This window comes from Amycolatopsis sp. NPDC048633 (assembly GCF_040650695.1).
Classification (GTDB): Bacteria; Actinomycetota; Actinomycetes; order Mycobacteriales; family Pseudonocardiaceae; genus Amycolatopsis.
On record NZ_JBEZHS010000020.1, the window covers coordinates 1 to 108,600 of the forward strand.

Below are 108,600 nucleotides of genomic sequence, written 5' to 3' on the forward strand. Positions count from 1 at the left end.
AGCGACGGGTAGATCAGCTCCCGCGAGCCCAGGTTCAGCTTCCGCGTCACCGGGTAGCCCTTGGCCTCCAGGGCCTGCGCGTAGATCTCCGCCAGGATCTGGCTGTCGGTGAAGTTGAAGGACGCGACGACGATCGGCGCCCCGCCCTTGCCCGCCGCGGCGGGCTTGTCGTCCCCGCCACCGCACGCCGTCAGGCCCAGAGCGGCCACCGCCACCAGCGCGGCCACTCGGATGTTCCGGGTCCAGCCCACGTCCCACACTCCTCAGTCAAAATCCGACGTGCAGGACCCTAACCAGCCCCACCGACAGAAACCACATACTGGGATCACGGCGCGAGGTGCTCACGCAGCGTCGAGCCGGTGTATTCGGTCCGGTACCGGCCCTTGCGCTGCAGGATCGGCACGACGTGGTCGACGAACGCGGTCAGCTCGTAGGGCAGCGTCGATCCCATGATGGTGAACCCGTCGACGGCGCCGGCGTCCTGCCAGGTGAGCACGTGGTCGGCGAGCTGCTCCGGAGTGCCCACGAAGTGGACCTGCCCCGCGCCCCCGGTGATCCGGCCCGCGATCTCGCGCAGCGGGGCGTCCGGACGCTCCCGCGCCGCCGCGGCCAGCTGCTGCAGGCGGCTCGATCCGCCTTCGGCCCGGAGTTCGGCGGGCAGCGGGGCGTCCGGGTCGAACGCGTCCGGGTCGAGGCCTGCGGTGTACAGCGCGTTCTGCCAGCGGAACTCCGGGCTGGCCAGGTCTTCGAGCCGCTGCGCCCGGGCCTTCGCCTCGGCCTCGGTGCCGCCGAGAGTCACCATCAGCGCGGGCAGGACGCGCACGCCCTCGGGGTCCCGGCCCGCCGCGACGACCTGGGCGTCCAGCTCGGCGCGGAACTTCACCGCCGCCTCCAGCGACGGGGGTCCGGAGAACACCAGCTCCGCGTACCGGGCGGCGAGGCCGATCCCGGCGGCCGACTGTCCCGCCTGGACGAGCACCGGGCGGCCCTGCGGCGACCGCGGGAACGGCAGCACGCCCTCGGCGTCGTAGAACCGGCCGTGGAAGCGCGGCGCGTGCAGCTTGGCGCGGTCGGCCCAGACGCCGTTCTCGCGGTCGCCGACGATCGCGTCGTCGTCCCAGCTGTCCCACGCCCGGGTGACGACGTCGACGAACTCGTGGGCGCGCTCGTAGCGGTCGGCGTGGTCCGGGTGGGCCTTCTCGCCGAAGTTCGCCGCGGCCAGCGAGGTGATGGTGGTGACGATGTTCCACCCCGCCCGCCCGCCGCTGAGGTGGTCGAGCGTGGCGAACCGGCGGGCGAGCTCCCACGGCTTGTTGTAGGTCGTCGACCCCGTCCCGATCAGGCCGATCCGCTCGGTGACCGCGGCCAGGGCCGACAGCACCGAGATCGGGTCGAACTGGGTCTGTGGCAGGTGGGTGGCGCGGTACTCGGCGATGGCGATGTTGTCGGCGAGGAAGATCGAGTCCATCAGGCCGCGCTCGGCCGTGCGCGCGATGTTCGCGTAGTACGGCAGCCCGAGGACCCCGCGGACGTCGTCGTCGACGACCCGCCACGCGGACTCGTGGTAGCCGTTCGGCCAGATGAAGGCGTTGAAGTGCAGGGAATCTCCGGTCACAGCGCGGCTCCTTCGATGGTCGCCGCCGCGTCGGCGGCGGTGCGGCCGTGGACGGCGGGGCGGCCGCCGTACGGGTCCTGGTCGGTCCACAGTGCCGTGGGCGCGGCCGCGCGCACCACGGGCACGACTTCGGCGGCGAAGCGTTCGAGCATGGCGAGCTGCTGCTCGTGCGGGATCATGGTCGGCAGGCTGAAGGACTGCAGGTCGTGCCCGAACGCCTCGTGCCACCACAGGATCTTCTCGGCGATCTGCTGCGGGCTCCCGACGAGCACCGGCCCGCGCGCGATCGCGTCGTCGATGGTCGGGAACTCCATCGCGTTGCCCGGGGTGTGGTTCCCGGGCCGGTTGAAGAACTCGACGATCTTCTCGTACGTCGGGCCGAACGCCTCCCGGGCTTCCTGCGTCGTGTCGGCGAGGTACAGGAAACCCGCCCCGGCGCCGACGAAGGCGAACCGCGGGTCGTGACCGTGCTCGGCGTACTGCTTGCGGTAGTGCTCGATCAGCACGGTGTAGTTGTCGCGCGGCTGGATCGCGTTGGCCGAGAAGAGCGGGTCACCCCACTTGGCCGCCAGCTCGGCCGAGGTCAGCGTGGTGGCGGAGCCGTGCCAGACCCGCGGCGCGCCGGCGAACGGGCGCGGCAGGCTGGTCACTTCGTTCAGCGGGCCCCGGAAGCGGCCCTCCCAGGTGAGGTCCTCCTCGCGCCAGAGCCGGCGCAGCAGCTCGTACTTCTCGGCGAGCGCGTCCCACTGGTCGCCGTTCGCGATGCCGAACATGGGCAGCTGACGCAGCTCGTTGCCCTTGCCGATCACCAGTTCCAGCCGGCCACGGGAGAGCTGGTCGACCGTGGCGTAGTCCTCGGCCACCCGCAGCGGGTCGTGAACCGACAGGACCGCGACGCCGGTCTGGATCCGGACGCGGCTCGTCGTCGCGGCGATCGCACCCAGCAGCACGGTCACGCCACTGCTCAGGAAGTGACCGGCGTGGCGTTCCCCGAGCGCGACGGCGTCGAACCCGAACTCCTCCGCGTAGCGCGCCGAGGTCAGCGCCTGCGCGAAGCGCTCGTCGGTGCGGACCTGGCGACCGGTCACCGGGTTGGTCAAATGGGGCAGGATGTCCAGAACCTGGAATCTCATGAGGTGGCTCCGTGCTGTCCGGGCTCGCGCTGGGGGTTCCGTCCTGGTCAAACAGAATCTTCGCGAGGCTATTCCCGGACGCTGCGGCGTTCCACATGCTGAACGCCGGCTACCCGACGTCGATCCCGAACAGCGCGGCGGCGTTGCCGTGCGCGATCTTGCGGCGGTCCAGTTCGCTGATCGGTGCGCGCTCGATCCACTCGGCGGCGCCGGCGTTCTCCGAGTACGGGTAGTCGACGGAGAACATGATGTGGTCGGCGCCGACGGTCAGCACGGCGTTGATCAGCGCGTGGTCGGAGAAGGTGCCGCTGGTGGTGATCCAGATGTTGTCCGCGACGTACTCGGGCAGCGTCTTGCGCGGCCGCTGGTCGAAGGGGTTGGCCTGGAACATGTTCTGCGTGCGCCACAGCAGCGCGGGCAGGGCCTCCCCCAGGTGGCCGAGGATCAGCTTCGCCGTCGGGAACCGGTCGAAGTGCCCGCTCAGCAGCAGCCGCACCGCGTGCGACGCCGTTTCGGTGCCGAAGCCCCAGGTCGCGCCCTTCATCTCCGGGTGCCCGGCGTAGAGGGCCTGCCCGCCCGGCAGCGACGGCCGCGGGTGCAGGTACAGCGGCACGTCGAGCTCGGTGAGCGTCTCCCAGAACCCGTGGTAGCGCGGCTCGTCGAGGTAGCTGCCGTGTTCGGGGTCGCCGACGTTCGTGTAGCCGTTGACGAGCACGCCCTTGAAGCCGAGTTCGGTGACCGCGCGGCGCAGTTCGGCCGCCGCGTTCTCCGGTTCCTGCAACGCCACCGCGGCGAAGGCGGAGTACCGGTCCGGGTGCCGGGCGACCTGCCCGGCGAGGAAGTCGTTCTGCCGGCGCGCTTCCGCGGTCGCCGCCGCCGGGTCGACGATGCTCTGGATGCCGGGCGCGGTGAGCGACAGGATCGTGTGCGCGATCCCCGCCCGGTCCATGCTGCCGAGCCGGACGTCGTCGAACTCCCGCAGCTTCTCCATCACCGGCCGGTAGAACTCCGGCGTCACCCCGCCGCGGTCGGACGCGTCGGCGAGCGCCGCCTCGTCGGCCAGCAGCCGGGCGACGCGCTCGGGGTGCTCGTAGGCCTCTTCCAGCGCGATCTTCGGCAGCATGATCACCACCGTACCGGCGCCCGAGAGTGACCCGCGTCACTCCGCCCGCGTGATCCGGGAACCCGTTCCGGGGCCCGCGAGAAGAGCAGCTGACACTCTGCGGAGCGAGAGGCGGGCGATGACCCCGGAAGACACCGAAGCCGACGACGACGCGAGCGTGATCGCGCGGTCGCGGCAGGAGCCGAGCCTGTTCGCGGTCATCTTCGACCGCCACGCCCGGCACATCCACCGCTACCTGGTCCGGCGCCTGGGCCCGACCGCGGCGGACGACGTCCTGGCCGACACGTTCCTCATCGCGTTCGGCAAACGGGCCAAGTTCGACCTGTCCCGGCCGGACGCCCGGCCGTGGCTCTACGGCATCGCCACGAACCTCGTCTCCCGGCAGTGGCGGGCGGAGGTACGCGAGCTGAAGCTCCGCCTGGCCGTCGGGCCGCCCGCCGTGGACGACGGCCTCGCCGACCGGGTCGCCGAGCAGGTCAGCGCCCAGGCGCTGGGTGCGGACCTCGACCGGGCGCTGGCCACGCTGCGGCCCCGCGAGCGGGACGTCCTGCTGCTCGTCGCCGCGGAAGGGCTGGGCTACCAGGAGGTCGCCGAAGCGCTGGCCGTCCCCGTCGGCACCGTGAAGTCGCGGCTCAGCCGCGCCCGGACCCGCCTCCGCGCCGAACTCGGCGCCCTCGACCTCGTGAAGGAGATCTCCCGCCATGGATGAGCTCGACCTGATCCGCGACCGCGCGGAATCCGTCGGCTTCGCGCCGGCGGAGCACCTCGCCCCGGCCCGGGAGCGCCTGCTGGCCGCGGCGCGCGGCGACCGGCCGCACGGGTCCCGGCGCTGGTTCTGGGCCGCCGGCGCCTCGGCCGGCCTGGCCGCGGCGATCACCGCGGTCGTGGCGCTCGCCCCGGCGGACCGGATCGGCATCGGGGCGGGCGTCGCGCACGCCGATCCGGTGCGGGTGCTGGCCGAAGCGGCCGGTGTGGCGCTGCGGGAACCGGTCACGGCCCCGCGCCCCGACCAGTTCCTCTACGTCAGGACCGAATCTCCCGGCAAACGGACGCGCGAGATCTGGCTGTCGGTCGACGGCACCCGCGACGGGCTGATCGGCGACACCCCCGTCCCGGGCTGCCACCGCGGCCGGGACTGCCGGCCCGCCCCCGCCTACCGGACGGACCTGCCGACGACCGCCGGCGCGATGCTGGCCTACCTCCGCGCCCACGACAACGGCAAGGACGGCAACGTCAACTCGCTGGCCAAGAACGTCGTCACCCTCGCCTACGAGCGGGCACTCACCCCGGCGTCCTACGCCGCCCTGTTCGAGGCGGCCGCGAAGGTGCCCGGGCTGACGGCGCTCGACCACGTCACCGACGGTGCCGGCCGCCCGGGGGTCGGGATCACGTGGACGAACCCCGCCGACCCGCCCGGGGGGAAGCTGGAGGTGTTCGTCTTCGACGCCACCACGCACCAGCTCCTCGGGACGGAACAGAGTGCCGTGACGGTGAAGACCTTCGTGGACGAAGCGGGGCAGCGGCCCTGACCGCGTCGCCGGCCGGGACTCACGACGAGTCCTGGCCGGCTTCGTAGAACGACGCGAACGACGACACCGGCTCGCGCGGCGTGCGATGAGCACCGAGCCGGTGCTCGTGGTCGGCGTATCCCAGCGCCACCCCGCACACGATCACGTGGTCGTCCGGCACCCGCAGGTGACGCCGCAGCACCGGGTGGAAGTCGATGAACGACGCCTGGGCGCACGTGTGCAGCCCGGCTCCGCGCGCGGCCAGCATCAGCGCCTGCAGGAACAGGCCCGCGTCGATCAGCGCGCCCTCCAGGGGCGCCCGGCTGACCGTGAGGACCATGCCGACCGGCGCGCCGAAGAAGTCGTAGTTGCGCCGGTGGTGGCCGAGGCGGCCGGCGGTGTCGCCGGGCTCGATGCCGAGCGCGTCCCGGTAAAGCCCTTCACCGAAGCGGCGGCGGCGCGAGCGGAACGGCTCGCGCCACTGGTCCGCGCCGGGCTGGTAGGCGAACTCCCCCGCCGAGCGGCGGCCTTCGTCGTGCGCGCACAGCAGGTCCGCGCTCAGCGCCCGTTTCGCCGCGCCGGTCAGCACGTGCACCTGCCACGGCTGGCAGTTGGAGTTGCTGGCCGACCGCGCCGCCAGGCCCAGCAGCCGCTCGACCGCCGCGCGGGGCACCGGGTCCGGCCGGAAAGCCCGGCAGCTGCGGCGGGTCAGCAGCGCCTCCTCGACGGTGGCGCTCACTCGGCCGGCGGCGTGATGTCGTAGGAGATCCGGCCCGCCGGCAGGTAGAACAGGGCGATCAGGGCACCGCCCTTGACCTCCGGGTAGTGGTGGCTGCCGGGACCCGGTGCGGTCCAGCCCGGCCCACTCCAGCCGCGGGGGCCCATCAGCTTCGCGTCCGGGTCGAGCGGCACCACCAGGTTCAGCTCGCCGTACGGGTGCTGGTGGTACTGGCCGCGGTAGGGCTCGACGCTGTCCATGTAGACGGCGGTGACGCTGAAGTAGTTCAGGGCGTCCTGGGGGTCGGAGATCCGGCTGCGCCGGTACTTCGGGCCGTCCACCTCGATGTTCGCCGCCCAGCCGGCGCGGACGCCGTCGGTGATCATGCGCGCGAGGTCGTCGTGGAGCGGGCTGCCGGGGCCGTGGTGCTCGTTGAGCCAGGTCTCCAGCTCCCCGCCCGCGGTCCGGTTCTTGACGTCGTCGAGGAACGGGATGCTCCGGTCGATCAGCTGCTGGGCGGTGGTCATCGTGGGCTCCTTCCGATCGTGGGTCCGAAGGTAAGCCGATGTTTCGTTACAGTCAAGTATTGTAACTTAACAGCCAGGTATCGTAACGAATCCGCTAGGCTCCCCTCATGGCGCGAGCACGCGAAGCAGCGACGAACGACGAAGCCGGGCCGCGGCCCGGTGGCCGTCCCCGCGACGCCGGGCTCGACGAGGCGATCATCCTGGCCACCCGGGACCGCCTCGTCCGCGACGGCTACTCGCTCATGACGATCGGCGACATCGCCTCGGACGCGAAGGTCAGCCGCCCGACGCTCTACCGGCGGTGGAGCACGAAGTTCGAGCTGGTCGTCGACGCGCTGGACTACGGCTTCCGCAAGCAGCGGGACAGCTACGCGGTCGACCTGAGCAGCATGGCCCCGCGGGAAGCGCTCGTCGAAGCCGTGCGACGGCTGGATCCCGCGTACTTCAACCCGGACGCCATGGTCCTCATGGGCAACTTCGCCGGCGAGGCGATCCGCACGCCGGAGCTGCTCGGGATCCTGCGCGAACACGCCGTCGAACCGCGGGTCGCGCTGGTCGAGAACGTGCTGACCCGGCTACAGGACAGCGGTGCGGCGCGGGACGACATCGACAAGCACACCATCGCGACGCTGTGCTTCGGCAGCTACTTCGCCGCCTTCTACCGCGGCGAAGGCCGGGACGAAATCCCCGAAGCGGTCGTTTCGGTGCTGTGGCCCGCGATCGCGAAGGCGAAGCCGTCCCGCGAACGGCCGTGACATCAGCGACTCCCCACAACCAAACCGGGCTCCCATCCGTGCATTAAGAGTGTGAGGACGACTTCGGATCGACGGCGGCGCTTCCGCGCGCGTGCCGTGGCCGTCGCGGTGCTGGTGGGGGCCGGTATCGCGTTCGCCAACGCCGCCGCCGGCGCCCCGGCCGGCCCCGCGCTGGCCGCGGCTCTCGGCGGGCACAGCCTGCCCGGCACCAGTGCACTGGGCCGTGACCCGGCGCCCGTGCCACCACCGCCGACGACGCCCGCACCGGCGCCGATCCTGCCGTTCAACGCGAAACTGACGTCGGACGACATTCCGGTCCCGGGCGGCGGCGTGCGCGACGGCGCCTGCAGCGGCTCGCTGGTCGCGCCGCAGTGGGTCGTCACGGCCGGGCACTGCTTCCACGACCTGAAGGACGCCCGGATCGGCGGCCGGCCGCCGTACACGATGACCGTGACGATCGGGCGGCTCAAGGACAGCGACCCCGGCGGGCACACGGCGGTGGTCGTCGACGTCCGCCAGTCGCCGGTCAACGACCTGGCGGTGGCGAAGCTCAGCGCGCCGGTGGACGACATCACCCCGGTGGAGCTGGCGACGAAGCGCCCGTCGGTCGGCGAGGAGCTGCAGTTCGCGGGCTGGGGTTCGCACTCGGCGACCGTGCTCGGCCCGTCCGACCACCTCAAACGCGGCCATTTCCGGGTTTCGGGCATCGGCGAGTCCACCTTGGAGGCGCTGCCGATCGGTACGCGCACGGTGGACAACGGCCCGTGCCCGGAGGACTCCGGCGGCCCGTTCTTCGTCTCGGACGACGACGACCGCACCGGGCGCCTGGTGGCCATCGTGAACACCGGGCCGCCGTGCCCGCAGCCGGGCGCGGAGACGATCGCGCGGGTCGACGTGGTGGCGGGCTGGATCCGCGAGCAGACCGGCTGACGGGGGTCAGTCCGCCCGGCGTACCGGCACCGACGGCGGCGCGTCCGGGCCGGACAGCGGCGCCGGCCCGAACCAGTCGAGGCACACCACCATCGCGTCGTCCTCGGCCTGGCCGCCGCGACGGCGCCGCGTCAGCTCCCGCAGCACCGCGCCCGGGACGTGCGCGGCCGGGAGGTCGGCCGTCGCCGCGACCGCGTCCGCCAGCTCGCGGTCGCCGTAGTGCTCGCCGTGCGGACCGAGGGCGTCGTACACGCCGTCGCTGACGAAGACGTAGCGGTCGCCTTCGGTCGCCTGGAAGCCTTCGGTCTCGTAGACGGTGCCGTCGAACGTGCCCAGCGGGAGCTGCTCGTCGAAGAAGACGCGCTCGGCCTTCCCGTCCCGCAGCCGCCACAGCCGCGGCGAGCCGGCGTCGACGACCGACACCGCGCCGGTGGCGAGGTCGAACTCCAGCAGCAGGGCGGCCACGTGCTCGGCGCCGCGGTAGTGCGCGTAGACCGCCTGGTCGGCGAGCTCGGCCTGCGCGTCGAGCGCGATCCCCGCGCGGCGCGCGTTGCGCAGCGCGTTGACCGCGAGATTGGTCAGCAGCGCGGCTTCGCTGCCCTCCCCCATGCCGTTGATCAGCGTGACGGCGAGCTTCCGCGCGGACGCCGACCAGTCGAAGCAGTCGCCGTAGATGGCGTACGCGGGCTCGAGCTGCCCGCCCAGGGCGAACTCGGCGCGGGTGCACGCGCGGCCGGGCAGCAGCTGCCACTGCATCTCGGCGGCCAGCGTCAGCCGGGACGACCGGCGGGCCTGGATGTAGAGGTCGGTGTCGCGGTCGGCGACGAACAGCTCGTGCGCCACCGCCTCGGCGAACCGCTCGAGCTCGGCCCAGACGGGCGGCTCGGGCTCCTGCGGCAGGGTGACGGCGAGGACGCCGAGCCGGTCGCCGCGGACGCTGACCGGCAGGTACCCGGTGACGCGCTCGCCGTCGTGGGAGAACGTGGCCGCCTGGGCGAGGAAAGCGTCGCCCGGCGTCGTGCCTTCCACCGGGATCGGCTCGGTGGTGTAGGGCTCCCGGCCGACGCGGCACAGCTCGGTCAGGGCGTAGTCGGCCACCAGCAGTTCGACCGTCAGTGCGCCGAAGTGCGCGCCCAGCCCCGAGCGCAGCGCCGCCGGCAGGTCGTGGGGCGGGACGTCACGCAGCAGGCGCTCCACCGCCAAGGATCTGTCCAACGCCCGCCTCCTGCTCACCGATGGTCCACGACGAATCACGTGAGCCGTGCTGCCGGTTCAGCATAGGGATGCCACAGTGGGGGCCGTGGATCCATCCCGCGAGCAGGCCGCCCCGGACGGGGCGGCCGCCGTGTCGGGCCTGGCCGACCTCTTCGAGGCGGTGCTCGAACGCGTCCGGGACGTCTCACCGCAGCCGCTTTCGGTGTCGCAGCTGCGCGCGGTCGTCGTGCTGGACCGCCACGACGGGGTCAACCTGCGGGAGCTGGCCGAACGGCTCGACTCGACGCCGCCGCTGGTGAGCCGGCTCTGCGACCGGCTGGAAGCGGTGGGTTTCCTGGAACGGCTGCCCAGTGCGCGCAGCCGCCGGGAGCTGACGCTGCGGCTGTCCGACCGCGGCCGCGCCTACCTGCACGACCTGCGCTCGCGGCGCCGGGAGAGCATCCAGGCGCTGCTGGGGAAGATGAGCCCGGCCGGCCGGGCCGCGCTGACCGCCGGGCTGCGGGAGTACCGGGCGCTCGCCGACGCGGACGGCGACTCCGCCGGGCTCCGGTGAATCGCCGACTTGTATAGTGCATCGAACTGTTGTTATATGACAACAATAAGCCGGCGTACCGCAGCGCGCGCCCCGAACCCCGGAGGTGGAGTCGGTGCTGGGCACGGACGACCGGGGGCGGGACCAGCCGGCCGAGGCGCCGCATGCGCGCTGACGAGCGAACCGACGAGACGCACGTCGTCCACCCGGTGCGGGTGGAGCACGACCTGCTGGCCGCCCGCCACGCCGTGCGGGCCGGCGCCGTCGCCGCGGGCTTCTCGATCATCGACCAGACGAAGATCGTCACCGCGGCCAGCGAGCTCGTCCGCAACGCCTACGTCCACGGGGGTGGCGGCACGATGACCGTCGGCGTGGTGCGCGACGCCACCGGCCGCGTCGGGCTGCGGCTGCGGGTACGCGACGAAGGCCCCGGCATCGCCGTCACCGGGCGGGCGCCGGCCGACGGGTTCGGCCTCGGCGGCACCCGCCGACTGGTCGACGACTTCCACCTCGACACCGCGCCGGGCCACGGCACCACCGTGACCGTCGTGCGCTGGAAACCGTGACCGCGACCGTCGCCGCGCCGACCCGCCACATCCGCGCCGGCCACCCCGGCGCCGGGTCCGCCGCCGCCCGCGTCGCGCGGGAGACGGCGGGCGAGGCCGGGCTGTCCGAGGCACTGGCCGAACGCGCCGCGACCGTGGCCGCCGAGCTCGCCGGGAACCCCCGCGGTGGCTCGGTGTTCGTCCAGCGCTCGCTCACCGGGCGCGGGATCGACGTGCTGGCCGCCGACGACGGCCCCGGCGCCGACCCCCGGTCGCTCGACGACGACACGGCGACCACCGGCCTGGGCGCGGTAAAACGGATGGCGACCACGTTCCGGATCACGTCGTCGCCCACGACAGGAACGCTCGCCGCCGCCCGGATCCTCGAGTCCGCGCCGCCCCTGCCCGCGGGCCAGGCCGGGCACTTCCGCCTGCCGCGCGAGGGCGAGACGTACTGCGGCGACGGCGTCGCGCTGGCCGAGGTCACCGGCAGCCGCACCGCGTGCGTCGCCGACGGGCGCGGCCACGGCCCGGACGCCGCCGAGGCCGCCGACGCCGCGCTGCGCGTGTTCACGCAGAACCCGGACCGGCCGCTTCCCCACCAGCTGACGAACATGCACCGCGCGCTCCGGACGACGCGCGGTGCCGGGATCGCGCTGGTGCGGGTCGCGCCGCACCGGCTCGAGTTCTGCGGCGTCGGCAGCGTCGGCGGCGCGACCGTCGGCGGCGCGTCGCGCCTGCTGCTCAGCACGCCCGGCATCGTCGGGTTCTCCCTGCCCGCGGCCCCGGTCCGGCAGCTCACGCTCGCCGAAGACGAGGTCGTCGTCCTGCACACCGGCGGCGTCGGCGGCGGCTGGCGCGGCCCCGGCCGGCCGGCGGACGTGCTGCTGTTCGCCGCGGAGGTCGCCCACCGGCACCGGAACCCCGACGACGACGCGGCCCTGCTCGCCCTGCACCCGGAGCGTCCCGCCTGATGCACCCCGAGCTGACCCGGATCCGGCGGCGGCTGCGCGTCGCCTGCGACGAAGCCGGTGTGCCCGCCGAAGACCGCGCGCGCCTGGTGCTCGCCGTGACGCTGCTCGCCGAACCCGCCCTGGCCGCGGGGGAAGCCGTGGACGTCACCACGACGGCCGCCGGCCACCGGCTCGCCGTCACCGCCCGGTTCGCCCGCGCCGTGGGCCAGAGCCGGCGGAACGCGCTGCCGCTGCTGCCGGAAGCGGGCGACGACGGCGTGCTCACCTGGCACCTCACCAGCGGACCGGGCCCGGCGGACCCCGCCGATCCCGACGACGAACGGGCCACCCGGCAGGAGATGCTCGCGCTGATCGCCCGCGCCGACACCCTCGACCGGGAGCAGCGGGACCTCAAGCACGAGCTCGCGGAGACCAACAGCGGCGTCCTCGCGATGTACGTCGGCCTCGAACAGCGCGACGAGCGGCTCCGCCACGCCCACGCGGTCATCTTCCGCGAGCTGGAGGACGCCCTGCGGCCGCCCGCGCCGGCGGTGCCGGGCCTGGAGCTGGCCGTCCACTACTCCCCCACCGACCAGGACTCCCCGACCGGCGGCGACCTCTACGACTGGTTCGTCCTGCCCGGCGGCGAGCTGCACGTGACGCTCGTCGATGCGGTCGGCCACGGTGTCACCTCGACCCGGGACGCCCTGACCGTCACCCACGCGATCCGGACCCTCGCCCTCGAAGGGCACCCGTTCCCGGACCTGATCTCCCGTGCCGCCCGCGCTCTCGCGACGATCGAAGCCGGGCTGATGGCCACCCTGCTGCTCGCCCGCGTCGACCCGGCGACCGGCCGCACGCGGCTCGCGAACGGCAGCCACCCCGAACCCGTGCTGGTCACCGCCGGGGGCGACGCGCGGCTGCTGCCCGCCGCCGTGATCGGCCGCGGGATCGGCTTCCCCGCACCCGGCAGCCCCCGGCTCGTCGAGCTGGACCTCACGCCGGGCGACACCCTGCTGCTCTACACCGACGGTTTGGTCGAGAGCCGCAAGGACATCGACGAAGGTCAGGACCGGCTGCTGGCACTGGCCCGCGAGCACCACGCCCGCCCGGCCGCGGCCCTGCCCCGGGAGCTGGTGACCCGGATGCACGACGTCGTCACCTACGCCGACGACACGGTCGCCATCGTCGTCCGCCGGACCTGACCGAAGACCGGCCCGGGGCAGGCTCAGGAGGCGAGCGGGATCTCGGCCCACACGGTCTTGCCGCCGTCGCGGCGGTGGAAGTGCCCGCGCCGGTCGGTGCAGGCGGCGACCAGGGTGAGCCCGGTGCCCGCCGGCGCGGCGTCGGGCACGACCGGGTCGAACCACGCGGACCCGCCGGCGTCCTCCACCCCGACCCACACCGCGGCGTCCGCGCAGATCAGCACCGCCCGCAAGGGCCCGCCGGCGTGCCGGACGGCGTTCGTCGCCAGCTCACCGGTGATCAGCACGACGTCCGCGGCCACCTCGGCCGGCACGGCACTCCCGGCCAGCTGCTCGCGCGCCCACGACCGCACCAGCCTGATCTGCGCCGGATCCGCGTCGAACTCGAAACTTTCCCGTGTCATGACTTCGGTACCTCCCCCAGAACGGTTCCCCCGTGACCTGGGATGACCGGGCGGGAAGATTCTTACACGTGAATTAGCACAAATGGCCGCACCCGTTCACCACTCGTCTGCCATTGGCCGGGCCATTCCGGCCGCTCACCGCACCCGGGGGCGCCGGGCTGTTACAGATCACGGCCGGTGCGCGACACCACCGTCGAGCATGACGGGAAGAGCGGGGTAGATGGCGGGCGAACGACAGGTGCGGCTGCGGCTGGGCACCCGCACGGTCTCGATCCCGGCCGGGCACAGCCGCGAGGTGGTGGAGTACGCCGGGGTGACCGTGCTGCGCGTCGAGGACGGCGAACCCGTCGAGCAGGCGTGGGTGCCGGTCGGCACCTGCCCGAGCTTCGCCGATGACGAGGCGCTGATCGCCGCCTGGCACGCGGCCCTGCAGTGGACCCGGTCCCCCACCGGCGCGTGAGCCGGACCACACCTGTCACACGGCCTGGCCGCGCGGTGTCTTGATGCCGAACTCGACATCGAAGGAGACACCATGACCGAGCCCACCGAGGTCGTCGTCATCGGCGGCGGATACGCCGGCGTCATGGCCGCCAACCGCCTGACCCGGCGCGACGGTGTCGCCGTCACCCTGGTCAACCCGCGCCCGCACTTCGTCGAGCGGATCCGCCTGCACCAGCTCGCCGCCGGCACCGGCGACGCGGCCGTGGCCTACCGCGACGTCCTGGCCGAGCGCGTCCGGCTGGTCGTGGACAGCGTGACCCGGATCGACGCGGACTCGCGCGGCGTGACACTCGCGGACGGCGGCACGCTCGGCTACGACTACCTGATCTACGCGGTCGGCAGCGCCGGCGCCGACGTGCCCGAGTTCGCTTACCCCGTAACGACTTTCGAGGAGACGCAGCGGCTGCGGCCGGTCCTCGAAGCCGCGTCCGCGGTGACGGTCGTCGGCGCCGGGCCGGCCGGGATCGAGACCGCGGCCGAACTGGCGGAAGCGGGCCGCGCGGTGACGCTGGTCTGCGGCGGGGAGCTCGGGCCGTACCTGCACCCCGCGGGCCGGCGCGCGGTGGCCGGGCGGCTGGCGAAGCTGGGGGTGACCGTGCTCGCCGACGCGGTGGTGAGCGAGGTGACCCCCGATACCGTGCGGCTGGCCGACGGTCGCGAGCTGCCGAGCGCGGTGACCGTCTGGACCGCCGGGTTCGGCGTGCCGGACCTGGCCGCGCGCAGCGGGTTGAGCACCGACGCACTGGGCCGCCTGCGCACGGACGAAACGCTGACGAGCGTGGACGACGACCGGATCGTGGCGGCCGGCGACGCGGCGGCGCCGTCGGACCTGCCGTACCGGATGGGCTGCCAGTCGGCGGTCCAGCTGGGCCCGCAGGCCGCCGAGACGGTGCTCAGCCGGCTCGCGGGAGCGCGTCCCGCCCCGGCCGACGTCGGGTTCGCCGGCCAGTGCCTGAGCCTCGGGCGCCGAGCCGGGATCTTCCAGTTCTCCCGGCGCGACGACTCGGCGATCCGGCTCCACCTCGGCGGGCGGCTGGGGGCGAAGGTCAAGGAGCTCGTCTGCGCGAGCACCGTCAAGCAGCTGGCGTACGAGGCCCGCAAGCCCGGGGCCCGCAAGTGGTGGGTCAAGGACAAGCGGCGCCCGGACCTGCTGCGGGACCACCTGGTCGACGCGTGAGGAGAAGGGGGGTGCCGAGGCACCCCCCTTCCGTCAGTTCCCGCTACGCCGTCCCGTCGAAATTACCGCCGGGATCGGGGCGCCGGTGATCACGAACTGCGAGCCCGGTTCGATCACGACGTCGCCCTTCGCCGAGCCGGAGATCGTCACGTTGGTCAGCGTCGCGCTGCCGCGGGCGCCGCTCATCGCGAGGATCCCGGCCCCGTTGGTGGACCGGTCGATCTTGACGTTCGAGATCGCCGCCGTCACCACGCCGCCGCCGGTCTTGAACTGGATGCCGTCGTAGGTCGAGTCGTGGATCTCGGTGTCCCGCAGCGTCACCCCCGGGATGTCCTTGCTCTGCGCGAAGAACGTGATCGCGCCGAACTGTTGCTGCTCGCCCCAGAACACGCCGCCGCAGCGGTAGAGGGCGTTGTTCGCGATCAGCGTCTGCCCGGAGAAGGGCAACGGGTCGTGGTCGGTCGCCAGCATGATGCCCGGGTAGTTCATCGTGTCGGACACCAGGTTGTTCTCGATCTTGTTCCCGTAGCCGCCGTAGACCGCGATCCCGTTGGCGCGCCAGGGAAGCTGGATCGTGTTGTTGGCGAACACGTTGTCGTGCCCGATGTCGGTCGACGGGTCCTTCACGTACTGGTTGGCCCACACCGCGAGCGAGTCGTCCCCGGTCGTGCGGAAGGACGAGTTGAACACCCGCGAGTTGCGCGTGCCGTTCGTGAAGTTGATGCCGTCGGCGTAGGTGTCGCGGACTCGCATCCCGCTGAACTCCAGACCGTCGGCCGGGCCCCACAGCTCGGGCTTGTTGCTGTAGTCGCGGCCGACCCACACGCCGACGTTGGCGTGCTCGATCCAGACGTTCGAGATCTTCGTGCCGGTGCCGAAGCGGCCGTTGAGCCCGACGCCGCCTTCGGCGTTCCCGTCGCCGCCGCGGATCCGGCCGGAGCCGAAGATCGCGAGGTCCGAGATCTGCGTGTTCTTGTCGATGTCGAACCCGAAGTTCCCTTCGTGCGGGTGGTTGATGGTGCCCGCGTCCTGCGGCTGGATCAGCGAGTACAGCTGGGAACGCCACATGCCGGCGCCGCGGATCGTCACGTTGGAGATGCCGATCTGGTTGTACTGGCCGCCGCCGTTGGGCACCGTCGGGTCGTCGGTCAGGATCTTCGCCTCCTGCCGCCACTGGCCTTCCGGGATCCAGACGCAGCCGATGACGCCGTTCTGGTCGTCGGTCACCGCGCGCTGGATCGCCGGAGCGTCGTCGACGCCGTCGTTCGGCACCGCGCCGTACGCGGTGATCGACGTGCACTCGGCCGGCTTCGACAGCGCGGGCGCCACCTGCTCCAGGTCGACGAGGTCGATGACGTAGTAGGCCGCGTTGTCACCGTTGTCCCGCTGCAGCTTGAACTTCGTGCCCGCCGGGTAGGACTGGGCCAGCAGGGCGTGCGACTCGTCGAACAGCCGCCGCGCGTCTCCCCCGGGCCGGTTGGTGAGGCCTTCGGGATCGTCGGTGGAGCCGTAGAGCCAGCTGTGCGTCGAGGACAGCGTCAGCTTCTGGGCGAACGCGCCGTTGACGTACAGGCTGAGCGTGTAGTCCTGCCCGCCGCCGGCCGCGGCGTCGGGCACCGAGTTGCGCACCACGATCGAGTTCGACTGGTTGGTCGACGTGACCTCCACGTACTGGCCCTGGCTCGCCAGCCGCACGGACTGGCGGCCCGAGGACTCGGTCGCGAAGTTCGTGTGCCCGAACGTGCGCAGCGGGTCGGTCTGGAGCAGCTGTCCCTGGTACTGCGCGGATTCCGCCTCGTACTCGGTGTACGGCACGGCCGCGCCGCGGCCCACCACGATCGCCCGCGAGAGCTCGTTGTTGGACTCGTTGGTCTCGGCGACGGTGTTCGTGGAGTCGGCCGTCGCGGTGAGGGTCGCGCCGCCGTTGGCCGCGGTCCACGTGCCGGAGATCGCGACGTTCGCCGTGGCCCCGGCGGCGATCGAGGCCGTGGCGCCGGTCAGCGTGGTGGCGCCGGCGGTCAACCGGGTCACCGAGGTGCCCGAGGCGCTCGTGCCGCGGTTGTGCACCGCGACGGTGAACGACACCGCCGCGCCGGCCGCCGGGTTCGGTGGGTTCGACGTGATGCCGGTGACCTCGAGGTCCGGGCCGGGCGCCTGCGCGATCACGAGCTGGGCCGGTGAGGTGAACGTGTTGTTCGTGTCGTCCTGTTCGACGACCGCGTTCGCCGGGTCGACCGTGGCCGACACGCTGTAGGTCCCTTGCGGGCGGGTACCCGCGTTCACGGTCACCGTCGTGGACGCGCCCGCGGCGAGAGCGCCGACGGCCGCGTTGCCGACGACGGTCCCGCCCAGGCTGGCGTTGACGGTCGTCGCGCCCGAAGCCGCGGTGCCCGCGTTCTTGACGGTCGCGGAAACCGCGAGCTGGCTCGTCTCCGTCGGGTTCGCCGGGGTCCACGTCGTGCCGGTGACGACGAGGTCCGGGTTCGGCGCCGGGGTCCCGAGCACCTGCAGCTCCGCGACCTGCCCGCCGGGCGCGCCGGAGTTGGCGGAGAACTGCAGCCGGACGTCCGCGGCCCGGCCGCTGACCGGGATCGTCACCGTGTTCTGGTTGGCGGCGGGGTCGAAGCGGTAGTCGGCGCGGGCTTTGAGGGAGGTGAACGCGGTGGCGCCCTGGTCGCGGCCGAGGACCTCGAAGTTCTGCGTCCGCGCACCCCAGCCCGGGTCCGGGTTGAGCTTGACGACGACCTGGTCGAGATCGGCGTTGGCGCCGAGCTTGACGGTCAGCGTGCTCGGGTGGCCCGCGGCTTCCCAGTACGTGCCGGTGTTGTTGTCGTTGGCGTTGGCGGCGACGAAGGTGAAGACGCTCGAGGAGGCCTCGATCGGCTTGCCCGCGGCCAAGTTCTGGCCGACCTGGGTGCCCTGGCGCACGACGTGGTTGCTGTCGGCGGACTCGTGCCCGGCGGCGTCCTTGGCGCGGACGAAGTACTCGACGCGCGTGCCGGCGGGCCGGGTCTCGGTGAAGGTGGTGGCGGTGACCGTGGTGACGGGCGTGCCGTCGCGGTAGACGGTGTAGCCGGTGACGCCGACGTCGTCGGTCGAGGCCGACCACGTCAGCTTGACCTGGCCGGAGGCGGGCTCGGTCAGCGCGAGGTTCGCCGGCGCGGTCGGGGCCTGCGTGTCCCCGGTGTCGAGGCCGTACAGCTCGAACTCCGAGAGCTGCGCCGCGGGCCACTGGGTGTTGCCGATGATGTTGAGCCGGACGTACCGGGCCGAGGCCGTCACCGGGATGGTGACGGTGTTGGCGCTGGGCGCGAAGGCGTACCCGCTCGACGCCGCGAGGTCGGTGAACGTCGTGCCGTCGGTGCTGCCGCGCACGGCGAGGGTCTGGGTGCGGGCCTCCCAGCCGGTGGGCAGCTTCAGCACGACCCGCGAGAGGGCCTTCGTGGAGCCGAGGTCGGCCTGGATCCACTGCGGGAAGGCGCTGTTCGCCGACTCCCAGTACGTGGCCTGGTTCCCGTCGACGGCGTTGGCGACGGGATAGCCGGACAGCGCGCTGCTCGCCGACACCGTCCTGGTCAGCGGTACTTCCGCGAGCGCGGCTTGGGGCGCGGCGGCCGCTTCGGGTGCACCGGGTGGACCGCTCGCCGCGGAGGCGAGGGAGAGTCCGGTGACGGACAGCCCCACGGCGAGGAAACCGGCGACGAGCCGGGACAGGCGCGTACGAGTCATGGCGTCTTCTCTTCTTCGAGACGGCGGGGACGGGAGCCTGAGCCACCCGAGCATGCAACAAGTGAGCGCCGTCACGCAAGAACTTGACACCGATCAGAAAATTTACGACTCCTTCGCCGTCACTCGACTGGCCCAACCGGACGAACCAGGGCGAACCGCTCCGCGAAGGCCGCCATCTCCGCCCGCTGAGCGACCGGGTCGGCGGTCGTGGGGCTGACGACGACGCGGGTCACGCCTTCTCCCGCGAGGCGCTCGATGTCCACTTCGGACATTCCGATCGATCCCCATCGCGTGTACTGCAAGGCATCCGGGTCCCGGCCGGCTTCGCCCGCGGTGGCCCGGGCGAGCTCGAACTGACGGCGGCGCTCCTCCGGGGTGAGCAGGCCACCGGGGAAGTAGCCGTCCCCGCGCCGCCCGGCCCGCCGCGCGGCGGCGTCGCTCGAACCCCCGACGTGGATCGGCAGGTCACCGCCGACCGGCTTCGGGAAGCTGCAGACGGCGTCGAGGCCGAAGAACTCCCCCGCGTGACTGACGCCGTCCGCACCCCCGGCCCAGAGCAGCCGCAGGACGTCGATCGCCTCGTCGGCCCGGCGGCCGCGGGTGGCGAAGTCGACCCCGGTGGCCGCGGCTTCGCCGGGCAGCGCGCCGACGCCGATGGTGAGCAGCCGCATGCGCCCGCGGGACAGCAGGTCGACCGTCGCGAGCCGCTTGGCGAGCACGACCGGGTGGTGGTACGGCAGCAGCAGGACGCCGGTGCCGAGCAGGATGCGCCGCGTGTGGGCGGCGACGAAGGTCAGGCACTCGAGCGGATCACCGTAGGGCAGCGACGGGTCCAGCTCCATCGGCCCGATCTTGGCGCCGGGGTGGAGCGCGACGTGCTCCGGCACGTATAGCGACTCGAAGCCGAGGTCCTCGGCGTCCTTCGCGAACCGCGCGAGGTTGTCTGGGTCCACGCCGAAGTGGGGCGTGCTGTAGCTGATTCCGAACTTCACACGGGGCGACGCTAAACGGTGACGCCCACGTCAAGGCAAGGGTTTTCCGGCTCAGCGGAGCGCGAACACCATCCCGATGTCGGCCGCCTCCTGGACCGGGTCCTGGACCGCCTCGACCGTGAACCCGCGCGTGGCGAAGACTTCGCGGACGCGGTCGCGGTTCTCGCCCCACCGCTCGACTTCGACGACCGCCTGCCGGACCAGCGGCCAGTGCCGCTCTTCGATCCCCCGCAGCACTTCGAGCTCGGCACCCTCGACGTCGACCTTGAGCAGGTCGATGCGGTCGATCCCCTCCTCGTCGAGCACCGGCGACAGGGGCCGGACCCGGACGCGGTGCGTCTCGAGGTCGCGCATCACCTTCAGCTGGCGGCCGACCAGGCCGCGCAGGATCGGCGCCGGCACGCGGCGGGCGGCCGGGCCCATGCCCCCCTGCCGGATCATGGCGACGATGCTGGCGGTGACCCGCTTGCGCTCCGCCTCGACGTTCCCCTCGTCCCGCCAGGACGACGAGAAGATCGTCGCGCCCGGGAAGTAGCTGAAGTCGAGCTCGTCCTCACCGCCCGAGAGCCCGAAGGGCAGCGCTTTCAGCCGCCCCGCGAAGAAGTCGCGGCTGTTGTGCTCCAGCTTCTCGTAGAGCGGGGGCAACGGCTCGAACGCGTAGATCCGCACGTCGCCGCCGAGCCGTTCGTACACCGCCGCGGAGAAGACGCCGACGTTCGCCCCGACGTCGAGGACGGTCGCGCCGGGCGCGAGCTCGATGCCGTGGGCGAAGTAGCCGCCGACTTCTTCACGAAGGAACGACACTTCCCACGAGTTGACGCTGTGCAGGTCCATGGTCACGCGCAGAGGCTTATCAGGCCCGGCGCTGGTGATCCAGCCCCATTGGTAGGTCGCCCGATCGTGGGCGGCGGCTTGGGCCACACTGGGACCATGACCGCGACGCTGCTCAGCTCCCGCCAGCTCGAGGTGCACGACCACGTCCTGGCGCGCGGCTGGCGGCTCGACGGGGACACCGGCCCCGCGGACGTCAAGTTCCTCGACGACGCCAAGGCGGGCTGGTCGTACCCGGCCAGCTTCGGCGGCGAGCGGACCAACAAGGTCTCCGACACCACCCCGGTCGTCCTGCAGTGCTACTTCACCTTCGGCGACGAGGGCGAGGTGGTGTTCGCGGTCGTCCCAGCGGGCAACCTGCGCGGCAGCGGGTGCGCGAAGCACGACACGCGTGAGCGGCAGTTCCCGCTCACCGGTGACGGCCGCGTCGACCTGACCACGCTCACCGCGATGCTCGACGAGCTGGAGCCGCCCGCGCGGGAGCACGACGTCCACGCGCTCGTCGAGTGCCTGTACTTCGGGCCGTGCGCTAGCCGACCTTGAGCCGGCACTCCGTGCCCAGGGTGAAGGTCATGACGTACTGGTGGCGGGCCAAGAGGTCCGTGGCCGTCGCCCGCGGTTGCGGCCCGCTCGACCGTTCGAACAGCGCGCCGGCGGACGGCGATTCGCCGAACCGTCCGGACAGGTCGGCCGGCCGCTCCACCCAGGATTCGCCGAGGTAGCCCGGTGAGGTGCAGCCGGTCGTGCCGGGGGCCGGCTCCGGCACGAGGTAGCTCACCGCGGGCACCGTCCCGGCGTCGACCTCGCCGGCCTCGGCCTGAGTGATCCGGTAGTACTCGACCGAGCTCCGGAGCACGCTGCCGCCCTCGAGCCAGCCCAGGGCCTTGCCCGCGGCGTCGGCTTCGCCGATGCGCGTCAGGAAGTCGCCGTCGAAGCCCGCCTCCCGGCTGTAGGTCATCCGGCAGGTGATCGTTTCGGGGTCCCGGGCGCCGAACTCGGTGATGTAGTCGACCTCGCACGCTTCACGCGTCCGCGGTTCGGCCCACTCGGCCCACGGCAGCCGCGGCGGTAGGTCCGTCAGGGGCTTTGCCGCCCAGCGGTCGTTGATCTCCCGGTTCGCCCGTGCGGCCGCGGAGTCGGCGGCCGCCAGGTAGTCGTCGCGCGACAACGACGTACCCGCGTCCACCCAGGCCACGCACCCCGCGACCACGGCCACGGCCGCCACCCGCCATCCCCACCCCATGTCCCCAGCATGGCCCAGGCGGCCACGTCCGCGCACCCGCGTGCCCGGCCGGGTACTCAGCGTAGTCCTTGACGGACTCGCCCTGCCTCCTTAAGTTGTCGGGACATAGGACGTCAGACATCCCATGTCCTACCTCGACGAGGAGGTCGAACCGGTGTCCCCGATTCGCAGGTTCAGCACGATTCTTCTGGTGGCGGCCACGACCGCGCTGTCTTTCACCCCCGCGGCCACGGCCGGCCCGGTGCACGGATGCGCGTCGTCCGTGCCCTTCGCCTCCGGCACCGACGGGTACGACACCTTTCGCATCCCCGCGGTGGTCCGGGCCGCGAACGGCGCGCTCGTCGCGTTCGCCGAAGGACGGCGCGACTCGGCCGGGGACTCCGGGGCCATCCAGACGGTGTCCCGCACGTCCCTCGACGGCGGTTGCACCTGGGGGCCGCTGTCGGTGGTGGACAGCAACGGCGACGCCACCGCCGGCAACCCGACACCGGTGCTCGCCCGGGACGGCGAGCTCGTGCTGCTGACCGTCCACAACGGACTGGTGTCGGAGAAGCAGATCATGTCCGGGCAGGCGTCCGACCAGGACACCCGGCGCGTGTTCGTGCTGCGCAGCCGCGACAACGGCCGGACCTGGTCCGCCGCGCAGGACATCACCGCCGTCGCGAAGCAGCCGGGCTGGCGGTGGTACGCCACCGGACCCGGCCACGCGACACTGCTGAAGCACGGCCTGCACGCGGGCCGGATCGTGGTGCCCGCCAACCACTCCAGCTCCCCGCCGGCCGGGTCGACCGACGTCGGCACCGAGGCGAAGTACTACGGCGGCCACGACCTCTACAGCGACGACAACGGCCGCACCTGGCACATCGGCTTCACCGACGACCGCACCGACGGCGTCGTCGCCGCGAACGAGACGACGGCGACCGAGCTGCCCGACGGCACCCTCTACTTCTCCAGCCGCAACCAGGGGTCCGCCGCCGAGCACCGCGTCGACGGCTACAGCGTGGACGGCGGGAAGACGCTGGTCCGGCCGTACCGGGTGCAGCCGTCGGTGTCCGGGACGAAGGTCGAGGGCAGCGTGCTGCAGACGACCGTCCCGTGGCTGATGGCGTACTCGGGGCCGGCCGACCCCGCCACGCGCACGGTGATGCAGCTGCGGCTGAGCACCGACTTCGGGCACACGTGGCGTCCGGGCCGCACGCTGACCACCGGGCCGGCGGCCTACTCCGACCTGATCCAGGCCGATCCCGGCACGGTCGGGATCCTGTACGAGACGGGCACGGCCGGTCCGTACGAGAAGATCGTGTTCGAGCGGGTGGGTTTGACTCCGGGACAGCTCGGGAACGCCCCCGCGAGGAGGTGATCGACGTGGCCGATCTGCTCGGACCGCGGGTTCCCGGGCCGACGCGGCTGCGCGAGCTCCTGGCGGGCGGCGATCTGATCGTCGCCCCGGGAGCGTACGACGCGCTGAGCGCCCGCCTGGTCGAGTCGGCCGGGTTCCCGGCGGTCTACCTGACCGGCTTCGGCACGACGGCGTCGCTGCTCGGCCGGCCCGACGTCGGCCTGCTGACGATGACCGAGATGGTCCAGGCGGCGAGCCGCCTCCGCGCGGCGGTGGAGATCCCGGTGATCGCCGACGCGGACACGGGCTACGGCAACGCGCTGAACGTGATCCGCACGGTCCGCGAGTACGAAGCGGCGGGCGTCGCGGCGATCCACCTGGAGGACCAGGTGGCCCCGAAGCGCTGCGGCCACCTGGAAGGCAAGCGAGTAGTCCCGGCGGCGACCATGGCGGACCGGGTCCGAGCCGCGGTCGCCGCCCGGTCGAACCCGGACTTCGTGCTGATAGCCCGAACGGACGCCCGAGCAGTGGAAGGCCTGGACGCGGCGATCGACCGGGCCCACCGCTACCGCGACGCGGGCGCGGACATGTTGTTCGTGGAGGCGCTGCAGTCGGAGGCCGAGATCGAGCGGGTGGCGGAGACGTTCCGGGACGTACCGTTGCTGTTCAACTGGGCGGAGGGCGGAAAGACACCACCGCTGAGGCGTGAACGGTTGCGCTCGTTGGGGTTCCGCCTGGTGATCTGCCCGATTTCGACGCTGTTGGCCGCGACGGAGGCGATGCGCGCGGTGCTGGGCCGCATCGCGCGGGACGGGACACCGGTCGAGGCGGTTCGAGAGTTGCCGGGGTTGACGGACTTCGCCGAGCTGGTCGGCTTGCCGGAGATCGAGGAGATCAGCGACCGCTTCGGCGACGGTTGAGTGGGTTTGCGCGGTCGGGCCTGGGGCTCTTGGAGGTCTGCCGGGTCGGCCGCAGGTTTCGGGTTGCGAGCGGGGTTTGCAGGGAGTGCCGGATCCTCGGGGTTGCAGGCGGCTGGCCCGGGCTTCGCACTGCCGGGCGGGAGGGGGCTGCGCGACCATCGAACCGCCAGCAAGACCAATGGCAGGTGGAGAAATCTCGCACCGCACGTGGTGGCAAGCACCGGACTTCGCACCCCTACTGGGACACCTATGGGCGCCGGGCCCTTCGGTCACGAGTTGAACCGGTGGCAGGCGCTGGGCCTCCTGAACGCAAGGCGGCTCTACGGCGGGCGCCGGAGCCCCGCACCGCAGCTTGAATCGTTAGCAGCACCGGAACTTCCGATGGCGCGAGATCGGTGGCTCGCACCCGGGCGGTAAGACGCGGGCTTCGCACCGCAGCTCGGGTCGGTGGGGCGCGGGATCTTCGGGTCGCGGACAGGCCGCTAGCACGCTGGAACCTTCAGCCGGAGGTCCAGCCAGTGGCCGGTATCTGAGCGCGGGTGGCGACCCAGGTAATGATCGCGCTCGTGGGTGTAGGCCCGTAGCCGGTGGCTGCGGGCCTTTCCCATGCTCACGCTGCGAAGGGCAGCGGCTGGTGGAGGTTGTTGCGCCTGGGTTTTCGGCGCCGGTCCAGGAACACCGGCGGCAGGAACTCCGGTAGACCGTCGGCGGCGATCCGTACCTGCCAGCCGGAACGGTGCAGCAGCCGGTGGTGGTGGGCGCACATCAGGACCAGGTTGCCGAGGTCGGTGGGGCCGCCATTTGCCCAGTGGCGGATGTGGTGGCCTTGGCAGTGTCGGGGTGGGCGGTGGCAGCCGGGGAAGGCGCAGCCTCGGTCGCGTAGGTAGAGGGCGCGGCGGATTCCGGTGGTGACCAACCGGCTTTGGCGGCCGAGGTCCAGGGGTTCGCTCTTCTCACCCAATACCGCGGGGATGAGCTTGCAGTCGCAGGCGTGGATCCGCGCTTCGGCCGCGGAGATGGTGCCGGTGTCGCCGAGGATGGCCTGGCCGATGCCGGACTTCAGGTCTTCCAACGAGACCGCGATCATCACGTGGGCTCGTTCGCCGGCCTGCATCGGCAGGTCCGGGGTATTGAGCGCGAGGTCGATCGCGTCGGAGAAGGCATCGCCGTAGCGTTCCTGCGGCGAGCGGAGGTCCGGGCCCTCATCGGTGGCGCGGCGCTGGGCGAGGGTGTCGAGCAGGGCGCTGGCGCGCATGCCCGTCTCGTCATCGAAACGACCCTGAAGCTCCCAGACCCCGGATCTTTTGCGCCGCAACGACAGCTCTCGGCTGGGGGTGGCCGGTTCAGCCTCGTCGGGCTCGGCGCCGTCAGGGTCGAGGTGAGCCACGATCCGGGCACCCAACGCGGCGACCTGCCTGTGGCCGGCGTCTTCGGCGAAGGTCAGCAGGTGCTGCTCGGCCTCGTCGCGATGCTCCGGTGGGACCTGTGTGAGCGCGCCGACGATGGTGTCGATCATCGGGGTGCTCAACCGGCCATTCAGGGCAGCAGTGCCGGTGGCGGGAGCAACAGCGGGGACGGGGCTGCCATCGAGGTTGCAAGCAGGAGTGAGGGCGCGGGCTCGTTTGACCACGGTCTCAGCGGCAGACTTGGGTACGTCGGCAAGATGTTCGAAAAGCCGCGCCACAGAACGATATCCGAACAACTCCATGACACCGCGCGACTCGATTTCCACCAGCAGCGAACCGATCTCAGCCTCGACAGACCGCACAACAGTGAGCAGCACGGAGACACGGTCAGCCAAGGCCACCGCATCCGCTTTCCACACCGTTTCGCTGTCCACACACCAAGATTACCGGCAGTCGAACGCACGATCATCACACGATAGGGTGATCCACTATGAGTTCGGCCGGGGCACCGTTGCGTGGGGAATCGGCGCTCCCGCACCGAGCGGCAAGCAACAACACGAAGCGCCGATTTCCCACGCCCCGACGAAGCCGCATCTTGAAAACCCGGCAAGACCTGACCCGACGAGGTGACCCCCGAAGCACCAAAACTGTCAGACCCGACCGGTAACGTCTTCCCCGTGGAAGCTCGGGAGCGCATACAGGAACTGTCCGACCGCATCATGGTCCTCCGTGACGCCTACTACCGCGGTTCGCCGGTGGTGGCGGACGCGGAGTACGACGCGGTCGAGGACGAGCTGCGGGGGCTCATCGACGCGAACCCGGACCTGACCCCCGACCCGAACCCCCTCGACCAGGTCGGCGCGCCGGCGGTGCTGCACGCCCCGATCCGGCACTCGCGGCCCATGCTCTCCCTGGAAAAGGCCACGAAACCCGAGCAGGTCGAGGCCTTCTTCGGCCGCTTCCCCGGCCAGCCGGTCGTCGTCATGCCGAAGCTGGACGGCCTGTCGCTCGCCGTCGTCTACGAGGAGGGGCGGCTGAAGCGGGCCGTCACCCGCGGGGATGGCACCACCGGGGATGACGTCACCAAGCTGGTCCGGGCCCTGACCGACGGGATCCCGGATCGGGTGAAAGCCCCAGGCCGGGTCGAGGTGCGGGGTGAGGCCGTCATGCTGCGGTCGACCTTCGCCGCCTACAACGTCGCGCACCCGGACAAGCCGCTGATCAACCCGCGCAACGCCGCCGCCGGCACGCTGCGGGCCAAGGACCCCGCCACCGTCGCCGAGCGGCGGCTGCGGTTTTTCGCCTTCGACCTCGACACCGACCCCGACAGCGCCGAGACCGACCTCGGCAGCGCCCTGCAGACGCTCGGCTTCACCGCCGCCGACATGCGCCGCTGTGCCGACGCCGCCGCCGCTCAAGCCGTCATCGGCGAGATCGAACAGCAGCGCAACGACCTGGACTACGACCTCGACGGCGCCGTCCTGCGGCTCGCCGACCGGGACGCCTACGCCGCCGCCGGCACGCGGTCGAGCTCGCCGCGGGGGGCGCTCGCCTTCAAGTTCGCCGCCGAGGAGAAGACCACCGTCCTGGCCGACGTCGTCTGGGACGTCGGCAAGACCGGCAAGATCGCCCCGGTCGCCTGGCTGGAACCCGTCTTCGTCGGCGGCGGCACCGTCACCCGCGCGACCCTGGCCAACCAGGAGGTCATCAAAGCCCGCGGCATCAAGATCGGCGACACCGTCCTGGTCCGCCGCGCCGGGGACGTCATCCCGTTCGTGGCCGGCGTGCTCGACGCCTCCAAGCGCACCGGCGAGGAGCGGGAGATCGTTCCCCCCTCCACGTGCCCGTCGTGCGGGCAGCCGCTGACCGAGCAGGGCAACAGCCGGGAGCTGTTCTGCACCAACGTCGCCTGCCCCGCCCAGACCGTGCGGCGGCTGATCCACTGGGCCTCGCGGGCCGCGGCGGACATCGACGCCATCGGCGGCGTGTGGATCGAACGGCTGGCCGAGTCCGGCGACCTCGAGCACCCGTCGGACTTCTACCGCCTCACCAAGGAGCGGCTGCTGGAGTTCGACCGCATCGGCGAGGTCTCGGCGTCGCGCATGATCGAGTCGATCGACGCGAGCCGGTCGGTCGGGCTGCGCCGGGCGCTGATCGGGCTCGCCATCCCGATGGCGTCCGAAGGCACCGCCGCCCGCCTGTGCCGGGCGGGGTTCGGTTCCCTGGAAGACGTCGCCGCGGCGGGCGCCGACGGGCTCGTCGCCGTCGAGGACATCGGGCCGAAGGTCGCCGCTTCGCTGATCGAGCACCTCACGCGGCTGCGGCCCGAGCTCGAACGGCTGCGGGAGCGGGGCGTGTCGCTGGACGTCCGGGACGAGGACCTCCCGCCGGTCGTCGCGGCCGGGGCTCCCCTGGCCGGCAAGACGGTGGTGGTCACCGGCTCCATCAGCGACCCGCGCTCGGGCGAGAAGGTCCCCCGGCCGACGTTCCAGCGGCTGTGCGAGAAGGCCGGCGCGACCATCGCGTCATCGGTCTCGGCGAGCACGGACCTGCTCATCACCGGCGCCGACGTCGGCGCCGCCAAGCTGACGAAAGCGGAGAAGCACGGCGTGACCGTCGCCGATCAAAGCGAAATCTGGCCCCAGCTGATCGAAGCCGGAATCATCTGACCCAGGGGCTCGTGAGATGCTGCGACCGCAGCAGGCCCGAGGGAGAGGCGGAGCGGGTGACCACCTGGACCGATGTGATCAACTTTGTCCGGACGCGGTACGAGGTCTTGGAGGACACCGACGGCTGGCTCCGGTTCCGCCTGCAGGGCCCGGACGGCCGGACGCAGCAGGTGACGGTGCACCACGTGGAGGAGTTGCACGGCGGCGCGTGGGTCGAGATCTCCTCACCGGTCGGCTGGGCCGACAAGATCGACCTGCGGCGCCTGCTCGAGCTGGCCGGATCGTCGGCCGTCGGCGGCGCGGCCGTGGTGGACGGCGTCGCGCTGATGAAGCACACCGTGCCCCTGGAGGACCTCAGCATCGAGCACGAGTTCGAACGCCCGCTCAAGGCGGTCGTCGCCCGGGCGGACTCGCTCGAGCACGAACTGACGAAGTCGGACGAGTTCTAGTCGCCTAAACGTGCATCGCGAGCCACAGCGCCATCCAGGCGAGGCACGCGAGCGCCCCGCCGACTCCGAACGCCAGCAGTACGCGGCGCAAGCCCGCGACGACCCCGGCCCGGCCGGACATTTCAGTGATCCCTGCGTCGGTCATGCCGAAGTGTTGCCGCGGGCCGGGGTCGGCAAACATCCGTTCACGAATCACCCATCACCAGTCCCTCGATGGTGTGCTTCTGCGTGATCGGCTTTAGCGCGTCGACGACCGGGCAGTGCAGGTGAGCGCGCACGGACTCCGGGAGTGACGCCCAGAACGCTTGCGTCACAGCGGTGTCGTGCCGTTCGTCGTTGCCCGCGCCCGGCGCGTCGAGGCCCAGCACCAGCACCGGCCGGGACTTCGCGGAGTGGTTCGCGGTGCCGCGGTGGACGGTCAGCGCCGAGCGGATCGAGATGTCCCCCATCCGCGGGAACTTGCGCACCGCAAGCGACCGGTAGCGCGGGTAGGCCGACCGCGGCGGGAACATGCCGTGGTCGAACGCGCCGCCGTCGTCCCAGTGCGTGCCGGGGGCGATTTCGAACGGGCCCATGTCCGGCTCGGTGTCGACGGCCGTCACGTTGACGGCGAGCGAGGTCAGCCTGCGGTGGCGGGCCGTCTCCTCGGGCATCGGGAAGTCGCGGTGCCACGGCTGGTCGACCGCGCCGGCGAGCGGGACGTCGAACCCGACCTCGACGATCCGGTACGCCGGCCCCAGCACGGCCTCGGCCACCGCGGTGATCCACGGGTGCGCGGCCAGGTCGGCGAACCCGCGCAGCTGCTCGGGGTGGATCTCGACGTAGTAGCGGTTCGGGCCGCGGCCGACGGCGCCGTCCGGCCGGGCGCGGGCCTCGGCGAACGCCGCGTCGATGTCTTCGCCGAGCCGGCGTACCCAGTCGCGCGGAAACGCGCCGGGCAGGCCGATGATGCCGTCCTCGTACAGCCGGGCGGTCAGGGATCCGACATCGGCGGCGGCCGAGGGGGCGGTCGAGTACGTGGTCATCCGGGCCTCCGAAGGGGTCACGACGGCGTGGCGACTTCAGTTTGCAACGTGGCATGCCACGTTGCAAGAGGTAGGCTGCCGGCGTGAACCCGAAGTTGCGGGACGTGGCCGAGCACGCCGGGGTGTCGGTGCGGACGGTGTCCAACGTGGTCAACGGCTTCCGCTACGTGGCCCCGGCGACCCGGGAACGGGTGCAGGCGAGCATCGACGCCCTGGGCTACCGGCCGAACCTGGCCGCCCGGACGCTGCGGCGCGGCCGGACCGGGCTGGTAGCCCTGGTCGTCCCGGAGATCGACTCGCCGTACTTCGCCGAGCTCGCCGCGCGCACGGTCCGCATCGCCGGCCGTCGTGGCCTGACCGTCCTCATCGACCAGACCGACGGCGACGCCGAACGGGAGAAGGAGCTGCTGCACGGCCGGCGCAGCCAGCTCGTCGACGGCGTCCTGTTCAGCCCGTGGGCGGTTGCCCCCGCGGAGCTGGCCGCGCGCACCGACACCGTCCCGCTGGTGCTGCTCGGCGAGCACGACGGCCCGGCCGGGGTCGACCACGTCGCGATCGACAACGTCGCCGCGGCGCGCGAGGCCACCGGGCACCTGCTGGCGACCGGCCGCCGCCGCATCGCCGCGCTGGGCATCCAGCCGCGCTCCCTCAACGCGACCGCCCGCCAGCGGCTCGCCGGCTATCGCGAAGCACTGGCGGACCTGCCCCGGCTGGAGGTCCCGGTCCAGCGCCTGCACCGGGCCGACGGCCACCGGGCGATGCTGGAGCTGCTGGACCGGGCCGAGCCCCCCGACGCGGTCTTCTGCTTCACCGACGAACTCGCGCTGGGCGCGTTGCGCGCCGCCGCCGATCGCGGCGTGGCCGTGCCGGAAGACGTGGCGCTGGTGGGGTTCGACGACATCGAGGACGGCCGGTTCAGCGTCCCGGCCCTGACGACGGTGTCCCCGGACAAGGACCGCATCGCCGAGCTCGCCCTGGACTGCCTGGTCGCCGAGCCCGGCCCGCCCCGGTCGATCGTCGCCCCGCACCGGCTGGTCGTGCGCGGGACGAGCTAGGCGTCCCGGTTCACCACGCGCAGGATGAGCCACTGGTCGAACCACGCCCCGGCCGTGGTCACGATCAGCATGACGAGCCCGAGGATCAAGTGCGTGTAGCTGTGCAGCGGCGCCGCGCTGTCGGTCAGCTTCGTCAGCCCGACCTGCAGCCCCAGCCGCAGCGCGAAGAGCACGGCGACGAGCGCGAGCGCCTGCTTGCTGCGCCACACCGCGCGCAGGTACTTGCGGCGCCGCGACAGCAGCGTGAACCACAGCGTCAGGTGCACGGCCACGAGCGCGAGCGGCAGGTACCCCACCCACGAATACCGGTCGCTGAACTGCAGGCTGAAGTCGTTGCTCGCCACCAGCAGTCCGACCAGCACGAAGTACCAGCCCGGCAGGCCCTCGATCTTCCCGGGCCGGGTCTCGGTCGCCACTTCCGTCTCCCGCGTCAGAAATCGGTTCATGCTCCGAGCCTCGCCGGATCCACTGCGTGAACGATCAACCGGCGGTACGAGATTCCGCCGCCGTCTCGTACCCAGGTACGAACTCTCGCCGCGCAGGGAGCGTGGGGACGCCGGGTGGGGCACGATCGGCAGATGACCTTCGCCCGCCACCCGGGGATCCCGTGGACCGGCCGACGCGGCCCGCTGGTGGCCGAAGCGGTCGTCCTCGGCCTGCTGGTGGTGCTCGACATGGTCTTCGCGGCCCGGGCCGTGCCGGGGCAAGGCCAGTTCGCCACCATCGCCCTCGAGTTCGCGCCGGGCGTCGGCCCGGTCGTGGCGCTGCTGGCCGTGCTGCGCCGCCGGTTCCCCGACCACATCGCCGGGCTCGCCACCGCCGTGTCGGGGCTTTCGCTGCTGGGTTCGGCGATCGCGGCCGTGCTCGCGGTGGCCGGCACGCGCCTTCCGCCGCAGCCCGGTACTGCCGAGGCCCTCGCGATCGCGCTGATGGTCGGCGCCTGCTGCCACCGGCTCCCGCCGCGGGCGGCCACCGTCCAGGCCGTGCTCGGCGGCGCCGCCGCCACCCTCGCCCCGATCCTGCGCTACGGCACCGGCTCCCCCGCCGCGCTCTACGCCGCCGGAGCCGCGCTGGTCTGGGGCGGCGCGCTGGCCGGCGGCCTCGTCCTGCGCGACGCCGAGGTCCGCCACCGCGTGGACGTCCTCGAACTCCGCTCCGCCGAACGGCTCCGGCTGGCCCGCGAGCTGCACGACCTCGTCGCCCACCAGATCACCGGCATCGTCGTGCGCGTCCAGGCCGCGCACCGCGTCGCCGAGCGCACCGGCGGCGACACCGCGACCTTCGCCGAGCTCGAAACCGCGGGCGCGACCGCCCTTTCCGCGATGCGGCGGCTCGTCGGCGCGCTGCGGACCGGCGACGAGGACCTCTTCGTGCCGCCCGCCGACCTCGCCACCGCCGTCGACCGCGCGGTCCCCGACGACGACCGCATCCACCTCGACGTCAGCCCCGATCTCGCCACCCTGGCCGTCGCCCCGGAGGTCGTGACGACCGCGCACCGGCTGCTCACCGAGTCCCTCACCAACGTCCGCCGGCACGCGCCCGACGCCGCCGAGGTCCGCGTGCTCGTCCACCACGAACCCGGCGGCACCTTGCGCGTCGAGGTGGTCAACGACGGCGCCGCCCGGCCCGCCCGCCGGGGTGGCTACGGCCTGCTCGGGATGGCGGAGCGGGTCGCGGCGGTGGGCGGTACGGTGCACGCGGGACCGGCGGAAGGCCGGCGCTGGCGCGTCGTGGCGCGGCTGCCGCTCGAACCCGGCTGAGGCGAGGGGAGACCGGGGTGCCGACGCGAGTGCTGATCGCCGACGACCAGGCGATGGTCCGCGCGGGGTTCCGGCTGATCCTCGAAGGCGAGCCGGACATCGAGGTCGTCGGCGAGGCCGCCGACGGCGACCAGGCCGTGCGCCTGGCCCGCGAACTGCGTCCGGACGTCACGCTGATGGACATCCGGATGCCCGGCGTGGACGGGCTGCGCGCCACGGAACTGCTGGCGGGCGCGGGAGTTCCGGACCCACTGCACGTCGTGATGGTCACGACGTTCGGGCTGGACGAGAACGTCCACGCGGCCCTGCGCGCCGGTGCCTGCGGGTTCCTGCTCAAGGACGCCGGGCCGAACCTGCTCATCGAAGCCGTGCACGCGGCCGCCCACGGCGAAGCCCTCGTCTCCCCCGCGATCACGACGCGGCTGCTGGCGCACTACGCGCGACGCGATCCCCGGGCCGCCCCGGCGCCCGGAAGCCCGCTCACCCCGCGCGAGCTGGACGTCGTGAAAGCCGTGGCCCGCGGGGAAACGAACGACGAGATCTGCCGCTCACTGGTGGTTTCGCTGCCGACGGTCAAGACCCACATCGGCGCGGTCAAGCGCAAGCTCAGCGCCCGAAACCGTACCGAAATCGCCATCTGGGCTTGGGAAAGCGGCTTGATCCGCTAATCTCGGTACGCGCACGACGACCGTGCGAGCCACGACGTCGCCGAACCGCTGCCGGCGGCGCGTCACCAGCATCACGACGATCCCCGCGAGTCCCCACGCGAACCCGTCGACGACCATCAGCAGGTCGCGGACGACGAACGCGCCCAGCGACGGGTGCGCGCCTTCGAGGGTCTCGATCCGCAGGCGCAGCCAGCGCATCGCCGGCGTCTGCCCGCCGTGGCGGTAGGGCCACCACACGTTGATGAACACCAGACCGAGGAAGTCCAGCACCAGCATCGTGTAGAGGACGACCTTCAGGAAGGTCAGCAGGGCCAGGCCGTGCGGGTGGAACAGCCAGACCACCGCGATCGCGAGCAGCAGCATGGGCACGAAGACGAGCATCTCGTCCAGCACGAACTGCACCAGGCGGCGGCCGACGACACCGAGTCCCGGACGGGTCATGAGCCCATGATCTCGGTCCCGGCGCCCGGGCGCGCGCTGAGCGGTCTCATACCCGGGACCGAGTCGCGGGCCACGACTTCGTCCCCCGGGCTGATCACCGGCGGCCGCGACCGGGCCAGGCTCGGGCGCACCCCACCCGGCGACGGAAGGACCCCCCGGTGCGCATCTCCCGGATCGGACTGGCGGCCGCGACGGCCGCCCTCTTCGCGGCCACGGTGCCCGCCGCGGCCGCGGACCCGCTCACGCCGTACACGACCCAGCAGCTCCAGTGGGGCGACTGCCCGTTCAAGCCGGCGACCGGCGACGCGCCCGCGCGGTGCGCGCTCGTCACCGTGCCGCGGGACTGGGCGAACCCGGCCGCGGGCACCGACCTGCAGGTGTCGATCAGCCGGGCCGCCGCGACCGGTGAGCGGCAGGGCGCGATCCTGCTCAACCCGGGCGGGCCGGGTGGCCAGGGCACGCCGCTGGCGGGGTCGCTCGCCGCGCTCGAGCCGTCGGTGCACCAGCTCTACGACTTCGTCGGCATGGATCCGCGCGGCACCGGCCACGCGGGGACGGCCGACCAGGGCTTCCAGTGCCAGGTCCCGGTCGGCCGGTTGCCGCAGGGACTCCTCGACGCGCGCGACCGCTCGGCGGCGAGCGTCGCGGCGCACCAGCAGGTACCCCGGGCGACCGCGGAGGCGTGCCAAAGTGACGCGATCGCGCCGTACGTCACGACGTGGCAGACCGCGCACGACATGGACCTGATCCGCGCGCTGCTGGGCGACGAGAAGCTGAACTACCTCGGCTACTCCTACGGCACGTGGCTCGGCGCCAAGTACGCGTCGCTGTTCCCGGAGCACACCGGCAAGACCGTGCTCGACTCCAGCGTGAACTTCGAAGGCCGGCTGCAGGCCGACTTCGAGGCGTTCCCGGTGATCGACCAGCGGCAGTTCGACGACGTCTACGTGCCGTGGCTGGCCCGGAACTTCGCCGAGCAGCTGGGCGGGACGGCCGCGGAGGTCAAGGCGAAGTGGGAGCGTGTCCGCGCCTACTACGGCAGTCACGACGTCTCCCCCGACGCGTTCGACAGCATCTTCGTCGGCAACGGCAGCGAAATCCAGTGGCTGCTCGGCGCGCTGGTCTTCCTCCAGGGCGCGGCCGCGCTCGACGGGACGTCCGCCACTCCCCCGCCGGCGCTGGCGGACTCGCTGGATGCGGTGTCGCGCAAGGCGTTCGGTGTCCCGGCCGCGGCGCTGACACCGGCTCGGGTGGCCGCCGCGGCGCCGGACTACACCCAGCGTCCCGGCACCCGGTACGCCGTCGCGTGCGGTGACCAGCCCACCCGCTCGGCGTCCTGGTACCAGCGGCTCAGCGACCAGCAGGGCCCGCGATACCCGCTGTTCGGCTGGGCGTACGGCCTCGGCGAAACGTGCGGCTTCTGGTCGGACGAGCCGCAGCACGAACTGCCCGACGTGCCCGCTTCGGTGGCGGCGAACATCCTGGTGGTGCAAGGGGAGTTCGACCCGCAGACGGGGTACGAGCAGGCGTCCGCGGCGGCGCGTTCGGCCGGCGTCCCGCTGGTGTCGGTGGACGATTCGCCGTTCCACGGGCAGTACGCGCTGGCGGGCAACCCGTGTGTGGACGGTCTCGTGAACGTCTTCCTCACCAAGAACTCCCGGCCGCGCAGCACGACGTGCCCGGGTGTCCCGCTGCTCGGTGAGGACCAGGTGTACCCGGTCGCCGGACCGGTGCGTGGCGCGACGCCGTCTGTCCGAACGCGACTCTCTTCGGACAGTGCGCTGCGCACCCGGGTCCGGGACGAGGTCAGTGCGCTGAACCGCTGACGGTTCGTTCGGTCGCCGGGACCAGGAAGGGACCGCCGCCGGGCCCGTCGCGGAACAGGACGCTCAGGTTCGCGCCGGTGCCGGCGACCCAGGCGGGCCGCCGCGGCCGGTCGCTCAGCGCCGCGACACCGAAGGCGTGCGCTCCCCGGGCCGCTACGAAGGTGCCGTCGCCGTAGCGGATTTCGAGGTCGGGTGCGCGGTGCTCCTTCGCGGCGAGGAGCCGGTGCGGGACGACGGTGACGACGGCGGGGCGCCACCCGGTGCGCCGGGCGGCGCCCCGGCGGCGAGCCCACCGGATCCGGCGGAGGACGGCGATCGGCAGCGTCGCGGCCCCGGTGACGAGCAGGAGTCCGGCGGTGGTGCCGACGGCCGGGGTCTGGTTCGGTTCGTCGACCGTGCGGACCCGGTCCGGGTGGACCGGGTCCGTGACGACGGTGACGTGGTCGCCGACGTGGTAGCCGCGGAGCGAGGCCACCACGACGACGGCCTCCCGGGACGCGCCGCCGAGCTCGTAGCGGACGATGATCGAGGACCGGCGCCCGACCGGGCGGACGACCACGACGGTGCCGTCTCCCCGCACACCGGTGGTCAACAGCTGGTCCGCGGCGCGGTCCATGACCAGCATGATCGCGGCGCCTCCACCGAGCAGCGCGGCGATGGCCACCAGCGCGAAGGTCCACCGCCGGGCACCGGCGCGGAGGCGGCGCACGCCCGGCGCCACGGCCGCCGGATCCGCGGCGTCATCGAGCCCGGTTTCCCCCATGGGCCGAGGGTAGGCCGCTCCGCCGGGCCGGGCGAGCACGATCGCGGCGGCGATCTCCGTACCGCGGCTCCGTACTTGCCCCGACGTGCCCGCCGCGGAACCGGGCGATCGTGGCCCGCATGACGAATCAGCTGGTGATCACCGAGCGGCGGCGGCTCACCGCCGTCCGGGCGGCTCGGTTGTTCGACGGTGTGGGGTCGGCCCTCGTGGCCGACCCGCTGGTGGTGCTCGACGGCACCACGATCCTCGGCGTCGAGTCCGGAGGGAGCCCGCCCGACGGGGCCGATGTCGTCGACCTCGCCGGGGCGACGCTGCTGCCCGGACTGGTCGACACGCACGTCCACCTCGCCTTCGACGCCAGTGCCGATCCCGTCGCCCGGCTCGCCGCGCGCGACGACGAGCAGGCCCTGGCCGCGATGGCCGAAGCCGGGCGGGCGTCGCTGCGGGCCGGGGTCACCACCGTGCGGGACCTCGGGGACCGCGGTTATCTCTCCCTGGCCTTGAAAGCACGCGCGGACCAGCCGACGCTCGTCGCCGCCGGGCCGCCGATCACCAGTCCCGGCGGGCACTGCCACTTCCTCGGCGGGGTCGCGGAGGCGAGCGAAGCCGGCGTGCGGGCCGCGGTGCGCGAGCACGTCGAACGCGGGACCGACGTCGTCAAGATCATGGCCAGCGGCGGGACGATGACGCCGGGCACGCGGCAGGAATGCGCGCAGTTCGACCGGGACGTCCTGCGCGCCGCCGTCGACGAGGCCCACCGGCACGGGCTGCCGGTCACCGCGCACGCGCACGGCACCTCGGCCATCGCCGACGCCCTCGCCGCCGGTGTGGACGGCATGGAGCACGTGACGTTCTGGTCCGCCACCGGCGTCGACCACTCCGAGGAACTGTTGCACGCGCTCGTGGACCAGGGCGTGGCCGTCGGGGCGACGGTCGGCATGGTGCCGGTCGAGGGTTTGGCGCCACCCGAGGAGGTCGCCCGGCGCCTGCCCGGGGTCGTCGCGAACTACCGGCGCCTCCACGAGCTCGGCGCGCGGGTCGTCGCCGGCACCGACGCCGGGATCGCCCCGGTGAAGCCGCACGGCGTGCTGCCGTGGGCGCCGCTGATGCTGCGTCAGGTCGGCTTGTCGCCGGCCGACACGCTGCGGGCGATCACCTCGGTCGCGGCGGGCGTGTGCGGGCTCGCGCACCGCAAAGGCCGCGTCGCACCCGGGTTCGACGCCGACCTGCTGGCCGTCGATGGTGATCCGCTGGCCGACCCGCGGGCGCTGCTGCGGGTCCGTGCGGTGTGCGCGCGAGGGAGGTGGATCGCATGAAGAAGTTCCTGAAAGCACTGGTCGCGGGCCTGGCGCGGGCCGCGTGGTTCCCGGCGCCGCTCTGGCCGGCCGGGCCGAAGTCCCGGTGGCCCGGCGAACCACGCTGAACCGGGCTCGATGAGGCCGGGCGCCGTATCGTACGGGCGCATGGAGCGGGACTTCGTCGGCCGGACCGGCGAGCTGGACCTGCTGCGCGCCCGCCTCGACGAGGCGCGGGCCGGGCGCGGCGGGCTCGTGCTGGTCGTCGGCGAGCCCGGCATCGGCAAGACCAGCCTGGCCCGCGAGCTGACCCGGCACGCCGAGCAGGCGGGCGTGCCCGTCGGCTGGGGACGCGCGAGCGACGACGAGGGCAGCCCGCCCTACTGGGTCTTCCGGCAGCTGGCCCGGGCGCTGGACCGGCCGTTCCCGACCGGGGACACCGGCGGCTCGGCGGAAGCGCGGTTCGCCGCGTTCGAAGCCTTCGCCGACGGCCTGCGCGAAGCGGCCGCGCCGCACGGCCTGCTCGCGGTGCTCGACGACCTGCAGTGGGCCGACGCGGCGTCGCTCGCCCTGCTCGTCCACCTGGCTCGTTCCCTCGACCGGGCGCCGGTGCTGGTCGTGGTGACCTACCGCGACACCGAAGCGACCGGGCGGACGGCCCTCACCGCGGCCCTGGCGGCGCTGGCCCGCGAACCCGTCCTGACCCGGCTCCGGCTGGCCGGGCTGACCGAGGCCGAGGTCGTCGAGCAGCTCGGCCGCGGCGGGGTCTCCCCCGAACTCGCGACGCTGGTCAGCCGCCGGTCGGGCGGCAACCCGTTCTTCGTGACCGAGCTGGCCCAGCTGGTCGGCACCGCCGGGGACGCGCTGCCGGACGGCGTCGTCGACACCGTCCGGGCGCGGCTGGCCCGGCTGAGCGAGCCGTGCCGCGAGCTCACCGCGACGGCGGCCGTGCTCGGCCGTGACGTCGATCCGGCCGCGCTCGCCGACGTCACCGGCCGGCCGGCGGCCGACGTCCTGACCGACCTCGACGAAGCCGCCGACGCCGGCATCGTGATCGCCCGCAGCTTCAAGCACGACCTGATCCGCGAGTCCGCGGCGGCCGGGCTGCCGACGGCGGCGCGGCTGACCGCGCACGCCCGGATGGCGGCGTGGCTCGAACGACGGGACCCGGCCCGGACCTCGGAGATCGCGCACCACTGGCTGGAGTCGCTGCCCGTCGGCGACGCGGCGAGCGCCGCGCGGTGGGCCGAGCGGGCCGGCGACCAGGCGCTGGCCCAGCTCGCCTGGGAACGCGCGGCCGAGCTCTACCGGCGTGCGCTCGAAGCCGCGCCCGCGTCCGCCGCCGACCGGGCGCGGCTGCGGCTCCGGGAAGGGATCGCCCACCTGCGCGGCGGCGAGATCGAACGCGGTTCCCGGGTCCTCGAAACCGCCGCCGACGCCGCCCGTGAAGCCGGCGACCCGGCTCTGCTGGGCGAGACGGCGCTGGCCATGGAAGGCCTGTCGGACCCGTGGGGCAGCTTCAACGGCGCCAAGATCGCCCGGGAGGCGCTCGCCGGACTGCCGCCCGGGGACGATCCGCTGCGCGCCCGGCTGCTCGCCCTGCACGCGGGCGAAGCCGGTTTCCTCGGGGGCGAAGAGGCCGAAACGGCGTCCGCCGAAGCACTGGCGATCGCCGATCGGCTCGGCGACCCGGACGTGCTCTGCTCGGCCCTGCGAGCCCGGCAGATGGTGCGGGCCGGGCCCGACGGCGTGCACGAACGGCTTTCCCTCGCCCACCGCATGATCGCCCTCGGCGAGGACCGCGACGACGCCGATGTCCTGCTGTGGGGCCGGTTGTGGCGGTTCGACGCGCTGCTGATGCTCGGCAGGCTCGGGGAAGCCGAGCAGGAGCTCGGCGCGCTCCGGCTCCTGGCCGAACGCCTGCGCCGTCCGCTCGCGCGGTGGCACCACCTGCGCAGCTCCGCCACGCTCGCCATCGCGCGCGGACAGTTCGACGACGCCGTCGAAGCGCTCCAGCAGAGCTTCGCGCTCGTCGCCGACCGCGCACACATGTCGCTGCAGGGCGTGCCGATCACCGTGCTGGCCTCCATCGCGGGCCTCACCGGCCGGACCAGCCTCGTGACACCCGCGATGGAGCGCATCTTCGCCGAGAACGCCCCGCCGTTCGTCGGCCTGATGCACGCCGCGTGGCTGCTGCAGGCCGGCGACCGGGAGCGGGCGGGCGAGCTCTACCACCCGGCGTCGGTGCCCGAGCCGGCCCCGGTGCCCGCGACGCTGCCCGTGGCCGCGGTGGCCGTGGAGCTGGGCGCGGAGTTCGGACCACCCGAGGCCGTCGAGCGGGCGGCGGCTCTCCTGCGCCCGCACGCCGAGCTGTTCGTGACCGGCGGCGCGGGCTCGGTCCTCGTCACCGGCTCGGTCCGCCGCTACCTCGGGCTCGCGGCCGCGTCCGCCGGCCGGCTCGACGAGGCGGTCCGGGAGTTCAAGCTCGCCATCACGGCCAACGACGAAGCCGGCACGCCGCCGTACGCCGCGCTGGCGCGGTTCGGGCTGGCCGAGGTGCTGGCGCGCCGCGCTCGTCCGGGCGACGTCGACGAAGCTCTCGGTCTCGCCGCCTCCGTGTCGGCCGCGGCCGACCGGCTGGGCATGGCTCCGCTCCGGCGCGACGCCGACGCGCTGGCGGCCTCACTGCGCGGCGACACCCCGGGGCCGCTGACCCGCCGGGAACGGGAGGTCGCCGCGCACGTGGCCGACGGCCTGACGAACAAGCAGATCGCCGCCCTGCTGCACATTTCCGAGCGGACGGCGGAAAGCCACGTGCAGCACATCCTCACCAAGCTCGGCTTCACGAACCGCGCGCAGGTCGCGACCTGGGTGACGGCGAACGGGTCAGCGCGGCACCAGCGACAGCACCGCGTCGAGTAGTTCGGGGCCTTCGAGCAACGCGGGGTCGTTGTGGTCGGCGTCCGGCACCTCGACCAGCCGCGCCGACGCCGCCGCGGCCACCTCCCGGCTCTGGGCCGGCGGGACGACCGAGTCGCGGCCGCCCAGGACCACCACCGTGGGGACGCGCAGGCGGGCGACCTCGTCCCGGACCGGGAACCGGTCGCGCAGCAGCAGCCGCACCGGCAGGTAGGGGTAGATCTCGGCGCCGACGGCGGCGAGGTCCACGAACGGCGACCGCAGGAGCAGCCCGGCCGGCGGGTGCTCGAGGGCGAGTTCGGCCACGACGGCGCAGCCGAGGCTTTCGCCGTAGAAAATGATCCGCTCCGGCGGCACGCGCCGGTCCTCGACGAGGAAGCGGTAGGCCGCGCGGACGTCGAGGGCGAGACCGGCTTCGTCGGGGTCGCCGGGATTGCCGCCGTAGCCGCGGTAGTCGAACGCCAGCACCGCCAGGCCGGCTTGCGCGAGCTTCGCGGCGAGCGGGGCCCGGCCGGCCCGGTTGCCGCCGTTGCCGTTGGCGATGAGGACCGTCGCCCGGGGTGTCTGAGCGGGCTCGATGAACCACGCGCCCAGCTCCAGGCCGTCGGCGGTGCGGAGCCGGACGTCCTCGGGCCGGGCGGGCACGGGCGTCGTGTCCGGCAGGTAGATCAGGCGGCGCTGGAAGATCCAGACGAGCGCCAGGACCAGGACGACGACCAGCACCAGCCCGAGCAGCACCCGCACCACCACGGTCTTGGTCAAGCGCACCCACCCCGGGAAACAACGACGCGGCTCGCACGTTGTAGCAGTCGATGAGCATTCTCCGATTCTGCGTCCTCGGCGACTCCTTGGCGGCCGGCGTCGGCGCCGCACGCCCCGAGGACACGCTCGGGCAGCGGCTCGCCGGGCGGCTGCGCGCGGCGGGACACGCCGTGGACCTGCACGGCTTCGGGGTGCCCCGGGCCCGGTCCGACGATCTGGAGCGCCAGGCCGGCGCCGCCCTCCGCACCGGCCTGGACCTGGCGCTGATCGTGATCGGGACGAACGACCTCGCGCGGTTCGTCCCCCCGGCGGTCGCGGCGGGCCAGCTGCACGAGGCGGTGGCCCGGCTGGTCCGCGCCGGGGCGCGGGTCATCGTGGTCCCGGCGCCGGACCTGGGAATCGTCTCGTGGGTGCCGGAGGCGTACCGGCAGCTGGTCACCGCGGCGAGCGGCCAGTACGCGCAGGCCCAGGCCGACGCGGTCATCCGGGCGGGCGGCGCGGTGGCGGCTCCCGGGCCCGAGCTCGGCGCGCGGTTCGCCGCGGATCCCACGCTGTTCTCGGCGGACCGGTTCCACCCGTCGTCCGCCGGGTACGGGCTGATCGCGGACGCCCTGGCGCCCCACGTACTGGCCGTGGCGGCCGATCTCGCCGCGTAACCTCGGGCCCATGACCGCGCTACGAGCGAAGCAGACCGGCGGGCCGATCGTCTCCTTCCTCGCCGACGGCGTCTTCCGCGGCTTCTGAGGCGTCAGAACACCGACCGCAGCAGCTCGACCACCTCCGCTTCCGACGGCAACCGCGGCGCGTTCTTCGTGACCGCGTCGGCGACGGCGTCCGCCGCCAGCACCGGGATGTCCTCGCGGGTCACGCCGAGGTCGCGCAGCGGGCGCTTGATCTCGATCGCGCCCGAAATCTCCCGGACCGCCTCGATCGCCGCGCCCGCCCAGTCCGGTGCCGGCGTGAGGTGCAGCGCGCGGGCCGTCGCTTCGTACGCCGAAGCCGCGGCCGAAGCGCTGAACGCCATCACCTCCTCCAGCACCGCGGCCAGCGCGACGCCGTGCGGGGTGCCCGTGTGCGCGGTCAGCGCGTGCCCGATCCCGTGGACCAGCCCGAGCCCGGACAGCGTCAGCGCGTGCCCGGCCAGGTGCGCGCCGAGCATCAGCCCGGACCGCGCCTCCAGGTCGGCGCCGTCGCGGTAGGCCACCGGGAGCCAGCGCCCGACCAGGCCCACCGCCTGTGTCGCGTAGGCCGCGGAGAACGGCGTCGACCCGCGCGAGGCCAGGGACTCGATGCCGTGGACCAAGGCGTCCAGGCCGGTGGCAGCGGTGACGCGAGCGGACAGCCCGAGGGTCAGTTCCGGGTCCAGGACGGCGATCCGCGGCTTCACCGACGAGTGTCCGATGTAGACCTTCCGGCGGGCGCACCGGTCCTCGGTGACGCCGAACCCGTTGGTCTCGGCGCCGGTGCCGGCCGTGGTGGGCACCGCGATCAGCGGCAGACCCTCGCCCGCGTCCCACAGCCGGTCCGCGTCCGCGGCGACCGCGTCCGGGTTCCCGGCCAGCAGGGAGATGCCTTTCGCCGCGTCCAGGGCCGATCCGCCGCCGAGCGCGAGCACCGCCGCGGCGCCGAACGAGCGCAGGCGGGCGGCCCCGCGGTCGAGCTCCGCCGTCGACGGGTTCGGGCCGACGTCCTCGTGGACGGCGTGCTCGATCCCGGCCGTGGCCAGGATCTGCTCGACGCGCCCGACGATCCCGGTGGCCCGCAGGCCGCGGTCGGTGACGACGAACACCCGGGGCTGCCCGAGCGAGGCGACGAACTCCGGCAGCTCGGCCAGGACCCCGGGACCGCATTCGGTGCGGCCGGTCGGTTCCACGGACAGGCGCCGTGTCTTCGTGTCCCGGGAGGTCAGATCCGCCACCGTCGCACCGCCTCTTCGTCCAGTTCGATGCCCAGGCCGGGCCGCCGCGGGACCGCCAGCTCACCGGCCGGCGTGATCATCACGGGTTCGGCCAGCATGAAGTCGCGGCGTTCCGGTGTCCAGCCGGGCGGGTCCCACGGGAACTCGAAGTACGGGCCGCCGCCGACCCCGGCCGAGACGTGCAGGTTGGCCAGCACGCCGATGCCGTTGGTCCAGCTGTGCGGGGTGAACGCGCGGTGCTTGAGCTGCGCGAGCTCGGCCAGGGTCCGGGCCCGGTGCATGCCGACCGCGAGCACGACGTCCATCTGGTAGACGTCGAGGACGTCTTCTTCGAGGTACCGCAGCAGCTCCGGCACCGAGTGGTGCATCTCCCCCGCCGCGATCCGCACGCCGGGGTTCTCCGCCCGGAGCGTCCTGAAGCCGTCGAGATCGTGGTAGGGCAACGGTTCCTCGACCCACAGGACGTCCAGCTCGGCCAGCTGGCGCACGAGCTTGCGGGTGCCGGCCAGGTCGGTCGCGGCGCTCGTGTCGCCCGCCATCCGCCAGGACTGGTTGAGGTCCACCATGATCCCGAAGCCGGGGCCGAGCGCGTCGCGGACGGCGGTCACGGCGGCGACACCCGCGTCCACGTGGTCGCGGTCGATGCGGATCTTCATGGCGCGGAACCCGGCTTCCCGGGCGCGCCAGGCGGTTTCGACCCGCTCCTGCGGCGGTTTCAGCTCGGCCGAGGAGGCGTACACGGGCAGCGAGCGGGCGGAGTTGCCGAACAGCGTCGCCACCGGCAGGCCCGCGACCTGGCCGATGATGTCCCAGAGGGCGGCTTCGAGCGGCCAGAAGCGGCAGCCGTGGAAGTTGGCCGTCTCGATGGCTTTGACGTGCCGGACGATGTCGAGGGGATTCTCGCCGAGGAACAGGTGCTCGACGGCCTCGAAGCCGGCCATGGTGTCGCCGGAGCCGATACCGGTGACGCCGTCGTCGGTGCGGACGCGCACGATCGTGGCGTCGAAGTGGCGGCGCGGGTCCGGGTCCCAGGCCGCGTGCAGCGGCGGGTCCAGGTCCAGCCGGAGCCGGTCGAGGGTGATGGCGGTGATCTTCACATCGGGCTCGCGAAAGTCATGGGGTGCTCCAGGTCCGGGGGCGGAACCGACGGTACGAGCGTGCGGAAACGGTGGGCAAGCAATCGCAACACGGGTTGCGCTGGTGCCAACTCCCCTCGTTGCTACGTTCCTGGGGTGAACCGCTCGGACGACACCCGGCACCGGGGGCACGGCCTCCGCCGCGACCTCGACCTGCTGGAGGCGCTCGCCTCTCCCGAAGCGCGGCGCACCGGTGAGCTGGGCGTGGTGCGGCTCTCGCAGCTCACCGGGCGGGAGAAGAGCCAGGTCTCGCGGGCGCTCAAGGCGCTCGCCGAGGAGGGCGTCGTCGAACGGGATCCCGACACGCTCGGGTACCGGCTCGGCTGGCGGTTGTTCTCGCTCGTCGCGCGGACCGTCGAAGACCGCCTCGTCCGGGCCGCCGAGCCGGTGATGCGGGAGCTGGCCGCCGAGCTCGAGGAGACCAACCACCTCTGCGTCCTGCGCGAGGAGGAGGTGCTGACCCTGTTGTCGGTGTCCGGGCACTCCTTCCGCACCCACGGCTGGGAAGGCCGCGGCGTGCCCGCGCCCGGCACGTCGGCGGGGCGCGTCCTGCTGCTCGACGCCTCTCCGGACGACCTCTACGTCCGGTTCCCCACGCTGAGGTCCGAAGCGCACGCTTTGCCCGAGCTGTGGACGAAGATCCGGCAAGCCCGCCGCGACGGCTACGCCCGCGTCAGCGAGGAGTTCGAGGAGGGCCTGGTCGGGGTGTCGGCCCCGATCCGGGACTTCCGCGGCCGGGTCGTCGCCGCGCTGAACGTCTCCGCGCCCGCCGGACGGCTCGGCGAGCGCCTCGACGCCGCGGGCCGCGTCACCGCGGAAGCCGCCGCCCGGGTCTCCGCGCACCTCGGCTGGGAGGCGCGCCCGAAACCGCCGCCCACCGCCCGGCTCACGTGACTATTAGTTCCACAATGGACACTCAGCGGGAAGTACGTCGTTTCGGCGATGTCGCCCGGCCCCACGCCGCGAGCACGCCCTCGAGCCCCGGCCCCCGGTCCGCGCCGAAGCCGGTGTTGCCGCCCGCGGCGTTGACGACCACCTCGAGGTCCGGGCTCAGCTGGCGGCGACCCTGCACGCCCGCACTCCCCCCTCGGGAGGGGACGACTGATACCTCGGCGGGAGGTTCCGGCCGGCCGGCGCGGACAGACTCGGGCCCATGACCGCACCGCTCACCGATGCCCTCGCCGTCCGCTGTCCGCAGCGGTGGGCCGTCCTCGCCGCGCACGCCGTGCCGCTGGTGACCCTGCCGTCCGGGATCTGGCGGCTCTTCCTCGCCGCCGGCGTCGACCTCGGGCTGCGGCCCTACCACGCCATCGGGTTCGGCGAAGCCGGCTACATCGTCGGGCTGAGCGTCGTGTCCGAAGCACTGGCCCTGCTCACGCTCGGCCTCGTCCGGCCGTGGGGCGAGCGCGTCCCCCGGTGGATTCCCCTGCTCGGCGGCCGCCGGGTCGCGCCGTACGCGGCGATCGTCCCGGCGGCCATCGGCGCGCTCGCGCTGGCGGTGATCTGGGCGTACGCCTTCCGCGACTTCCCCGGCCTCGGGACCGTCGCGTTCGCCGGTCCGGGCTGGCACGTCCTGCTCGTCGCCTGCTACCTGCCGCTGCTGCTCTGGGCGCCGCTGCTGGCCGCCGTCACGTGGGCGTACTGGCACCGGCGGTGCCGCGGCGGGCAGGTGTAGCCGCCCGGTGGACCGGGTATCACTCCGCGCACATCCTCGGAGGGAGCTGACATGGGTATTCTCGTCGGACTGCTGGTGGTTTGGGCGATTCTCGCCGTTCTCGGCATCGTCATCAAGGGCCTTTTCTGGTTGATCATCGTCGGCGCGGTGCTGTTCGTCGCGACCGCGGTGATCGGGTTCGTCAAGCGGGAGGCCCTCGGCCGCAAACACTGACCGCCCAAGTCACGTTTGAACGCCGGAAATGGCGGTTCAAACAGCGGCTCGCCTGAAAGCGTGCTATCTCGATCACTATGACCGAATCACCGAACTACCCGAACTATCCCGACTCCGCCGCCACGGGCCAGCCGGCCGCCGCTCCGGCCCGGCCCAGTACGGTCGAAGGCGCTTTTTGGGCGTTCATCGCTTCGACCGTCATCGGGCTCGTCGGCGGGTTCCTGATCTTCGCCGGCCGCGACGCGATCGCCGACACGTTGCGCAATTCCAACAGACAAAGCGGCGGCAGCCTGACCGACGCACAGATCGACCAGGCCGTGACCCTCACGATGATCGTCGCGCTGGTGATCGCCGTGATCATCGCCGCGCTCTACCTGTTGTTCGCGTTCAAACTGCGCGCGGGCCGGAACTGGGCGCGGATCGTGCTCACGGTGATCACCGCGCTGCAGCTGATTTCGCTGCTGGCGGGACAGAGCACGATCCTCGGTTACATCAGCGTGGTCGTGGCCGTCGTCGGCGTAGTGCTGTCGTTCCTGGCACCGTCGAACGCCTACTTCGCCGCCGGCAAGGTCATCCGCTAGCCCCCTCGGACCGGGCCCCCTTCACCGGCGGGCCCGGTCCCCCGCCACCCTCACCGTCCTGTTCGAACAGTGGCCGGGCGCAGGAGGAACGCCGGGACCAGCGCGAGCGCTGTCAACGCGACCGACCACGAGAACGCCGAGTGGAACGCCGTCACCGTCGTGCTCGTGTGGGCCGCCAGGACGACCGCGAGGACGGCCGTACCCAGAGAACCTCCCGCCTGCTGCAGGACCCGGGTCACCGTGCTGGCGTCGGACACCGCCGCACGGGGGACGTCCTTGAAGGCGCCCGCCATCACCGCGATGGTGGCCGCGCTCAGCCCGGCTCCCCGCACCAGCAGGGCGCAGCCGAGCAGGAACGGGCTGGTGTGCGGGCCCGCCGCGGCGAACGGGACCGTGGCCAGCGCGCAGACCACCACCCCCGCCACGACGATGCGCGCGGAGCCGACGCGGTCCACCACGCCGCCCAGGGGACGCACCAGCAGCGACCCGAGACCCTGCGGGACGAGCAGCAGGCCCGCGGCCAGCGCGTCCTGCCCGCGGACCTCCTGGTAGTACAGCGGCAGCAGGAACATGGCGCCGTACAAGGAAAGCCCGGTGAGGAACTGCACGCCGCCCGCCGCGGCGAACGAGCGAATGCGGAACAGCCGGAGGTCGACCAGCGGGTGGTCGCCGCGGAGGGCTCGGACGACGTACGCGCCGAGCAGCAGCAGGCCGGCCGCCAGCGGGGCGAGCACCCGCGGGTCCGCGAACCCGGCCGTGGTCGCGGCGCGCGAAAGGCCGTAGAGGACGCCGCCCAGCGCCGGCGCCAGGAGCGCGAGTCCCAGCGCGTCGAACCGCGGCGGGCGCGACGGCGGCTCGGCCGGCACGACGAACCACGCGGCGACGATGGCGAGCAAGCACAGCGGGACGTTGACGAAGAAGATCCACCGCCAGCCCGCGCCGGCCAGCAGCAGGCCGCCGGCGACCGGCCCGAAGATCGGCACGAGCACGGTCACGAACGTGACGATCGCCAGCACCCGGCCCAGCTTCTCCGGTCCGGCCGTCCGCACCAGGACCGTCAGGATCACCGGCTGGACGAGCCCGGCGCCCACGCCCTGCACCGAGCGGAACGCGACCAGGCTGCCGAGGTCCCACGCCAGGCCGGCGCCGGCGGACCCGGCGGCGAAGACGACCAGCGCGGCGAGCCAGACCCGCCTCGTGCCGAACCGCTCGCTCAGCCACCCGCTGGCCGGGATGGTCACGGCCACGGCGAGCAGGTAGGCCGTGCTGACCCAGCCGACGCCGGCGGTGCCGACCGCGAACTCGCGGGCGAGCGTGGGCAGCGCGACGCTCGCGATCGTCGTGTCGAGCAGCGGCGCGGCGGCGCCGAGCACCAGGACCAGGGCGAGCCGGACCAGCGGTGCGCCGAGTGTACGAGCCATCGCTCCTCCAATAAGAAACAGTATGTATCTAATTCTCGAGGCTAGGATAAGATGCACACTGTGTCTAGGAGGGGCCATGGCGGATGAAGCCGTGCGACGACGGCGTCGCGGCACCGAGCTGGAACGCGCCTTGCTCGACGCGGCCTGGGACGAACTGCAGAGCGTCGGCTACGCGGGCTTCACGGTCGACGCGGTCGCGCAGCGCGCCGGAACCAGCAGGCCGGTGCTGTACCGGCGGTGGCCGAGCCGGGCCCAGCTCGTCCTCGCCGCGGTCCGCGCACACCTGCCCGACGCCTCCCCCGACGCCATCCCCGACACCGGCAGCCTCCGCGGCGACCTGCTCGCGGCCCTGCGCTGGTGGCGCGACCGCTACGAGCGGGTCGGCCCGTCGATCATGAACGGCCTCGCCGGCGAGCTGGACCACCTGCCCACCGAAGCCCTCGAGATCGTGCCGGAAATGCTCACCACGATCATCGAGCGGGCCGCGCGGCGCGGCGAGATCGGGACCGGGGCGGTGCCGGCCCACGTCGTCGACGCGCCGGCCGCGCTGCTGCGCCACGACCTCGTGGTGCGCCACCACCAGCCCACGGACGAGGAGCTGACCGCGATCGTCGACGACATCGCCGTGCCCGCCATCGAACGCGCGGCGCGCTGAGGGGTCAGCGGCCGTCCCAGGGGCGGCCGGCCAGCAGGTTCGACACCCAGCGCAGCGCGATCTCGCAGAGCGCCGCTTCGGCACCGCGCCGGTGGGCAACCACGTCGTCGTCGCACCAGAGCATCAACGCCGTCGCGCCGCCCGCGGCCGGGGTCAGCCCGACCACCCAGCGCCGGCCGCCGAGGGCGAGGACGCGCTCGGCCGTGCTCCAGCGCCCGCGCGAGCCGGTCACCGTCCACGCCGGCATCCGGGCCAGCTGAGCGACCGTTCTCGCCTCGCTCTCGTTCCGGCCCGTCATCCCGCCACTGTCGCACGACGGGACCGCCGGAGCCGGGAGGTCAGAGCTCGACGCCGGGATCCTCGGCCACCGACCGCAACGCCGTCACCGTCGGGTGCCCCTCGGCGAGCAGGCGCGCGTCGCTGCCCGGGGGAAGCTCCCCGTCGACGACCACGGCGGCGAGGCTGATCGTGCCGTCGCCGTCGCCGGAGACGCGGGTGCGCACGGCCCCGAACTCGGCGAGCCCGGCCCGCCGCGGCGCCCCTGCCTCGGCCCGGTCCGGGACGTTCAGGTTGAGCACCGTCCCGGCCGGCAGCGCGGCGAGCCGGTCGAACAACGTCGCCGCGACCGCGACCGCGGTGTCCCAGTGCGGCTCCGGTCCGCCCTCCGGTCCGACGTCCAGTGAGACAGCGAGCGCGCGAGCCCCGCTGAGCGACGCGGTCAACGCCGCCCCGACGGTGCCCGAATGCAGCACCGCGCGCCCGATGTTCGCCCCGCGGTTCACCCCGGACAGCACCACGTCCGGCGGCTCACCGAACGCGCCCTGCGCGGCGGCCAGCGCGATGAACCCGGGATACGCGGCGACGGCGTGCGCGGGCACGCCGGGCAGGCCCGGCAGCTCCCGCCGCTCGACCGCCACCCGGCCCTCGCCCCCGGTTGCCCACAAACCCGCGCTCGTCCCGCTGGCCTCCTCGGCCGGCGCGGCGACGACGGCCGTCCAGCCGTGCGCCACCGCGCCGCGGGCCAGCGCCGCCAGTCCCGGCGATGCGATGCCGTCGTCGTTCGTGACCAGTACCCGCATCAGCGGCTCGCCCGCGAAGTCGTCATACGGCAGGCATACCCCGCGCCCGGCGGTTCCTACCGGCCCGTGCTGCCGTCGATCAGTTCGCGCAGGATGTCGGCGTGGCCGGCGTGGCGGCCGGTTTCCTCGATCAGGTGGACCAGCGCCCAGCGCATCGACGGCGGCTTCCCGGTGGGGCGAGCGACCGGGTCGGTCAGGTCGGCACAGGCGTCGATGACCGCGTTGGCCTCTTCGACGGCGGCGCGGTAGCCGGCCAGGAGCGAGGCGGCCGTCTCGTCGGGACGCGGCCGGAACGTGCCGGGCCAGTCGGCCGTGCGCTCGCCGAGGAACGTGAAGCGCTCGACGTGGGTCAGGTGCCGCACCAGGCCGAGCAGCGACGTGCCCGACGGCACGCCGGGTGTCCGGGCCTGCGGTTCCGGCACGCCCTCGGCCTTGGCGGCCACCGCGGCGCGCAGCTGGTCGAGGAACCCGCGCAGCACGTCCTTCTCGTCGGGGCCGGTCTGCGGGGGCGGGGTGTCCCGTCGGCGGGGCATGGCGAGTCCTCTCAGCGGGTGCGGCGGATCAGCAGCAGGTGGTCGACGACGTCGGCGACCTGCCCGCCGGGTCCGGTGGCGTGGCGGGACAGGGCATCGGCACGTTCGACGGTCCATCCGTCGGGGTCGAGCTCCAGGGATCGAGCCACCTCCGGCGCGGACGAAAACCGCGCGTCCTGGTCCCACGACCACGGCGCGACCGACCCGTGGTCGACGACCAGCAGGCGGCCGCCCGGGGTCAGCGCTCGCGCGGCCCGCCGCAGGACGCGGGCGCGCGGCAAGGCGAAGGGCGTGTGCAAGTAGTGCGCCGAGACGAGGTCGAAGCGCCCCGCGGGGAACGTCTCGGCCAGGTCGTGCCGCTCGGCGGTGATCCGGTCGGCGAGCCCGAGGTCCCGGGCGCAGGCGGCCAGGCGGGCGGTCGCGACACCGGAGATGTCGGCCGCGGTCACGTGCCAGCCGCGGCGGGCGAGCCACAGCGCGTCGCCGCCGGCACCGCTCCCGAGGTCCAGCGCCGCGCCGGGCTCGAGCTCGGTGACGACCTCGGTGAGCCGGACGTTCGCGCAGGGATCGGCTCGCGGCGTCGCGTAGTGGCCGTCCCAGAACTCGGTGGTGGTCATGGGCCCACCGTGCCCCGGACGTGCCGAGGTGGCACGGTTTCTTGCGGTTTCGGCAAGATGGCCGGGGTGAGCGAAGACTTCGAGGACGTCCTGCACGCCGTCGGCCCGCGGCTGCGGTCGCTGCGCCGCACCCGCGGGCTGACGCTGGCCGAGGTCGCCGTCACCACCGGGGTGTCGGAGAGCACGCTGTCCCGGTTGGAAAGCGGGCAGCGGCGGGCCAGTCTCGAGTTACTGCTGCCGCTGGCCCGCGCCTACCGCGTCCCGCTCGACGACCTCGTCGGCGCGCCGTCCACCGGCGACCCGCGCGTCCACCTCACCCCGATCCACCGCCACGGCATGACGTTCGTGCCGCTGTCGCGGCGGGCGGGCGGCATGCAGGCGTACAAGATGATCATCCCCAGCAGCGAGCACCCGCTCGAGCCGGACCACCAGACCCACGACGGCCACGAGTGGCTCTACGTGCTCCACGGGCACCTGCGGCTGGTCCTCGGCGACCACGACCTGGTGCTGCCGGCCGGCGAGGCCGCGGAGTTCGACACGACGCTGCCCCACTGGCTCGGGAGCGCCGACGGGAAAGCCGTCGAGCTGCTCATCCTCTTCGGGCAGCACGGCGAAAAGACCCACCTGCGCGCCCGCGCCGCTCGTGACTGAGCGGGTGTCCGCGCCGTGTCAGGCCGGTGTCAGGTCACCCGGCGAAGGTGGTCACAACGCACCAGGGACCACACCACAAGGGGAAACGCCATGACCGTCTTCACCACGCCGGAACCGATCACCGCCACGCTGACCACGGCCGGCGCCCACGTGCGGATCGCCGCGAGCGAGCGCCGGGACACGGTGATGCGGGTCGAGCCCGTCAACAGCGCCAGCAAGTCGGACGTGAAGGTCGCCGAGCAGACCGAAGTCGCCTTCGCCGACGGGAAACTCTCGGTCAAGACGAACAAGCCCGGCGCCAAGAACGGTTCGGTCGCCATCACGATCGAGCTGCCCGCCGGGTCGGCGCTGACGCTGGAGACCGCCTGGACGGACGTGCACGCCGACGGCCCGCTCGGTGCCTGCGAGCTGGACGTGGCGTCGGGGCGGGTCCGGCTCGGCCACGTCGCCACGCTGCGAGGCCGGCTCTCCTCCGGTGAGGTCGAGGTCGGGCACGTCACGGGGACCGCCGAACTCGACGGCGGCACGGCCGTCCGGATCGGCGAGATCGCGGAGGCGCTCCGGTACGTGGGCTCGACCGGCCGGGTGTGGATCGGCCACGCGCGCTCCGACGTCGACTTCACCGGTTCCGGCGGCAGCTTCGACGTCGACCGCGCCGACGGCAGTGTCTTCGCCGAGGCGGCGAACTGCCCGATCCGGATCGGGTGCATGACCAGCGGCCAGGCGGACCTGACGAACGCCGCCGGCGGCATCGAGATCGGCATCGCCGAGGGCGCCACCGCGTCGGTGGACGCCGACAGCACGAAGGGCTCCGTGCGCAACTCCCTGCCGGAGCACGCGGGCGAGTCCGCGGACCACGTCAAGGTGCACGCCCGCACGCGGCTCGGCGACATCGTGATCCACCGCGCGGTCTCCTGAGCCGGCACGATTTCCGGAGAACGACCCGCCGGAAACCCCGTCCGGCCGCCGGATTCCCAGGGTTCTCCCAGAACCACCCAGGAACCGGCCAGGCCGGCGGGCCAGGCTCGCCGCCATGACCACCATCGAAATCCGCGGCCTGACCAAGCGGTACGGCCCCGACACCGTCGTCGACGACCTGTCGTTCACCGTCGAACCCGGGCAGGTCACCGGGTTCCTCGGGCCGAACGGGGCCGGCAAGTCCACGACGATGAAGATGATCCTGGGCCTCGCCGCGCCGACGCGGGGGTCCGTCACCCTCGGCGGCCGCCGCTACCGCGACCTGCCCGTGCCGCTGACCGAGGTCGGCGCCCTGCTCGACGCGGGGGCCGTCCACGGTGGCCGGAAGGCCCGCGACCACCTGCTGGCCCTCGCGGTGAGCAACGGTCTCCCCCGGCGCCGGGTCGGCGAGGTGCTCGCCCGGACCGGGCTGGAGAGCGTGGCCGGCAAGCGGGCCGGCGGGTTCTCCCTCGGCATGCGGCAGCGCCTCGGCATCGCGGCGGCGCTGCTCGGCGACCCGCGCGTGCTGATCTTCGACGAGCCGGTGAACGGGCTCGACCCCGAAGGCATCCGGTGGATCCGCGACTTCATGCGCTCCCTCGCCCGCGAAGGCCGGGCCGTGCTGGTGTCCAGCCACCTCATGAGCGAGATGGCGCAGACCGCTGACCACCTGGTCGTCATCGGCCGGGGCCGGCTGGTCGCCGACACCGCCGTGAGTGAGCTCGTGCGTGGCGAAGGCACCGTGCTCGTCCGCACGCCGGACACCGGGTTCGGGCGACTGCTGGTCACCGCCGGGGCCACCGTGCGCGAAGGCGCCGAGTCTTCGCTCGTCGTCTCCGGCCTGACGAGCGGTGAGATCGGCAAGCTCGCCGCGTACCACGGCGTCGCGCTCGCCGAGCTCACCCCGCAGCGCGTCTCGCTCGAAGACGCCTTCATGGAACTGACCAAGGACAGCGTCGAGTACGAAGGAGCGAGCGCGTGATCTTCGCCCGTTCCGTCCACTCGGAGTGGATCAAGCTCCGCAGCCTGCGCTCGACCTGGTACACCCTGGCGTGCCTCTTCGCGGTCGGCCTCGGCATCACGGCGCTGGCCATGAACGCCGCCGGGAAGACCTACGCCGAGGACCCGCAGGCCTGGGATCCCACCAACCGCAGCCTGACCTCCTACATCGTCGCGCAGCTGATCATCGGGGTGCTGGGCATCCTGGTCGTCACCGCCGAGCACGCGACCGGGCTCGTGCAGACGTCCCTGATCGCGACGCCCCGCCGGCACCGGCTGCTGGCGGCCAAGGTGGTGGTGGCCGTCGCCGTCGCCGTGGTGGCGGGGCAGGTGCTGATGTTCGCCACCTTCTTCCTCGGCCAGGCCGTGCTCACCACCCAGGACGTGCCGTACGCCCGGTTCGGCGACCCCGGCGTGCTCTCCGCCGTGACGGGCGGCGGGCTCTACCTCGCGGCGATCGCGCTGCTCGCGATCGGGCTCGGCACGCTCATGCGGGCCACCGCGGGCGCGCTCGCCACCCTCGTCGGGATCGTCTTCCTGGTCCCCGCCCTCGCCGGCCTCTTCCCGGCGTGGGTGCGCGGGCTCTTCGTCTACTGGCCGACGCTCGGGGCGTCCGCGGTCTTCAAGACGGTCCCCGACCCGGACTTCCCGCACCCGTGGCTGAACCTGGGCGGGATGTGCCTCGGGGTCGCGGCCGTGCTGGCCGTCGCGTTCGTGGTCTTCCGGCGCCGGGACGTCTGATGCGGGAGGTGTCCCGGGGCCTGGCCGCCGCCCTCGCCGCGCTGCTCGCCATGGCGGGGGTCGCGGCGGCCGGGCTGGCTCTCCTCGGCGCCGGCGGGGTCGGGCCGACCGCGGCGGTCGTGGCCCTGGCCGTGGGCGGTTCGGTGGACGTCTCGGCGACGCCGGCCGGCGTGCTCCCGATCGCCCTGCACGGCGACCTGCACGTGATCCCGCTCGGGGTTTCCCTTGCGGGGGCGGTGGTTCTGGGTTGGCTTCTGCTCCGCCGTGACGGCGAGTTGCTCGTCCGCGGCGCAGTGGCCGTGCCGGCCTTCGCGGCCGGGCCGGCCGGGATCGCCGCGCTGGCGACCGGAAAGCTGCCGGAAACCACCGGCGGGCTGCAAGGCTGCGTCTCCGCCGGGCCGAGAATCCCGTTGCCCGGCCGGCTGGACGCCGGGTTCTCGGTCGCGGCCGGGCCCGCGGTGCTGGGCGCGGCGATCTTGGCGCTCGCCGTCGTCGGCGTGTGCTGGCTCATGACGCGGTTTCCTTCCGTGGCAACGGGTTTTCGCGCGCTGCGGTGGCCGGTGGCCGGGCTCGCCGCCGTGGGCACGACCGCTGCCGGGGCGTTCGGTGGCGCTGCGGCCGCCGGTGGGGTGCTGCTCCTGCTCCCCCAGCTGGCGAGCGGCGCCGTGCTGCTGGGGCTCGGCGTGCCGTGGACGGTGGAGCCCGCGCTCCCCTGCGTGCCAGCTCTCGGGCAGTTCACGCCTGGACTCTGGGTGGCCGGCGGGCTCTTGCTGGTCTCCGTCCTCGTCGTCCGCCGCGGTCGCCCGCTGCGCCGGGCGGCGGCCGTCAGCGCGGTGGCGGGTGGCGTGGCGCTTGTCATGGCGCTGCTCTCGCGCGTTTCGGCCGACATCTCGGTGACCGCGTTCAGCTTCTCGGTGCCGGTCCTGGACGTGCGGCTCACCGCGAACCCGCTGCTCGCGCTCGCGGCCGGCGCGCTCGCCGGGTTCGCGGGCAGCCTGCTCGCCGGCGCGATCTCCGTATCCTCGCGGGCATGGAAGCGATGAGCGCGCAGCGGCTGCTGGTGGTCGACGACGAAGCCACCGTCCGCGAGCTGCTGTCGGCCGCGCTCCGGTTCGCCGGCTTCCGGGTGACGTCCGCGGCGACGGCGGGGGAAGCCGTCGCCGCGGCCACCGCGGAACCACCGGACCTGGTGCTGCTGGACGTCATGCTGCCGGACCTGGACGGGTTCGAGGTGGTCCGGCGGCTGCGCGAGCGGCGCATGCCGGTACCCGTCCTGTTCCTCACCGCGCGGGACGGGCAGGCCGACAAGGTCACCGGCCTGTCCCTGGGCGCCGACGACTACGTGACGAAGCCGTTCGACCTGGCGGAGCTGATCGCGCGGATCCGCGCGATCCTCCGCCGGACCGCGGGGCACCCGGCCGACGTGCTGGCGGTGGGCACCCTCGCCCTCGACGCCGAAGGCCACCAGGTGACGCGCGCGGGACGCACCGTCCGCGTGTCCGCCACCGAATTCCGGCTGCTGCGCTACCTGATGGAGAACGCCGGCCGCGTGGTGTCCAAGGCGCAGATCCTCGACCGCGTGTGGCGCGACGACTTCGGCGGCGACGCCAGCATCGTCGACACCTACATCTCCTACCTGCGCCGCAAGGTCGACACCGAGGAGCCCAAGCTGATCCACACCGTGCACGGCGTCGGCTACGTGCTGCGGGAGCCCCGGCGATGAGGCGGCTCTCGCTGCGGGCCCGGCTGCTCCTGCTCACCACGGGCCTCCTGTTGGCGGGCCTGACCCTCGGCAGCGCCGTGGTCTCCGGCCAGCTCGAACGGTTCCAGCTCGACCGGCTCGACGGCCAGCTGCGGTCGATGACCGAGCTCATCTCGCTGGCGGCGGGCCCGCCGCCGGCCGAGAACCCCGCCGTGCGGCCCGACCTGATCGACCCCGCGCTCGACCTGTTCGGCACCCCGTACGTCGTCTACCTGGACGCCGGCGGCGCGGTGGCGGGCGGCCTGCACTCTTCGCGGGTGGCCGGCGCGACACTGCCGCCGCTCGGCTCGCTGCGCACGGTCCCCACCGACGGGACGGCCGTCGACCTGGTCGCCACCGACGGGTCGCAGCGCTGGCGGGCCGTCGCCCACCCGGCCGTCCGCTGGGGCGGGACGGTCGTTTCGGCCGCGCCGCTCGCCGAAGCCGACGCCACGATCACCCAGCTGCGCGTGAGCAGCCTGGTCACCGGCGCCGGGCTGCTGGTCGTGCTGACCGCGACCGGCTGGTTCGCCCTCGGCCGGGGCCTGCGGCCGCTGCGCCGGATCGAGCACACGGCGGCCGCCATCGCCGGCGGCGAGCTCACCCGGCGCGTCCCGGTCCTCGCGCCGCCCGGCACCGAGATCGGGCACCTCGCGGCGTCGCTCAACACGATGCTCGGGCAGCTGGAAGAGGCGTTCGCCGACCGGGCGGCGTCGGAGGCGCGGATGCGCGCCTTCGTCGCGGACGTCAGTCACGAGCTGCGCACGCCGCTGTTCGGCATCAAGGGTTCGACCGAGCTCTACCGGATGGGCGCCTTGCCCGAACCGTCCGATGTGGACGACGCGATGCGCCGGATCGACCGCGAAGCCACCCGCCTCACCGCGCTCACCGAAGACCTGCTGCTGCTCGCCCAGCTCGACGAGGCGCCCGAGGAGCAGCTCGACCGGGCACCGATGGACCTGCGCACCCTCGCCGTCGACGCCCGGCACGACCTGCGGGCCCTGGACCCGTCCCGCCCGGTGTCGCTCACCGGGCCGGGCGGCGTCGGGTCGCCGGGCCCGGCCCCGGTCGACGGCGACGAAGCCCGGCTGCGGCAGGTGGTCACCAACCTGGTCGGCAACGCGGCCGCCCACACCCCGCCGGGCACGCCCGTCCGCATCGGCGTCGGCACCGCGGCGGGTCGCGCGGTGCTCGACGTGGTGGACGAGGGTCCGGGCATCACCGCCGAGCAGGCCGACCGGGTGTTCCACCGGTTCTACCGGGCCGACCGGTCCCGCACCCGCGCGGGCGGCGCGGACGCGGGACTGGGGCTGCCGATCGCCCGGTCCCTGGCCCGCGCGCACGGCGGCGACGTCGAACTGGAGACCGTCCTCGGTGAAGGTGCCCGCTTCCGGCTCGCGTTGCCGTTGTCGTTGCCGGACTGAGGTTCAGCCGTTCGTCCGGTGCCCCTGGACCGTGCCGAGGGCTGCGACCAGCTCCGCCACCCGGTGGTGCGCCTCCAGCGGGTGGCGCAGGCGGCTTTCCGGGTGGATCGTGTAGTGGTTGCGGCGGCCCACGCGCTCGCGCTCGACGTAGCCGTCCGCGATCAGGTCGGCCAGGATCAGCTGCACGCCCCGCTCGGTGATGCCGACGCGCTCGGCGATGTCGTGCAGCCGGTGGTCCGGATCCTCCGCAAGGCACAGCAGAACGTGCGCGTGGTTGCTCAGGAACGTCCACGAAGCCATGCGGGCAGCTTAGCCGTCCAAACTTGACAGACGAAGCACAGTTCGTCATTCTGGAGGCACGGAGGGGAGTACCCGCCCCGGTCCGGCATCGTCAATCCGGCTGCCACTGCGCAGACCCGGTGCCGGCGCCACGTTCGCGTGGCCGGGAAGACCTCCGGTTCGCCACCGAACCGGAGGAGTGTGCCGTGACCGTCCCCTTCTGGGCCTGGGCCGCCGTGCTGGGCGTCATCCTGCTGATGCTCGCGGTCGACCTGTTCGCCCACCGCAAGGCGCACGTCGTCGGCGTCCGCGAAGCGCTGACGTGGTCGGGCGTGTGGGTCGCGCTGGGCGTCGCGTTCGGTGCCGTCGTCTGGTGGGTCTGGGGCGCGGAGCTCGCGGGCCAGTACTTCGCCGGCTACGTGATCGAGAAGTCCCTGGCCGTCGACAACGTCTTCGTGTTCGCGATCATCTTCGGCTACTTTGCCGTGCCTCGCGAACACCAGCACCGCATCCTGTTCTACGGCGTCATCGGCGCGTTGGTCTTCCGGGCGGTGTTCATCGCCGCGGGGTCGGCACTGCTGGCGAGCTTCGCCTGGATCCTTTACGTGTTCGGCGCTTTCCTCGTCCTGACCGGCATCCGGATGGCACTGCACCGCTCGGGGCCGGTCGACTACGAGCAGAACGTCGTCCTGCGCGTGTTCCGCCGGCTCGTCCCGTCGACGGATGTCCACCACGGCAAGAAGTTCCTCGTCCGCGAGGCCGGTCGTTGGGTGGCGACACCGCTGCTGGCCGTGCTGGTGCTGATCGAGGTCACCGACATCGTCTTCGCGGTCGACTCCATCCCGGCGATCTTCGCCGTGACGCAGGAACCGTTCCTGGTGTTCACGTCGAACGCGTTCGCCATCCTCGGCCTGCGCGCCCTGTACTTCCTGCTCGCCGACCTCATGCACCGCTTCGTCTACCTCAAGCTCGGCTTGGCGCTGGTCCTCGTCTGGGTCGGCGTGAAGATGCTGCTGCTGGAGGTCTGGAAGATCCCGACGGCGCTTTCGCTGGGCGTGGTCGGCCTGATCCTGGCGACGGCGGTCGTCGCCAGCCTGCTCAAGACACGAACTACTGCACTGGAAGGAAAAATCCGATGAACCGAGTCACGACAGCCGCTGTCGGCGGCGCGCTGGTGCTGGCGCTCGCCGGGTGCGGCGCGGCCTCCGAAACCGCGGGCCGGGTCGGCGATGCCGCCACCACGGTCGGCGTGTGCACCGAAGCGGTGCGGATCGCCACCGTCACTCCGGACCTCGCCGACCCGCAGGTCGCGGCGGACCGCGCGCAGGCGGCCGGCCGGGAGCTGACGGACCTCGCGGAGCGGGCCGGGAACACGACCGCGGGCGAGGCGATCGATTCCTTGGCCACGACAATGCGCGAGACCACGGTCGACGACCTCGTCACCGGTCCCGCGAACTGGGTGCAGCGCAAGACCGAACAGGTCACCGCGCTGACCAAGGCGTGCGGCCTCTGAGCGAACCCCGTGTCCCGAACGGCATCACGCGTGACCCGGCAGGCATCACGCGTGATCGCCGGGGCATCAGGCGAGCGGTCAGAGCACGGCGAGCCGGTCCAGCAGCCGCTCGGCCTGCTTGATCTCCGCGCTGAGCGGGTGGTCCTCCGGGATGTGCGGGAGGCCGCCGTCGGCGAGGCGGAACGCTTCCCGCAGCGGTGTGTCCGGCAGCTGCGTCCCGGACAGCCGCAGCGCCCGCACGGCGCCGAGCAGCTCGCACGCCAGCACCGTCCGGTACGCGGCGGTGCCGGCGACCGTGCTGCGGACCGCGTGCGTGGAGAAGCTCGCGTGGTCCTCCAGCCCGCGGGAGATCACGGCCGTGCCGAGGGTGACCGGCGAGGCCGCGTGGCGCAGCGTGCCCAGCGCGTCGTGCGCCACGTACTCCAGGATCATGATCCCCGAGCTGCCCGCCGGCCCCTCGGCGAGGAACGGCGGCAGCCCGCTCAGGTCCGGCTCCACGAGGTCGCCCAGCCGCGCGGTGGACAGCTCCGCGACGTGGTGCAGTGCGGCGCGAAGCTGGTCGAAGGCCAGCGCCACGTAGGCCGTCGAGAACTGGCCGTGGTGGTAGGCCTGCTCGGTCTCGACGTCGATCAGCGGGTTCTCCGCCGCCGCGTTGATGTCGATGGCCAGCACGTGCTCGACGGCGGCCGCGGCGTCCAGCGCCGGCCCCTGCACCTGCGGGAAAGCCCGTAGCCCGAACGGATCCTGCAGTCGCCGCCCCTCCGCGACGCCGGCGAGCAGGCGGCGCAGTTCCGCCGCGCACCGGACAGCGCCCGGGTGCGGCCGCGCGGCGTGGACGCGTTCCGAGTACGCCTCGGCCGAGCCGCCGAGCGCGCAGAACGTCAGCGCGGTGACGACGTGGCTCGCGGCGAGCAGCCGGCTCAGGTCGTGCCAGGCGAGCACGGCCTCGCCGAGGGTGGCGGCGTTGCTGGAGATGAACGCGAGCGCGTCGCCCGGGCTGATCGCGACCGGGTCGAGGTCGCCCGCCGCCCACGGCAGCTCCCCCGCGAGCGTCAGGGCGATCTCCGCGAGCTGGGCGAGGTCGCCGGTGCCGATGGCGCCGCGGGAGTGGACGTGCGGGAGCGCGCCGACGCGCAACGCCGTCTGCAGCACTTCCAGCAGCCGCGGGTGCACGCCGCTGCCGCCGGCGGCGAGCTGGTTCAAGCGGATGGCCATCACCGCGCGCACGGCGTCGTCGGGCAGCGGCTCGCCGGTCCCGCCCGCGTGGCTGCGCAGCAGGCGCAGGCCGTGGTGGTCGGCCGACTCCGGGTCGACGACGGTGTGCCGGTTCGCGCCGACCCCGGTGGTGCGGCCGTAGACCGCGCGCTTGGCGCCGAGCTCCACGGCCAGCTGGTAGCTCGACTCCGCCCTCTTCACCGCGTCGGCGCCGAGCTCGGTCGACGCGCTGCGCCGGGCCACGCGCACCACGTCGGCGCACCGGAGCCCGGTCCCGGTGATCTCGATGCGGTTGGTGTCGGTCATCGCCACCTTCCTCGACAAGCGCCCTTGACAGGTTTTCATTCATTCCTAAGGTGACATGAAACTGCTCATTCACACAAGGACGGAGCTCCCGGGTGTCCCGGTCGCTGCACGAGCTGCTCACCGCCCACCGGCTGACCCCGGCGCAGCGGCGCATCGCCAGCTACCTCGCCGACCACGCGGCCGAGGCTGTCGCGCTCACCAGCGCCGAGCTGGCCGAGTACGCACAGGTCAGCCAGCCTTCGGTCACCCGGTTCGTCGCCTTGCTCGGCTTCGACGGCTATACCGCGTTCCGCCGCTACCTGCGCGAAGCCGCGGCCGAGCCCGGGCCGGCGGGCGGCGGCACCAAGTTCCAGGACGCCATCGACGCCGACCTGCGCACGCTCACGGCGTTGCGGGCGCAGCTGGGCGACGACACCCGGCTGCGCACGATCGCGGCGGGACTCATGGAGTCCGTCCCGCTGGTCGTGGCGGGCTACCGCGTCTCCGCGGCGCAGGCCGCCGCCTTCGCCTACCTGGCCACGAAGATCCACCCGGACGTCCGGCTGCTGACCGACTCCGGCAGCGTCTTCGGCGACTCCCTGCGCCACGCCCACCGCTGCGGCGCGCGGACGCTGGTCCTGGTCGCGCTCCCCCGCTACCCGCGGGAAAGCGCCGCCGCGCTCGAGCAGGCCCGCGCGCTGGGCCTGCGCACCCTGCTGATCACGGACCGGCCCGTCACGGCGCTCACCCCGCTCGCCGACGACGTGCTGAGCGCGGGCGTCGCGTCGGAGTTCGTGTTCGACTCCCACGCCGCGGTCGTCTCGCTGACCGTGGCGCTGGTCGAGGCGATGGCCGACGCGGCCGGCGCGACGGCCCGGCAACGGCTGGAAGGCTTCGAAGACTATGCCGCGGAGCACGACCTCTTCGTCCCCGAGTGACGCGGTCACCGCCTTCGACGACGTCCCGGGAGGCCACGGTCGCTAGCCGAGCTTGGCCCGGAGCGCCGTCGCGATCTCGCCCGCCGCCGTGAGCTGCTCCGGGGTCAGCGCGTCCACGAACAGCTCGCGGACCGCCGTCAGGTGCGGGACCGTCGCGCCGCGGAACGCCGCGGACCCCTCCGTCGTCAGCACCACCTCGGCTCCGCGGTTGTCCGTCCGGCACTCCTCGCGGCGGATCAGGCCGCGCTTTTCCATCCGGCCGAGGTGGTGGGACAGGCGGCTGCGCTCCCAGCCGATGTCGTCGGCGAGCTGGGACGACCGCAGCCGCCGCTCTTCGGCCTCACTGAGCGCGAGCAGCACCGCGTAGTCCCCCGGCGAGAGCGCGCACTCCGCCTGCAGTCGCGCGCCGAGCTCGGCGCGCAGGGCTTCCGCCGTCTCGATGAACCCGCGCCAGACGCGCAGCTCCTCCGTGGTCGGCAGCACGCGCCGCCGTGTCGTCCGGGTCACCTTGCCTCCTAGTTGACACGTCAATCATATCGGCGGATGATTGACGTGTCAATCAAAGGAGTCACCATGATCGAGCTGGGCCTGAACTCGTTCGGCGAAGTCGCCACGGAGGACGGCCGCGTGATGAGCGACGCGGAGACCGTCCGGCTGCTCGTCGACGAGGCACGGCTGGCCGAGTCGGCGGGCTTGGACGTCTTCAGCGTCGGCGAGCACTACCGCGAGGGGCACAACGACAGCGCGACGCCCGTGCTGCTGGCGGCGATCGCGACCGCGACCGAGCGCATCAAGCTCGGCACGTCCGTGACGGTGCTGAGCACGAACGACCCGGTGCGGCTCTACCAGGAGTTCTCCACCTTGGACGCCGTCTCGGACGGGCGGGCCCAGCTGGTGCTCGGCCGGGCGTCGGCGACGGAGTCGTTCCCGTTGTTCGGCTACGACCTCGCCGACTACGAGCGGCTGTTCGAGGACAAGCTCGAACTGTTCATGCGGCTGCAGCGCGAGGAAAGCGTCACCTGGTCCGGCGACGTGCGGGCGCCGTTGACGAACCAGACGCTGCACCCGCGGATGCGCCCGGGCGGGATCCCCACCTGGATCGGGGTCGGCGGCAGCCCGGACTCGGTGGTGCGGGCCGCCCACTACGGGCTGCCGCTCATGCTGGCCATCATCGGCGGGCGTCCGCAGCGCTTCGCCGGCCACGTCGAGCTGTACCACCGCGCGCTCGAACAGTTCGAGAAGCCGGTGCAGCCGATCGGCCAGCACTCCCTCGGCCTCGTCGCCGACACCGACGAGGAAGCCGTCGAGACGTGGTGGCAGTACTGGCAACCCGTCGTGACGCGGATCGCCGCCGAGCGCGGGTTCTACGAACCGGACCGGAAGCGGTACCTGTCCGAAGTGGACACCGGCGCCCTGTTCGTGGGCTCCCCCGACACCGTCGCCCGCAAGATCGCGACCGTGGCGCGGGACCTGCGCCTGAGCCGCTTCGACCTCAAGTACGACATCATGCACCTGCCGCGGGCCGCTCGCGCCCGGACGATCGAGCTGCTCGGCCGCGAGGTCGCGCCGCGGGTGCGCGAGCTGCTCGCGAAGGAGCCTTCCCATGTCTGACCTGCAGTTCGGCCTCGACACGTTCGGCGACGTCCCCGAGGACGACGCCGGCCGGCCGCTCTCCCACGCCGCCGCCATCCGGCAGGTGGTCGACGAGGCCGTCCTCGCCGACGAGATCGGCGTCGACGTGATCGCCCTCGGCGAGCACCACCGCCCCGAGTACTCGATCTCCACGCCCGAGACCGTGCTGGCCGGCATCGCCACCCGCACGTCGCGGATCCGCCTCTCCTCCGGCGTCACGGTGCTGAGCTCCGACGACCCGGTCCGGGTGTTCCAGCGCTTCGCGACGGTCGACGCCCTCTCGGACGGGCGCGCCGAGGTCATCCTCGGCCGGGGTTCGTTCACCGAGTCGTTCCCGCTGTTCGGCTACGACCTGAGCGACTACGACGCGCTGTTCGAGGAGAAACTCGACCTGTTCGTGCGGCTGCTCGACGAGAAACCGGTGACCTGGAAGGGAAAACTGCGGCCGCCGCTGGAAGACGCCGACGTCTACCCGAAGACGGACTCCGGCCGGCTGACGACGTGGGTCGGCGTCGGCGGCTCACCCCAGTCGGTCATCCGGACCGCGCACCACGGGCTCCCGCTCATGCTGGCGATCATCGGCGGGGCCCCGGGGCGGTTCGCGCCGTACCTCGACCTGTACCGCAAGGCCGCCGCGCAGTTCGGCACCACCGCCCACCCGGTCGGCATGCACTCCCCCGGGTTCGTCGCCGATACCGACGAGCAGGCGCGCGAGGTGTTCTGGCCGCGCTACCGCGTGATCCGCGACCGGATCGGCGCGCTGCGGGGCTGGGCACCGATCCGGCGCGCGGAGTACGACCACGAGATCGAGCACGGTTCGCTGTACATCGGCTCCCCGGAGACCGTCGCCCGCAAGATCGCCGGCGCGGTCGCGGAGCTGGGCGTCGGCCGCTTCGACCTCATCTACAGCAGCGGGTCGCAACCGGCGAGCGCGCGCCTGCGCGCCGTCGAACTCTACGGCACCAAGGTGGTTCCGATGGTGCGGGACATCCTCTCGGAGACGAAATGATCATCGGGATCCTCGGCGCGGGCAAGGTCGGCACGGTGCTGGCCCGGCTCGCGCTCGCTGCCGGGCACGAGGTGCTCGTCGCCGGTTCGGGCGCGCCGGAGAAGATCGCGCTCACCGTCGACGTCCTCACGCCCGGCGCGGTCGCGACGACCGCGGAAGCGGCGGCGGCCAAGGCGGACGTCGTGATCCTGGCGCTGCCGCTGGGCAAGTACCGCACCCTTCCGGCGGCGGCCCTGGCCGGCAAGCTCGTCATCGACGCGATGAACTACTGGTGGGAGGTCGACGGCATCCGCGACGACCTGCGCGTGTCGACCAGCTCGACCGTCCAGTCCTTTTTGGACGGCGCGCGGGTGGTGAAGGCGTTCAACCACATGGGTTACCACGACCTCGAAGACGAGGCCCGCCCCGCGGGGACCCCGGGCCGCAAGGCGATCGCGATCGCCGGCGACGACCCGGCCGACGTGGCGAGCGTGGCGGACCTGGTCGACGCGCTCGGCTTCGACCCGCTGCTCGCCGGGTCCCTGGCCGATGGCGTCCGTCTCGAGCCGGGTGCTGAAGCCTTCGGCGCGAACGTCACCGCCGACGAACTGCGCGTGCTGATCGACCGGTTCGGTTAGGCCGCCATCGCCGCGGCGGCGGCGCGCTTCGCCCGTGCCGTCAAGGTCGCGATCGCCGCGGCGCCCACCAGGGACACCACGATGCCCACCAGGACGGCGGTGTCCCAGCCCGCGGTGAGGGCGGCCGGCGACCCGTGGACCGCCAGCACGCTGACCACGGTGACGCCGATCGCCGCGCCGACGTAGCGGCTCGTGTTGTTGATGCCGCTGCCCATCCCGGCCCGCTCCGGCGGCACGCTCGCGACCGCTTCGCGCCCCAGCGAAGCGTTCACCACACCCGTGCCGAGACCGGCCACCACCAGGCCCGGCAGCAGGGACGCCGGACCCGAGCCCGGGGTGACGAACGCGAGCGGGACCAGACCCGCGGCCACCACGAGCAGGCCGGCGCTCATCCGTGCGCCGCCGGAGAGCGCGGCCGGGAGGTGGCGGGTCAGCAACGCCGAGACCACGCTCGTCGCCGACCAGGCGAGCACCACCGATGCCGCCGTCAGGGGGCTGAACGCGAGGCCGTTCTCGAGCATCGTGCAGAGGAACGCCATCAGCGCGGTGACCCCGGCGCCCGCCACGAACGCGCCCGTCGTCGCCGACACCAGGGCCGGGCGGCGGAAGAGCGTCAGGTCGAGCATGCCGCCGCCGGAGGAGTTCTGGTGGGCGAAGAACGCGGCGAGCAGCACGACCGCCGCGGCGATCAGGGCCAGCTCCAGCGGGCTCGTCCAGCCCTGGCGGCCTTCGGTCAAGGCGGCCAGCAACGCCGCGAGGCCGCCGCCCAGCAGCAGCGCGCCGGGCAGGTCGACCGTCCGCGCCCGTCCCGAGACGGACTCCTCCAGCAGGACCCGCCCGAGCACGGCGACGCCGAGCGAGAGCCCCGCGATCACGACGTAGAGCACGCGCCAGTCGTCGTCGAGGGCCGCGCCGGCCAGCGGGCCGATCGCGATGCCCGCGCCGAGGCAGGCACCCCACAGGCCCATCGCCCGGGCGCGGCCGGCGGCGCCGGGGAACGCGGGACCGAGCACCGCGAGCCCGCACGCGACCAGCGCGGCGCCGCCGAGGCCTTCGACGACCCGGCCGGCGATGAACGTCAGCGGCCCGGGCGCGACCGAGCACAGCACGGACCCGGCGGCTGTCACGACGGCCCCGGCGACGAAGACTCGCCGCCGGCCGAAGTCGTCACCGATCGCGCCGGCCGGCAGCAGGGCGACGGCCAGGCCGAGGCTCATCGAGCTGAGGATCCACGACGTCGCGACCGCGCCGGCCCCGAGCCCGCCGGCCACGGCCGGGACGATCGACAGCGGCGCGGTGAAGACGAAGAGGGCGAGCAGGGTCGCGCCGCCGGAGGCGACGAGGACGGCGCCGGGACGGCTGGCCATGCGGGCTCCTTGATTCGGTGACCGAACTCTTTCGCCGGAAGGCTAGCACGGTTGGTTCGATGAACGAACTCTTCTGTGGCAGGATGGGACCCATGGCACTCCCCCGCGAATACACCAACCAGGCCTGCTCGATGGTCCGCGCGCTGGAGATCGTCGGAGAGCGCTGGACCCTGCTGATCGTCCGCGACGCCGTGTTCGGCGTCCGCCGCTTCAGCGACTTCGTCGAACACCTCGGCATCCCGCGCGCGGTCCTGACCGAACGGCTGGAGTTCCTGATCGGCGAGGGCGTGCTGGCGCGCGTGCCGGGCCCCGGCAAGCGCAGCGAGTACGAGCTGACCGCGAAGGGGCGGGGGCTCTGGCCGGTCGTCCGCGTCCTGTCGGCCTGGGGCGACGAGCACTACGCGCCGGGCGGCCGGCGCCGGGTGTTCGTCCACGCGGGCTGCGAGGGCGAAGTGGCGCAGTCGGGCACCTGCCTGCGCTGCGGCGACGAGGTGCCGCTCGCCGAGACGGTGATGACACCGGGCCCGGGACTGACGTCGCCGAACCCGGCAGAAGGCCAGGTCAGCGCGATCCTCGCACGGCCGCGACGCCTCCTCCAGCCCGTGCACTGACCACCCGCGAACCGGCGACGGAGACCCGCCATCTGGCTTCTGTACCTACTAGTATGTACAGTGCTCGGCGTGGACACCAGGAACCAGCTCATCGACAGCACCCGGGCGCTGTTGTGGGAACGCGGCTACGTGGGCACCAGCCCCAAGGCCATCCAGCAGCACGCCGGCGCCGGGCAAGGCAGCATGTACCACCACTTCTCCGGCAAGCGGGAGCTGGCGCTGGAAGCCGTGCGGCGCAGCGCGGACGAGCTGCTGGCGGCCGCCGAGGCGCAGCTGCGCAAGCCGGGGACCGCCGTCGAGCGGATCACCGCGTACCTGCGTCGTGAGCGCGAAGTGCTCAGGGGCTGTCCCATCGGCCGGCTGACGCAGGACCCCGAGATCGTCGCCGACCCGGAGCTGCGCGCACCGGTCGACGAGACCCTCACGCGGCTGCGGGCCCGGCTGGCCGAAGTCCTCGACGAAGGCCGGGCCGCGGGCGAGCTGCCCGCCGGCCTGGACCCGGCCGCGCTGGCCGCCACCGTCGTCGCCGTCCTGCAGGGCGGTTACGTCCTGGCTCGCGCCGCGAACGCGCCCGAACCGTTCGACCAGGCCGTTTCCGGCGTCCTGGCCCTGCTTTCCGCCCACACCCGCTGAGGAGTCCTTTCGTGCACGTCCGTCCCGTTCCGCCCACCAGCACCACCGCCCCCGCCGACGTGATCAGCGGCAGCGCGTGGATCACGTCGCTCGCCGTCCCCGACGGCCCGTCGCGCACCCAGGTCGACCGCGTGCAGTTCGCGCCCGGCGCCCGCACGCGCTGGCACCGGCACCCGCTCGGCCAGGTCCTCGTCGTCACCGACGGCACCGGGTACGTGCAGCGGCAAGGCGGGCCGGCCCAGCTGGTCCGGCCCGGCGACACGGTCCGCGTCGCCGCCGGCGAGTGGCACTGGCACGGCGCCACCGACACCAGCGCGATGACCCACCTCGCCATCGAAGAGATTCCGGAAGACGGCACCGAGGCGGAGTTCGGGGACGCGGTCGCCGGCGGAGAACCCGCGCCCGTCCCCGCCGAGCCCGTCACCCGGACGATGGTGCTGGAGCAGCAGCTCCCGGCGCCGCGCCTGGTCGACCACGTCGAGATCCGCCGCATCACCATCGCGCCGGACTACGGCACCGGTCTCCATGTCCACAATGGACCGGTGTTCGGCAGCATCGAGGCCGGGTCGGCGATCTACCAGATCGAGGGCGAACCCGGGACTCTCCTCCGGCCCGGCGATGTCTTCTACGAGCCGGAAGCGGCGCGGATCGCCCGCTTCGACGCGCAGGAGGACGGCGTCACGTTCATCGCCCACTTCCCCGCTGGGCCGGGTGAGACCCCGCGCCTCGACCCCCTGGACAGCCAGACCCGCGCACCGGTGCCCTTGAGCACCACCGGAACCTGACGCCCGACGTCATGAAAGAGTCGTTCATCGCGTCCGACGTCATGAACGACTCTTTCATGACGTCGGCGACGGCACCGCGCCAGTGAAGTAGTCGCCGGTTTCCAGGTCTTCCAGCAGGCCCGCGTGCGCAGGCTCCCAGCCGAGCAGCCGCCGCGTGCCGGCGCTGGAAACCGGCCCGTCAAAACCGAACACCCGGGCCATGAACGGGCTCGGAAAGTGCGCGGCGGCTTCTTCCGGCGCCAGAGAAACCGCAGGCAAACCGAGCTTGCGGCCAATCGTCTCCGCGATCCGCTTGAACGTCACGTTTTCCGCCACCCCGTGCAGCACACTCCCCGCGGGAGCCTGCTCCAAGGCCAGACGGAACAGGATCGCCGCATCGCGCCGGTGCACGGCGGGCCAGCGGTTGGCGCCGTCCCCGACGAACGCCGACACGCCGGACTCGCGCGCCGTGGTCACGAGCATCGGGACGAACCCGTGGTCCTCGGGACCGTGCACCGTCGGCGCGAGCCGGACCACGCTGCCGCCGAAGTCCCGGCACACCCGCTCGCCCGGGATGCGGAAGCCGGCGATGCCGTGCACGTCGGGCTCGTCCCGCTCGGTGCTCTCCCGGCCGCCGGGCAGGACCAGCGTGCCCGACGTGCTGATGAACGGCTTGCCCGCCGCCGCCCGGCCGAGTGCCTCGATCGCGGCCGTGTCGCGGCGGGTCAGGTCGTCCGGGTCGGCGAAGTCGCCGCCGAAGGCCATGTGCAGGACGCCGTCGGCGGCTTCGGCGCCGCCGCGCAGGCTGCCGAGCTCCTCCAGCGAGCCGCGAAGTGCGGTGGCCCCTAACGACTCCAGCCGGGAGGCGGCAGCATTCGAGCGGGCGAGGCCGGTGACGGTGTGGCCGACCGAAAGGAGCTCGGCGACGACGGTGGGACCGGTCTGGCCGGAACCACCGGTGACGAAGACATGCATGCGACCACTCCCGTTAAGGCCAGTGACTGGCACTACTTAGCGCCAGCCGCTGACTCTACGCGTAGCGTCAGCGACTGGCGCAACGTGACGCCAGTCACTGACGGAATGCGGTAGCCTCGGCTCGTGCCACGAAGCGGAGCAGAAGCGCGCCGCCGCCTTCAGCAGGCGGCTCTCGAGCTGTACGGGGAACACGGGTTCGACCACACGACCACGGCGGAGATCGCCGCACGCGCCGGCCTCAACGAGCGCACCTACTTCCGGCACTTCCCGGACAAGCGCGAGGTGCTCTTCGACGGCGAAGCCGACCTGCGCGACACGATGACCCAGGCGGTGGCCGAAGCGCCCGACGATCTGACGCCGTTCGAGATCCTGCTGCGCGCGTTCCGGAAGGCCGGGCGGATCCTCGAAGCCAACCGGCCGTTCTCCGAGCCGCGGCTGGCGATCATCGCCACGACCCCCGCGCTGCGCGAGCGCGAGCTGGCCAAGCACGCCAAGCTCACCGACGCGCTGGCGGAAGCGTTACGCCGGCGCGGTGTCCCCGGCGGGCCGGCGGGCCTGGCCGCGCAGACCGGCTGGGCGACCTTCCACCACGCGGCCCAAGCCTGGATCGACGACCCGGCGCAGAGCCTGGACGTCCATCTCTCCCACGCTTTCGACGAGCTGCGGGCCCTGTCCGCGTCCCCAGGAGACGAACGATGAAAGGCGTCCTGATCACCGGCGGATCGCGCGGCATCGGCCGGGCCACCGCCGTCGCCTTCGCGGCCCGCGGCTACCGCGTGGCAGTCCACTACGCCACCCGGCGAGACGACGCCGAGACGACGTTGCGCGAGCTGACCGGCTCCGGGCACACGTGCGTCGCCGGCGACCTCGGAGACCCGGCCGCGGCCCGCGCGGTCGTCGACGAAGCGATCGCGACGCTCGGCCGGGTCGACGTCCTGGTCAACAACGCCGCCCAGGCCCCGACGGAACAGACCCGGCACGCCGTTTCCGAGGTCGGCTACGACCAGTGGGTGCAGGTGTGGCGCCGCACGGTCGACGTCAACCTCCTCGGCGCCGCGAACGTCACCTGGGCGGTGGCCCGGCACCTGATCGAGCACGGCCGCCCGGGCAGCATCGTCAACGTCGGCTCGCGCGGCGCGTTCCGCGGCGAACCCGAGCACCCGGCCTACGGGGCGAGCAAGGCGGCCCTGCACGCGTTCGGCCAGTCGATGGCGCTCGCCCTGGCCCCGCACGGGATTTCCGTGACGTCGGTGGCGCCGGGGTTCGTCGCGACCGAGCGCCAGGAAGCGAAGCTCGCCGGCGCCGGCGGCGAAGCGCTGCGGGAGCAGAGCCCGTTCGGGCGGGTCGGGACGCCCGAGGACGTCGCCGAGGCGATCGTCCACCTCGCCTCCCCGGAGGCGGCGTGGAGCTCCGGCGCGATCCTCGACGTCAACGGCGCGTCGTACCTGCGCTGAGCGGTCACGCGTTCGTGGGCGGGACCAGCACCTCGACCACTCCCCCGGCTTCGCGCACCACCAGGTGCGGCAGCGGCGGCGGCGTCACCGGCAGCTGGTGGGTCAGGACCACGCCGTCCACCGCGAACGACGTCCGGTGGCACGGGCAGTTCAGCCGCCGCGCCGGGGCGTCCAGGTTCAGCCGGCAGCCGAGGTGCGTGCAGGTCGCCGACACCGCGCGGACCTCCCCACCGGAGCGCTGGACGAACCCCGCCACCGCGCCGAAGTCGAACGGCAGCACCGCGCCTTCGGGCAGCTCGTGCGCCGCCACGACCGCCCGCCACTCACCGTTCTCGGGGCGCAGGGTCTCTTCCTGAGCCGCCGGTTCGGCACCCGAGGCACCCGAGGTCACCAGGTACTCGACGCCCGCGCCCGCGGCGGCCGCCACCGCCGCGGCCGACGACACCTGGATGAACCGGCGGCGGTTGCCGCCCCGCGCGGGGGCGGGGTCCCCGAGCTCCTGGGCGAGCCGCCGGTGCAGCCCGGCGACGAACTCCTCGCTCGCCGCCCCGGCTCCCGGCCGGGCGGCGCGCAGCAGCACCGCCGTCCGCAGCTCGGCTTCGTCGCCGGGACCGGCCTCGAACGGACGCGGCCGGCGCCCGCGCAGGAGGTCCTTGACGTACCGGCGGAAGCCTCGAGTGGTCACGTCTCCGTCCTTTCCGCCAGCTGGGCCGCCTGCCGCAACGCGCGGTGCTGCAGCACCTTCGCGTTGCCGACGGTGATGCCGAGCTCCGCCGCCGCTTCCTTCACCGAGCACGCCTGCAGGAACCGCAGCCGCAGGATGCGGCCGTACCGCTCGGGCAGCTGCCGGAGGATCGCCTCGGCGCGGGCCGGCGTCCGCGGGTCGATCGTGGCGGCCTCGAAGGCCGCGATGTCGCGTTCCTCGTCCAGGGTGGTGATCTCCCGGCCGAGCGTGCGCCGCCAGTGCCCGGCCAGCACCGTCCGCGCGGTGGCCAGCAGGTACGCCCGGACCTCGCCCACGCTCGCCGAGACGCGCAGTGGCCGCAACGCCGTCAGGAAGACCTCCGTGGTGAGGTCCTCGGCGTCGGGCCGGTTGCCCACCTTCGAGAACATCAGCCGGTACAGGCGGTCGACGTTGTCGCGGTAGACCGCCTCCCAGTCCGGGTAGACGTCCGCACCGACCGCGTGCAGCCGTGCGCGCGGCGCCTCGCCCGTGTCGTCCTCTTCGGCGCGTCCGCGCCGGAACCGCTGTGCCACCGGCACCGCCCCGCTTCTCCCCTGCCGATTCTTACCGCCACCCGAGGGATACGCGACCGGGTTACGCCGTAACCGGCGGCCGTATCGGCAGGCGGACCATCCGATGAATCCGGGGAGAGAAATGACCACCTCGATGTCGCGCCGGCACCTGCTCGTCACGGGCGGGGCGGCCGCCGCCGTCCTCGCCACCACCGGCCTGCCCACGCCGGCCACGGCGGCCCCGGTCCGGCGGGGTGGCGCGGACGTCGTCCTCGCCTGGAACCGCGCGCTGCTGACCACCGTGCGCACGGCCGGCCTCCAGCCCGCGACCGTGCACCCGACGCGAAGCTTCGCTCTGCTGCACGCGGCGATGCACGACGCCGTCGTCGCGACAGCCGGGACCGGGCGGCCGTACCTGTTCACCGTCGACGTTCGGGGCACGGCGGCCCCGGAAGCGGCGGCGGCGCAGGCCGCCCACGACGTCCTGGCCGCGCTTTACCCCACCCGGGCCGGCGAGTACGCGACCCTGCTGGCCGGGCAGCTCGCCGCGGTGCATCCGGCGGGGCGCGACGCCGGCGTGCAGGCCGGGCGGCTGGTCGCCCGGCTGTTGCTCGGTCTCCGCACCGGCGACGGCTCGGCCGCGGTCCCGCCGGTGCTGCCGCCGGGCACTTCTCCCGGGCAGTACCGCCCGACGCCACCCGCGTTCGCGCCCGCGGCGTTCACGCACTGGGCCGCGGTGACGCCGTTCGTGCTCGACCGCGCGAGCCGGTTCCGGCCCGAGCCCTACCCCGCGCTGAGCAGTACCCGCTACGCGAAGGCAGTGCGCGAAGCCGCCGTGGCCGGGCGCGACACCAGCACCATCCGCACCGCGGACGAGACGCTGCAGGCGCGGTTCTGGACGGCGCCGATCTGGAACTACTGGAACGAGATCGCGCAGTCCGTCGTCGGTGGTTCCCGGAGCAGTCTTCCGGTCGCGGCGCGGGTGTTCGCGCGGCTGAACCTGGCGTTCGCCGACGCGGTGATCGCCTTCTACGAAGCGAAGTACCACTACCGGATCTGGCGGCCGATCACCGCGATCCGCCTCGCCGGGGCCGGGGCCGGGGCCGTCCCGGACTGGTCGAGCCTCGCCACCACCCCGCCGGATCCGGCGTACCCGGGCGCGCACAGCGTCGTCTCGCAGGCGGGTGCCCTGGTGCTGCGCCAGGAGTACGGGCCGCGGTGGGCCCTGGACGTGACGTCCGAAGCGCTGCCGGGCGCGGTCCGGTGGTTCACGACGTTCCAGGACGTCGCCGACGAGGCGGGCCTCAGCCGCATCGTCGCCGGCGTCCACACCCGCCTCGACCACGAAGCCGGGCGGCAGCTGGGCACCGACGTCGCCGCGTTCGTCCTGCGGTCGTAGCGCTACCGGCGGGCACCGGTCAGCGGCGGCGGGTCGAACCGCACGTAGCGGCCGGTGCCCCCGGCCGCTTCGTTGAGCCGGCCCGGCTCCGCGACGTCACCCCACCGCCCGGTCTCGATCCGTGACTCCAGCGCGTGCAGCGCCGCGATCGTCTCGGCCGTCCGGAAGGCGCAGTGCCCGGTCGCGCCGACATACGCCTGGCGCAGCAGGGAACCGCCGCCCGCCCGGTGTACTTCCTTGCCGTACCAGTCCTCCTGCTCGACCGGTACGAGCTGGTCGGCCGTGGTGTGGATGTCCAGCGTCGGCACGCGCAGCCGGCCGGTCACCGTCGACGTGCGCGCCAGGGTGCGCACGGCTTGCGGGTCCGGCCGGATGTCGGCGTCACGGGACAGCGTCGCGAGGTCCGCGTCCAGGTCGAGACCGGCGGTCCGGTAGAGGGAACGAACCTGGCGGGCGTGGCTGCTGCCGGCCAGCAGCGAGCGGTAGTCGACGCCCGCGGTGAACGCGCTGTTGCCGCCCGCGGCCAGCTCGATCCGGTACCGGCCGGTGACGACGAACCCGAGCACGAACTGGGAAAGTTCTTGCTGCTGCTGGACTTCCTGGCCCGCGGGGTCGGTGGGCGGCGTCGGGCCGGTGAACCACCCCGGCTCGTTCATCAGCGCGGCGGCGAGCGCGATGCGCGCCCGTCCCTCGGGTGTGCTCTGCGCGTCGGTGGCGATCTTCGTCAACGCGGCGGCCGACGCGCTCGCCTCGTCCGGGCTCGCGAACCGGACGAGCTTGATGTCCTGCGCGGGCGCGAGCAGGTGCGCGAGCGCGTATTCGCCGTCCAGCTGGTAGTTGTTCAGGTTCAGGCCGCCGGCGACGAGCCCGCAGGTGCTCAGCACGCCGTCGAGCCGGTGGCCGCCGGCTTCGGCTGCACGGGCGCTGACCAGCCCGCCCATCGACGTGCCCCACGCGATCGTGCGGCGCGGGGGCCCGGTCAGCCGCCCGACCGCTGCCAGCGCGCCGAACTGGTCGTCGACGGCGGAGGCGAGCGCCCACCACGACGGGCCGCTGTAGGACGAGCCGACCAGCGCGTACCCGCTGGCGAGCAACGCCTGGCGCGTTTCGTCGTCCGGTGCGTCCTGCGCGGTGAGCGGGCCGAAACCGTGGCTGTACAGGATGGTCGTGCCGTTCCAGGCGGCCGGCACGTCCGCCACCCAGGTGGCGCCGTCCGGCAGCTGCCCGGTGTGGTGCCCGCTCGTCGCTCCGGCCGCGACCCCCGAGGTCGCGCCGATGCCCACCAGAACCGTGCCGATCAGCGCCAGGACGCGGCGGTACCACCTACGCGTGCTCATGCGAGCAGGGTGGCACGGCGGCCGAATGATGTACAGGTTTCCTGTCTTTATTCAGTGTGACGGCCGATCGGCGAGCGCCGAGTGGCACGCGACGACGTACTCGCGGAACCGGGCCGCGTCCCGGGGGTTCAGCTGGGCGACCATCCGCTGCTCGAGCTTGACGACGTCGTCCCGGACGCGGTCGAGGATCTCCTCGCCGGCCCCGGTCAGGCTGATCACGCGCCGCCGCCGGTCCCGCGGATCGCCGTCCCGGGCGATGAAACCGCGCCGTTCGAGCGCGACCACCATGTCGGCCATCGCCTGGTCGGTGACGAACGAGTTGCGCGCCAGCGCGGCCGTGGTGAGCCCGGACCGCCGCTCGAGCACGGTGAGCGCGGTGTACTGCAACGGCGTGAGCGCGACCGGGCGGAGCACGTCGTCCAGCCGGGCCCGCACGGCGAGTTCGAGCTGCTTCACGAGGTACAGCAAACCGGGACCGGGCTGGGACACCGCTCCATGGTGACCGATGGCCGGGTACCGCGCCCAGGCGGCGCGCCGGTCAGGGGGCCGGCCGCTTGAGGACTTCGACGGGCAGCCCGAGGTTCTCGACGATCCGCTCGACCGCGCCCCCGAGCCGCACGAAGTCGTCACCGAGCGGGTCGAGGACCAGCCGCCGGACGTTCGCCACGTGCGCGGGCGACGCGGCCGCCAGGTGCACCCGGCCGGCGTCGGTCAAGGTCGCGGTCGTGAACCGGCGGCCCTGGCCGGTGCACACCTTCCGCGTCACCCACCCGCGATCCTCCAGCCGGGCCACCGCGTGCGAAATCCGCGGCAGCGACCCGTTGGCCATCTCCGCGATCTCGCTCATCCGCAGGCTTTCCTTCGGCACCACCGAGAGCCGCGCGAGGATCATGTAGCCCAGCAACGTCAGGTCGGCGTCCCGCAGCAGCTGGCTTTCCAGCGCTCCCGGCAGCGTGAGCAACACCTTCGCCAGGTTGATCCACACGCGCCGCTCTTCTTTGCCGAGCCGGTCGAACGGCTCTTCGGCTTCCTGATCGCCCACGCTTGACTTTAACACGCAACCCAACCTACCGTTTGGGTTTAACACGCAACCCAAGGAGGAGCGATGACCACCACCGCCACCCGGACGTCCGCCACGGCCCTTCGCCTGGGGGTCGCCGTCGTGGCGGCCGCCGCCGTGAACGCCGTCATCGCGCTCACGGCGTCCTCGCTCGACGACGGCGGGATCGGCATGGGCCTCAACGCCGCTTCCTACCTGCCGGCGACCGTGCTCGGGCTGCTCCTCGGCACCGCGGGCTGGATCCTGATCGCCCGCCGCGCCCCGAAGGCGCTGCGCGTGGTCGTGCCCGCGGTCCTGGTCCTGACCTGGGTCCCGGACCTGCTGCTGCTCACCGCGGGCGCCACCGCCGCCAACGTCGCCGGGCTGATGCTGATGCACCTGGTGGTCACGACCGCGGTCGTCCTCGCCCTGCGCCCGACCCTGCGGGAGCCGGTCGCGACGGCTACGGCTCAGGGCCAGGTCGCCCGGTAACGTCTCCGGGATGGAATGGCAACCGACCAGGCGATCGCTGCACGGCGTCGCGGAGCTTTTGCTCGCGGGCCCGCAGCACCGCGCGACCACGCGCATCGACCTCCAGGTGGTCGAGGGCGGATTCGCGACCGTCGCCGGGCCCGCGCTGCGCGTCGACGGCGGCGAACTCGTCACGGACTCCGCCCGGGTGCCGCTCACCGGGCGCACCTACGCCGAGGTCGCGGCGGAAGCCGAGCTCGAGGCGGGCGAGCCCGCGGGCGTCTACTCCGGCGGCCCCGGCGTGCAGCCCGTCGAGACGATCACCTTCGCCGCGGACGCGCTGAAGGGCCTGCTCGCGGCCTTCGCGGCCGGGGACCGGGCGCTGCGCGAGTTCGCCCCGGACGTCACGCCGGTGCTGTGGCCCGAGCACTTCGACGTCGCGATCACCCTCGACGAGGTCAACTACGGCGTCTCCCCCGGCGACGGCCACCTGGGCGAGCCCTACGCCTACGTCGGCCCGTTCGAGGCGCGGGAGGGCGAGTTCTGGAACGCGCCGTTCGGGGCCGCCCGCCCGCTGCGCGACCTCGACGGCGAGGTGACGGCGTTCTTCCGCGCCGGCCGCGAGCTGCTCTGAGTCGATCAGGCCGGCGACAGCCGGGGAAACAGGCGGGCGCAGTTGCGGGTGGTGAGCTCCCGCCAGGTGGTGCCCGCCGGCTGGGTGGCCGCGTCGATGCCCGCCAGCTGCGCGTCGACGGCGGCCGGCGGGGTCCAGCAGAAGTCGCTGCCGTACAACAGCTTCTCGGTACCGAACGCGCGCTCGAACGCCGGGACCTGGTGCGGGAACGGCGTCCCCGCGATGTCGAACCACAAGTCGCCGACCTGCTCGGGAACCGTGGGCCCGCCGGTGTCGCCGGTGAACGCGGTCCGGAACAGCTCCAGCCGGTCGGCCAGTAGCGGCAGCACGCCGCCGCCGTGGGTGAAGATCCACGGGACGCCGGGGTGGCGTGCCAGCGTGCCGGTGAAGAGCAGGTCGCTCACGGCCCGGCCGGTGTCGAAGAGGAACTCCAGCATCGGCCGCGGCCGCCCGAGCGCGATCGCCTCGGCGTGCGGCGGTGAGGTCGGGTGGACGAACACCGGGGTCCGGCGGCGGGCCAGTTCCGTCCACAGTGGAGCGAACGCCGGATCGCCGAGGTAGCGGCCGCCGGCGTTCGTCTCGATCGTGACGCCGTCGCAGCCCAGCTCGTCGGCCGCGTGGGCCAGTTCGGCGAGCGCACCGTCCACATCGGGCAGCGGCAGCGACGCGAAGTGGCCGAACCGGTCCGCATGCGCCCGGCGGGCTTCGGCGCCGGCGTCGTTGACGTGCCGCGCGAGCCGTCGCGCGGCGGTGTCGTCGCCGAAGTGGACGCCCGGCGAGGAGATCGACAGCAGCGAGACCTCGACACCCCAGCGGTCCATCAGCTCGAGGTGCGCCGAGGCGTCCCAGGACGGCCAGCCGGGCATGCCGTCGGGTGAGCCGTGCCCGGCCGCGATCGCGGCCTCGACGTACTCCGGGGTGAGGAAGTGCGCGTGGACGTCGACCAGGCCGCTCACGCGACCACTTCCCCGGCCGCCCAGACGCGGCGGATCTTGCCGGTGGCCGTGATGTCCCGGGTCGGGTCGCCGTCGACGAGCACCAGGTCCGCCCGCAGTCCTGCGCGCACGGCACCGCGGTCGGGGAAGCCGAAGTACCGGGCGGGCAGGTCGGTCGCCGCCCGCAGCGCGTCCGGTTCGGACAGTCCGGCTTCGACCAGCAGCGCCAGCTCCTGGTGCAGGCTCGCCCCGTGCACGACCGGGAAGGGCAGCATCGGCGCGGAGAACGCGTCGGTGCCCGCGAGGATCGGCACCCCGGCCGCGTGCAACGCGGTGACCGAGTCCCGGCTGAACGCGTAGCCGTCGGCGCCGAGCTTGGTGGTGAGCGCGTCCATCATCGTCAGCGTCGGCACGGCGATCTGCCCTTGCTCGGCCATTTTCGACGTGGTCTCGGCGTCGAGGACGCCGTCGCGCGGGACGTGGGTGATCACGTCCGCCCCCGCCCGGACGGCGCGCCGGTACGCGTCGACGGACGCCGCGTGGGCGACCGTGAGCTTGCCGTGCGCCTTGCCCTCGGCCACGACGGCGTCGATCGTGGCCTGGTCCAGCAGGTCGCCTTCGACGACGACCTTGAGGTAGTCCGACCCTTCGGCCACCCGGCGGGCGACGAAGTCCGCGGCCTGGCCGGGCGCGGTGAGGATCGCCTCCTCGGGCATGCCGGGCATCTTCGCGTGGTTGCCGCCCGGCCCGATCGCGGGCAGGCCCGCGCTGCGGATGTCCGGCACCTGACCGCGGAAGGAGTCGGCGCGTTCGCGCGGCCAGCACGCCATGTCGAGCGCGGTGGTGACGCCGTGGGCGGCGAGCGCGCGCAGGTCGTCCGGGGTGAGCAGGTGGACGTGGGCGTCGACCAGTCCCGGCAGCAGGGTGGCGCCGGCGGCGTCGACGATCTCCGCGCCGGTCGCGTCGCTCCCGATGAGGGGTCCGTCGAGGACGACCGTGGTGGGTCCGGTCAGCGCGGTGCCGTCGAAGACGCGGACACCGGTCAGGGCGGTCTTGGTCATGATGCCTTTCCGGACAGCCAGGCGAAGAGGGAGTCGTAGAGCTCGGCGACCTCGGCGGGGCGGTCGTCGCCGTAGAGGTCGTCGGCGATCGGGTACCCGCGCCGGTCGAACACGTGCGCCAGGAAGCGGTAGGAGGGGCGCAGTCCCTCGAGCGAGGGCAGCGGCAGCGGCGTTCCGGGCAGCACGGGCGCGAGGACATCGCGTTCGTAGATGGGATCCATCGAGGTGATCAGCCACCGTCCACTCCGGACTTCGGCCCGGTAGAGCAGCCGCGTGTACGAGGTGAGGTCGATTTCGACGCCGTCGAGCACGGTCCGCAGCTCGATCGCCGCGGACATCTCGGCGATCGCGCGGTCCCCGTCGAGGTCCACGACGGGCGGCCCGAGCCGGTGGCGGGTGAGGTCGCCGCGCCCGCGCATCTCCCGCGACCGGGCGACGAACTCCTCGCCGGTGCCCCGGAACCAGCTCAGCCGCACGGCCGAATCCGGTGCGTAGCACGCCCCCAGCCGGTCCCACCGGCCGCGATCCCGGCTCTGCCGCTCGCGCAGGACCAGCTCGGCGACCTCCGCCGCCGTCATGATGCCGGCTCGGCGCTGAAGCTGGACTCCATCAGGATCTCCTTGGTGCGGTTGACATGGGCTTCGAACCGGGCGACGGCCAGGTCGGCGTCGTGGGCCAGCGCGGCGTCCACCAGGCCCTGGTGCTCGCCGGCGACGTCGCGGTGCCGTTCCTCGCCGCCGGGGCCGGACCAGGCGCGGTAGAGCTCGGCCGCGTCGGACAGGCGGGTGCAGATGTCGAGCAGCACGACGTTGCCGCACGCCTTGATCAGCGTGTGGTGGAACTCCAGGTGCGCGCGGGCCCACTCCTCGTTGCGCCGCATCGGCGGCCCGGGCAGGATCATCGGCTGCCCGGCGAGCCGGTGGTGCGCGGCCAGCACCTCCGACTCCCACGTGACGCCGCCGCGCCGCACCGACAGCCGCAGCGCCGAACCCTCGTTGATCGCGCGCGCCTCGGTCAGGTCCGTCAGCGCCCGCAACGACAGCGGCGTGACCCGGAAGCCGCGGTTGCGGTCGACTTGGACGAGGTCCTTGGCGGCGAGCAGCCCGAGTGCCTCGCGCACCACGCTCAGACTGACCTCGAACTCCGCGCTCAGCTCGGCGGGCTTGACGCGCTCGCCCGGGGCCAGTTCGCCGTTGAGGATCGCCGAGCGCAACCGGTGGTAGACCGACACGGCCAGGCTTTCGCCACCCGCTCTCTTCGCCATGCCGAGACGGTAACACACTCTCGACACAAGAATCGATTCTTTGCTTGACAGTCGGATACCGCGGGCAGAGTATGAGCTGACCGACGCACCTCGTCGCCCCGGCGCCGACCGGGGACGCGACCGAGTGAGATCACGGCGTCGGGGTTCCCCCGATCGAAAGGCATCTCGATGCGGATCGCCAACCTCGCCGGCCGGCTCGTCCTCCTCACCGGAGACGGCGCCGTCGACGTCGAGCGCGCCAGCGGACAGCGCTTCCCAGCCGACCCCCACGCGGTGTACGCCCGCTGGGACGAGTTCACCGCCTGGGCGGCCGACGTTCCGGCCGACGGCGCCGAGGTGTTCGAAGAAACAGACCTGCGGGCGCCCTCCCCCACTCCGGCCCAGGTCTTCGGCGTCGGGCTCAACTATCGCGACCACGCCGCCGAGTCCGGTCTCGGCCTGCCCGACTCACCCGCCGTGTTCACGAAGTTCCCCAGCTGCCTGACCGGCCCGGCCGGCGAGATCACGCTCACCGGGTCCACTGTGGACTGGGAGGTCGAGCTGGTCGCCGTCATCGGCCGCGAAGCCCGCAACGTCTCCGCCGAGGACGGCTGGGACCACATCGCCGGGCTGACCGTCGGCCAGGACCTCTCGGACCGGACGGTGCAGCTGGCCGGCCCGGCCCCGCAGTTCAGCCTCGGCAAGTCCGCGCCCGGCTTCGGACCGACCGGGCCGTGGCTGGTCACGCCGGACGAGTTCGCCGACCGCGACAACCTCGAGCTGGGCTGCGCGGTCAACGGCGAGTCCGTGCAGAAGGGCCGCACCCGCGACCTGATCTTCTCCGTGCCCGAGATCGTCGCGCGGCTCTCGGCGATCCTGCCGCTGCGGTCCGGCGACGTCATCTTCACCGGAACTCCCTCGGGCGTCGGCATGGCCCGCTCCCCGCAGCGGTTCCTGAGCCCCGGGGACGAGCTGGTCACCACGATCGAGGGCATCGGCACGATGCGCCACCGGTTCGCGGAGCCGTCATGACCACTGTGGACGGACGCCGGTTCCGCGCGGTGCTGGCCGCCGTCTGCGCGCCGGTCACCGTCGTCACCACGAGCGACGCCGCCGGCCGCCCGCACGGCGCGACCGTCAGCTCGTTCACCTCGCTCTCCCTCGACCCGCCGCTGGTGAGCGTCGCCTTCGACCGCCGCTCGGCGCTGCTGGCCGAAGTCCTCGGCGCGGGGCGCTTCGGGGTGAACCTGCTCGGCCAGGGCCAGGACGACCTCGCCGTCCGGTTCGCCACCCGTGGCGCCGACCGGTTCGGCGGCGACACGGCGTGGTTCGCCGACCGGGGGCTGCCCCGGCTGCGCGACGCCGCGGGCTGGGTGGCGTGCGACCTGGACCGCGTCATCGAGGCCGGCGACCACCTCCTGCTGTTCGGCCTGGTCACCGATCTGGGCCGGGCCGAGCGGCCGCCGCTCGTCTACGCCCACCGCACGTTCGGCACCCACTCCCGGTTCGCCGAGCGGCCGCGCCCGCTCATCACCGACCAGATCGCCGCCTGCGCCCGCTGACCCGCCAGGAAAGGACACCGCCGTCATGACCCTCGCGACCGAACGCCCTACGGCCGACCAGGTTCTCGCCCGCATCGCCGACCTCCAGCCGCTGCTGGAGAAGAACGCCGCCCAGGGCGAGGCCGACCGCCGGGTCGTCGAAGAGAGCATCACCGCCCTGACCGAGGCCGGCGCGTTCAAGATCGCGCAGCCCCGCCGCTACGGCGGCTACGGGCTGCCGGTGCGCGCGATGCTCGACGTCTCCTCCGCGGTCGCCGAAGCCGACGGCGGCACCGCCTGGGTCGTCGCGCTGAGCAACGTCTGCGCGTGGCTAGCCGGGCTGTTCAGCGTTCAGGCCCAGGACGACATCTGGGGCGTGAACCCCGACGCGAAGGTCTCCGGTGTGCTGGCCCCCACCGCCGAGACGACCAAAGTGGACGGTGGCCGGCGCGTCACCGGCCGCTGGTACTACAACTCCGGCTCGTGGCACGCCGACTGGGCGGCGCTGGGCATCCCGCTGACCGACGAGCGCGGCGAGGTCGTCGACCAGGGCATGGCCCTGCTCCCCCGCACCGACCTCGACTTGGAGGACACCTGGTTCGTCGCCGGGATGCGCTCGTCGGGCTCCAACTGCCTGATCGCCGACGACGTCTTCGTCCCGGAGCACCGAGTGATGTCCGTGCCGCCGGCGATCGAGGGGCGGTACGCGAACGGCGAACCCGAGGAGGATCTCTTCCGGGCCGCGCTCGTCCCCGTGCTCACGCTGGTGCTGGCCGGCCCGCAGCTCGGCCTGGGCCGCCGGGCGCTGCGGCTGGTCAAGGAGAAGGCCGCCCGCAAGCCGGTCTCCTACACGGCCTACGCGACCCAGGCGGACTCCGTCGCCTTCCAGCTCCAGCTGGCCGAAGCCGCGATGCGGATCGACACCGCCCACCTGCACGCCCACCGCGCGGCCGACGACATCGACACGGCGTCGGCGGGCACGTATCCCGGCGCCGAACTGCGGGCCCGTACCCGCGCCGACACCGGCTGGGCCGTCGAGAACATCACCCGCGCGATCGACATCCTGCTCTCGGCGCACGGCGCGGGCAGCTTCGCCGACGTCAACCCGCTGCAGCGGATCTGGCGCGACTCGGCCGTGGCCGCCCGGCACGCGATCGTGTCGCCCGCGGTCAACTACGAGATCTACGGCAAGGCGCTGCTCGGGCGCGAAGACCAGATCACCCCGCTCATCTGATCCGGAGGGAATCCGTCATGAGCCTGCACCGCCTCACCAAGATCGCCATCGGTGTCCCGGACGTCGACGAAACCGCCAAGTACTACACGGAGTTCGGCCTCACGCCGACCACGTCCGGGTTCGCCACCGCCGACGGCGGCGAGCAGCTCGAGCTCCGGCAGACCCGGCAGCGCCGGCTGCTCACCCTCGGCATCGGCGCCGACGACCCGGACGACCTCGGCCGCATCACCGCGTCGCTGGCCCGTCTCGACGTCGAGAGCCGCATCGACGGCGATGCCCTGCACACCAAGGACCCGGTGACGGGACTGGACGTCGTCGTGTCGGTGGCCCCGCGGTTGCGGCAGGAACCGCGGGAACCGGTGGCCTACAACGGACCCGGCTCGGTGTCGCGCGCGAACACCCGCGCGCCGGGCATCGACCGCGAGTCCGCGGTGCGCCCCCGCAAGCTCGGCCACGTCGTGTTCGGCTCCACCGACCAGGCCGCGACGCAGCGGTTCTTCACCGAGGGCCTCGGGTTCAAGGTCAGCGACGAGGCCCCCGGCTTCGCCTCCTTCATGCGCTGCTCCACCGACCACCACAACGTGCTGGTGCAGCAGGCGCCGGTCAGCTTCCTGCACCACACGTCGTGGGAGGTCGACGACGTCGACGAGGTCGGCCGCGGCGCCACCGCGATGCTCGAAGGCCACCCGGAGCGCCACACCTGGGGCCTGGGCCGGCACTACATCGGCTCGAACTTCTTCTGGTACCTGCGCGACCCCGCGGGCAACTTCTCCGAGTACTACTCCGACATCGACTGCATCCTCGAAGACCAGCTCTGGGAGCCCCGCGTCGTCGCCGGGGAGAAGAGCCTCTACGCGTGGGGCCCGCCGCCCCCGCCGTCGTTCCTGGCGCCGGAGGACCTGGCGGACCTGATGACCGACGCCCACGACGGCGCCTGACCCCGGTCACTCACCTCCGGGCGCGAACATGGCGATCAGGCGGCGGGGCGTGTCGTCGCCGAAGAGCAGTTCGTGGAGCTCGTTGCCGTCGGCCGCGGCCTCGGCGCCCCGGAGGAACATGGCCTGTTCGAACTCGGCCAAGGCCGCTTCCACGTCGTCGTGCGCGGCGAGGGCCTGGCCGAGCTCGGCGCCGTCGAGCATGGCCAGGTTCGCGCCTTCGCCGTTCGGGGCCGCGAGGTGGGCGGCGTCCCCGACGAGCGTCACGCCCGGCACGCGGTCCCACCGGTGCCCGACCGGCAGGGTGTGGAGCGGACGCAGGACCGGCGGGGTGTCGCCGTCGGTGATCAGCGCGGTGAGCTCCGGGGCCCAGCCCGCGAACTCCCGCGCGGTCCGCTCGGTCGCGGCGGCCGCGTCGGTGAAGTCGCCGAACCACTCCACCGGCTCGGTCAGCGCCACGTAGGTGTGCAGCGTGCCGCCCTTCTCGCGGTGGGCCTGGATCCCCTTGCCGGGGGCGAGCGCGAGCAGGGCCCCGCCGCCGACCGCCTTCGCGGCGGCCGGGTGCCGGGTGTCGCCGTCGTACAGGAAGGTCTCGACGTACGAGCGGCCGATGTACTCGGGGACGGCGGCCGACAGCAGCGGCCGGACCTTCGACCAGGCGCCGTCCGCGCCGGCCAGCAGGGTCGTGGTGACCGTGGTGCCACCGGCGAAAGTCACCTCGTGGCGGCCGCCACCCAGCGCCCGGACGCCGGTGACCTTGTGTCCCCAGTGGACGGTGCCGGCGGGGAGCGAGTCGAGCAGGACCTGCCGCAGCTCGCCGCGGGGCACTTCGGGACGGCCTCCGGTGCCGTCGTCGGGCTCGTCGTACAGGACCGAGCCGTCGCGGTCGAGCACCCGGGTGGCCTGGTGCCCGTCCAGGACGAGCGCCCGGAACTCGTCCGTCAGGCCGGCCGCCTCGAGGGCGACCTGGCCGGTGTGGGTGTGGATGTCGAGCAGGCCGCCCTGCTTGCGCGCGGCCGGGGACGCCTCGGCCTCGTACACCGTGACCGGGATGCCGTGGACGTGCAGGACGCGGGCGAGGACGAGGCCGCCGAGCCCGGCGCCGATGATCGTGACGTTCATGATGCCTCCTATGGAATGTCATTCCATATTGGAACGGCGTTCCAGATATGTCAAGATGAGGCATGACACCCCGCACCCGCCGGCGCACCGAGGCCCTCAGCCGGGACCGGATCGTCGAAGCGGCGGTCGAGCTGCTCGACACGACCGGCGAGGCCGGGCTGACGTTCCGGACCCTGACCGAACGCCTCGCGACCGGGGCGGGGGCGATCTACTGGCACGTGGCGAACAAGGGCGAGCTGCTCGACGCCGCCACCGACGGCGTCCTGGCCACCGCACTGACGGCCGGCTCCACCGGTTCCCCGGGCGACGAGGTCCGCGCGGTCGCGCTCGGGCTGTTCGACGCGATCGACCGGCACCCCTGGCTGGCCACGCAGCTGGCGTTGCAGCTCTCGCGCGGGTCGGTGACCCCGCGGATCTTCGAAGCCGTCGGCCGCCCGGTCCAGGCGCTGGGTGTCCCCGAAGGCCACCGGTTCACGACGACCTCGGCGCTGGTCAGCTACATCCTGGGCGCGGCGGGGCAGAACGCGGCGAACGCCCGGAGCCCGATCCCCCACCCGAACCGCACCGAGTTCCTCGACGCGGTGTCGAGCGCATGGGAGAACCTGGATCCCCAGGAGTACCCGTTCACCCGCTCGGTGGCGGCCGAGCTGCGCGGGCACGACGACCGCGAGCAGTTCCTCACCGGGGTGGACCTCATCCTCGCCGGCATCACGGCCGTCCACCCGCCCGGCTGACGCCTGGGTGGCACTCAGTGCCAGTGACGGTCAGCCGCGCAGGGCTTCGCCGACCCGGGCCACGACCTCGTGCAGAGGTGTCGCGGTCGTCAGGACCGCGACCACCGTCGCCTCATCGCCGCGCGGGGCCCGGAAAGCGTCGACGACCAGCGCGAACGCCTCGGCGGCAGCGGTCTTGATGTCGCCGGTGCCGCCGGCGCGCAGCCAGCGCCGCAGGACGTGGTTGTTGGCCGCCGCGATCGCCGCCGCGGCGACGGCCGCGCGCAGGCTCGCCGTCTCGTCGCCCTGGTCTTCGTAGCGCGCCTGCAGGTAGCGCGCGAGCACCCGCTGGTAGCGGTCGACGGTCGCGACCTCCTTGTCCCGCAACGAAGGAACCGTGCGGGTCAAGGCGAACCGCTTGAGCGACAGGTCGAGGTCGGCAGCGTAGGAGTCGAGCACCAGGCCGACCGCGGCGCACGCCACCTCGACCGGGTCGCGCGCCGGGTCGGCGGCGGCGAACTCCTCTTCCATCTCCGCCACGATCTCGTCGTGGTTGGCGAAGAGCACGTCGTCCTTGGCGTCGAAGTACCGGAAGAACGTGCGGCGCCCGACGCCGGCGGCGGCCGCGATGTCGTCCACCGTGGTGGCCTCGTACCCGTTGGCCGCGAACAGGTCCACGGCCGCGGCGGCGAGGGCGCGGCGCAGCTGCCGCCGGCCCGCGGGGGTCGCCCCGACCCGGGTGGCCGGCGCGCGGCGCGGCGAATCCGTCATGGCCGGGACGGTAGCAGCCACCCTTGCTAGCGGCACTGAGTGCCGTTAGGCTGGCGGTGCTGCCCCACTCTCACCCCACCCCGTGGAAAGGCGTCGACGATGTCGCTCGACCAGCAGGTGCCGACCAGCTCCGCCACGCCCCGGGACCCGGCGGGCGACCGGGTCGACGCCTTCTACGGCCGCCTCTTCGGCTGGCCGGTGAAATGGCGGGGCGTCCACCCGTTCCTGGCGCTGGAGAACGGGATCTGCGCGGTGACGCTGCCCAAGCTCAGCGCCGGCCCGGTCCTGGCCCGCCTCGCGGCGACGGGCTGCCAGGGTCCGGCCATGCACCTCCCGACCCAGCAGGGCCCGCGGGTGGCGCTCCTCGCCGAGACCGACGGCCTGATCCCCCCGCGCTCCGCCTTGCCCAGGAACGTCGAGGTGCTCGCCTGGGGCACGCTCCTCCCCCTGCCGGTCGGCGCCCGGCGCGTGGACGTCGCGACGGAGTGGCTCGCGGCGCCGGACCCGCACCAGCGGTGGCTGCCGAGCCTGGGCGCGGTCCTCGCGGGCATCCCCGAGCGCCTCTGACCCGGTGCCGGCCTGTCCGGAAAACGGTTCGACGGCTACTCGGAGTCCTGACACAGTGACGGACCATGGGGACCGTCGAGCTGCTGACCGCCGAGGACGTCGAGCTCATGCAGGGCTTGGCCCAGCGCATCACCGCCACCCGGCCCGACCTGGTGAACGGCGACGCGTCGTACGGCGAGCTCGCCTGGAACTGGGGCCGCGGCCGCGCCGACCACAACGCGAGCTGGCCACGGCGGCTGTGGTTCTCCGGCGGCGAGCTGGTGGCGTGGGGCTGGGCCCAGCTCCCGCGCCGGGTGCGGCGCAGCGACGGGTCGGTGAAGGACGTCACCGGCGCGTCCCTGGTGCATCAGGTCCACCCGGAGCACGCCGGGCTGATCGACGACGTGATCACCTGGTTCGACGCGACGGCGGGCGACGTCGAGCGCACGGCGCTGCCGGGCGCGGCCGACGAGTTCGCGTTGGCGCGCTGGGCGGCCCACGGCTACGAGACCGACCCGGATGCCCTCGGCGACCGGGGGTCGTGGACCCAGCTCAACGAACGAGACCTCGCCGAGATCGAGGAACCGGTGCTGCCGGAGGGGTTTCGCTTCCGCACCGCGGCGGAAGCCGGGCCGGAAGCCGCGGTCCAGGCCCATCTGGCCGGGTGGGCCCCCTCGGCGTACACGCTCGCGAGCTACGAGGGAGTCCGGCAGACGCCGGCCTATCGCGGCGATCTGCACGTGCTGGTGGCGGCACCGGACGCGACGATGGCGGGCTCGGCGATCCTGTGGCTCGACGAGGTGAACAAGACCGTCGAGTTCGAGCCGGTCGGGACGCACCCGGACCACCGGCGCCTCGGGCTGGGCCGGGCGATGATGCTGCACGGGATGCACCGGGCCCGGGCGGCGGGCGCGCTGCACGCGACGGTCGCCTGCCTCGGCGCGCCGGGCCACCCCAGGGCCCGTGGGCTGTACTACGGCGTCGGCTTCCGGGAGATTTCGCGGGACGCGCCGCTCATCAAAACCGCCCGCTGAGCAGCCCCGCGAGTCCACAATGGACATAGGCGTTTCCGCGGGCGGGGTTTGACGGCGTCGCCGGTGGGGTATTCCCCAACCCCGCGATTCCACGCTGCCCCCGCCGCCCGGTCGAGTCATGGGCCGTGGTCGCCCGGCCCGGGCTGTGAGGCAGCGATGACCCATGACGGCACCGCCGGGACGACCCGGCTCGAAGCGGCAAGTCTCGGCGCGACGGTCTCCCGGCCGCCGTGGACGGCGTTCGCCCTGGTCCTGGTCGTCGTCGCGGACCAGGTGACCAAAGCGTGGGCCTGGCGCGAAGTACCCCGGGCGCACATCAACTACGGCGGCAACCCGCTGGTCGGGCCGGTCGTCGGCGCCTGGTACGCCGGTCCGGTGACGGGGGCGGTGCTCGACCTCCTCGGCAGCGCGACGCTGACGGCCGCCGTGCTGCTCCTCCTGCGCCGCCGGCACCCGGTGCTCCTGCGGGCGCCGGCCGCGCTGGCGATCGGCGGCTGGACCAGCAACCTGCTCGACCGCCTCGGGCTGCACCACCTGTCCGCGCCGGGCAGCGTCCGCGGCGCCATCGACTTCGTCCCGCTCGGCAAGTACACCTTCAACGTCGCGGACTTCTTCATCATCGGGGCGACCTTGGTGTTCGCCCTCGCCCAGGGCTACCGGTGGGCCACGGCGAAGCTGTCCCACGCCGGCGCCGACATCCCCCGCCCGCCGCTGCGGCTGCGCACCCCGGCGCGGATCCTGACCGTCACCGGCGCCGCCGTGCTCGTCGCCGCCGTGACGCTCGGGGCCACCCACTACGGCGGGGCGACACATCCCCCTCGCTACCACCGGACCGCCGAGACCCGGTGAGCCGGAGGCTCAGTCCGTGGCGCGGTGGCGCCACGGGTTCCCCGCGGTGAGCCGGGCGGTGAAGCCCGTCTCGTCGCGGTGCAGGGTCACCTGGCTGCAGATCTGGTGCGCGATCCACAGGCCGCGGCCGCCGATGTGGCGGTCGGCGGGCAGCAGGCCGGCGAACGGGTCGGCGGGGCCCTCGCCCGTGTCGTGCACGGTCACGACCACGTGGTCGGCGTCCGCCCAGATCCGCAGCACGACGGGCGGCCTGCCGTGGCGCGCCGCGTTGTCGACGATCTCGCTGACCGCCAGGACGAGGTCGTCGATCTCGGCGGCGGGCAGGTCGGTCCCGGTGAGGGCGAGCACGGCCCGGCGGGCGGCCGAGGGCGGCGGGTCGGCGAGCTCCACGAGCGGGGCGGTGTGCTGGATCGGGTGGAGCGTCATCGGCCGGGGATCGGCCAGGAACGCCACCGGGTCGACGAAGTCCGCGTTGCCGTGGCGCCCGCCGCCGGACGTGGCGACGAAGGGGTGCGTGCGGGCGACGTCGTCGAGCACGTGCGGCGGGGTGGTCCGCCTGTCGTAGGCGCAGATGGTGCGCAGCGGGAACTCGTCGTAGGCGTGGTTGACCGCGGCCTCGTAGCGGGCCCACCAGTCCCACGACGTGTCGATCGCGACGCGCGGGAGCTCGCCGAGGATGCGAATGCCCGCGGCGCCGTTGGCGACGAGCCCGGCCATCAGCTCGCGGTAGGACTTGATCGCGGCGGCGGGCCGCGCGTAGTGGTCGTCCGCGGTCAGGTACTGCGCGCCCGCCGACGGGGCGAGTGCCCGGCGCACCAGCTCGGCCCGGTCCGGCGTCAGGGACACGAAGGTCGGCTCACCCGCGGCCAGCCCGCTTTCGAGGAACGGCACCGCGACGGCGAGCAGTTCGGCGTCCGAGCCGTAGCTGACGGCGGCGTGGTCGTGGCCCCGGCGGGTGGTCTTCGGCGCGGCGCTCACGACCCACGCCCCACGCGGACACCGGGCAGGCCGCGGACCGGGGAAACCGGCTCGCTGTCCCGTTGTGTCGCCCTCTGCACGGTCCGAGAGTACGCCGCCGCCCCACGCCCCGGAACGGCGATGCGGGACCGTCAGCGTCGCCCGGAAAATCCTTCACCGACTGCGGTCCGCGTGAGCACGCTCGCGGTGTGCACGATGCTCTCGACGGCCTCCTCGGCGGGCAGCCCGTGGAGGTCGGTGAGCCCGAAGAGCGCCTCGGCACTCATGACGACCGCGAGGTCGCGCTTCAGCTGAGCCACCGCCCGCGCGCCGAGCCCGGCCAGCTCGGCCGGCGGGGCCAGCGCCGCCTCGATGAGGCCGAAGCGCAGGCCGGGCCGGGGGGTCGGGCCGGCGGGGCGGGTGATGGTCGCCGCGATCATGGCGCGGACCGCGCCCTCGTGGAGCAGGACGTGCCGCAGCAGGTGCTCCGTCGCGGCGGCGACGCGGACGACGGGATCCGCCTGGCCGGCGAGCGGCGCGAGCGCCTCGGCCGGGTCGAAGAGCGTTCCCGCGACGGCTTCCCGCAGGAGGCTCGCCAGGTCCGGGAAGTAGCGGTAAGCGGTCGCCTCGGACACCTCCGCGGCCTTGGCGACCTCGGGCATCGTCACCGCCCGGCCGGCCCGGACGAGCTCGGTCGCGGCGTCCAGGATCGCGTTGCGCGTCCGCCGCTTCTGGTTGACCCGTCCGCCGTCCATCACCGCCGCCTTTCCTACCTGAGCCAACTCTCATCATAAGAGTCCACTTGCACGAACGCCAGATGAGGGTTTACCTTCTTCGTGAAGGTTGACTCTCATAAGGAGCGGAATGACACGCATCGCGATCGTCGGGCCCGAAGACGGCGAGCTCACCCTGACGGGCCCGATCCGGCTGCGGATCCTCGAAGACGGCAGCACCACCGGCCACCGCCTGGGCCTCGGCGAGATCGTCGTCGCCCCGCACACGCCCGGCCCGCCGCAGCACCGGCACGCCCAGCACGACGAGGGCTTCTACGTCGTGCGCGGCACGGTCCGCTTCACGGTGGGCGAAGAGACCCACGACGCCCCGGCCGGAAGTCTCGTCATGGTGCCGCCGGGCGCGCCGCACACCTTCGCGAACCCGGGCGACGAGCCCGCGGTCATCCTCAACACCTTCACCCCGGACCTCTACGTCCAGTACTTCCGCGACCTGCGCGCGTTCGCCGCCGAGGCCGGCCGGCCCGCGCAGGGCGACGAAATCACCGGGATCATGGCCCGCTACCACACCGAACCGGCGACGACGTACGCGAGCGAGACGCCGGTGAGCACCGACGTCCGGCTCGGCGACGGCGTGGTCGTCCGGGTCGAAGAGCGCGGTGCCGGGCGGCCGGTCCTGCTGCTGCACGGCGGCGCGGGCCCGGCTTCGGTGGCGGGCCTGGCCGCTCTCCTCGCCGCGCGCGGCTCGCGGGTGCTCACGCCGGTCATCCCCGGCTTCGACGGCACCCCGGCCGCCGGCGGTGTGACCGGCGTTCCCGGGCTGGCCCAGGTCTTCCGGCGACTGCTCGGCGAACTGGGGCTGAGTGACGTCCTCGTCGCCGGCAACTCGGTCGGCGGGTGGATCGCGGCGCAGATGGGCGTCGACGAGCAGGCGGCCCGCGACGCCGGGGACGCTTCGGCGCACCGCATCGGCCGGCTCGTGCTGCTGGACGCCGTCGGGATCACCGTCGACGGGCACCCGATCACCGACCTGTCGACGATCCCGCCGGACAAGCTCGCCGACTTCGTCTTCCACTCCCCCGACCGCTTCCGGCTGGACCCGAGCCTGCTGCCGCCCGAGCGCCTCGCCGCGATGCGGGGCAACGCCGCGGCCCTGAACGGCTACGCCGGCGACCCGTACATGCACGACCCGGCGCTGCGGGCCCGGCTCGAATCGGTGCGGCTGCCGGTTCGGGTCGTCTGGGGCGAAAGCGACGGGATCGCCGACCTGTCCTACGGACGGGCCTACGCGGCGGCTTTCGCCGGGCAGGACGACGAAGGCGCCGAGTTCGCGGTCGTGCGCGAAGCGGGCCACCAGCCGCAGCTCGAACAACCGGACCGCGTCGCCGACCTCGTTCTCGGCGCCTGAGGGGAGCCGTCATGGTCGTCTCCCCGCCACGCCCCGGCCCGGCCGCGGCGCCGATGAGCCCGGCGCGGCTGCGCGCGGCGTTCGCGGTGCTGCTGCTCGGCATGCTGCTCGCGATGCTCGACACCACCGTCGTCGGCACGGCGATGCCCACGATCGTCGGCCAGCTCGGCGGCCTCGACCGGCTTTCGTGGGTCGTCACCGCCTACACCCTGACGACGGCCGCCTCCACGCCGATCTGGGGCAAGCTCGGGGACCTCTACGGACGCAAACGCGTGCACCTGAGCGCGATCGCGCTCTTCACCCTCGCCTCCGTGGCGTGCGGGTTCGCCCAGGACATGACGCAGCTGATCGCGTTCCGCGCGGTCCAGGGCCTGGGCGGTGGCGGGCTGGCCGTCGGCGCGCTGTCCCTGATCGGGGTCCTGGTCCCGCCGCGCGACCGCGGCCGCTACCAAGGCCTGACGGCGAGTGTCATGGCGGCCGGGCAGATCGGCGGGCCGCTCTTCGGCGGCTTCGTGACCAGCTTTCTGGGCTGGCGCTGGAACTTCTACCTCAACCTCCCGCTCGGCTTGGTCGTGTTCGCGGCCACCGCGGTCGTCCTGCTCGTGCCGCCGGTGCCCCGGCGCCGGGTGCACCTGGACGTCGCGGGCGCGCTGCTGCTCACGACCGCCGTGACCGGGCTGCTCCTGCTCACCACCGGCACCGGGCCACTGGTGGTGCTGGTGCCGGTCACGGTCGTGGCGTTCGGGGCCTTCGTGGGCGTGGAACGGCGAAGCCGCGAACCGGTCCTGCCGCTGAGCCTGTTCGCCGAGCGCAACATCCGGCTGACGACCGTGGTGGTCTTCGTCGTCGGCGTGGTCAGCTTCGGCACGATCACGTTCGTGCCGCTGTTCCAGCAGACCGTGCAGGGCGCGTCGGCGTCGGGTTCCGGCACGCTGCTCCTGCCGATGACGCTGGCCGTCGTGGTCGCGTCCCAGGTGGCCGGGCGGGTGAGCAGCCGGACCGGCCGGTACCGGATCTTCCCGATCGTCGGCGCGTCGGCGATGGCGGCGGGGTGCGCGGTGCTCGCCACCGGCCACACCGGCACACCGGTCTGGCTCACCAGCGGCGCGCTCGTGCTCGTCGGCGCCGGCCTCGGCCTGACCACGCAGCTGATGACCTTGATCGCCCAGAACACGGTCCCGGCGGCGGAGATCGGCGTGGCGACGGCGAACACGACCATGTTCCGCACGATCGGCGGCGCGGTCGGCACGTCGGCGTTCGGCGCGCTGCTGGCCACCGGCCCGCTGGAGACGGGGATGCCGCGCGTCTTCACCGTCGCCGCCCTCGCCGCCGGGCTCGCGGCCGTTGCCGCGTGGCGCATCCGGGAGGTCCCGCTTCGCTCGACCTCTCGGTGACGCGTCGTTTTCAAGCTACATTGGCGAAATGCGGAGATCCGGGGTCGCGCTCGCGGCCGCACTCGCTTGCGCCGCCTGCACGGCTCCCGCCCCCACCGCCGGTCGCCCGGCGAAGTTCACGACCGCCCGGTCTGCCACGACTGCGGTGACCACGGCAAGCCGCCGTTCACGCCGCCGGCGTCGCCCGCGAAGATCACCGCGGAGCTGCTTCGTCCCCGGCGCCCAGTTCCGGTGCCGCTACGAGGGCAAGTACGTGACCCCGTGGATCATCGCGTCGGCCACTTCCTACGTCCCGGCCAAGTCGATGGCGAACTACCGGAAATGCTGCACCGGGCCGGTGACGTCGCTGCGCATCTACCTGCGCAAGCACCGGGACGAGGTCTGCACCACGCTGGCGACGATGCTCGCCGACCGGCTTTAGCGGAGGATGTCGCGGGTCAGCTCGAGCTGGCCGTGGTGCTGCGCCAGCTCTTCGTACACGTGCTGCAGCGCACCGCCTTGGGACCGGCCTGCCGGGGTGTCCGCGTACTTGGCGGGCGCCGGGGCGCGCAGCGGCTCGGCGGGCTCGGCCACCGTCAGGTCGGCGCGCAGCTGGTCCTTGGCGGCGGCCACCCGCTCGGCCAACACGCTCACCGGGCCCGACGCGGTGAACTCCGCGTCCCGGTCCCGCTCCACCGCGCGGCCGGCGACGAGCGAGCCGGCCCAGAACTCGAGCACGCCCAGGCAGTGCGTGACGATCGCGTAGGGCGTGTTCGCGCCGGGCAGGGGTGGCCGCCGGTTGGCCCGGTCGTCGCCCAGCTCCGCGAGGATCGCCGCCATCCCGTCCAGGGCCCGGCCGGCGAACCACAGGTAGTCCTCGTCGCTGATCCGCATCCGTGCTCCCTCACCCGTCGAAGCCGGTGGCGCCGTCGACCTGCTCGCGGAGGATGTCCGCGTGCCCGGCGTGCCGCGCGGTCTCCTCGATCAGGTGGACGTAGATCCACCGCAGCGAAACCCGGCCGAGCCGGGGCGAGGGCACGGTGTCGTCGAGCGCGAACCTCGCGGCCACCCGCCGGGATTCCGCGCAGGCGCGTTCGTAGTCCGCGACGAGGACCTCGACGTCGGTGCCGTCGTCGACGGTCCAGCCGTCGTCCGCCGCGCCGGCCACGGGCCGCCCGTCCAGGACGCCGGTGAACCACTCCCGTTCGACCGACGCCAGGTGCCGCACGAGCCCGGCGAGGGTCGTCGGCGAGGGCACCAGCCGGCGGCGCGCCGCTTCCGCGGGCAGACCCGACACCTTCCGGACGACTATGCCCCGGTACAGGTCCAGGAACGTTTCCAGCACCTCACGTTCGCCGCCGGCGGCGACCTGCTCGTCCGGGGTAAGCGGTGGCGTCACCCCCCGACCTTACGGCGTGGCTGTGGATCGGCTTAAGAAACACCCCGCCGGCTCGCCGCGACGCGGTCGCGCGCCGCAGGATCGGGGCATGGTGGTGCTCTCCGAACGAGCGGCCGTCCGCCGGCTGCACGACCGCCTCGGCTTCGGGCCCCGGCCCGGTGATCTCGACCGGGGCTTCGCCGAGACCCGCGACCGGCTGCTCGGCGCCGGCCCGGACGCCGGGGCGGCCGCGACGCCGATGCCCGACCTCGGCCCGCCGCCGGACAAGCCCGGCAAGGACGCGGACCAGGCCGCGAAGCAGCAGGCGAGGAAGCAGGTGCAGGCCCAGGCGGCACAGGCCGCAGACTGGTGGCTGGACCGGATGGCCGCCGCCGACGTCGCGTCGGTGGAACGGCTCACCTGGTTCTGGCACGGGCACTTCGCCACCAGTGAACAGAAGGTCCGCAGCCCGCGGCTGATGCTCGCGCAGAACCGGACCCAGCGCGAGCACGCGCTCGGCGGCTTCACCGACCTGGCCCGCGCGATGGTCGTCGACCCGGCGATGCTCCTGTGGCTCGACGGCAGCAGCAACAAGGCGGGCAAGCCCAACGAGAACCTCGCCCGCGAGTTCATGGAACTGTTCACCCTCGGCGTCGGGCACTACACCGAGGACGACGTCCGCGAAGCCGCCCGCGCGCTCACCGGCTGGTCGGCCAAGCGCGACACCGACGGCGCGAAGCTGGTCGCCAAGCGGCACGACGACGGCGTCAAGAAGATCCTCGGTGCCACCGGCGACTTCGCCGCGCAGTCCTTCGTGGACCTCGTGCTGAGCCGGCCGGAGTCGGCGGCGTTCGTGGCCGGGCGCGTCTGGTTCCGGCTCGTGTCCGCGACGCCGCCGCCCGCGGACACCCTCAACCGGCTGGTGGCCGCCTACGGGCGGGGCCGCGACATCCGGGCGTTGCTGCGCGCGGTCACCGACGAGCCGGCGTTCCGCGACAGCGCGACGTCGCTGGTCAAGCAGCCGGTCGAGTGGCTGGCCGGGCTGCTGCGCGCCCTCGGCGTCCGGCCGGGCAAGCTCGACGACAAGACCCGCGCGCAGCTGCTGACCGGGCTGCGCGGGATGGGCCAGGTGCCGTTCCAGCCACCCAGCGTCGGGGGCTGGGCGGCGGGTGGCGCCTGGCTGACGACGTCCGCGGGCGTCGCGCGGCTGCACCTGGCGCAGCAGGTCACCGAGCACGCCGACCTCGGCGCGGTGACGAAGGCGCGCGACAAGGTCGCCGCGATCGGGGACCTCCTCGGCGTGGACGCCTGGTCCGACCGGACCCGGGCCGCGCTGGCCGGTGTCGCCGGCAACGTGCGTCAACTGTCCACAGTGGCCGCTTGTGCCCCCGAATACGCAGTGAGCGGGTGACGATCGTGCAGCAGGTGAACCGACGCCGGTTCCTCACCGCGACCGGGGTGACGGCCGCGGCCGCGCTGGCCGCCGGGGCCACCCAGGTCGACTGGGGCCGGCTCATGTCGGCCGCCGGGGAGAACCCGCTCGACCCGGACGCGGGCGTCCTCGTCGTCGTCACGCTCTACGGCGGCAACGACGGGCTCAACACGGTCGTGCCGGCCAGCGACTCCGCCTACGTGAACGCCCGGTCGGAGCTGGCGTACAAGCCCGAAGAGGTGCTCGACCTCGGCGAGGGCCTCGGACTCAACCCGGGCATGAAGGGCTTCAAGAGCCTCTGGGACGGCGGGCAGCTCGCCGTGCTGCGCGGGGTGGGCTACCCGAAGCCGGACCACAGCCACTTCCGGTCGATGGCGATCTGGCAGACCGCGTCGCCGGAGACGTCGGTGCCGACCGGCTGGCTCGGCCGCTGGCTGGACGCCACCGGCGACGACCCGCTGCGCGCGGTGTCCGTCGACCCGGTGCTGCCGCCGATGCTGGCCGGGGAACGGACCGCCGCCGCGTCGCTGCCGGTCGGCGGGCTGAAACTGCCGGAAGGCGCGCTGGGCAAGGCGTTCGAGGGCCTCGGCGCGGCGCAGGCCGGCGAGGGGTTCTGGCAGGCGCGCGCGGCGCGTTCGGTGAACGACCTGCACCGTGCGGTCACCACCCTGGGCGGGTCCACAAAGGACAAGGGGAAGACGCAGCCCCGCAAGGGAGAGCTGGCCGCGCAGCTCGACGTCGTCGCCGGTCTGATCGAAGCGGGCGTGCCGACGCGGGTGTACTCGGTGTCGCTGGGCGGGTTCGACACGCACGCCGACGAACGCGGCACCCAGCAGCGGCTGCTCACCGAGCTGGACGGCGCGCTGACGCCGTTCGCCCAGCGGCTGGCGAAGTCCGACCGCGGCAAGCAGGCGACGGTGCTGGTGTACTCGGAGTTCGGCCGCCGGGTGACGGCCAACGCGAGCCAGGGCACCGATCACGGCACCGCGGGCCCGGTGTTCGTGCTCGGCCAGGGTGTCAAAGGCGGGTTCCACGGCGCGGAGCCGAGCCTGACCGACCTCGACGACGGCGATCTCAAGCTCACCACCGACTTCCGCGACGTCTACGCGAGTCTCGTCGAGGACGTGCTGGGAACGGACGCGGGTCAGGTGCTGCCGGGCCACAGTGGACGCATGGCCGGCCTGTTCACCTGACGCGGCTCCCTCCCGGCCCGGAGGTCATGAACGACTCTTTCATGGCGTCGGACGAGATGAACGAGTCGTTCATGACACCGGAGGCAGCCCGGCCAGCCGGAACCGCGCTCCCCCGCCCGGCGCGGCCTCGCACCACAGGTCACCACCGTGGGCACGGGCGAAGCCGCGGGCGATCGGCAGCCCGAGGCCGGATCCCCCTTCAGCACCGCGGGCCGCGTCGAGACGGACCAGGCGGTCGAAGATCCGCTCGCGGTCCGGGCCCGGCACACCCGGCCCGGTGTCGGTCACGACGATCCCGTCCCCGGTGACCTCCAGCGAGAGCGTGCCGCGACCGTCCATCGCGCGTACGGCGTTGCCGGTCAGGTTCGCCACGATCTGCGTGAGCCGGGCGCGGTCGCCGAACACCCGCGTGTCCGGGCCCGAGACCATGATCTCGACGTCCGGCGCGGTCAGCCGCACCTGCTCGGCCTGCCCCCGCGCCAGTTCGAGCAGCGGAACCGGGGTCCGCTCGAGCCGCGCGCCGGCGTCGAGCCGGGCGAGGTCCAGCAGGTCGGCCACCAGCTTCCCGGCCCGCCGCGACTCGCGGACCACCAGCAGCTGCAGGTGCTCCCGCTGCTCCGCGGGCGCGTCGGGCGGCTGCTGCAGCAACGCCTCGGCCGCGGCCTGCACCCCGGCCAGCGGGGTTCGCAGTTCGTGGGCCGCGTCCGCGACGAACCGGCGGGTGCGCTCCTCCGAGGCCCGCGCCGTCCGCTCCGCCCCTTCGAGGGCGTCGAGCGCGGAGTCGAACGCAGCTGCCGCGCGACCCAGCTCGGTGCCGGTCTGCTCCGGCGCGAGCCGGCCCCCGCGGCCGCCGGAGACGATCGTGCGCGCCAGCCGCGTCATCGCGTCGAGCGGCGCCAACGCGAACCGGACGGCCAGCAGCAACGCGACCGCGGCGACGAGCAGGGCAGCGACGCCGGTGGCGAGCAGCACCCACCGCAGGCTTTGCTCGGCCGCCGCCACGAACGACTCGTCGGCGGTGAGCGTCAGCTTCGCGCCGTCGATCCGCGCCGGACCGGACAGCGTCGCCCGCACCTGGCGGATCCGGTCGTCGGCCGGCAGGTCCGCCGCGCCGAGGAACATCCCGTCCGGCAAGGCCAGCGACGCCCGCACGCCCCGCGTCTCCAAGCGCCGCAGCAGGTTCTGCGGGGCCACGTTCTGCTTCGCCAGCTGCTGGGCCAGCTGCACCCGCGCGGTGAGCACGGCGTTGACGTCCCGCTCGGCCTGCGCGCGGAACACCGTGTCGACGACGATCCCGACGGCGACCAGCACGACCGCCAGGACCACCAGCACGGTGACGGTGACCCGGCGGCGCAGCGACGTCGTCCGCAGGCCGGTCACGAGTTCCCGCGCAGGACGTACCCCTGGCCCCGGACCGTGTGCAGCACGCGCGGGCCGTGCGCCTCGAGCTTGCGGCGCAGCGCGCTCACGTTGACCTCGACGAGGTTCGCCGCGTAGTCGCCGTAGCCCCACACCGCGGTGAGCACCTGCGTCTTCGACACCACCCGGTCGCGGTGTTCGGCGAGGTGCACGAGCAGCTTCCACTCGGTCGAGGTCAGCTCGACGTCGGCGGCGCCGTAGCGGACCCGGCCGCCCTCGACGTCGACCACCAGCTCGCCGATCTCGATGGTGGGCCGGGTGCGGCCGGTGCGGCGCAGCACCGCGGTCACCCGCGCGACGAGCTCGGCCAGCACGAACGGCTTCACGACGTAGTCGTCGGCGCCTTCGCCCAGGCCGCGCAGCCGGTCTTCGACGCCGTCCCGGGCGGTCAGCATCACCACGCCCGCGGCCGAGTGCCGCCGGACCACCCGCAGCAGCTCGAACCCGTCGCGGCCGGGCAGCATGACGTCGAGCACGACGAGGTCGGGCCGGGCGCGGGCCAGCTCGGCTTCGAGCCCGGCGCCGTCGGCGCACGCCCGGACCGCGAACCCGGCGGTGGTCAGCGCGGCCGCCACCGGCACGCGGATCGCCTCGGCGTCCTCGATCACGAGGATGCGCGGGGCGGTCGGCTCGTCCACCCGTTCAGCCTAGTCTTCGCCCCCGCACAACGGCCGCGCTCGCCGTTGGATCTCCGCGAACAGCTCGCCGACGCGGGCGCGCATCTCCGGCCCGCCGTCGCACCCCGACCAGAACCGGCGGACCGCCCCGACCAGGCGGTAGCACGCGTCGACCGGGACGAGGAAGCATTCCGTGATCCGGTCCGTCCCCCGGAACACGATCGCCTCGACGTCCGGCTCCGCCACCGCCAGCAGGGGGTGGCCCGCGGTGAGGTCCGCCCAGAGGTCGAGGGGCAGCACGGTCTCGGCGGCGCCGGCCGGGCCGGGCTGGAACGCCGTGACGCGCGTGCCGCGGCGCAGGACGAACGCGAACCCGGCCGGGACACCGAGCTCGCGCCAGTCGAGGCAGGCGACGGGGTGCCGGGGGTCCCACAGGTAGCGTTCCGGCACCGCGCGGTAGGGCGCGTCCCCGCGCACGCACCGGGTGAACAGCAGGAAGCACGCGCGGCAGGAGCACAGCAGGCCCCGGCGGCCGGTGTCGACCAGGTGACCGTGGCGGCCGGCCACCGGCGTCCCGCACAGCTCACAGCGTTCCGGCCGCACCGCCTGCCGGGCCCGCACGGCCGGGAAAGATCCACTGTGGACACTCATGACGCACGCCCCGGCGGTCCGACGCCGATCTGGTACAGCGCGGTGACGTACTCGACGCCGGTGACCTCCGGCGCGGCGTCCCGGACGGCGAATTCCACCGCGGACCGGGGCACGGGCGAGCAGCCGCCACCGAGCCACACGCGCACCACCCCGCCGTCGGTGCCCAGGTACCCGACGTCCCCGTCCAGCCGGTCCAGGGCCCGCCGGACCCGGGTGGGCACGTCGAGGGGATGCAGGTCGTGCAGCACCAGCAGGTCGGCGACGACGTCGTCGGCGGCGACCGAGCCGAGCAGGCCGGGAGCGTTCTCGCGCAGGACCTCGACGACGCGGGCCAGGCCTTCGCCGTACAGGTCCGTCAGCTGCCGGACGAGCTCCTCGGTGGGCCGCCGGTGCTCCCCGGCGAGCAGGGTGCCCAGCAGGGTCCCGAGACGGGCCCGGGCCGCGGGTGTCACCGGTTCCCCGCCGTCCGGATCTCGCGCAGGATGCGGATCGCCGACCCGGCCACGCTGTTCGTCGCCGTCGGCACCCCGGCGTCGGCCGGGTCCTCCATGAACGGCATGAACTTGTCGGGGAACCCGGGCATGGTGCAGCCGATGCAGATGCCGCCGACGTTCGGGCAGCCGCCCACGCCGTTGATCCACCCGCGCTTGGGCACGTTGCACCGGACGACCTGACCCCAGCACCCCAGCTTCACCAGGCAGCGCGGGGAGTCGTGGCGGTCGGCGAACTCCTCCTGTTCGTAGTACCCGGCGCGGTCGCAGCCTTCGTGGACGGTGTTCCCGAACAGCCACTTCGGTCGCAGCGCCTCGTCGACGTCGATCTGCGGCGCGCTCCCGGACGCCTGGAAGAGCAGGTGCAGGATGGTCTCGGAGAGGTTGTCCGGCTGGACCGGGCAGCCGGGCAGGCACACGATCGGCAGCCCGGCCCACGACTTCCAGTCCCGGCCGAGGTACTCGGGCACGCCCATCGCGCCGGTGGGGTTGCCCGCCATGGCGTGCACTCCCCCGTAGCTGGCGCAGGTGCCGACCGCCAGGATCGCCATCGCCCGGGGCGCCAGCCGGTCGAGCCATTCGCTCGCCGTCACCGGCTGCCCCGTCTCGGGGTCGGTGCCGAACCCGCTCCAGAAGCCTTCGGCCTTGTTCGACTCGTCGGCGATGGACCCTTCGACGATCAGGATGAACGGGTCGAGCTCCCCGCGGGCCGCGCGGTGCCACCATTCGATGAAGCTGTCCCGGCCGCCGTCGGGCCCGCTCTGGAAATCGAGGAATGGCCAGTGCATGGCGATCTCGGGGAGGCCGGGAAGCCCGCCGAGAACGATCTCTTCGATACTGGGCTGGGTGGCCGCGGTGAGGGCCACTGATTCGCCGTCGCAGCTCAGCCCGCCATTCATCCACAGAATATGGACGGTGGGTGGTGGATTTCCGGAGCCGGCTTCCGTGGCGCTGACCATCGTTGACTCCTTCGCCGCGGTCGCGAGAAGAGGCCACCGTAGTCCCGTCCGGCAGGTGCGGCAAGACCGGTCCGGACACACCTGACCGACCGGCGGAACAAAACCGGACGTCCGCGCTTCGCGTTTCCGCGACTACACTGAACACCTCCGCGGAAGGGACATTGATCGAAATGGAATCGGCCGGCCGGTCGCAGGGGAAGTCGATCGAGGTCGTGCCGGTCGAAATCGTCACGAAGATCTTTCCGGCCCGCCCGTCCGCGGTTCCGCACATCCGGGAGTTCGTCCAGCGCTGTCTCGGGGACGCGCCGCTCGCCGACGCGGAAGATCGCGAAATCGGCAACACGATCCTGCGGGCCCTGCTGACCGCCGCCGGACCGTCCGGGGTGCTGGAGGTCTCGTGCCGGAAGTACCCCGGCCGCGTCGAGTTCGACGTGCTCCCCTCCCACACGCGGGCCGCCGGCCCGGACGTCCCGCCGCTGGAACCGGCCGCCAGCTTCGCCGAGTGGCTGACCGAGGCGCTGCGCAGCCGGGGGATCACCAAGGAGACCGCCGCCGAGCAGCTGGACGTGTCCCCCAAGACGCTGACCCGCTGGCTCGGCGGGCAGACCGAGCCTCGCCTCCGCGACCTGCGCCGGATCGAAGACCGGTTCGGCGACGTCCGGCTGCGGCGGGAGACAGAAGTGTCCTAGGCGCTGTCCTGGCCCCCGGCGGGCATCGCCAGCTCGATGGTGCAGCCCGCGGCGTCGGAGCTGACGTCGAGCCATTCGCAGATCCGGTCGGTCATCCACAGGCTGGTGCCGGCGGGCCGGAGGCCGTAGAACGCCGGGCCGTCGACCGGCCGGTCGCTGTGCAGCGTGCACACCACCCGGCCGGCCGCCGGCCGCACCCAGACGGCCGCCCGGTCGATGCCGTGCTCGAGCAGGTAGGCGATCGCTTCGCCGACCGCGACGCCGAACAGCGTCGCCGTGTCCTCGGACCGGAGCAGAGCGCTCGCCTTGTCCAGCACGTGCCGCCGGACGGCGACCAGATCGCCCTCGAAGCGGAAGAAGTCGGCGGCGGAGCCCGGCGGCGCCGGGAGGCCGGCGCCACCGGCCTCCCCGGGCGGGGCGAACTCGGCGGACGGCCGGGCCTCCCCGCCCACGACGCACTCGGGGTGGGTGCGCCGGGCGTGCTCGACCGCGCCGGCGTCGAGGGTTCTCGTGTCGTACGGGCAGATCAGCCAGATGTGGGTGCCGGCCAGGGACACGTTGAACTCCGCTTCGGCGCGCTGCCACGCGGCCTCTTCGCGAGGACTGCCCGCCCGGACGGGCTCGGCGAGGACGCGGACGGCGCCGGTCGGCGCGGTGGACCGGTGCCGGTGCCAGTAGCGGCGCAGGGCGTTGGCCAGCTTCGCCGGCCGGCGGCCGATGTAGGCCGACTCGGCGAAGGCGATCCGGTCGGCGTCGGCGCCCATCACGGCGTGCAGCAGCTCCAGGTTGGCCGCGGTCGTGGTGACCAGCACCGGTTCGCCCCGGCGCAACCCGTCCTGCGCGAACGGGACGGCCATCGCGAGGAACTCGGCGTCACTGCCGTAGAGGCACCACTGGTGCCGGAAGCGGGGTCCCGGAGTAGTCCCGTGCACGAAACCTCCTGAAGCCGTCGCCGATCGCTCGTCACGATCATCGTGGTTCCCCCGGAATTACCGCAGATCGCTGGGAGCGTACTCGACGGCACCCGATCCGGCTATTACCCGGCGAATTGATTGCACCCGTTCGGAGCAATTGCCGCCACGCCACCTGCGCGCGGGCATCGGCAGCGCGGGGAGCAGTGGCGCCGGGGAGCGAAACCGCTGCGACACAGCAGGTCACCGGCCAGATGTGTCTCAGCGTGAACGACGTCGGACACTACTGTCCACAGGCTTCGGGAACGCATCGGAAAACCATTGTGACCAAGTGTTCGAAGAACAATTACCGCCATTCCGGCCAGGTGGGGTAATTGTTTCGGCCCGCAGCGGACGGAAACGGGACCGGCGCGCGCGCCGGGCGGCGACCGGCGGGGACGACGAAGGGGCCGGCCGAATGCCCGCTCGCGCGGTGCATCCGACCGGCCCCGATGTCGTTCTCGAACCGGTCCGGTCAGGACGAAACTTCCAGCTCCAGCCCCATGATCCGGAAGGTGCGCCGGCGGCGGAGCCAGCCGCGGGCGGGCGCGCCGTCCGGGAGCTCGTCGAGGAAGGCCTTGCGCTGCGCCGACGTCGTCGAGCGCCAGCGCATCGCGAGCACCGGGCGGACCGGCGCGATGAACGGGCGCACCCGCTCGTGCGCGCCGGCCACCCGGATCTCGTAGTCGGGGTCCGGCCGGTACGCGAGATCCAGGTCGATCAGCGGCTCGGCGCCGCCGGCGCGGTGGTGGCAGCGCGACAGCACCCGCGCGAGCTCGTCCAGCGCGAGCTGCAGGGTGCAGGGCATCTGGTCCTGCCAGCGGCCGAGACTCGGGGCGTTCACCACCGCCGCCGTGACGTCGGCCGCGAGCACGACCAGGGCCCGGACCGGCGTCCCGGCGAGCTCCACGCGGATCCGCCGCCCGTCCGCGTCGACGGAGAAGCGGAGCACCCGGTCGGCCACGACCGCGCCCGACCGCAGCCGCACCCACTCCTCGACGGCGTCGGGCGACGGGCAGGACGACACGAAGGTGAACGCGAGCTCGTCGCCGGCGAGGCTCATCGCCACCGGGAACAACGAACCGAGGTCGTGCATCAACGCCGAGCCGATGACGAGTGCGGCGCGGGAGCCGCCTCCGGTCATCGCTCTCTCCTCCCTGGGCTACACCTGCAGGTCGCCTTCGATGCGCTTGAGGTAGTGGCGGGCCAGCGCGAGGTTCGCCCGCTCCCGGTCCAGCACCAGGTACAGGAACAGCGAGTTGCGCGAGGTGTTGATCAGCCGGATCAGGTGGTACTGGCGGTGCAGCGTGATCAGGATGTCCTCGATGGAGTCGTTGAGCGCGAGCGAGGACATCACCCGCAGCTTCGCCCGCACGACCTCGGTGTTGCCGGCCGCGGCGACCTCCAGGTCGAGCCACTCGCCGCCACCGCTGGTGCCGAGCGACATCCCGCTTTCGTAGTCGACCAGCGCGACGCCGACGGCGCCGGCGATGGACATGGCTTCCTTGAGCGCGGTATCGATGTTCATCATGATGCTCTTCCTTCCGTTGAACCGTCTTGCTACGCGGCCAGGATCGTGCCGATGCGCTCGATGACGGGCCGGGACTCGAAGAGGAGGCGCCCGACGTTCAAGCCCTTGTCCCCCAGGACGACCATCAGCGCCAGCCGGCCCACCGCGTACACGGCCATGTAGCCGTCGCTGCCGAACACCACGGTCTGGCTGAGCGTGCCCTTCCCGGTCATCTCGGCGGCCTGGCGCGCGATCCCGAGATCGGCGGCGGCGAGCGCGGAGATCTTCGCCGGATCGATGTAGTCGACCGCGTCGGCGATGATGGGAATCCCGTCGACCGCGGCGAGCACCGTGCCCGTCACGCCGGCGACGCTTTCCCGGAGATTGCGCAGCTCGGCGGCCAGTGCGTCGAAGTCCAATTCACTCTTTCCTTCGTAAACCGGCAGCCGAAAAAATGATCATCCGTTCGGGTTGCCCTGCGGCGGGGACCCTACCGCCATCATCACTTCCCGCCTATCCACGGCGGTTGCTCCCCCGACGCCTTTACACGATCGAGTGAAGCAGGGTCGTTGGTGTAACCGAAATAAATTCACCGGCGGGACCGATGTCCCTTGCTCACGCCCTAGGCGGCGCCGGTGTTCCGGATTTTCGGAAAAGGTCCTGAAATGCGCTTATGCCACGAGAACCACCCGATCACGGTTGTATCTCTGCGTGATCGGGTGGTTCCCTTTCGCCCATTCGCCGCGCGCTGGCCCTCAGGCCGCTTGGTAACCGGCGTCCAGTTCCGCGTGCAGGCGCTCGCGGTCGACGGCCTTCTCCCACTTGCCCACGACCAGGGTCGCGACGCAGTTGCCCGCGATGTTGGTGAACACGAAGGCCGCCGAGAGGACGCTGTGCACGCCCAGCACGAGCGCGATGCTGCTCACCGGGATCGTGTGGGTCGCGCTCAAGGTGAGGGCCAGGACCGCGATCGCGGAGCCGGACACGCCCGCGCCGCCCTTCGAAGTCAGCAGGAGCACCAGCAGCAGGCCCAGCTGCGCCTGCCAGCCCAGGTCGGTGCCGGTGGCCTGGGCCAGGAACACGCTCACCGCCGCGAAGTACAGGCACGTGCCGTCGTGGTTGAAGCTGTACGCCGTGGGCAGCACCAGCCCGACCACCGGCTCGTCCACGCCGAGCTTCTTCAGCTTCGCGGTCAGCTGCGGGAACACGCTCTCCGACGAGCTGGTCCCCAGCACCAGGATCAGCTCGGCGCGGAAGTAGCGCATCAGCTTCAGCAGGCTGAAGCCGCCGTAGCGCGAGACCGGCCACAGGACCAGCACGAAGAACAGCACGCAGATCAGGTAGAACACGCCGATCAGCCGGCCGAGCGGGAGCAGCGTGCCCAAGCCGTAGCGCGACACCGTGTAGGCGATCGCCCCGAAGGCCGCGATCGGCGCGATCCGCATGACCTTGCGGATGATCCAGAACAGCGCCTGCTGGATGGTGCCCACGAAGTCCAGCACCGGCTGGGCCTTCTCCCCGAGCGACGCCAGCCCGCACGCGAACAGCACCGAGAACACGAGCACCTGCAGGATCTCGCCCTCGGCGAAGGCCTGCACCGCCGACGTCGGCACGAGGCTGACCAGGAAGGCGTCGAACCCCTCCGACTTGGCCGGTGCGGTGGCCGAACCGCTCGCGTGCAGCGTGGCCGGGTCGATGTGCATGCCCGAGCCGGGCTTGAGCACGTTCACCACGACCAGGCCGATCACCAGCGCGATCGTGGTGATCACCTCGAAGTACACCAGCGCCTTGACCGCGATGCGCCCGACCTTGCCGAGGTCGCGGACGCTGGTGATGCCGTGCGTGACCGTGCAGAAGATGATCAGGCCGACCACCATCTGGATCAGGTGGATGAAGATGTCGCCCAGGAACTGGACGTGGTGGCCGACCGAGGGCGCGAGCGCCCCCACGAGCACTCCCGCGGCGACCCCGACGAGGACCTGGAACGCCAGGTCGCGGTAGAAGGGCTTGCGGGCGCGCGCGGGGGTGCCCGCGGTGAGGGTTTCGCTCATCGTTCTTCCGGTTTCTCCGTTGAATGTCCGGTTCAGTCGCCGTCAGTCGGCTTCGCGGCCCAGTACTTCCCGGGCGGGCGCGAACACCTCGTCCACGTCGAGCTCGCGGGGCAGCAGGTCCTGCGCCAGGCAGGCGTCGATGATGATCTCCAGCGGGCGGCGCAGCCGGTCGAAGCCGAACAGCGTCGGACTCGGGTCGCCCGCCGGCCGTGACACCGCGCGGTCCGCGCGGCGCAGGAGGTCGTAGGCCTCGCGGACGGCGGCGGGGTCGCGGCGCGCGACCGACTCGCCGGCGACGACCATGTGGTTGACCGGCAGGAACCCGGTGCGCCGCCACCATTCCGTGTCGCGGGCGACGGCGTCGGGGATCACCGGCACGAACTCGTCACCCTCGGGCAGATCGTTGCCCAGGATCGTCGCGTCGATCCGGCCTTCGCGCAGCAGGTCCACCAGGGCCGCGTCGCCGATGCCGTGCTCGACGTAGGCCGGATCCGGGTACTCGCGCACGTGCGCGCCGTCGCGGGTGACCCAGCGGACGTCCCGCGGCGCCAGCCCGAAGTCTTCGGCGAGGTGGGCACGGACCCACATCCCGGTGGTCTGGGTGTAGGCGCGCACGCCGACGCGCCGGCCGGCCAGCTCTTCCGGTGCCACCGGCCGCGACGCGTGCGCGATCAGGCAGCCGCGCTGGAAGCGCGAGGCGACCACGACCGGCAGCAGGACGACCGGGCGGCCGTAGGCGATCGCCTGCAGCGCCGTGACCACGGCCAGCTCGGACAGGTCGTAGGCCTCGTCGCGCACCATCGGCGCGAACGCCTTGTGCACCGGCTTGACGGCGTGGAAGTCGAGCCGCACCGACGGGCTGACGACGTCGCCGCTCTTCAGCGGGGCCGTGTGCGGGTAGTCGGCGAGGACGGTGCGGAGGTCAGCCACGGTGGCCACCCGCGACGGCGACGGCCGGGTAGAACTTCGCGGCCGTACCGCCGAAGACCAGGTCCTGGTCCACTTCGGACAGACTGGCCACCGTCTCCCGCGCCTGCGCCAGGATGCTCGCCGGAGTCCCTTCCGCGGCCGGGAAGTTGGAGCCCCAGGCGATGCGGCCCGCGCCGTACGCGCCGACGAGGTCGGCCAGGAAGTCCGCCGGGGTGGACGCCCCTTCCGCCGACGCGGCCAGCGCCCGGTGCGTGAGCTTGAGGTGCACGCCGGGGAACTCGGCCATTTCGAACAACGCCCGCGCGGCCTGGTAGGGCCGGCCGTCGGACAGGTCCGGGCGCGCGCAGTGGTCCAGCAGCACCCGCACGCCCGGAAAGCGTTCGAGCAGCTGCCGCAGCGCGGGCAGGCCCTGGATCGTCATCTGCAGGCACACCGGGATGTCCTGCGCTTCGGCGTAGGCCCAGGCGGGGTGGGAGTCCTCGTGGCCGAGCCAGCTCGCCTGGCCGGGCATCGTCGTCCCGGTGGTGAACAGGCGGAAGCCGGAGAGGCCCTGGCCCTGCCAGTGCCGGATGCGCTCCACCGCGTCGGGCGCCAGCGCGTCGATCGAGTAGACGCCGACGAACCGGTCGGGGTGCGCGCGCACGGCCTCGACGACGTAACGGTTGTCGTGTCCGTACACAGTGGACGCTTGCACGACGACGGCCTTCGCGATGCCGGCCTGGTCCAGCGCCCGCACCAGCCCGTCGATGTCGACCGGATGCTCCAGGGACCACGCGGACCGGCGGCCGCCGATCGGGTCGGCCGGGTGGCGGGCGGTGTCCGGCGAGATGACGTGGGTGTGCGTGTCGATGACGACCATGGGGTTCTCCTGCACTCTGACCAGGGTGCGACGAAGCCTACATGATCGTTAACAATTTTGTTCAAGATAAGCGGGACAATCGTGGGTGTGATCCGCGTCGCTCGGCGACATTCCGGAAGCGAGGCGACGAATCGGGCGAAAGCCCGCAATAGCCACGAATTTTGCCCGGTGGCCGGGACGGCGCGTCGGCGGCGGCGTCCCGGCCCGAGGGCCCGCTAGGACGCGTAGTCGTCGTGCAGACCGAACTTCGTGATGTGCGTCTGCCGGCCGAGCGGCGTCAGGTCGAGGTAGGCGTAGGTGCGTGTCTTCCCGGACCGACAAGGCGGCGGGCCGGAA

121 protein-coding genes are annotated in these 108,600 nt (G+C 73.1%); 62 read left to right on the forward strand and 59 right to left on the reverse strand.

Features of this window, described 5'->3' with window-relative positions; genetic code table 11:
* The 4 genes from AB0C38_RS29795 to AB0C38_RS29810 all read right to left on the reverse strand — a co-directional run.
* A partial coding sequence (locus tag AB0C38_RS29795) for a glycine betaine ABC transporter substrate-binding protein (protein WP_360679539.1) occupies positions 1-251 on the reverse strand: 251 nt, incomplete at its 3' end.
* Positions 252-325: 74 nt separating this feature from the next.
* The gene (locus AB0C38_RS29800; RefSeq protein WP_360679542.1) at positions 326-1,615 is read right to left on the reverse strand and encodes an LLM class flavin-dependent oxidoreductase; all 1,290 of its coding nucleotides are present in this window, start codon (positions 1,613-1,615) and stop codon (positions 326-328) included.
* On the reverse strand, positions 1,612-2,748 hold the full coding sequence (locus tag AB0C38_RS29805) for an LLM class flavin-dependent oxidoreductase (protein ID WP_360679545.1): 1,137 nt from the start codon (positions 2,746-2,748) through the stop codon (positions 1,612-1,614). Before AB0C38_RS29805 ends, AB0C38_RS29800 begins: the two co-directional genes overlap by 4 nt.
* Positions 2,749-2,857: 109 nt before the next feature.
* Complete coding sequence (locus AB0C38_RS29810) at positions 2,858-3,871, reverse strand: amidohydrolase family protein (protein WP_360679548.1); 1,014 nt, start codon at positions 3,869-3,871, stop codon at positions 2,858-2,860.
* Between the two features lie 118 nt (positions 3,872-3,989).
* On the opposite strand from AB0C38_RS29810, the gene AB0C38_RS29815 reads away from it, so the two are divergent.
* Positions 3,990-4,580: an RNA polymerase sigma factor gene (locus AB0C38_RS29815; RefSeq protein ID WP_360679551.1), complete on the forward strand. Its 591-nt coding sequence runs from the start codon at positions 3,990-3,992 to the stop codon at positions 4,578-4,580.
* Positions 4,573-5,400 (forward strand): CU044_5270 family protein, encoded by an 828-nt coding sequence (locus tag AB0C38_RS29820; protein ID WP_360679554.1) that lies wholly within the window; start codon positions 4,573-4,575, stop codon positions 5,398-5,400. Before AB0C38_RS29815 ends, AB0C38_RS29820 begins: the two co-directional genes overlap by 8 nt.
* 19 nt (positions 5,401-5,419) lie before the next feature.
* Here AB0C38_RS29820 and AB0C38_RS29825 read toward each other — a convergent pair whose 3' ends face one another.
* On the reverse strand, positions 5,420-6,118 hold the full coding sequence (locus AB0C38_RS29825) for a nitroreductase (RefSeq protein ID WP_360679557.1): 699 nt from the start codon (positions 6,116-6,118) through the stop codon (positions 5,420-5,422).
* Positions 6,115-6,624 (reverse strand): DUF4863 family protein, encoded by a 510-nt coding sequence (locus tag AB0C38_RS29830; protein WP_360679559.1) that lies wholly within the window; start codon positions 6,622-6,624, stop codon positions 6,115-6,117. The genes AB0C38_RS29825 and AB0C38_RS29830 overlap by 4 nt, the downstream gene beginning before the upstream one ends.
* Before the next feature lie 107 nt (positions 6,625-6,731).
* On the opposite strand from AB0C38_RS29830, the gene AB0C38_RS29835 reads away from it, so the two are divergent.
* On the forward strand, positions 6,732-7,379 hold the full coding sequence (locus AB0C38_RS29835) for a TetR/AcrR family transcriptional regulator (protein WP_360679561.1): 648 nt from the start codon (positions 6,732-6,734) through the stop codon (positions 7,377-7,379).
* 51 nt (positions 7,380-7,430) lie between these two features.
* A complete protein-coding gene (locus AB0C38_RS29840) occupies positions 7,431-8,309 on the forward strand; it encodes a trypsin-like serine protease (protein WP_360679564.1) in 879 nt (292 codons plus the stop codon).
* Positions 8,310-8,315: 6 nt separating this feature from the next.
* Here the strand turns inward: AB0C38_RS29840 and AB0C38_RS29845 are convergent, their stop codons facing one another.
* Positions 8,316-9,524, reverse strand: a complete 1,209-nt coding sequence (locus AB0C38_RS29845) for a PP2C family protein-serine/threonine phosphatase (protein WP_360679567.1) — start codon at positions 9,522-9,524, stop codon at positions 8,316-8,318.
* Between the two features lie 130 nt (positions 9,525-9,654).
* On the opposite strand from AB0C38_RS29845, the gene AB0C38_RS29850 reads away from it, so the two are divergent.
* From AB0C38_RS29850 to AB0C38_RS29865, 4 genes are all read left to right on the forward strand, one after another.
* Positions 9,655-10,077, forward strand: coding sequence for a MarR family transcriptional regulator (locus AB0C38_RS29850; protein ID WP_360680002.1), 423 nt, complete (start codon positions 9,655-9,657; stop codon positions 10,075-10,077).
* Between the two features lie 143 nt (positions 10,078-10,220).
* Positions 10,221-10,622, forward strand: a complete 402-nt coding sequence (locus AB0C38_RS29855; protein ID WP_360679570.1) for an ATP-binding protein — start codon at positions 10,221-10,223, stop codon at positions 10,620-10,622.
* The gene (locus AB0C38_RS29860; protein ID WP_360679573.1) at positions 10,619-11,575 is read left to right on the forward strand and encodes an anti-sigma regulatory factor; all 957 of its coding nucleotides are present in this window, start codon (positions 10,619-10,621) and stop codon (positions 11,573-11,575) included. The genes AB0C38_RS29855 and AB0C38_RS29860 overlap by 4 nt, the downstream gene beginning before the upstream one ends.
* Positions 11,575-12,759, forward strand: coding sequence for a PP2C family protein-serine/threonine phosphatase (locus tag AB0C38_RS29865; protein WP_360679575.1), 1,185 nt, complete (start codon positions 11,575-11,577; stop codon positions 12,757-12,759). The genes AB0C38_RS29860 and AB0C38_RS29865 overlap by 1 nt, the downstream gene beginning before the upstream one ends.
* Positions 12,760-12,782: 23 nt before the next feature.
* On the opposite strand, the gene AB0C38_RS29870 is transcribed toward AB0C38_RS29865, so the two are convergent.
* On the reverse strand, positions 12,783-13,163 hold the full coding sequence (locus AB0C38_RS29870; RefSeq protein ID WP_360679578.1) for an ATP-binding protein: 381 nt from the start codon (positions 13,161-13,163) through the stop codon (positions 12,783-12,785).
* Between the two features lie 220 nt (positions 13,164-13,383).
* Here AB0C38_RS29870 and AB0C38_RS29875 point away from each other — a divergent pair, with 220 nt between their 5' ends.
* Positions 13,384-13,623 (forward strand): hypothetical protein, encoded by a 240-nt coding sequence (locus AB0C38_RS29875; RefSeq protein ID WP_360679582.1) that lies wholly within the window; start codon positions 13,384-13,386, stop codon positions 13,621-13,623.
* Between the two features lie 72 nt (positions 13,624-13,695).
* Positions 13,696-14,841, forward strand: a complete 1,146-nt coding sequence (locus AB0C38_RS29880) for an FAD-dependent oxidoreductase (RefSeq protein WP_360679585.1) — start codon at positions 13,696-13,698, stop codon at positions 14,839-14,841.
* A gap of 33 nt (positions 14,842-14,874) precedes the next feature.
* On the opposite strand, the gene AB0C38_RS29885 is transcribed toward AB0C38_RS29880, so the two are convergent.
* The 3 genes from AB0C38_RS29885 to AB0C38_RS29895 all read right to left on the reverse strand — a co-directional run bounded on the left by AB0C38_RS29885 (position 14,875) and on the right by AB0C38_RS29895 (position 20,396).
* The gene (locus AB0C38_RS29885) at positions 14,875-18,570 is read right to left on the reverse strand and encodes a CARDB domain-containing protein (protein WP_360679588.1); all 3,696 of its coding nucleotides are present in this window, start codon (positions 18,568-18,570) and stop codon (positions 14,875-14,877) included.
* A 119-nt stretch (positions 18,571-18,689) separates the two neighbouring features.
* The gene (locus AB0C38_RS29890; RefSeq protein WP_360679591.1) at positions 18,690-19,562 is read right to left on the reverse strand and encodes a TIGR03619 family F420-dependent LLM class oxidoreductase; all 873 of its coding nucleotides are present in this window, start codon (positions 19,560-19,562) and stop codon (positions 18,690-18,692) included.
* Positions 19,563-19,613: 51 nt separating this feature from the next.
* The gene (locus AB0C38_RS29895) at positions 19,614-20,396 is read right to left on the reverse strand and encodes an FkbM family methyltransferase (RefSeq protein ID WP_360680005.1); all 783 of its coding nucleotides are present in this window, start codon (positions 20,394-20,396) and stop codon (positions 19,614-19,616) included.
* Between the two features lie 96 nt (positions 20,397-20,492).
* Between AB0C38_RS29895 and AB0C38_RS29900 the strand changes: the two genes are divergently transcribed.
* On the forward strand, positions 20,493-20,936 hold the full coding sequence (locus AB0C38_RS29900) for a hypothetical protein (RefSeq protein ID WP_360679594.1): 444 nt from the start codon (positions 20,493-20,495) through the stop codon (positions 20,934-20,936).
* Here AB0C38_RS29900 and AB0C38_RS29905 read toward each other — a convergent pair.
* The gene (locus tag AB0C38_RS29905) at positions 20,923-21,636 is read right to left on the reverse strand and encodes a hypothetical protein (protein WP_360679597.1); all 714 of its coding nucleotides are present in this window, start codon (positions 21,634-21,636) and stop codon (positions 20,923-20,925) included. The two genes, AB0C38_RS29900 and AB0C38_RS29905, sit on opposite strands and share 14 nt — an antisense overlap.
* Before the next feature lie 190 nt (positions 21,637-21,826).
* Here AB0C38_RS29905 and AB0C38_RS29910 point away from each other — a divergent pair, with 190 nt between their 5' ends.
* Together AB0C38_RS29910 and AB0C38_RS29915 are read left to right on the forward strand one after the other, a co-directional pair.
* A complete protein-coding gene (locus AB0C38_RS29910) occupies positions 21,827-22,996 on the forward strand; it encodes a sialidase family protein (RefSeq protein ID WP_360679600.1) in 1,170 nt (389 codons plus the stop codon).
* Between the two features lie 5 nt (positions 22,997-23,001).
* The gene (locus AB0C38_RS29915) at positions 23,002-23,895 is read left to right on the forward strand and encodes an oxaloacetate decarboxylase (RefSeq protein ID WP_360679603.1); all 894 of its coding nucleotides are present in this window, start codon (positions 23,002-23,004) and stop codon (positions 23,893-23,895) included.
* Positions 23,896-24,505: 610 nt separating this feature from the next.
* Here the strand turns inward: AB0C38_RS29915 and AB0C38_RS29920 are convergent.
* Positions 24,506-25,735, reverse strand: a complete 1,230-nt coding sequence (locus AB0C38_RS29920; protein ID WP_360679605.1) for a DUF222 domain-containing protein — start codon at positions 25,733-25,735, stop codon at positions 24,506-24,508.
* 243 nt (positions 25,736-25,978) lie between these two features.
* Here AB0C38_RS29920 and ligA point away from each other — a divergent pair, with 243 nt between their 5' ends.
* A complete protein-coding gene (gene ligA, locus AB0C38_RS29925; RefSeq protein WP_360679607.1) occupies positions 25,979-27,970 on the forward strand; it encodes an NAD-dependent DNA ligase LigA in 1,992 nt (663 codons plus the stop codon).
* Positions 27,971-28,026: 56 nt separating this feature from the next.
* On the forward strand, positions 28,027-28,419 hold the full coding sequence (locus AB0C38_RS29930; protein WP_360679610.1) for a hypothetical protein: 393 nt from the start codon (positions 28,027-28,029) through the stop codon (positions 28,417-28,419).
* Between the two features lie 4 nt (positions 28,420-28,423).
* Here AB0C38_RS29930 and AB0C38_RS29935 read toward each other — a convergent pair whose 3' ends face one another.
* The gene (locus AB0C38_RS29935) at positions 28,424-28,564 is read right to left on the reverse strand and encodes a hypothetical protein (protein ID WP_196425335.1); all 141 of its coding nucleotides are present in this window, start codon (positions 28,562-28,564) and stop codon (positions 28,424-28,426) included.
* Between the two features lie 40 nt (positions 28,565-28,604).
* Positions 28,605-29,444, reverse strand: coding sequence for a phytanoyl-CoA dioxygenase family protein (locus AB0C38_RS29940; RefSeq protein ID WP_360679613.1), 840 nt, complete (start codon positions 29,442-29,444; stop codon positions 28,605-28,607).
* 83 nt (positions 29,445-29,527) lie between these two features.
* Between AB0C38_RS29940 and AB0C38_RS29945 the strand changes: the two genes are divergently transcribed.
* Positions 29,528-30,499 (forward strand): LacI family DNA-binding transcriptional regulator, encoded by a 972-nt coding sequence (locus AB0C38_RS29945; RefSeq protein ID WP_360679615.1) that lies wholly within the window; start codon positions 29,528-29,530, stop codon positions 30,497-30,499.
* Here the strand turns inward: AB0C38_RS29945 and AB0C38_RS29950 are convergent.
* Positions 30,496-30,945, reverse strand: a complete 450-nt coding sequence (locus AB0C38_RS29950) for a hypothetical protein (RefSeq protein WP_360679618.1) — start codon at positions 30,943-30,945, stop codon at positions 30,496-30,498. The genes AB0C38_RS29945 and AB0C38_RS29950 overlap by 4 nt on opposite strands.
* Positions 30,946-31,077: 132 nt before the next feature.
* On the opposite strand from AB0C38_RS29950, the gene AB0C38_RS29955 reads away from it, so the two are divergent.
* Together AB0C38_RS29955 and AB0C38_RS29960 are read left to right on the forward strand one after the other, a co-directional pair.
* Positions 31,078-32,259 (forward strand): histidine kinase, encoded by a 1,182-nt coding sequence (locus AB0C38_RS29955; RefSeq protein ID WP_360679621.1) that lies wholly within the window; start codon positions 31,078-31,080, stop codon positions 32,257-32,259.
* A 17-nt stretch (positions 32,260-32,276) separates the two neighbouring features.
* Entirely contained in the window at positions 32,277-32,927 is a 651-nt protein-coding gene (locus AB0C38_RS29960; protein WP_360679624.1) for a response regulator transcription factor, read from the forward strand.
* On the opposite strand, the gene AB0C38_RS29965 is transcribed toward AB0C38_RS29960, so the two are convergent.
* The gene (locus AB0C38_RS29965; RefSeq protein WP_360679627.1) at positions 32,808-33,368 is read right to left on the reverse strand and encodes an RDD family protein; all 561 of its coding nucleotides are present in this window, start codon (positions 33,366-33,368) and stop codon (positions 32,808-32,810) included. The genes AB0C38_RS29960 and AB0C38_RS29965 overlap by 120 nt on opposite strands.
* A gap of 158 nt (positions 33,369-33,526) precedes the next feature.
* Between AB0C38_RS29965 and AB0C38_RS29970 the strand changes: the two genes are divergently transcribed.
* Positions 33,527-35,194 carry an alpha/beta fold hydrolase gene (locus AB0C38_RS29970; RefSeq protein ID WP_360679629.1) on the forward strand — a complete coding sequence of 556 codons (1,668 nt, stop codon included), beginning with the start codon at positions 33,527-33,529 and terminating at the stop codon, positions 35,192-35,194.
* On the opposite strand, the gene AB0C38_RS29975 is transcribed toward AB0C38_RS29970, so the two are convergent.
* The gene (locus AB0C38_RS29975) at positions 35,175-35,957 is read right to left on the reverse strand and encodes a hypothetical protein (protein WP_360679632.1); all 783 of its coding nucleotides are present in this window, start codon (positions 35,955-35,957) and stop codon (positions 35,175-35,177) included. The genes AB0C38_RS29970 and AB0C38_RS29975 overlap by 20 nt on opposite strands.
* 119 nt (positions 35,958-36,076) lie before the next feature.
* Here AB0C38_RS29975 and AB0C38_RS29980 point away from each other — a divergent pair, with 119 nt between their 5' ends.
* Both AB0C38_RS29980 and AB0C38_RS29985 read left to right on the forward strand, forming a co-directional pair.
* Positions 36,077-37,273, forward strand: a complete 1,197-nt coding sequence (locus AB0C38_RS29980; RefSeq protein ID WP_360679635.1) for an amidohydrolase family protein — start codon at positions 36,077-36,079, stop codon at positions 37,271-37,273.
* Between the two features lie 147 nt (positions 37,274-37,420).
* Positions 37,421-40,174, forward strand: coding sequence for an AAA family ATPase (locus AB0C38_RS29985; RefSeq protein ID WP_360679637.1), 2,754 nt, complete (start codon positions 37,421-37,423; stop codon positions 40,172-40,174).
* On the opposite strand, the gene AB0C38_RS29990 is transcribed toward AB0C38_RS29985, so the two are convergent.
* On the reverse strand, positions 40,139-40,939 hold the full coding sequence (locus AB0C38_RS29990; RefSeq protein WP_360679639.1) for an alpha/beta fold hydrolase: 801 nt from the start codon (positions 40,937-40,939) through the stop codon (positions 40,139-40,141). The genes AB0C38_RS29985 and AB0C38_RS29990 overlap by 36 nt on opposite strands.
* Positions 40,940-40,983: 44 nt before the next feature.
* On the opposite strand from AB0C38_RS29990, the gene AB0C38_RS29995 reads away from it, so the two are divergent.
* Positions 40,984-41,589, forward strand: coding sequence for an SGNH/GDSL hydrolase family protein (locus tag AB0C38_RS29995; RefSeq protein WP_360679642.1), 606 nt, complete (start codon positions 40,984-40,986; stop codon positions 41,587-41,589).
* A gap of 92 nt (positions 41,590-41,681) precedes the next feature.
* On the opposite strand, the gene AB0C38_RS30000 is transcribed toward AB0C38_RS29995, so the two are convergent.
* A complete protein-coding gene (locus AB0C38_RS30000) occupies positions 41,682-42,851 on the reverse strand; it encodes an iron-containing alcohol dehydrogenase (protein ID WP_360679645.1) in 1,170 nt (389 codons plus the stop codon).
* Positions 42,839-43,948 (reverse strand): mandelate racemase/muconate lactonizing enzyme family protein, encoded by a 1,110-nt coding sequence (locus AB0C38_RS30005; RefSeq protein WP_360679648.1) that lies wholly within the window; start codon positions 43,946-43,948, stop codon positions 42,839-42,841. Before AB0C38_RS30005 ends, AB0C38_RS30000 begins: the two co-directional genes overlap by 13 nt.
* 135 nt (positions 43,949-44,083) lie before the next feature.
* On the opposite strand from AB0C38_RS30005, the gene AB0C38_RS30010 reads away from it, so the two are divergent.
* Complete coding sequence (locus AB0C38_RS30010) at positions 44,084-44,881, forward strand: IclR family transcriptional regulator (RefSeq protein ID WP_360679651.1); 798 nt, start codon at positions 44,084-44,086, stop codon at positions 44,879-44,881.
* 22 nt (positions 44,882-44,903) lie between these two features.
* On the opposite strand, the gene AB0C38_RS30015 is transcribed toward AB0C38_RS30010, so the two are convergent.
* The gene (locus tag AB0C38_RS30015) at positions 44,904-45,059 is read right to left on the reverse strand and encodes a hypothetical protein (RefSeq protein ID WP_360679654.1); all 156 of its coding nucleotides are present in this window, start codon (positions 45,057-45,059) and stop codon (positions 44,904-44,906) included.
* A gap of 81 nt (positions 45,060-45,140) precedes the next feature.
* On the opposite strand from AB0C38_RS30015, the gene AB0C38_RS30020 reads away from it, so the two are divergent.
* The 3 genes from AB0C38_RS30020 to AB0C38_RS30030 all read left to right on the forward strand — a co-directional run bounded on the left by AB0C38_RS30020 (position 45,141) and on the right by AB0C38_RS30030 (position 46,456).
* Positions 45,141-45,662, forward strand: coding sequence for a hypothetical protein (locus AB0C38_RS30020; protein WP_360679657.1), 522 nt, complete (start codon positions 45,141-45,143; stop codon positions 45,660-45,662).
* A gap of 51 nt (positions 45,663-45,713) precedes the next feature.
* Positions 45,714-45,875 (forward strand): hypothetical protein, encoded by a 162-nt coding sequence (locus AB0C38_RS30025; protein ID WP_360679659.1) that lies wholly within the window; start codon positions 45,714-45,716, stop codon positions 45,873-45,875.
* Between the two features lie 77 nt (positions 45,876-45,952).
* The gene (locus tag AB0C38_RS30030) at positions 45,953-46,456 is read left to right on the forward strand and encodes a hypothetical protein (protein ID WP_360679662.1); all 504 of its coding nucleotides are present in this window, start codon (positions 45,953-45,955) and stop codon (positions 46,454-46,456) included.
* Positions 46,457-46,506: 50 nt separating this feature from the next.
* On the opposite strand, the gene AB0C38_RS30035 is transcribed toward AB0C38_RS30030, so the two are convergent.
* Positions 46,507-47,877, reverse strand: a complete 1,371-nt coding sequence (locus AB0C38_RS30035) for an MDR family MFS transporter (protein ID WP_360679664.1) — start codon at positions 47,875-47,877, stop codon at positions 46,507-46,509.
* A gap of 76 nt (positions 47,878-47,953) precedes the next feature.
* On the opposite strand from AB0C38_RS30035, the gene AB0C38_RS30040 reads away from it, so the two are divergent.
* On the forward strand, positions 47,954-48,532 hold the full coding sequence (locus AB0C38_RS30040) for a TetR/AcrR family transcriptional regulator (RefSeq protein ID WP_360679667.1): 579 nt from the start codon (positions 47,954-47,956) through the stop codon (positions 48,530-48,532).
* Between the two features lie 4 nt (positions 48,533-48,536).
* Here AB0C38_RS30040 and AB0C38_RS30045 read toward each other — a convergent pair whose 3' ends face one another.
* Genes AB0C38_RS30045 through AB0C38_RS30060 form a run of 4 tightly spaced genes read right to left on the reverse strand, consistent with a single transcriptional unit; the run spans position 48,537 to position 50,761 of the window.
* The gene (locus AB0C38_RS30045) at positions 48,537-48,830 is read right to left on the reverse strand and encodes a hypothetical protein (protein ID WP_360679669.1); all 294 of its coding nucleotides are present in this window, start codon (positions 48,828-48,830) and stop codon (positions 48,537-48,539) included.
* A 40-nt stretch (positions 48,831-48,870) separates the two neighbouring features.
* Positions 48,871-49,611: a 5'/3'-nucleotidase SurE gene (locus AB0C38_RS30050; protein WP_360679672.1), complete on the reverse strand. Its 741-nt coding sequence runs from the start codon at positions 49,609-49,611 to the stop codon at positions 48,871-48,873.
* Between the two features lie 56 nt (positions 49,612-49,667).
* Positions 49,668-50,144: a DinB family protein gene (locus AB0C38_RS30055; RefSeq protein WP_360679675.1), complete on the reverse strand. Its 477-nt coding sequence runs from the start codon at positions 50,142-50,144 to the stop codon at positions 49,668-49,670.
* 11 nt (positions 50,145-50,155) lie between these two features.
* A complete protein-coding gene (locus tag AB0C38_RS30060; protein WP_360679678.1) occupies positions 50,156-50,761 on the reverse strand; it encodes a class I SAM-dependent methyltransferase in 606 nt (201 codons plus the stop codon).
* Between the two features lie 66 nt (positions 50,762-50,827).
* Between AB0C38_RS30060 and AB0C38_RS30065 the strand changes: the two genes are divergently transcribed.
* The 7 genes from AB0C38_RS30065 (at position 50,828) to AB0C38_RS30095 (ending at position 57,274) form a co-directional block, all read left to right on the forward strand.
* Positions 50,828-51,412 (forward strand): XRE family transcriptional regulator, encoded by a 585-nt coding sequence (locus AB0C38_RS30065; RefSeq protein ID WP_360679681.1) that lies wholly within the window; start codon positions 50,828-50,830, stop codon positions 51,410-51,412.
* A gap of 90 nt (positions 51,413-51,502) precedes the next feature.
* Positions 51,503-52,330, forward strand: coding sequence for a hypothetical protein (locus AB0C38_RS30070; protein WP_360679683.1), 828 nt, complete (start codon positions 51,503-51,505; stop codon positions 52,328-52,330).
* A 115-nt stretch (positions 52,331-52,445) separates the two neighbouring features.
* On the forward strand, positions 52,446-53,351 hold the full coding sequence (locus tag AB0C38_RS30075) for an ATP-binding cassette domain-containing protein (protein WP_360679686.1): 906 nt from the start codon (positions 52,446-52,448) through the stop codon (positions 53,349-53,351).
* Positions 53,348-54,109 (forward strand): ABC transporter permease, encoded by a 762-nt coding sequence (locus tag AB0C38_RS30080; protein ID WP_360679688.1) that lies wholly within the window; start codon positions 53,348-53,350, stop codon positions 54,107-54,109. The genes AB0C38_RS30075 and AB0C38_RS30080 overlap by 4 nt, the downstream gene beginning before the upstream one ends.
* On the forward strand, positions 54,109-55,152 hold the full coding sequence (locus AB0C38_RS30085) for a hypothetical protein (RefSeq protein WP_360679691.1): 1,044 nt from the start codon (positions 54,109-54,111) through the stop codon (positions 55,150-55,152). Before AB0C38_RS30080 ends, AB0C38_RS30085 begins: the two co-directional genes overlap by 1 nt.
* Positions 55,140-55,832 carry a response regulator transcription factor gene (locus tag AB0C38_RS30090; protein ID WP_360679694.1) on the forward strand — a complete coding sequence of 231 codons (693 nt, stop codon included), beginning with the start codon at positions 55,140-55,142 and terminating at the stop codon, positions 55,830-55,832. Before AB0C38_RS30085 ends, AB0C38_RS30090 begins: the two co-directional genes overlap by 13 nt.
* The gene (locus AB0C38_RS30095) at positions 55,829-57,274 is read left to right on the forward strand and encodes a HAMP domain-containing sensor histidine kinase (RefSeq protein WP_360679697.1); all 1,446 of its coding nucleotides are present in this window, start codon (positions 55,829-55,831) and stop codon (positions 57,272-57,274) included. The genes AB0C38_RS30090 and AB0C38_RS30095 overlap by 4 nt, the downstream gene beginning before the upstream one ends.
* 3 nt (positions 57,275-57,277) lie before the next feature.
* On the opposite strand, the gene AB0C38_RS30100 is transcribed toward AB0C38_RS30095, so the two are convergent.
* Positions 57,278-57,574, reverse strand: coding sequence for a winged helix-turn-helix domain-containing protein (locus AB0C38_RS30100; RefSeq protein WP_360679699.1), 297 nt, complete (start codon positions 57,572-57,574; stop codon positions 57,278-57,280).
* Positions 57,575-57,759: 185 nt separating this feature from the next.
* Here AB0C38_RS30100 and AB0C38_RS30105 point away from each other — a divergent pair, with 185 nt between their 5' ends.
* Together AB0C38_RS30105 and AB0C38_RS30110 are read left to right on the forward strand one after the other, a co-directional pair.
* Positions 57,760-58,692: a TerC family protein gene (locus tag AB0C38_RS30105; protein ID WP_360679702.1), complete on the forward strand. Its 933-nt coding sequence runs from the start codon at positions 57,760-57,762 to the stop codon at positions 58,690-58,692.
* The gene (locus AB0C38_RS30110; RefSeq protein WP_360679705.1) at positions 58,689-59,066 is read left to right on the forward strand and encodes a bacteriophage spanin2 family protein; all 378 of its coding nucleotides are present in this window, start codon (positions 58,689-58,691) and stop codon (positions 59,064-59,066) included. Before AB0C38_RS30105 ends, AB0C38_RS30110 begins: the two co-directional genes overlap by 4 nt.
* Before the next feature lie 78 nt (positions 59,067-59,144).
* Here the strand turns inward: AB0C38_RS30110 and AB0C38_RS30115 are convergent, their stop codons facing one another.
* Positions 59,145-60,587 carry an aromatic amino acid ammonia-lyase gene (locus tag AB0C38_RS30115; RefSeq protein WP_360679707.1) on the reverse strand — a complete coding sequence of 481 codons (1,443 nt, stop codon included), beginning with the start codon at positions 60,585-60,587 and terminating at the stop codon, positions 59,145-59,147.
* Between the two features lie 92 nt (positions 60,588-60,679).
* Here AB0C38_RS30115 and AB0C38_RS30120 point away from each other — a divergent pair, with 92 nt between their 5' ends.
* The gene (locus AB0C38_RS30120) at positions 60,680-61,504 is read left to right on the forward strand and encodes a MurR/RpiR family transcriptional regulator (RefSeq protein ID WP_360679710.1); all 825 of its coding nucleotides are present in this window, start codon (positions 60,680-60,682) and stop codon (positions 61,502-61,504) included.
* Between the two features lie 42 nt (positions 61,505-61,546).
* Here the strand turns inward: AB0C38_RS30120 and AB0C38_RS30125 are convergent, their stop codons facing one another.
* Positions 61,547-62,011 (reverse strand): MarR family transcriptional regulator, encoded by a 465-nt coding sequence (locus AB0C38_RS30125; RefSeq protein WP_360679713.1) that lies wholly within the window; start codon positions 62,009-62,011, stop codon positions 61,547-61,549.
* Positions 62,012-62,077: 66 nt separating this feature from the next.
* Here AB0C38_RS30125 and AB0C38_RS30130 point away from each other — a divergent pair, with 66 nt between their 5' ends.
* Genes AB0C38_RS30130 through AB0C38_RS30140 form a run of 3 tightly spaced genes read left to right on the forward strand, consistent with a single transcriptional unit; the run spans position 62,078 to position 64,762 of the window.
* A complete protein-coding gene (locus AB0C38_RS30130; RefSeq protein WP_360679716.1) occupies positions 62,078-63,115 on the forward strand; it encodes an LLM class flavin-dependent oxidoreductase in 1,038 nt (345 codons plus the stop codon).
* Positions 63,108-64,145 (forward strand): LLM class flavin-dependent oxidoreductase, encoded by a 1,038-nt coding sequence (locus AB0C38_RS30135; RefSeq protein WP_360679719.1) that lies wholly within the window; start codon positions 63,108-63,110, stop codon positions 64,143-64,145. The genes AB0C38_RS30130 and AB0C38_RS30135 overlap by 8 nt, the downstream gene beginning before the upstream one ends.
* Entirely contained in the window at positions 64,142-64,762 is a 621-nt protein-coding gene (locus AB0C38_RS30140) for an NAD(P)-binding domain-containing protein (RefSeq protein WP_360679722.1), read from the forward strand. The genes AB0C38_RS30135 and AB0C38_RS30140 overlap by 4 nt, the downstream gene beginning before the upstream one ends.
* Here AB0C38_RS30140 and AB0C38_RS30145 read toward each other — a convergent pair.
* The gene (locus AB0C38_RS30145) at positions 64,759-66,129 is read right to left on the reverse strand and encodes an MFS transporter (protein WP_360679724.1); all 1,371 of its coding nucleotides are present in this window, start codon (positions 66,127-66,129) and stop codon (positions 64,759-64,761) included. The genes AB0C38_RS30140 and AB0C38_RS30145 overlap by 4 nt on opposite strands.
* A gap of 92 nt (positions 66,130-66,221) precedes the next feature.
* On the opposite strand from AB0C38_RS30145, the gene AB0C38_RS30150 reads away from it, so the two are divergent.
* The 3 genes from AB0C38_RS30150 to AB0C38_RS30160 all read left to right on the forward strand — a co-directional run bounded on the left by AB0C38_RS30150 (position 66,222) and on the right by AB0C38_RS30160 (position 68,158).
* Positions 66,222-66,740, forward strand: a complete 519-nt coding sequence (locus AB0C38_RS30150) for a helix-turn-helix domain-containing protein (RefSeq protein WP_360679727.1) — start codon at positions 66,222-66,224, stop codon at positions 66,738-66,740.
* A gap of 69 nt (positions 66,741-66,809) precedes the next feature.
* Complete coding sequence (locus AB0C38_RS30155) at positions 66,810-67,373, forward strand: TetR/AcrR family transcriptional regulator (RefSeq protein ID WP_360679730.1); 564 nt, start codon at positions 66,810-66,812, stop codon at positions 67,371-67,373.
* A gap of 11 nt (positions 67,374-67,384) precedes the next feature.
* Positions 67,385-68,158: a cupin domain-containing protein gene (locus AB0C38_RS30160; protein WP_360679733.1), complete on the forward strand. Its 774-nt coding sequence runs from the start codon at positions 67,385-67,387 to the stop codon at positions 68,156-68,158.
* Between the two features lie 54 nt (positions 68,159-68,212).
* Here the strand turns inward: AB0C38_RS30160 and AB0C38_RS30165 are convergent, their stop codons facing one another.
* Positions 68,213-69,112 carry an SDR family oxidoreductase gene (locus AB0C38_RS30165; RefSeq protein ID WP_360679735.1) on the reverse strand — a complete coding sequence of 300 codons (900 nt, stop codon included), beginning with the start codon at positions 69,110-69,112 and terminating at the stop codon, positions 68,213-68,215.
* Positions 69,113-69,235: 123 nt separating this feature from the next.
* On the opposite strand from AB0C38_RS30165, the gene AB0C38_RS30170 reads away from it, so the two are divergent.
* Together AB0C38_RS30170 and AB0C38_RS30175 are read left to right on the forward strand one after the other, a co-directional pair.
* Positions 69,236-69,811, forward strand: coding sequence for a TetR/AcrR family transcriptional regulator (locus AB0C38_RS30170; protein WP_360679738.1), 576 nt, complete (start codon positions 69,236-69,238; stop codon positions 69,809-69,811).
* Entirely contained in the window at positions 69,808-70,566 is a 759-nt protein-coding gene (locus tag AB0C38_RS30175; RefSeq protein WP_360679741.1) for an SDR family oxidoreductase, read from the forward strand. The genes AB0C38_RS30170 and AB0C38_RS30175 overlap by 4 nt, the downstream gene beginning before the upstream one ends.
* A gap of 4 nt (positions 70,567-70,570) precedes the next feature.
* Here AB0C38_RS30175 and AB0C38_RS30180 read toward each other — a convergent pair whose 3' ends face one another.
* Complete coding sequence (locus tag AB0C38_RS30180; RefSeq protein WP_360679744.1) at positions 70,571-71,251, reverse strand: Rieske (2Fe-2S) protein; 681 nt, start codon at positions 71,249-71,251, stop codon at positions 70,571-70,573.
* A complete protein-coding gene (locus AB0C38_RS30185; protein WP_360679747.1) occupies positions 71,248-71,829 on the reverse strand; it encodes a sigma-70 family RNA polymerase sigma factor in 582 nt (193 codons plus the stop codon). The genes AB0C38_RS30180 and AB0C38_RS30185 overlap by 4 nt, the downstream gene beginning before the upstream one ends.
* Before the next feature lie 115 nt (positions 71,830-71,944).
* Here AB0C38_RS30185 and AB0C38_RS30190 point away from each other — a divergent pair, with 115 nt between their 5' ends.
* Entirely contained in the window at positions 71,945-73,201 is a 1,257-nt protein-coding gene (locus tag AB0C38_RS30190) for a vanadium-dependent haloperoxidase (protein ID WP_360679750.1), read from the forward strand.
* Between the two features lie 2 nt (positions 73,202-73,203).
* On the opposite strand, the gene AB0C38_RS30195 is transcribed toward AB0C38_RS30190, so the two are convergent.
* Genes AB0C38_RS30195 through AB0C38_RS30205 form a run of 3 tightly spaced genes read right to left on the reverse strand, consistent with a single transcriptional unit; the run spans position 73,204 to position 75,580 of the window.
* Entirely contained in the window at positions 73,204-74,538 is a 1,335-nt protein-coding gene (locus AB0C38_RS30195; RefSeq protein WP_360679752.1) for an alpha/beta hydrolase, read from the reverse strand.
* A gap of 51 nt (positions 74,539-74,589) precedes the next feature.
* Positions 74,590-75,027, reverse strand: a complete 438-nt coding sequence (locus tag AB0C38_RS30200) for a MarR family transcriptional regulator (protein WP_360679755.1) — start codon at positions 75,025-75,027, stop codon at positions 74,590-74,592.
* A gap of 49 nt (positions 75,028-75,076) precedes the next feature.
* Positions 75,077-75,580, reverse strand: coding sequence for a MarR family transcriptional regulator (locus AB0C38_RS30205; protein WP_360679757.1), 504 nt, complete (start codon positions 75,578-75,580; stop codon positions 75,077-75,079).
* 63 nt (positions 75,581-75,643) lie between these two features.
* Here AB0C38_RS30205 and AB0C38_RS30210 point away from each other — a divergent pair, with 63 nt between their 5' ends.
* Both AB0C38_RS30210 and AB0C38_RS30215 read left to right on the forward strand, forming a co-directional pair.
* Positions 75,644-76,069: a DUF6069 family protein gene (locus AB0C38_RS30210; protein ID WP_360679760.1), complete on the forward strand. Its 426-nt coding sequence runs from the start codon at positions 75,644-75,646 to the stop codon at positions 76,067-76,069.
* Positions 76,070-76,079: 10 nt separating this feature from the next.
* On the forward strand, positions 76,080-76,682 hold the full coding sequence (locus AB0C38_RS30215) for a hypothetical protein (protein ID WP_360679763.1): 603 nt from the start codon (positions 76,080-76,082) through the stop codon (positions 76,680-76,682).
* Positions 76,683-76,687: 5 nt separating this feature from the next.
* Here the strand turns inward: AB0C38_RS30215 and AB0C38_RS30220 are convergent, their stop codons facing one another.
* Genes AB0C38_RS30220 through AB0C38_RS30235 form a run of 4 tightly spaced genes read right to left on the reverse strand, consistent with a single transcriptional unit; the run spans position 76,688 to position 79,942 of the window.
* Positions 76,688-77,638: an amidohydrolase family protein gene (locus AB0C38_RS30220; protein ID WP_360679766.1), complete on the reverse strand. Its 951-nt coding sequence runs from the start codon at positions 77,636-77,638 to the stop codon at positions 76,688-76,690.
* Entirely contained in the window at positions 77,635-78,678 is a 1,044-nt protein-coding gene (locus tag AB0C38_RS30225) for an amidohydrolase family protein (RefSeq protein WP_360679769.1), read from the reverse strand. Before AB0C38_RS30225 ends, AB0C38_RS30220 begins: the two co-directional genes overlap by 4 nt.
* The gene (locus AB0C38_RS30230; protein WP_360679772.1) at positions 78,675-79,256 is read right to left on the reverse strand and encodes a nuclear transport factor 2 family protein; all 582 of its coding nucleotides are present in this window, start codon (positions 79,254-79,256) and stop codon (positions 78,675-78,677) included. The genes AB0C38_RS30225 and AB0C38_RS30230 overlap by 4 nt, the downstream gene beginning before the upstream one ends.
* A complete protein-coding gene (locus tag AB0C38_RS30235) occupies positions 79,253-79,942 on the reverse strand; it encodes a GntR family transcriptional regulator (RefSeq protein WP_360679775.1) in 690 nt (229 codons plus the stop codon). Before AB0C38_RS30235 ends, AB0C38_RS30230 begins: the two co-directional genes overlap by 4 nt.
* 168 nt (positions 79,943-80,110) lie before the next feature.
* Here AB0C38_RS30235 and AB0C38_RS30240 point away from each other — a divergent pair, with 168 nt between their 5' ends.
* Genes AB0C38_RS30240 through AB0C38_RS30255 form a run of 4 tightly spaced genes read left to right on the forward strand, consistent with a single transcriptional unit; the run spans position 80,111 to position 83,634 of the window.
* Complete coding sequence (locus AB0C38_RS30240; RefSeq protein WP_360679778.1) at positions 80,111-80,953, forward strand: fumarylacetoacetate hydrolase family protein; 843 nt, start codon at positions 80,111-80,113, stop codon at positions 80,951-80,953.
* Positions 80,950-81,483 carry a flavin reductase family protein gene (locus AB0C38_RS30245; RefSeq protein WP_360679781.1) on the forward strand — a complete coding sequence of 178 codons (534 nt, stop codon included), beginning with the start codon at positions 80,950-80,952 and terminating at the stop codon, positions 81,481-81,483. The genes AB0C38_RS30240 and AB0C38_RS30245 overlap by 4 nt, the downstream gene beginning before the upstream one ends.
* A 25-nt stretch (positions 81,484-81,508) precedes the next feature.
* Positions 81,509-82,696 (forward strand): acyl-CoA dehydrogenase family protein, encoded by a 1,188-nt coding sequence (locus AB0C38_RS30250; RefSeq protein WP_360679784.1) that lies wholly within the window; start codon positions 81,509-81,511, stop codon positions 82,694-82,696.
* 17 nt (positions 82,697-82,713) lie between these two features.
* Positions 82,714-83,634, forward strand: a complete 921-nt coding sequence (locus AB0C38_RS30255; protein ID WP_360679786.1) for a VOC family protein — start codon at positions 82,714-82,716, stop codon at positions 83,632-83,634.
* A 6-nt stretch (positions 83,635-83,640) separates the two neighbouring features.
* On the opposite strand, the gene AB0C38_RS30260 is transcribed toward AB0C38_RS30255, so the two are convergent.
* Positions 83,641-84,753, reverse strand: coding sequence for an NAD(P)/FAD-dependent oxidoreductase (locus tag AB0C38_RS30260; RefSeq protein ID WP_360679789.1), 1,113 nt, complete (start codon positions 84,751-84,753; stop codon positions 83,641-83,643).
* 62 nt (positions 84,754-84,815) lie between these two features.
* Between AB0C38_RS30260 and AB0C38_RS30265 the strand changes: the two genes are divergently transcribed.
* Positions 84,816-85,487, forward strand: a complete 672-nt coding sequence (locus AB0C38_RS30265; protein ID WP_360679792.1) for a TetR/AcrR family transcriptional regulator C-terminal domain-containing protein — start codon at positions 84,816-84,818, stop codon at positions 85,485-85,487.
* 30 nt (positions 85,488-85,517) lie between these two features.
* Here AB0C38_RS30265 and AB0C38_RS30270 read toward each other — a convergent pair whose 3' ends face one another.
* Entirely contained in the window at positions 85,518-86,237 is a 720-nt protein-coding gene (locus AB0C38_RS30270; protein ID WP_360679794.1) for a TetR family transcriptional regulator, read from the reverse strand.
* Positions 86,238-86,336: 99 nt separating this feature from the next.
* Between AB0C38_RS30270 and AB0C38_RS30275 the strand changes: the two genes are divergently transcribed.
* The 3 genes from AB0C38_RS30275 to AB0C38_RS30285 all read left to right on the forward strand — a co-directional run bounded on the left by AB0C38_RS30275 (position 86,337) and on the right by AB0C38_RS30285 (position 88,666).
* Positions 86,337-86,804, forward strand: a complete 468-nt coding sequence (locus AB0C38_RS30275; RefSeq protein ID WP_360679797.1) for a glycogen operon protein GlgX — start codon at positions 86,337-86,339, stop codon at positions 86,802-86,804.
* Positions 86,805-86,869: 65 nt separating this feature from the next.
* Positions 86,870-87,817, forward strand: coding sequence for a GNAT family N-acetyltransferase (locus AB0C38_RS30280; RefSeq protein ID WP_360679800.1), 948 nt, complete (start codon positions 86,870-86,872; stop codon positions 87,815-87,817).
* Between the two features lie 156 nt (positions 87,818-87,973).
* Positions 87,974-88,666: a signal peptidase II gene (locus AB0C38_RS30285; protein ID WP_360679803.1), complete on the forward strand. Its 693-nt coding sequence runs from the start codon at positions 87,974-87,976 to the stop codon at positions 88,664-88,666.
* A 9-nt stretch (positions 88,667-88,675) separates the two neighbouring features.
* On the opposite strand, the gene AB0C38_RS30290 is transcribed toward AB0C38_RS30285, so the two are convergent.
* A complete protein-coding gene (locus AB0C38_RS30290) occupies positions 88,676-89,644 on the reverse strand; it encodes a sensor histidine kinase (RefSeq protein ID WP_360679806.1) in 969 nt (322 codons plus the stop codon).
* A 131-nt stretch (positions 89,645-89,775) separates the two neighbouring features.
* Positions 89,776-90,378 (reverse strand): TetR/AcrR family transcriptional regulator, encoded by a 603-nt coding sequence (locus AB0C38_RS30295; protein WP_360679809.1) that lies wholly within the window; start codon positions 90,376-90,378, stop codon positions 89,776-89,778.
* A gap of 109 nt (positions 90,379-90,487) precedes the next feature.
* On the opposite strand from AB0C38_RS30295, the gene AB0C38_RS30300 reads away from it, so the two are divergent.
* From AB0C38_RS30300 to AB0C38_RS30310, 3 genes are all read left to right on the forward strand, one after another.
* The gene (locus AB0C38_RS30300) at positions 90,488-91,762 is read left to right on the forward strand and encodes an alpha/beta fold hydrolase (protein ID WP_360679812.1); all 1,275 of its coding nucleotides are present in this window, start codon (positions 90,488-90,490) and stop codon (positions 91,760-91,762) included.
* Between the two features lie 11 nt (positions 91,763-91,773).
* Positions 91,774-93,156 carry an MDR family MFS transporter gene (locus tag AB0C38_RS30305; protein WP_360679815.1) on the forward strand — a complete coding sequence of 461 codons (1,383 nt, stop codon included), beginning with the start codon at positions 91,774-91,776 and terminating at the stop codon, positions 93,154-93,156.
* 253 nt (positions 93,157-93,409) lie between these two features.
* Positions 93,410-93,577, forward strand: a complete 168-nt coding sequence (locus AB0C38_RS30310) for a hypothetical protein (RefSeq protein ID WP_360679818.1) — start codon at positions 93,410-93,412, stop codon at positions 93,575-93,577.
* Here AB0C38_RS30310 and AB0C38_RS30315 read toward each other — a convergent pair.
* On the reverse strand, positions 93,574-94,029 hold the full coding sequence (locus AB0C38_RS30315; RefSeq protein ID WP_360679820.1) for a DUF664 domain-containing protein: 456 nt from the start codon (positions 94,027-94,029) through the stop codon (positions 93,574-93,576). The genes AB0C38_RS30310 and AB0C38_RS30315 overlap by 4 nt on opposite strands.
* A 10-nt stretch (positions 94,030-94,039) precedes the next feature.
* Positions 94,040-94,534: a DinB family protein gene (locus AB0C38_RS30320; protein WP_360679822.1), complete on the reverse strand. Its 495-nt coding sequence runs from the start codon at positions 94,532-94,534 to the stop codon at positions 94,040-94,042.
* A gap of 88 nt (positions 94,535-94,622) precedes the next feature.
* On the opposite strand from AB0C38_RS30320, the gene AB0C38_RS30325 reads away from it, so the two are divergent.
* Entirely contained in the window at positions 94,623-95,924 is a 1,302-nt protein-coding gene (locus tag AB0C38_RS30325) for a DUF1800 domain-containing protein (protein WP_360679824.1), read from the forward strand.
* The gene (locus tag AB0C38_RS30330; RefSeq protein ID WP_360679827.1) at positions 95,921-97,138 is read left to right on the forward strand and encodes a DUF1501 domain-containing protein; all 1,218 of its coding nucleotides are present in this window, start codon (positions 95,921-95,923) and stop codon (positions 97,136-97,138) included. Before AB0C38_RS30325 ends, AB0C38_RS30330 begins: the two co-directional genes overlap by 4 nt.
* 69 nt (positions 97,139-97,207) lie before the next feature.
* Here AB0C38_RS30330 and AB0C38_RS30335 read toward each other — a convergent pair whose 3' ends face one another.
* The 5 genes from AB0C38_RS30335 to AB0C38_RS30355 are packed head-to-tail and all read right to left on the reverse strand — an operon-like array spanning position 97,208 to position 101,275.
* Positions 97,208-98,518: a HAMP domain-containing sensor histidine kinase gene (locus AB0C38_RS30335; protein ID WP_360679830.1), complete on the reverse strand. Its 1,311-nt coding sequence runs from the start codon at positions 98,516-98,518 to the stop codon at positions 97,208-97,210.
* Positions 98,515-99,195: a response regulator transcription factor gene (locus AB0C38_RS30340; protein ID WP_360679833.1), complete on the reverse strand. Its 681-nt coding sequence runs from the start codon at positions 99,193-99,195 to the stop codon at positions 98,515-98,517. The genes AB0C38_RS30335 and AB0C38_RS30340 overlap by 4 nt, the downstream gene beginning before the upstream one ends.
* A gap of 9 nt (positions 99,196-99,204) precedes the next feature.
* Positions 99,205-99,825: a DUF5947 family protein gene (locus AB0C38_RS30345; RefSeq protein ID WP_360679836.1), complete on the reverse strand. Its 621-nt coding sequence runs from the start codon at positions 99,823-99,825 to the stop codon at positions 99,205-99,207.
* The gene (locus AB0C38_RS30350) at positions 99,822-100,277 is read right to left on the reverse strand and encodes a NifU family protein (RefSeq protein ID WP_360679838.1); all 456 of its coding nucleotides are present in this window, start codon (positions 100,275-100,277) and stop codon (positions 99,822-99,824) included. Before AB0C38_RS30350 ends, AB0C38_RS30345 begins: the two co-directional genes overlap by 4 nt.
* Positions 100,274-101,275 (reverse strand): hydrogenase expression protein HypE, encoded by a 1,002-nt coding sequence (locus tag AB0C38_RS30355; protein WP_360679841.1) that lies wholly within the window; start codon positions 101,273-101,275, stop codon positions 100,274-100,276. The genes AB0C38_RS30350 and AB0C38_RS30355 overlap by 4 nt, the downstream gene beginning before the upstream one ends.
* A gap of 170 nt (positions 101,276-101,445) precedes the next feature.
* Between AB0C38_RS30355 and AB0C38_RS30360 the strand changes: the two genes are divergently transcribed.
* A complete protein-coding gene (locus tag AB0C38_RS30360; RefSeq protein ID WP_360679844.1) occupies positions 101,446-101,964 on the forward strand; it encodes a helix-turn-helix transcriptional regulator in 519 nt (172 codons plus the stop codon).
* Here AB0C38_RS30360 and AB0C38_RS30365 read toward each other — a convergent pair.
* From AB0C38_RS30365 to AB0C38_RS30395, 7 genes are all read right to left on the reverse strand, one after another.
* On the reverse strand, positions 101,961-102,896 hold the full coding sequence (locus AB0C38_RS30365; protein WP_360679847.1) for an MEDS domain-containing protein: 936 nt from the start codon (positions 102,894-102,896) through the stop codon (positions 101,961-101,963). The genes AB0C38_RS30360 and AB0C38_RS30365 overlap by 4 nt on opposite strands.
* Positions 102,897-103,389: 493 nt before the next feature.
* Positions 103,390-104,058: a hypothetical protein gene (locus AB0C38_RS30370; protein WP_360679850.1), complete on the reverse strand. Its 669-nt coding sequence runs from the start codon at positions 104,056-104,058 to the stop codon at positions 103,390-103,392.
* A gap of 18 nt (positions 104,059-104,076) precedes the next feature.
* Positions 104,077-104,442, reverse strand: a complete 366-nt coding sequence (locus AB0C38_RS30375) for a hypothetical protein (RefSeq protein WP_360680008.1) — start codon at positions 104,440-104,442, stop codon at positions 104,077-104,079.
* Between the two features lie 32 nt (positions 104,443-104,474).
* Entirely contained in the window at positions 104,475-104,843 is a 369-nt protein-coding gene (locus AB0C38_RS30380) for a roadblock/LC7 domain-containing protein (protein ID WP_360679853.1), read from the reverse strand.
* Positions 104,844-105,179: 336 nt separating this feature from the next.
* A complete protein-coding gene (gene dctA / locus AB0C38_RS30385; RefSeq protein ID WP_360679856.1) occupies positions 105,180-106,475 on the reverse strand; it encodes a C4-dicarboxylate transporter DctA in 1,296 nt (431 codons plus the stop codon).
* 42 nt (positions 106,476-106,517) lie between these two features.
* On the reverse strand, positions 106,518-107,405 hold the full coding sequence (locus AB0C38_RS30390; RefSeq protein WP_360679859.1) for a hypothetical protein: 888 nt from the start codon (positions 107,403-107,405) through the stop codon (positions 106,518-106,520).
* Positions 107,398-108,279 (reverse strand): amidohydrolase family protein, encoded by an 882-nt coding sequence (locus tag AB0C38_RS30395; RefSeq protein ID WP_360679862.1) that lies wholly within the window; start codon positions 108,277-108,279, stop codon positions 107,398-107,400. Before AB0C38_RS30395 ends, AB0C38_RS30390 begins: the two co-directional genes overlap by 8 nt.
* Between the last annotated feature and the right edge of the window lie 321 nt (positions 108,280-108,600).

Bases quoted from the DNA above. Each gene is read 5' to 3' on its own strand.
- AB0C38_RS30255 (WP_360679786.1), top strand. From the start codon at position 82,714: ATGAGCCTGCACCGCCTCACCAAGATCGCCATCGGTGTCCCGGACGTC.
- AB0C38_RS30245 (WP_360679781.1), top strand. From the start codon at position 80,950: ATGACCACTGTGGACGGACGCCGGTTCCGCGCGGTGCTGGCCGCCGTC.
- AB0C38_RS29875 (WP_360679582.1), top strand. From the start codon at position 13,384: ATGGCGGGCGAACGACAGGTGCGGCTGCGGCTGGGCACCCGCACGGTC.
- AB0C38_RS30370 (WP_360679850.1), bottom strand. From the start codon at position 104,058: ATGACCGGAGGCGGCTCCCGCGCCGCACTCGTCATCGGCTCGGCGTTG.
- AB0C38_RS30325 (WP_360679824.1), top strand. From the start codon at position 94,623: ATGGTGGTGCTCTCCGAACGAGCGGCCGTCCGCCGGCTGCACGACCGC.
- AB0C38_RS30235 (WP_360679775.1), bottom strand. From the start codon at position 79,942: ATGGCGAAGAGAGCGGGTGGCGAAAGCCTGGCCGTGTCGGTCTACCAC.
- AB0C38_RS30190 (WP_360679750.1), top strand. From the start codon at position 71,945: ATGACCACCTCGATGTCGCGCCGGCACCTGCTCGTCACGGGCGGGGCG.
- AB0C38_RS30165 (WP_360679735.1), bottom strand. From the start codon at position 69,112: ATGCATGTCTTCGTCACCGGTGGTTCCGGCCAGACCGGTCCCACCGTC.
- AB0C38_RS30265 (WP_360679792.1), top strand. From the start codon at position 84,816: ATGACACCCCGCACCCGCCGGCGCACCGAGGCCCTCAGCCGGGACCGG.
- AB0C38_RS30115 (WP_360679707.1), bottom strand. From the start codon at position 60,587: ATGACCGACACCAACCGCATCGAGATCACCGGGACCGGGCTCCGGTGC.
- AB0C38_RS30270 (WP_360679794.1), bottom strand. From the start codon at position 86,237: ATGACGGATTCGCCGCGCCGCGCGCCGGCCACCCGGGTCGGGGCGACC.
- AB0C38_RS29995 (WP_360679642.1), top strand. From the start codon at position 40,984: ATGAGCATTCTCCGATTCTGCGTCCTCGGCGACTCCTTGGCGGCCGGC.
- AB0C38_RS30315 (WP_360679820.1), bottom strand. From the start codon at position 94,029: ATGCGGATCAGCGACGAGGACTACCTGTGGTTCGCCGGCCGGGCCCTG.
- AB0C38_RS29985 (WP_360679637.1), top strand. From the start codon at position 37,421: ATGGAGCGGGACTTCGTCGGCCGGACCGGCGAGCTGGACCTGCTGCGC.
- AB0C38_RS29895 (WP_360680005.1), bottom strand. From the start codon at position 20,396: ATGGACCTGCACAGCGTCAACTCGTGGGAAGTGTCGTTCCTTCGTGAA.
- AB0C38_RS30230 (WP_360679772.1), bottom strand. From the start codon at position 79,256: ATGACGGCGGCGGAGGTCGCCGAGCTGGTCCTGCGCGAGCGGCAGAGC.
- AB0C38_RS30030 (WP_360679662.1), top strand. From the start codon at position 45,953: ATGACCGAATCACCGAACTACCCGAACTATCCCGACTCCGCCGCCACG.
- AB0C38_RS29975 (WP_360679632.1), bottom strand. From the start codon at position 35,957: ATGGGGGAAACCGGGCTCGATGACGCCGCGGATCCGGCGGCCGTGGCG.
- AB0C38_RS30020 (WP_360679657.1), top strand. From the start codon at position 45,141: ATGACCGCACCGCTCACCGATGCCCTCGCCGTCCGCTGTCCGCAGCGG.
- AB0C38_RS30225 (WP_360679769.1), bottom strand. From the start codon at position 78,678: ATGACCAAGACCGCCCTGACCGGTGTCCGCGTCTTCGACGGCACCGCG.
- AB0C38_RS30360 (WP_360679844.1), top strand. From the start codon at position 101,446: ATGGAATCGGCCGGCCGGTCGCAGGGGAAGTCGATCGAGGTCGTGCCG.
- AB0C38_RS30070 (WP_360679683.1), top strand. From the start codon at position 51,503: ATGACCGTCTTCACCACGCCGGAACCGATCACCGCCACGCTGACCACG.
- AB0C38_RS29940 (WP_360679613.1), bottom strand. From the start codon at position 29,444: ATGACCACGTACTCGACCGCCCCCTCGGCCGCCGCCGATGTCGGATCC.
- AB0C38_RS30285 (WP_360679803.1), top strand. From the start codon at position 87,974: ATGACCCATGACGGCACCGCCGGGACGACCCGGCTCGAAGCGGCAAGT.
- AB0C38_RS30280 (WP_360679800.1), top strand. From the start codon at position 86,870: ATGGGGACCGTCGAGCTGCTGACCGCCGAGGACGTCGAGCTCATGCAG.
- AB0C38_RS29900 (WP_360679594.1), top strand. From the start codon at position 20,493: ATGACCGCGACGCTGCTCAGCTCCCGCCAGCTCGAGGTGCACGACCAC.
- AB0C38_RS30260 (WP_360679789.1), bottom strand. From the start codon at position 84,753: ATGAACGTCACGATCATCGGCGCCGGGCTCGGCGGCCTCGTCCTCGCC.
- AB0C38_RS30035 (WP_360679664.1), bottom strand. From the start codon at position 47,877: ATGGCTCGTACACTCGGCGCACCGCTGGTCCGGCTCGCCCTGGTCCTG.
- AB0C38_RS30110 (WP_360679705.1), top strand. From the start codon at position 58,689: ATGAACCGAGTCACGACAGCCGCTGTCGGCGGCGCGCTGGTGCTGGCG.
- AB0C38_RS30025 (WP_360679659.1), top strand. From the start codon at position 45,714: ATGGGTATTCTCGTCGGACTGCTGGTGGTTTGGGCGATTCTCGCCGTT.
- AB0C38_RS30050 (WP_360679672.1), bottom strand. From the start codon at position 49,611: ATGCGGGTACTGGTCACGAACGACGACGGCATCGCATCGCCGGGACTG.
- AB0C38_RS29905 (WP_360679597.1), bottom strand. From the start codon at position 21,636: ATGGGGTGGGGATGGCGGGTGGCGGCCGTGGCCGTGGTCGCGGGGTGC.
- AB0C38_RS29870 (WP_360679578.1), bottom strand. From the start codon at position 13,163: ATGACACGGGAAAGTTTCGAGTTCGACGCGGATCCGGCGCAGATCAGG.
- AB0C38_RS29885 (WP_360679588.1), bottom strand. From the start codon at position 18,570: ATGACTCGTACGCGCCTGTCCCGGCTCGTCGCCGGTTTCCTCGCCGTG.
- AB0C38_RS29865 (WP_360679575.1), top strand. From the start codon at position 11,575: ATGCACCCCGAGCTGACCCGGATCCGGCGGCGGCTGCGCGTCGCCTGC.
- AB0C38_RS30100 (WP_360679699.1), bottom strand. From the start codon at position 57,574: ATGGCTTCGTGGACGTTCCTGAGCAACCACGCGCACGTTCTGCTGTGC.
- AB0C38_RS30040 (WP_360679667.1), top strand. From the start codon at position 47,954: ATGGCGGATGAAGCCGTGCGACGACGGCGTCGCGGCACCGAGCTGGAA.
- AB0C38_RS30150 (WP_360679727.1), top strand. From the start codon at position 66,222: ATGGCACTCCCCCGCGAATACACCAACCAGGCCTGCTCGATGGTCCGC.
- AB0C38_RS29855 (WP_360679570.1), top strand. From the start codon at position 10,221: ATGCGCGCTGACGAGCGAACCGACGAGACGCACGTCGTCCACCCGGTG.
- AB0C38_RS30300 (WP_360679812.1), top strand. From the start codon at position 90,488: ATGACACGCATCGCGATCGTCGGGCCCGAAGACGGCGAGCTCACCCTG.
- AB0C38_RS29835 (WP_360679561.1), top strand. From the start codon at position 6,732: ATGGCGCGAGCACGCGAAGCAGCGACGAACGACGAAGCCGGGCCGCGG.
- AB0C38_RS30090 (WP_360679694.1), top strand. From the start codon at position 55,140: ATGGAAGCGATGAGCGCGCAGCGGCTGCTGGTGGTCGACGACGAAGCC.
- AB0C38_RS29830 (WP_360679559.1), bottom strand. From the start codon at position 6,624: ATGACCACCGCCCAGCAGCTGATCGACCGGAGCATCCCGTTCCTCGAC.
- AB0C38_RS30095 (WP_360679697.1), top strand. From the start codon at position 55,829: ATGAGGCGGCTCTCGCTGCGGGCCCGGCTGCTCCTGCTCACCACGGGC.
- AB0C38_RS30375 (WP_360680008.1), bottom strand. From the start codon at position 104,442: ATGAACATCGATACCGCGCTCAAGGAAGCCATGTCCATCGCCGGCGCC.
- AB0C38_RS30355 (WP_360679841.1), bottom strand. From the start codon at position 101,275: ATGGTCAGCGCCACGGAAGCCGGCTCCGGAAATCCACCACCCACCGTC.
- AB0C38_RS29980 (WP_360679635.1), top strand. From the start codon at position 36,077: ATGACGAATCAGCTGGTGATCACCGAGCGGCGGCGGCTCACCGCCGTC.
- dctA (WP_360679856.1), bottom strand. From the start codon at position 106,475: ATGAGCGAAACCCTCACCGCGGGCACCCCCGCGCGCGCCCGCAAGCCC.
- AB0C38_RS30275 (WP_360679797.1), top strand. From the start codon at position 86,337: ATGTCGCTCGACCAGCAGGTGCCGACCAGCTCCGCCACGCCCCGGGAC.
- AB0C38_RS30175 (WP_360679741.1), top strand. From the start codon at position 69,808: ATGAAAGGCGTCCTGATCACCGGCGGATCGCGCGGCATCGGCCGGGCC.
- AB0C38_RS29810 (WP_360679548.1), bottom strand. From the start codon at position 3,871: ATGCTGCCGAAGATCGCGCTGGAAGAGGCCTACGAGCACCCCGAGCGC.
- AB0C38_RS30130 (WP_360679716.1), top strand. From the start codon at position 62,078: ATGATCGAGCTGGGCCTGAACTCGTTCGGCGAAGTCGCCACGGAGGAC.
- AB0C38_RS30060 (WP_360679678.1), bottom strand. From the start codon at position 50,761: ATGACCACCACCGAGTTCTGGGACGGCCACTACGCGACGCCGCGAGCC.
- AB0C38_RS30305 (WP_360679815.1), top strand. From the start codon at position 91,774: ATGGTCGTCTCCCCGCCACGCCCCGGCCCGGCCGCGGCGCCGATGAGC.
- AB0C38_RS29965 (WP_360679627.1), bottom strand. From the start codon at position 33,368: ATGACCCGTCCGGGACTCGGTGTCGTCGGCCGCCGCCTGGTGCAGTTC.
- AB0C38_RS30045 (WP_360679669.1), bottom strand. From the start codon at position 48,830: ATGACGGGCCGGAACGAGAGCGAGGCGAGAACGGTCGCTCAGCTGGCC.
- AB0C38_RS29955 (WP_360679621.1), top strand. From the start codon at position 31,078: ATGACCTTCGCCCGCCACCCGGGGATCCCGTGGACCGGCCGACGCGGC.
- AB0C38_RS29950 (WP_360679618.1), bottom strand. From the start codon at position 30,945: ATGAACCGATTTCTGACGCGGGAGACGGAAGTGGCGACCGAGACCCGG.
- AB0C38_RS29805 (WP_360679545.1), bottom strand. From the start codon at position 2,748: ATGAGATTCCAGGTTCTGGACATCCTGCCCCATTTGACCAACCCGGTG.
- AB0C38_RS30055 (WP_360679675.1), bottom strand. From the start codon at position 50,144: ATGCCCCGCCGACGGGACACCCCGCCCCCGCAGACCGGCCCCGACGAG.
- AB0C38_RS30145 (WP_360679724.1), bottom strand. From the start codon at position 66,129: ATGGCCAGCCGTCCCGGCGCCGTCCTCGTCGCCTCCGGCGGCGCGACC.
- AB0C38_RS30345 (WP_360679836.1), bottom strand. From the start codon at position 99,825: ATGAGTGTCCACAGTGGATCTTTCCCGGCCGTGCGGGCCCGGCAGGCG.
- AB0C38_RS30195 (WP_360679752.1), bottom strand. From the start codon at position 74,538: ATGAGCACGCGTAGGTGGTACCGCCGCGTCCTGGCGCTGATCGGCACG.
- AB0C38_RS30240 (WP_360679778.1), top strand. From the start codon at position 80,111: ATGCGGATCGCCAACCTCGCCGGCCGGCTCGTCCTCCTCACCGGAGAC.
- AB0C38_RS30210 (WP_360679760.1), top strand. From the start codon at position 75,644: ATGACCACCACCGCCACCCGGACGTCCGCCACGGCCCTTCGCCTGGGG.
- AB0C38_RS30250 (WP_360679784.1), top strand. From the start codon at position 81,509: ATGACCCTCGCGACCGAACGCCCTACGGCCGACCAGGTTCTCGCCCGC.
- AB0C38_RS29880 (WP_360679585.1), top strand. From the start codon at position 13,696: ATGACCGAGCCCACCGAGGTCGTCGTCATCGGCGGCGGATACGCCGGC.
- AB0C38_RS30075 (WP_360679686.1), top strand. From the start codon at position 52,446: ATGACCACCATCGAAATCCGCGGCCTGACCAAGCGGTACGGCCCCGAC.
- AB0C38_RS29815 (WP_360679551.1), top strand. From the start codon at position 3,990: ATGACCCCGGAAGACACCGAAGCCGACGACGACGCGAGCGTGATCGCG.
- AB0C38_RS30140 (WP_360679722.1), top strand. From the start codon at position 64,142: ATGATCATCGGGATCCTCGGCGCGGGCAAGGTCGGCACGGTGCTGGCC.
- AB0C38_RS29820 (WP_360679554.1), top strand. From the start codon at position 4,573: ATGGATGAGCTCGACCTGATCCGCGACCGCGCGGAATCCGTCGGCTTC.
- AB0C38_RS30215 (WP_360679763.1), top strand. From the start codon at position 76,080: ATGGAATGGCAACCGACCAGGCGATCGCTGCACGGCGTCGCGGAGCTT.
- AB0C38_RS29935 (WP_196425335.1), bottom strand. From the start codon at position 28,564: ATGACCGACGCAGGGATCACTGAAATGTCCGGCCGGGCCGGGGTCGTC.
- AB0C38_RS30135 (WP_360679719.1), top strand. From the start codon at position 63,108: ATGTCTGACCTGCAGTTCGGCCTCGACACGTTCGGCGACGTCCCCGAG.
- AB0C38_RS30295 (WP_360679809.1), bottom strand. From the start codon at position 90,378: ATGGACGGCGGACGGGTCAACCAGAAGCGGCGGACGCGCAACGCGATC.
- AB0C38_RS30085 (WP_360679691.1), top strand. From the start codon at position 54,109: ATGCGGGAGGTGTCCCGGGGCCTGGCCGCCGCCCTCGCCGCGCTGCTC.